General features: G+C 54.6%; 104 protein-coding genes, 1 tRNA gene, 1 pseudogene and 1 riboswitch (1 of these 107 running past the window's edge). Of the genes and pseudogenes, 54 read left to right on the plus strand and 52 right to left on the minus strand.

What is annotated here, in order from left to right:
• Window positions 1–81: 81 nt before the first annotated feature.
• From OGW17_RS19075 to yghX, 13 genes are all read right to left on the minus strand, one after another.
• Window positions 82–765 carry a molybdate ABC transporter substrate-binding protein gene (locus tag OGW17_RS19075; RefSeq protein WP_071257852.1) on the minus strand — a complete coding sequence of 228 codons (684 nt, stop codon included), beginning with the start codon at window positions 763–765 and terminating at the stop codon, window positions 82–84.
• On the minus strand, window positions 765–1,817 hold the full coding sequence (locus OGW17_RS19080) for an ABC transporter substrate-binding protein (protein ID WP_071257851.1): 1,053 nt from the start codon (window positions 1,815–1,817) through the stop codon (window positions 765–767). The genes OGW17_RS19075 and OGW17_RS19080 overlap by 1 nt, the downstream gene beginning before the upstream one ends.
• Before the next feature lie 79 nt (window positions 1,818–1,896).
• On the minus strand, window positions 1,897–2,145 hold the full coding sequence (gene hybG / locus OGW17_RS19085; RefSeq protein WP_012135123.1) for a hydrogenase maturation factor HybG: 249 nt from the start codon (window positions 2,143–2,145) through the stop codon (window positions 1,897–1,899).
• Between the two features lie 17 nt (window positions 2,146–2,162).
• Window positions 2,163–2,504: a hydrogenase maturation nickel metallochaperone HypA gene (gene hypA / locus OGW17_RS19090; protein WP_012135124.1), complete on the minus strand. Its 342-nt coding sequence runs from the start codon at window positions 2,502–2,504 to the stop codon at window positions 2,163–2,165.
• Window positions 2,497–2,988 (minus strand): hydrogenase-2 assembly chaperone, encoded by a 492-nt coding sequence (hybE, locus tag OGW17_RS19095; RefSeq protein WP_012135125.1) that lies wholly within the window; start codon window positions 2,986–2,988, stop codon window positions 2,497–2,499. The genes hypA and hybE overlap by 8 nt, the downstream gene beginning before the upstream one ends.
• Window positions 2,981–3,475 carry a HyaD/HybD family hydrogenase maturation endopeptidase gene (locus tag OGW17_RS19100; protein ID WP_058668111.1) on the minus strand — a complete coding sequence of 165 codons (495 nt, stop codon included), beginning with the start codon at window positions 3,473–3,475 and terminating at the stop codon, window positions 2,981–2,983. The genes hybE and OGW17_RS19100 overlap by 8 nt, the downstream gene beginning before the upstream one ends.
• A complete protein-coding gene (hybC, locus tag OGW17_RS19105) occupies window positions 3,475–5,178 on the minus strand; it encodes a hydrogenase 2 large subunit (RefSeq protein ID WP_071257850.1) in 1,704 nt (567 codons plus the stop codon). Before hybC ends, OGW17_RS19100 begins: the two co-directional genes overlap by 1 nt.
• Window positions 5,175–6,353, minus strand: a complete 1,179-nt coding sequence (gene hybB / locus OGW17_RS19110) for a Ni/Fe-hydrogenase cytochrome b subunit (RefSeq protein ID WP_012135128.1) — start codon at window positions 6,351–6,353, stop codon at window positions 5,175–5,177. Before hybB ends, hybC begins: the two co-directional genes overlap by 4 nt.
• Complete coding sequence (hybA, locus tag OGW17_RS19115; protein ID WP_024130950.1) at window positions 6,343–7,329, minus strand: hydrogenase 2 operon protein HybA; 987 nt, start codon at window positions 7,327–7,329, stop codon at window positions 6,343–6,345. The genes hybB and hybA overlap by 11 nt, the downstream gene beginning before the upstream one ends.
• 2 nt (window positions 7,330–7,331) lie before the next feature.
• Window positions 7,332–8,450 carry a hydrogenase 2 small subunit gene (gene hybO, locus OGW17_RS19120; protein WP_012135130.1) on the minus strand — a complete coding sequence of 373 codons (1,119 nt, stop codon included), beginning with the start codon at window positions 8,448–8,450 and terminating at the stop codon, window positions 7,332–7,334.
• Window positions 8,451–8,637: 187 nt separating this feature from the next.
• Window positions 8,638–8,925 (minus strand): DUF2623 family protein, encoded by a 288-nt coding sequence (locus OGW17_RS19125; RefSeq protein ID WP_012135131.1) that lies wholly within the window; start codon window positions 8,923–8,925, stop codon window positions 8,638–8,640.
• Between the two features lie 83 nt (window positions 8,926–9,008).
• Complete coding sequence (locus OGW17_RS19130; protein WP_071257849.1) at window positions 9,009–10,649, minus strand: methyl-accepting chemotaxis protein; 1,641 nt, start codon at window positions 10,647–10,649, stop codon at window positions 9,009–9,011.
• A gap of 216 nt (window positions 10,650–10,865) precedes the next feature.
• A complete protein-coding gene (yghX, locus tag OGW17_RS19135) occupies window positions 10,866–11,753 on the minus strand; it encodes a YghX family hydrolase (protein WP_048902413.1) in 888 nt (295 codons plus the stop codon).
• Between the two features lie 156 nt (window positions 11,754–11,909).
• Here yghX and OGW17_RS19140 point away from each other — a divergent pair, with 156 nt between their 5' ends.
• A complete protein-coding gene (locus OGW17_RS19140; protein WP_071257848.1) occupies window positions 11,910–12,950 on the plus strand; it encodes an aldo/keto reductase in 1,041 nt (346 codons plus the stop codon).
• Between the two features lie 63 nt (window positions 12,951–13,013).
• Here the strand turns inward: OGW17_RS19140 and OGW17_RS19145 are convergent, their stop codons facing one another.
• Window positions 13,014–13,517, minus strand: coding sequence for an ESA_00282 family adhesion-associated protein (locus OGW17_RS19145; RefSeq protein WP_012135136.1), 504 nt, complete (start codon window positions 13,515–13,517; stop codon window positions 13,014–13,016).
• Window positions 13,518–13,621: 104 nt separating this feature from the next.
• Here OGW17_RS19145 and OGW17_RS19150 point away from each other — a divergent pair, with 104 nt between their 5' ends.
• Entirely contained in the window at window positions 13,622–14,026 is a 405-nt protein-coding gene (locus OGW17_RS19150) for a hypothetical protein (RefSeq protein ID WP_012135137.1), read from the plus strand.
• Window position 14,027: 1 nt separating this feature from the next.
• Window positions 14,028–14,450, plus strand: a complete 423-nt coding sequence (locus OGW17_RS19155) for a hypothetical protein (RefSeq protein ID WP_012135138.1) — start codon at window positions 14,028–14,030, stop codon at window positions 14,448–14,450.
• A gap of 130 nt (window positions 14,451–14,580) precedes the next feature.
• On the opposite strand, the gene exbD is transcribed toward OGW17_RS19155, so the two are convergent.
• Together exbD and exbB are read right to left on the minus strand one after the other, a co-directional pair.
• On the minus strand, window positions 14,581–15,006 hold the full coding sequence (gene exbD / locus OGW17_RS19160) for a TonB system transport protein ExbD (RefSeq protein WP_012135139.1): 426 nt from the start codon (window positions 15,004–15,006) through the stop codon (window positions 14,581–14,583).
• Between the two features lie 6 nt (window positions 15,007–15,012).
• A complete protein-coding gene (gene exbB / locus OGW17_RS19165; protein ID WP_071257847.1) occupies window positions 15,013–15,747 on the minus strand; it encodes a tol-pal system-associated acyl-CoA thioesterase in 735 nt (244 codons plus the stop codon).
• Window positions 15,748–15,998: 251 nt separating this feature from the next.
• Between exbB and metC the strand changes: the two genes are divergently transcribed.
• Together metC and yghB are read left to right on the plus strand one after the other, a co-directional pair.
• Window positions 15,999–17,186: a cystathionine beta-lyase gene (gene metC, locus OGW17_RS19170; RefSeq protein ID WP_071257993.1), complete on the plus strand. Its 1,188-nt coding sequence runs from the start codon at window positions 15,999–16,001 to the stop codon at window positions 17,184–17,186.
• Window positions 17,187–17,317: 131 nt separating this feature from the next.
• Window positions 17,318–17,977, plus strand: coding sequence for a DedA family general envelope maintenance protein YghB (gene yghB, locus OGW17_RS19175; RefSeq protein ID WP_012135142.1), 660 nt, complete (start codon window positions 17,318–17,320; stop codon window positions 17,975–17,977).
• A 47-nt stretch (window positions 17,978–18,024) separates the two neighbouring features.
• On the opposite strand, the gene OGW17_RS19180 is transcribed toward yghB, so the two are convergent.
• Window positions 18,025–18,924 (minus strand): AraC family transcriptional regulator, encoded by a 900-nt coding sequence (locus OGW17_RS19180; protein WP_139267351.1) that lies wholly within the window; start codon window positions 18,922–18,924, stop codon window positions 18,025–18,027.
• Between the two features lie 193 nt (window positions 18,925–19,117).
• On the opposite strand from OGW17_RS19180, the gene yqhD reads away from it, so the two are divergent.
• The 3 genes from yqhD (at window position 19,118) to OGW17_RS19195 (ending at window position 21,786) form a co-directional block, all read left to right on the plus strand.
• On the plus strand, window positions 19,118–20,281 hold the full coding sequence (yqhD, locus tag OGW17_RS19185) for an alcohol dehydrogenase (RefSeq protein WP_012135145.1): 1,164 nt from the start codon (window positions 19,118–19,120) through the stop codon (window positions 20,279–20,281).
• A gap of 103 nt (window positions 20,282–20,384) precedes the next feature.
• Entirely contained in the window at window positions 20,385–21,212 is an 828-nt protein-coding gene (gene dkgA, locus OGW17_RS19190) for a 2,5-didehydrogluconate reductase DkgA (RefSeq protein WP_012135146.1), read from the plus strand.
• Window positions 21,213–21,324: 112 nt separating this feature from the next.
• A complete protein-coding gene (locus OGW17_RS19195) occupies window positions 21,325–21,786 on the plus strand; it encodes an HIT family protein (RefSeq protein WP_012135147.1) in 462 nt (153 codons plus the stop codon).
• Window positions 21,787–21,843: 57 nt separating this feature from the next.
• Here the strand turns inward: OGW17_RS19195 and OGW17_RS19200 are convergent, their stop codons facing one another.
• From OGW17_RS19200 to OGW17_RS19220, 5 genes are all read right to left on the minus strand, one after another.
• The gene (locus tag OGW17_RS19200) at window positions 21,844–24,015 is read right to left on the minus strand and encodes a YgiQ family radical SAM protein (RefSeq protein ID WP_058668114.1); all 2,172 of its coding nucleotides are present in this window, start codon (window positions 24,013–24,015) and stop codon (window positions 21,844–21,846) included.
• A gap of 104 nt (window positions 24,016–24,119) precedes the next feature.
• The gene (gene ftsP / locus OGW17_RS19205) at window positions 24,120–25,532 is read right to left on the minus strand and encodes a cell division protein FtsP (protein ID WP_012135149.1); all 1,413 of its coding nucleotides are present in this window, start codon (window positions 25,530–25,532) and stop codon (window positions 24,120–24,122) included.
• A 70-nt stretch (window positions 25,533–25,602) separates the two neighbouring features.
• Window positions 25,603–26,340, minus strand: coding sequence for a 1-acylglycerol-3-phosphate O-acyltransferase (gene plsC, locus OGW17_RS19210; RefSeq protein WP_047461176.1), 738 nt, complete (start codon window positions 26,338–26,340; stop codon window positions 25,603–25,605).
• Window positions 26,341–26,580: 240 nt separating this feature from the next.
• Complete coding sequence (parC, locus tag OGW17_RS19215) at window positions 26,581–28,839, minus strand: DNA topoisomerase IV subunit A (RefSeq protein ID WP_012135151.1); 2,259 nt, start codon at window positions 28,837–28,839, stop codon at window positions 26,581–26,583.
• Between the two features lie 131 nt (window positions 28,840–28,970).
• The gene (locus OGW17_RS19220; RefSeq protein WP_012135152.1) at window positions 28,971–29,363 is read right to left on the minus strand and encodes a YgiW/YdeI family stress tolerance OB fold protein; all 393 of its coding nucleotides are present in this window, start codon (window positions 29,361–29,363) and stop codon (window positions 28,971–28,973) included.
• A 153-nt stretch (window positions 29,364–29,516) separates the two neighbouring features.
• Between OGW17_RS19220 and qseB the strand changes: the two genes are divergently transcribed.
• The 4 genes from qseB (at window position 29,517) to OGW17_RS19240 (ending at window position 32,558) form a co-directional block, all read left to right on the plus strand.
• A complete protein-coding gene (gene qseB, locus OGW17_RS19225) occupies window positions 29,517–30,176 on the plus strand; it encodes a quorum sensing response regulator transcription factor QseB (protein ID WP_012135153.1) in 660 nt (219 codons plus the stop codon).
• Window positions 30,173–31,522, plus strand: coding sequence for a quorum sensing histidine kinase QseC (qseC, locus tag OGW17_RS19230; RefSeq protein ID WP_012135154.1), 1,350 nt, complete (start codon window positions 30,173–30,175; stop codon window positions 31,520–31,522). The genes qseB and qseC overlap by 4 nt, the downstream gene beginning before the upstream one ends.
• Window positions 31,523–31,631: 109 nt before the next feature.
• Window positions 31,632–32,213 carry an NAD(P)H-dependent oxidoreductase gene (locus tag OGW17_RS19235; protein WP_047461170.1) on the plus strand — a complete coding sequence of 194 codons (582 nt, stop codon included), beginning with the start codon at window positions 31,632–31,634 and terminating at the stop codon, window positions 32,211–32,213.
• Between the two features lie 30 nt (window positions 32,214–32,243).
• Window positions 32,244–32,558: a putative quinol monooxygenase gene (locus OGW17_RS19240; protein WP_012135156.1), complete on the plus strand. Its 315-nt coding sequence runs from the start codon at window positions 32,244–32,246 to the stop codon at window positions 32,556–32,558.
• 151 nt (window positions 32,559–32,709) lie between these two features.
• Here OGW17_RS19240 and OGW17_RS19245 read toward each other — a convergent pair whose 3' ends face one another.
• Genes OGW17_RS19245 through OGW17_RS19255 form a run of 3 tightly spaced genes read right to left on the minus strand, consistent with a single transcriptional unit; the run spans window position 32,710 to window position 37,056 of the window.
• The gene (locus tag OGW17_RS19245) at window positions 32,710–33,900 is read right to left on the minus strand and encodes a glycoside hydrolase family 88 protein (RefSeq protein ID WP_071257845.1); all 1,191 of its coding nucleotides are present in this window, start codon (window positions 33,898–33,900) and stop codon (window positions 32,710–32,712) included.
• A gap of 34 nt (window positions 33,901–33,934) precedes the next feature.
• Window positions 33,935–35,203, minus strand: coding sequence for an oligosaccharide MFS transporter (locus OGW17_RS19250; RefSeq protein ID WP_012135158.1), 1,269 nt, complete (start codon window positions 35,201–35,203; stop codon window positions 33,935–33,937).
• 32 nt (window positions 35,204–35,235) lie between these two features.
• Window positions 35,236–37,056: a DUF2264 domain-containing protein gene (locus tag OGW17_RS19255; RefSeq protein ID WP_071257844.1), complete on the minus strand. Its 1,821-nt coding sequence runs from the start codon at window positions 37,054–37,056 to the stop codon at window positions 35,236–35,238.
• A 165-nt stretch (window positions 37,057–37,221) separates the two neighbouring features.
• Here OGW17_RS19255 and OGW17_RS19260 point away from each other — a divergent pair, with 165 nt between their 5' ends.
• Window positions 37,222–38,073, plus strand: coding sequence for a helix-turn-helix transcriptional regulator (locus OGW17_RS19260; protein ID WP_286452258.1), 852 nt, complete (start codon window positions 37,222–37,224; stop codon window positions 38,071–38,073).
• Window positions 38,074–38,148: 75 nt separating this feature from the next.
• Here OGW17_RS19260 and parE read toward each other — a convergent pair whose 3' ends face one another.
• The 5 genes from parE to nudF are packed head-to-tail and all read right to left on the minus strand — an operon-like array spanning window position 38,149 to window position 42,554.
• Window positions 38,149–40,041, minus strand: coding sequence for a DNA topoisomerase IV subunit B (parE, locus tag OGW17_RS19265; protein WP_012135161.1), 1,893 nt, complete (start codon window positions 40,039–40,041; stop codon window positions 38,149–38,151).
• 28 nt (window positions 40,042–40,069) lie between these two features.
• Window positions 40,070–40,651 carry an esterase YqiA gene (gene yqiA / locus OGW17_RS19270; RefSeq protein ID WP_012135162.1) on the minus strand — a complete coding sequence of 194 codons (582 nt, stop codon included), beginning with the start codon at window positions 40,649–40,651 and terminating at the stop codon, window positions 40,070–40,072.
• Entirely contained in the window at window positions 40,651–41,478 is an 828-nt protein-coding gene (gene cpdA / locus OGW17_RS19275) for a 3',5'-cyclic-AMP phosphodiesterase (protein WP_049009943.1), read from the minus strand. Before cpdA ends, yqiA begins: the two co-directional genes overlap by 1 nt.
• Window positions 41,479–41,502: 24 nt before the next feature.
• Window positions 41,503–41,925, minus strand: a complete 423-nt coding sequence (locus OGW17_RS19280) for a DUF1249 family protein (protein ID WP_012135164.1) — start codon at window positions 41,923–41,925, stop codon at window positions 41,503–41,505.
• Window positions 41,922–42,554, minus strand: coding sequence for an ADP-ribose diphosphatase (gene nudF, locus OGW17_RS19285; RefSeq protein WP_024130957.1), 633 nt, complete (start codon window positions 42,552–42,554; stop codon window positions 41,922–41,924). The genes OGW17_RS19280 and nudF overlap by 4 nt, the downstream gene beginning before the upstream one ends.
• A gap of 199 nt (window positions 42,555–42,753) precedes the next feature.
• On the opposite strand from nudF, the gene tolC reads away from it, so the two are divergent.
• The 3 genes from tolC (at window position 42,754) to OGW17_RS19300 (ending at window position 46,273) form a co-directional block, all read left to right on the plus strand.
• Window positions 42,754–44,223 (plus strand): outer membrane channel protein TolC, encoded by a 1,470-nt coding sequence (tolC, locus tag OGW17_RS19290; protein ID WP_012135166.1) that lies wholly within the window; start codon window positions 42,754–42,756, stop codon window positions 44,221–44,223.
• A gap of 215 nt (window positions 44,224–44,438) precedes the next feature.
• Entirely contained in the window at window positions 44,439–45,107 is a 669-nt protein-coding gene (locus OGW17_RS19295) for a DUF1190 family protein (RefSeq protein WP_071257843.1), read from the plus strand.
• Between the two features lie 5 nt (window positions 45,108–45,112).
• Complete coding sequence (locus tag OGW17_RS19300) at window positions 45,113–46,273, plus strand: glutathionylspermidine synthase family protein (RefSeq protein WP_012135169.1); 1,161 nt, start codon at window positions 45,113–45,115, stop codon at window positions 46,271–46,273.
• 85 nt (window positions 46,274–46,358) lie between these two features.
• Here OGW17_RS19300 and ygiD read toward each other — a convergent pair whose 3' ends face one another.
• The gene (gene ygiD, locus OGW17_RS19305) at window positions 46,359–47,147 is read right to left on the minus strand and encodes a 4,5-DOPA-extradiol-dioxygenase (RefSeq protein WP_047461156.1); all 789 of its coding nucleotides are present in this window, start codon (window positions 47,145–47,147) and stop codon (window positions 46,359–46,361) included.
• 141 nt (window positions 47,148–47,288) lie between these two features.
• Here ygiD and zupT point away from each other — a divergent pair, with 141 nt between their 5' ends.
• Window positions 47,289–48,062 (plus strand): zinc transporter ZupT, encoded by a 774-nt coding sequence (gene zupT, locus OGW17_RS19310; protein WP_024130960.1) that lies wholly within the window; start codon window positions 47,289–47,291, stop codon window positions 48,060–48,062.
• 19 nt (window positions 48,063–48,081) lie between these two features.
• On the opposite strand, the gene OGW17_RS19315 is transcribed toward zupT, so the two are convergent.
• Together OGW17_RS19315 and ribB are read right to left on the minus strand one after the other, a co-directional pair.
• Window positions 48,082–48,258 carry a hypothetical protein gene (locus tag OGW17_RS19315; RefSeq protein ID WP_012135172.1) on the minus strand — a complete coding sequence of 59 codons (177 nt, stop codon included), beginning with the start codon at window positions 48,256–48,258 and terminating at the stop codon, window positions 48,082–48,084.
• A 293-nt stretch (window positions 48,259–48,551) separates the two neighbouring features.
• Window positions 48,552–49,205 (minus strand): 3,4-dihydroxy-2-butanone-4-phosphate synthase, encoded by a 654-nt coding sequence (gene ribB, locus OGW17_RS19320; RefSeq protein WP_012135173.1) that lies wholly within the window; start codon window positions 49,203–49,205, stop codon window positions 48,552–48,554.
• 106 nt (window positions 49,206–49,311) lie between these two features.
• Window positions 49,312–49,517, minus strand: a riboswitch (FMN riboswitch).
• Between the two features lie 132 nt (window positions 49,518–49,649).
• On the opposite strand from ribB, the gene ubiK reads away from it, so the two are divergent.
• Window positions 49,650–49,946: a ubiquinone biosynthesis accessory factor UbiK gene (gene ubiK / locus OGW17_RS19325; protein ID WP_071257842.1), complete on the plus strand. Its 297-nt coding sequence runs from the start codon at window positions 49,650–49,652 to the stop codon at window positions 49,944–49,946.
• Window positions 49,947–49,980: 34 nt separating this feature from the next.
• Here ubiK and glgS read toward each other — a convergent pair whose 3' ends face one another.
• The 4 genes from glgS to OGW17_RS19345 form a co-directional block, all read right to left on the minus strand.
• Window positions 49,981–50,190: a cell surface composition regulator GlgS gene (gene glgS / locus OGW17_RS19330; protein WP_012135175.1), complete on the minus strand. Its 210-nt coding sequence runs from the start codon at window positions 50,188–50,190 to the stop codon at window positions 49,981–49,983.
• A gap of 174 nt (window positions 50,191–50,364) precedes the next feature.
• On the minus strand, window positions 50,365–51,798 hold the full coding sequence (gene hldE / locus OGW17_RS19335) for a bifunctional D-glycero-beta-D-manno-heptose-7-phosphate kinase/D-glycero-beta-D-manno-heptose 1-phosphate adenylyltransferase HldE (RefSeq protein ID WP_012135177.1): 1,434 nt from the start codon (window positions 51,796–51,798) through the stop codon (window positions 50,365–50,367).
• Window positions 51,799–51,857: 59 nt separating this feature from the next.
• The gene (gene glnE, locus OGW17_RS19340) at window positions 51,858–54,698 is read right to left on the minus strand and encodes a bifunctional [glutamate--ammonia ligase]-adenylyl-L-tyrosine phosphorylase/[glutamate--ammonia-ligase] adenylyltransferase (protein WP_071257841.1); all 2,841 of its coding nucleotides are present in this window, start codon (window positions 54,696–54,698) and stop codon (window positions 51,858–51,860) included.
• Window positions 54,699–54,926: 228 nt separating this feature from the next.
• A complete protein-coding gene (locus OGW17_RS19345) occupies window positions 54,927–56,228 on the minus strand; it encodes a CYTH domain-containing protein (RefSeq protein WP_071257840.1) in 1,302 nt (433 codons plus the stop codon).
• A gap of 241 nt (window positions 56,229–56,469) precedes the next feature.
• On the opposite strand from OGW17_RS19345, the gene OGW17_RS19350 reads away from it, so the two are divergent.
• Both OGW17_RS19350 and OGW17_RS19355 read left to right on the plus strand, forming a co-directional pair.
• Entirely contained in the window at window positions 56,470–57,090 is a 621-nt protein-coding gene (locus OGW17_RS19350) for a TIGR04211 family SH3 domain-containing protein (protein ID WP_012135182.1), read from the plus strand.
• Between the two features lie 64 nt (window positions 57,091–57,154).
• Window positions 57,155–58,396, plus strand: a complete 1,242-nt coding sequence (locus OGW17_RS19355; RefSeq protein ID WP_071257839.1) for a multifunctional CCA addition/repair protein — start codon at window positions 57,155–57,157, stop codon at window positions 58,394–58,396.
• 199 nt (window positions 58,397–58,595) lie between these two features.
• On the opposite strand, the gene bacA is transcribed toward OGW17_RS19355, so the two are convergent.
• A complete protein-coding gene (bacA, locus tag OGW17_RS19360) occupies window positions 58,596–59,414 on the minus strand; it encodes an undecaprenyl-diphosphate phosphatase (RefSeq protein ID WP_071257838.1) in 819 nt (272 codons plus the stop codon).
• Window positions 59,415–59,504: 90 nt separating this feature from the next.
• Window positions 59,505–59,873 (minus strand): bifunctional dihydroneopterin aldolase/7,8-dihydroneopterin epimerase, encoded by a 369-nt coding sequence (gene folB, locus OGW17_RS19365; RefSeq protein WP_012135187.1) that lies wholly within the window; start codon window positions 59,871–59,873, stop codon window positions 59,505–59,507.
• Between the two features lie 106 nt (window positions 59,874–59,979).
• Here folB and plsY point away from each other — a divergent pair, with 106 nt between their 5' ends.
• Window positions 59,980–60,597, plus strand: coding sequence for a glycerol-3-phosphate 1-O-acyltransferase PlsY (gene plsY / locus OGW17_RS19370; protein WP_012135188.1), 618 nt, complete (start codon window positions 59,980–59,982; stop codon window positions 60,595–60,597).
• A gap of 103 nt (window positions 60,598–60,700) precedes the next feature.
• On the opposite strand, the gene ttdR is transcribed toward plsY, so the two are convergent.
• Entirely contained in the window at window positions 60,701–61,636 is a 936-nt protein-coding gene (gene ttdR / locus OGW17_RS19375) for an L-tartrate utilization transcriptional activator TtdR (protein ID WP_071257837.1), read from the minus strand.
• A 210-nt stretch (window positions 61,637–61,846) separates the two neighbouring features.
• Between ttdR and ttdA the strand changes: the two genes are divergently transcribed.
• The 10 genes from ttdA (at window position 61,847) to ureG (ending at window position 69,929) form a co-directional block, all read left to right on the plus strand.
• Window positions 61,847–62,758: a L(+)-tartrate dehydratase subunit alpha gene (gene ttdA, locus OGW17_RS19380; RefSeq protein ID WP_012135190.1), complete on the plus strand. Its 912-nt coding sequence runs from the start codon at window positions 61,847–61,849 to the stop codon at window positions 62,756–62,758.
• Entirely contained in the window at window positions 62,755–63,360 is a 606-nt protein-coding gene (ttdB, locus tag OGW17_RS19385) for a L(+)-tartrate dehydratase subunit beta (RefSeq protein ID WP_071257836.1), read from the plus strand. The genes ttdA and ttdB overlap by 4 nt, the downstream gene beginning before the upstream one ends.
• A gap of 48 nt (window positions 63,361–63,408) precedes the next feature.
• A complete protein-coding gene (locus OGW17_RS19390; protein WP_071257835.1) occupies window positions 63,409–64,872 on the plus strand; it encodes an anion permease in 1,464 nt (487 codons plus the stop codon).
• A gap of 123 nt (window positions 64,873–64,995) precedes the next feature.
• Window positions 64,996–65,820 carry an urease accessory protein UreD gene (locus OGW17_RS19395; RefSeq protein WP_200025832.1) on the plus strand — a complete coding sequence of 275 codons (825 nt, stop codon included), beginning with the start codon at window positions 64,996–64,998 and terminating at the stop codon, window positions 65,818–65,820.
• A 10-nt stretch (window positions 65,821–65,830) separates the two neighbouring features.
• Complete coding sequence (locus OGW17_RS19400; RefSeq protein WP_042289336.1) at window positions 65,831–66,133, plus strand: urease subunit gamma; 303 nt, start codon at window positions 65,831–65,833, stop codon at window positions 66,131–66,133.
• Between the two features lie 10 nt (window positions 66,134–66,143).
• A complete protein-coding gene (locus tag OGW17_RS19405) occupies window positions 66,144–66,464 on the plus strand; it encodes an urease subunit beta (protein WP_012135195.1) in 321 nt (106 codons plus the stop codon).
• On the plus strand, window positions 66,457–68,160 hold the full coding sequence (gene ureC / locus OGW17_RS19410; protein ID WP_047461135.1) for an urease subunit alpha: 1,704 nt from the start codon (window positions 66,457–66,459) through the stop codon (window positions 68,158–68,160). The genes OGW17_RS19405 and ureC overlap by 8 nt, the downstream gene beginning before the upstream one ends.
• Window positions 68,161–68,169: 9 nt before the next feature.
• On the plus strand, window positions 68,170–68,628 hold the full coding sequence (ureE, locus tag OGW17_RS19415; RefSeq protein ID WP_012135197.1) for an urease accessory protein UreE: 459 nt from the start codon (window positions 68,170–68,172) through the stop codon (window positions 68,626–68,628).
• On the plus strand, window positions 68,628–69,302 hold the full coding sequence (locus OGW17_RS19420; protein ID WP_047461132.1) for an urease accessory protein UreF: 675 nt from the start codon (window positions 68,628–68,630) through the stop codon (window positions 69,300–69,302). Before ureE ends, OGW17_RS19420 begins: the two co-directional genes overlap by 1 nt.
• A 9-nt stretch (window positions 69,303–69,311) precedes the next feature.
• On the plus strand, window positions 69,312–69,929 hold the full coding sequence (ureG, locus tag OGW17_RS19425) for an urease accessory protein UreG (protein WP_071257833.1): 618 nt from the start codon (window positions 69,312–69,314) through the stop codon (window positions 69,927–69,929).
• Between the two features lie 86 nt (window positions 69,930–70,015).
• On the opposite strand, the gene tsaD is transcribed toward ureG, so the two are convergent.
• The gene (gene tsaD, locus OGW17_RS19430; RefSeq protein WP_047461129.1) at window positions 70,016–71,029 is read right to left on the minus strand and encodes a tRNA (adenosine(37)-N6)-threonylcarbamoyltransferase complex transferase subunit TsaD; all 1,014 of its coding nucleotides are present in this window, start codon (window positions 71,027–71,029) and stop codon (window positions 70,016–70,018) included.
• 237 nt (window positions 71,030–71,266) lie between these two features.
• Here tsaD and rpsU point away from each other — a divergent pair, with 237 nt between their 5' ends.
• The 3 genes from rpsU to rpoD all read left to right on the plus strand — a co-directional run bounded on the left by rpsU (window position 71,267) and on the right by rpoD (window position 75,467).
• A complete protein-coding gene (gene rpsU / locus OGW17_RS19435) occupies window positions 71,267–71,482 on the plus strand; it encodes a 30S ribosomal protein S21 (protein ID WP_001144069.1) in 216 nt (71 codons plus the stop codon).
• Window positions 71,483–71,646: 164 nt separating this feature from the next.
• The gene (dnaG, locus tag OGW17_RS19440) at window positions 71,647–73,392 is read left to right on the plus strand and encodes a DNA primase (protein ID WP_012135203.1); all 1,746 of its coding nucleotides are present in this window, start codon (window positions 71,647–71,649) and stop codon (window positions 73,390–73,392) included.
• 200 nt (window positions 73,393–73,592) lie between these two features.
• On the plus strand, window positions 73,593–75,467 hold the full coding sequence (gene rpoD, locus OGW17_RS19445) for an RNA polymerase sigma factor RpoD (protein WP_256372597.1): 1,875 nt from the start codon (window positions 73,593–73,595) through the stop codon (window positions 75,465–75,467).
• 51 nt (window positions 75,468–75,518) lie between these two features.
• Here the strand turns inward: rpoD and mug are convergent, their stop codons facing one another.
• Entirely contained in the window at window positions 75,519–76,025 is a 507-nt protein-coding gene (gene mug, locus OGW17_RS19450) for a G/U mismatch-specific DNA glycosylase (RefSeq protein WP_012135205.1), read from the minus strand.
• A gap of 125 nt (window positions 76,026–76,150) precedes the next feature.
• Between mug and OGW17_RS19455 the strand changes: the two genes are divergently transcribed.
• Window positions 76,151–76,226 (plus strand) — tRNA-Ile (locus tag OGW17_RS19455).
• Between the two features lie 119 nt (window positions 76,227–76,345).
• Here OGW17_RS19455 and OGW17_RS19460 read toward each other — a convergent pair.
• The gene (locus tag OGW17_RS19460; protein ID WP_081353156.1) at window positions 76,346–76,669 is read right to left on the minus strand and encodes a DUF1889 family protein; all 324 of its coding nucleotides are present in this window, start codon (window positions 76,667–76,669) and stop codon (window positions 76,346–76,348) included.
• 564 nt (window positions 76,670–77,233) lie between these two features.
• Here OGW17_RS19460 and OGW17_RS19465 point away from each other — a divergent pair.
• Window positions 77,234–77,332 (plus strand): annotated as a pseudogene (locus tag OGW17_RS19465) (hypothetical protein); the annotation flags it as partial.
• A 54-nt stretch (window positions 77,333–77,386) separates the two neighbouring features.
• On the opposite strand, the gene dhaR reads toward OGW17_RS19465, so the two are convergent.
• Window positions 77,387–79,312, minus strand: coding sequence for a dihydroxyacetone kinase operon transcriptional regulator DhaR (gene dhaR / locus OGW17_RS19470; protein ID WP_012135209.1), 1,926 nt, complete (start codon window positions 79,310–79,312; stop codon window positions 77,387–77,389).
• Between the two features lie 105 nt (window positions 79,313–79,417).
• On the minus strand, window positions 79,418–80,515 hold the full coding sequence (locus OGW17_RS19475; protein ID WP_024130968.1) for a glycerol dehydrogenase: 1,098 nt from the start codon (window positions 80,513–80,515) through the stop codon (window positions 79,418–79,420).
• Between the two features lie 594 nt (window positions 80,516–81,109).
• On the opposite strand from OGW17_RS19475, the gene OGW17_RS19480 reads away from it, so the two are divergent.
• Complete coding sequence (locus tag OGW17_RS19480; protein WP_071257793.1) at window positions 81,110–82,768, plus strand: glycerone kinase; 1,659 nt, start codon at window positions 81,110–81,112, stop codon at window positions 82,766–82,768.
• Between the two features lie 59 nt (window positions 82,769–82,827).
• Here the strand turns inward: OGW17_RS19480 and OGW17_RS19485 are convergent, their stop codons facing one another.
• Complete coding sequence (locus tag OGW17_RS19485; RefSeq protein WP_071257987.1) at window positions 82,828–83,604, minus strand: siderophore-interacting protein; 777 nt, start codon at window positions 83,602–83,604, stop codon at window positions 82,828–82,830.
• A gap of 239 nt (window positions 83,605–83,843) precedes the next feature.
• Here OGW17_RS19485 and OGW17_RS19490 point away from each other — a divergent pair, with 239 nt between their 5' ends.
• On the plus strand, window positions 83,844–84,404 hold the full coding sequence (locus tag OGW17_RS19490; RefSeq protein WP_047461113.1) for a PadR family transcriptional regulator: 561 nt from the start codon (window positions 83,844–83,846) through the stop codon (window positions 84,402–84,404).
• Here OGW17_RS19490 and OGW17_RS19495 read toward each other — a convergent pair.
• Both OGW17_RS19495 and OGW17_RS19500 read right to left on the minus strand, forming a co-directional pair.
• Window positions 84,401–85,966, minus strand: coding sequence for a methyl-accepting chemotaxis protein (locus OGW17_RS19495; RefSeq protein ID WP_071257792.1), 1,566 nt, complete (start codon window positions 85,964–85,966; stop codon window positions 84,401–84,403). The genes OGW17_RS19490 and OGW17_RS19495 overlap by 4 nt on opposite strands.
• Window positions 85,967–86,293: 327 nt before the next feature.
• Window positions 86,294–87,814 (minus strand): methyl-accepting chemotaxis protein, encoded by a 1,521-nt coding sequence (locus tag OGW17_RS19500; protein WP_049010696.1) that lies wholly within the window; start codon window positions 87,812–87,814, stop codon window positions 86,294–86,296.
• Between the two features lie 431 nt (window positions 87,815–88,245).
• On the opposite strand from OGW17_RS19500, the gene ygjG reads away from it, so the two are divergent.
• Window positions 88,246–89,625 (plus strand): putrescine aminotransferase, encoded by a 1,380-nt coding sequence (gene ygjG, locus OGW17_RS19505; protein WP_114647215.1) that lies wholly within the window; start codon window positions 88,246–88,248, stop codon window positions 89,623–89,625.
• A 343-nt stretch (window positions 89,626–89,968) separates the two neighbouring features.
• Here ygjG and OGW17_RS19510 read toward each other — a convergent pair whose 3' ends face one another.
• Window positions 89,969–90,301 (minus strand): tRNA-binding protein, encoded by a 333-nt coding sequence (locus OGW17_RS19510; RefSeq protein ID WP_071257789.1) that lies wholly within the window; start codon window positions 90,299–90,301, stop codon window positions 89,969–89,971.
• A gap of 219 nt (window positions 90,302–90,520) precedes the next feature.
• On the opposite strand from OGW17_RS19510, the gene ebgR reads away from it, so the two are divergent.
• From ebgR to OGW17_RS19545, 7 genes are all read left to right on the plus strand, one after another.
• Window positions 90,521–91,504 (plus strand): transcriptional regulator EbgR, encoded by a 984-nt coding sequence (ebgR, locus tag OGW17_RS19515; protein WP_049009429.1) that lies wholly within the window; start codon window positions 90,521–90,523, stop codon window positions 91,502–91,504.
• 207 nt (window positions 91,505–91,711) lie between these two features.
• Complete coding sequence (ebgA, locus tag OGW17_RS19520) at window positions 91,712–94,804, plus strand: beta-galactosidase subunit alpha (protein WP_071257787.1); 3,093 nt, start codon at window positions 91,712–91,714, stop codon at window positions 94,802–94,804.
• Window positions 94,801–95,250, plus strand: a complete 450-nt coding sequence (locus OGW17_RS19525) for a beta-galactosidase subunit beta (RefSeq protein ID WP_071257786.1) — start codon at window positions 94,801–94,803, stop codon at window positions 95,248–95,250. The genes ebgA and OGW17_RS19525 overlap by 4 nt, the downstream gene beginning before the upstream one ends.
• A gap of 67 nt (window positions 95,251–95,317) precedes the next feature.
• Window positions 95,318–96,751: an amino acid permease gene (locus tag OGW17_RS19530; RefSeq protein ID WP_049009425.1), complete on the plus strand. Its 1,434-nt coding sequence runs from the start codon at window positions 95,318–95,320 to the stop codon at window positions 96,749–96,751.
• An 88-nt stretch (window positions 96,752–96,839) separates the two neighbouring features.
• The gene (gene ygjJ / locus OGW17_RS19535) at window positions 96,840–97,895 is read left to right on the plus strand and encodes a protein YgjJ (protein ID WP_371320454.1); all 1,056 of its coding nucleotides are present in this window, start codon (window positions 96,840–96,842) and stop codon (window positions 97,893–97,895) included.
• Window positions 97,896–97,911: 16 nt separating this feature from the next.
• The gene (ygjK, locus tag OGW17_RS19540; protein ID WP_071257986.1) at window positions 97,912–100,263 is read left to right on the plus strand and encodes an alpha-glucosidase; all 2,352 of its coding nucleotides are present in this window, start codon (window positions 97,912–97,914) and stop codon (window positions 100,261–100,263) included.
• A gap of 356 nt (window positions 100,264–100,619) precedes the next feature.
• Window positions 100,620–102,638: an NADPH-dependent 2,4-dienoyl-CoA reductase gene (locus tag OGW17_RS19545; protein WP_071257783.1), complete on the plus strand. Its 2,019-nt coding sequence runs from the start codon at window positions 100,620–100,622 to the stop codon at window positions 102,636–102,638.
• A 91-nt stretch (window positions 102,639–102,729) separates the two neighbouring features.
• On the opposite strand, the gene rlmG is transcribed toward OGW17_RS19545, so the two are convergent.
• The gene (rlmG, locus tag OGW17_RS19550; RefSeq protein ID WP_012135225.1) at window positions 102,730–103,866 is read right to left on the minus strand and encodes a 23S rRNA (guanine(1835)-N(2))-methyltransferase RlmG; all 1,137 of its coding nucleotides are present in this window, start codon (window positions 103,864–103,866) and stop codon (window positions 102,730–102,732) included.
• Between the two features lie 86 nt (window positions 103,867–103,952).
• Between rlmG and OGW17_RS19555 the strand changes: the two genes are divergently transcribed.
• From OGW17_RS19555 to sstT, 4 genes are all read left to right on the plus strand, one after another.
• The gene (locus OGW17_RS19555; protein WP_071257782.1) at window positions 103,953–104,456 is read left to right on the plus strand and encodes a M48 metallopeptidase family protein; all 504 of its coding nucleotides are present in this window, start codon (window positions 103,953–103,955) and stop codon (window positions 104,454–104,456) included.
• 69 nt (window positions 104,457–104,525) lie between these two features.
• Window positions 104,526–105,512, plus strand: coding sequence for a Gfo/Idh/MocA family protein (locus OGW17_RS19560; protein WP_012135227.1), 987 nt, complete (start codon window positions 104,526–104,528; stop codon window positions 105,510–105,512).
• A 325-nt stretch (window positions 105,513–105,837) separates the two neighbouring features.
• The gene (locus tag OGW17_RS19565) at window positions 105,838–106,806 is read left to right on the plus strand and encodes a TerC family protein (protein ID WP_012135228.1); all 969 of its coding nucleotides are present in this window, start codon (window positions 105,838–105,840) and stop codon (window positions 106,804–106,806) included.
• A gap of 254 nt (window positions 106,807–107,060) precedes the next feature.
• Window positions 107,061–108,305 carry a serine/threonine transporter SstT gene (sstT, locus tag OGW17_RS19570; protein ID WP_012135229.1) on the plus strand — a complete coding sequence of 415 codons (1,245 nt, stop codon included), beginning with the start codon at window positions 107,061–107,063 and terminating at the stop codon, window positions 108,303–108,305.
• 270 nt (window positions 108,306–108,575) lie between these two features.
• On the opposite strand, the gene OGW17_RS19575 is transcribed toward sstT, so the two are convergent.
• Window positions 108,576–110,063 carry a UxaA family hydrolase gene (locus OGW17_RS19575; protein ID WP_071257781.1) on the minus strand — a complete coding sequence of 496 codons (1,488 nt, stop codon included), beginning with the start codon at window positions 110,061–110,063 and terminating at the stop codon, window positions 108,576–108,578.
• 14 nt (window positions 110,064–110,077) lie between these two features.
• A complete protein-coding gene (gene uxaC, locus OGW17_RS19580) occupies window positions 110,078–111,490 on the minus strand; it encodes a glucuronate isomerase (RefSeq protein ID WP_071257778.1) in 1,413 nt (470 codons plus the stop codon).
• 472 nt (window positions 111,491–111,962) lie between these two features.
• On the opposite strand from uxaC, the gene OGW17_RS19585 reads away from it, so the two are divergent.
• The 4 genes from OGW17_RS19585 to mzrA all read left to right on the plus strand — a co-directional run.
• Window positions 111,963–113,264: an MFS transporter gene (locus tag OGW17_RS19585; RefSeq protein WP_047463898.1), complete on the plus strand. Its 1,302-nt coding sequence runs from the start codon at window positions 111,963–111,965 to the stop codon at window positions 113,262–113,264.
• Between the two features lie 142 nt (window positions 113,265–113,406).
• Window positions 113,407–114,183, plus strand: coding sequence for a transcriptional regulator ExuR (exuR, locus tag OGW17_RS19590; RefSeq protein WP_012135233.1), 777 nt, complete (start codon window positions 113,407–113,409; stop codon window positions 114,181–114,183).
• Window positions 114,184–114,532: 349 nt separating this feature from the next.
• Complete coding sequence (yqjA, locus tag OGW17_RS19595; RefSeq protein ID WP_012135234.1) at window positions 114,533–115,195, plus strand: DedA family general envelope maintenance protein YqjA; 663 nt, start codon at window positions 114,533–114,535, stop codon at window positions 115,193–115,195.
• Window positions 115,196–115,198: 3 nt separating this feature from the next.
• On the plus strand, window positions 115,199–115,343 hold the 5' portion of the coding sequence (gene mzrA / locus OGW17_RS19600) for an EnvZ/OmpR regulon moderator MzrA (protein ID WP_047461090.1). 239 nt of this gene lie beyond the right edge of the window; the window shows 145 of its 384 coding nt (coding positions 1–145); it begins with the start codon at window positions 115,199–115,201; its stop codon lies off the right edge, out of view.

A 115,343-nucleotide genomic window follows, 5' to 3' on the forward strand; every position in this document is an offset into this window, starting at 1 on the left:
AGATTTTAATGTCGCCATCAGGCGTTATATTGCCTGATGGCGCTTCGCTTATCAGGCCCACGGGTTTGTGATAGTCGGCGTTTAATTAAACCCATGTTGCATGAGAATCAGTCCTGCCGGAGTGGAAAGCAGAAATTCGGCAAGCGGTTTTCCGCGCGCCGTCAGACAGGCAAACGCATACTCAGCGATCGGATTATACGGTTCAGGAATATCAACCACGCGCAGGGTACTGATTTGCCGCAGTCTGGGGGCATAGCTGGCATAACCAATAAAAACATCCGTGTAATCGTGGTCGATTAACCATTGCGCCGCCAGCGCTCCGGTGGGAAGCGGCAAAGAATCCCGGCCGCCGACCAGCGCCACAGCACGCGAGCGGATCGCCTCGCCGACGGCTCCCATTCGCGAAAAAAGCTGTTGCGTGTAATCACCGGAAGGATCGCAGCCCGGCGTTGATGTGCCAATTCGCAGATCCTCGCGCATCAGCAGTGATCGCCAGTCGTCGCCCTCCCGCATAGCGTCAGCACGCACGGTCAGGCAGAGGCGATTCAGCGCAAAGGACGAAACCGACAGCGCCCGCCCGCTCGCCAGCAGCGCCTGCGGATGCGCCACATTAGCCGAGGCGAAAAAGTCGCACGGCTCACCGGCTTCAATCCGTTCACGCAGCAATCCCGCCGGGCCGAAATCACAGCGGATCGTCTCTGCCTGAAAACAGGCCATTAGCGGTTGCCAGACGGCACGCAGGCTGCCTGCGGCAAGGATTTTCATCAGTCAACGCCCTGATAGTCAGTGCGATAAAAACGCTGATACCAGTCATTGGCGACCTTGCGCATATCAATATCCTGGAATTTCTGCGGATAGAGTTTTTTCGCCATCCACAGCTCGCCAATGCCCATCGCTTCCGGCATCGGATAGCCCCAGGCCTTCGCGTAGTCCGGCATCAGATAGACGCGATGATTTTTCACCGCATCAATCACCTGCCACTGCGGGCTTTGCAGGATCTCATCCACCACTTTCGGATAGCGATCCTGAACAAAAATCACCTGCGGATTCCAGGCGATAACCTGTTCCATTGCGACCTGCTTAAAGCCTTTGATGGTCGATGCCGCCACGTTCAACGCCCCCGCGTGCGCCATCATCAGGCCAGTATATTTACCGGAGCCGTAGGTGGTCAGTTCCGGGTTCGCCATATAGGCGCGAACGCGTTGATCTTCCGGGATGTTTTTCAGGCGATCGCTCACCATCTTGCGCCCCTCATCCGTTGCGGCAATCAGCGCTTTTGCTTCGTCAGGTTTATTGACGATATCGCCGATCAGCGTGATCCCTTCACGCAACCCTTGATCGTAAGCCTGCTCTTCATCCGTCATTGTCGGGTTCATTTTAGCCTGTTCGCCCGCCGCATCATGGCGCAGAGAAATCGCCACCACCGAAATGCCCAGACTGCTGATTTTGTCGATCATTTCCTGCGGCGCATAGTTAGTGACAAACACCACCTGCGGATGCAGCGCGACCAGTTTTTCCGCATCAACGTGGGTTAAATCACCCAACGCGGTTTTCGTTGTCAGCTCCGGCGCCAGGCGGGCATAACCGTCGCCAAGCTGTTGTTTCCAGTTCGCCATCACGCCAACAATTTTGTCGGTGGCGTTCATCTGCACCAGCAAATTCAGCGTCTGATGCTGGAGTACCACCACGCGATCCACCGTATCCGGGACGGTAACCTGGCGACCAATCTGATCGGTAAACGTACGCTCGGCCTGAGCCATAAACGGCAGGGAAAAAAGCAACGCCAGCAGGGAGAGCTGGCGTAAGGATTTAAACATGGGAGATGTCCTCACAATCGATATATATATTAGTATACAACGATTGCAAGGCCGCTTGATAGATTGCCTTCAGGGATTATCAGGCGCTGGTAACGTCATACTCCATTCGGCGTAGCGCGTCTAATGTGGCTTTGGCTTCCTCTTCATCAATGATGCTCATGGCAAATCCCACATGCACCAGCACCCACTGCCCCACCAGCGTTGCAGGGCTGTCTTCGCAGATCAGGGCAATATTCACATCACGCTTGATGCCGCACACTTCAACCTGCGCAAGCTGGTGAATATCTTCACCAACGGACAGAACCTGCCCCGGGACTCCAATACACATAGTTAACCACCTGGACGTTATTCCACTTCAATACTTTTCACTTTCAGCGAGTCGCCAGTATCCACCCGCAGGCGATCGCCCTGACAGTGTGGGCACTGCGCGTCATGCTGCGTGATTTCAACCGCCTGGCTGCAATCCCAGCACCACGCCTGAGCGGGTTTATAGTCGATGTGCAACGCACACCCCTGCGCGAGCGTACCCTGGCAAACGATATCAAAGCTGAAGCGCACGGCGCTCTCTTCAACGCACGAGAGCGCGCCAATTTCCAGCCATACGCCAGTGACTCGCGTCACGCCATGCTGTTCCGCCTGCTGCTGGATAATCTCAACCGCGCTCTGGCACAGGGACAGCTCATGCATGCTCGCCGCTCCGGCGTCCAAACAGCAGCGCACGACGCCCTGCCAGCTGCGGCGCATCGGGATCGCTGACCGGCAGCGACAGCAGCATCCGCGCGCAGTCGTCCGCCAGACGCATCCCCTCCTGCGCCGACATACCGTGATTGAGCGGCGACATCAGCGAGCAGGAGAGGTATTGCGAAACCCCGTCCAGTTCACCAACGGTAAAGGTCATCGCGCCATACGGCAGACGCAATCCGAGTTTTTCACTGACTTTGCGTACCGGCCAGAGCTGATCGGGGCCGGGGAAAATCAGCGCGCTCAGCATCCACGGCGCGATCACGCTGCCCGTCCACTGCCCTTCAAACAGGGTGAAGTCAGAGACATACACCGGCATATTCGGGTGCAAAAACGAGAGATCGTGCATTGAGCGTCGGGCAATCTCTTCAAACGCCGCCTGAACCTGCATTCTCGGAGAGGACGGGAACCCTGAAATTTCCTCAGACATGCGCAGCCTCCCGTGGAATAGCCTCAACGCCTGACTCGCGCAGCGCGGCAAGAACCTGCGCCAGAGCAGGTTCAATCATCGCTTCAACCGTTGGCGTCAGGCCGATATGCGGCTCCAGCGATTCCGGGATCACGCCGATCAGCGTCAGCTTTTTCGGAAACTCACCAGTGAAGCGCAGGGCCGACAGAACGTCGGCCAGGCCAAGCTGATGCGGTGAGATTTTGTTGGTGAACAGCGCAGGCACCTCATCATCACGCAGGATCATAAGGGTTCCCGGCGTGTTCTTTCTCGACACGATGGCGTCCGCGATGATCAGGTGATCTCTGTCCGCCATATCGCCGAGAAGCTCCATTCCCGCCGTGCCGCCATCAAGGATCTCCACGAAATCCGGCAGGATGTACCGCTGTTCTAATGCTTCAACGATACGCACCCCGATGGCTTCATCGGTCAGCAAAATATTGCCGACCCCTAACACTAAAATCCGCATTACAGAACCTTAACTGAGACGACTTCGTTCCCGTCAGCGTCCACTACGTGCACCGCGCACGCCATGCAAGGGTCGAAGGAGTGAATGGTACGCACCACTTCCAGCGGTTTTTCTGGATCGGCGATCGGCGTCCCCACCAGCGACTGCTCGTACGGCCCCACTTCATCGTTAAAGTTACGCGGACCGGAGTTCCAGGTGGACGGAACCACCGCCTGGTAGTTGCTGATAATGCCGTCTTTAATGACCATCCAGTGAGAGAGCATACCGCGCGGCGCCTCAAGGAAGCCCACCCCTTTAAACTCACCTGTCGCCGGGATATCCGGTTTAACGAACGTGGTGTGGTCGCCTTTCCCGATATTGGCGATCAGCGCGCTGTACTGGTTTTGCAGAATACCCTGCAATTCGCAGCAGTGAACGGTGCGGCCAATGATACGCCCCAGCGTGGAGTGCAGTTGCGCCACTTCCAGCGTTTTACCGGTCAGTTTCTGGTAGATCGCGATGATTTCATTCAGTTTGGTCTTCGTGGACTCGCGTCCCGCCGCCAGTTTAACCAGCATATTGGCCAGCGGCCCCACTTCAACGGTTTTGCCGTAAAAGGTCGGGGACTTAACCCACGAGTATTTACCGTCATCAGACCAACCGGTGTATTCCGGGACGGTAGTCCCTTCCCACGGTTCCTGCGGCGCTTCGTCTTTGTACCAGGCGTGCTTCGCGCTCTCCTGAATCCCTTTAATCAGGTATTCATCGGAATGCGAGGCGATCGGGCGATACGTCGACAGATCCGCATTCTGGATATAGCCGCCAGGGAACAGGAAGCTGCCGTTTTTACCGTCGGTCGGAAATTCCGGCGCGCTCAGATAGTTAACCGCGCCTTTTCCGCGCTCCAGCCATTCTGGATAGAACGCCGCGATTACCGCCGTATCCACCTTGTAAACCTGCTCAACAAAGTCGCTCAGCTTGTCGATGAAGGACTTGATGTACATCAGGCGTTCAAGGTTCAGCACACCGAGACCGTCGAGGTTGATCGGGTTCGCCACCCCGCCCACCGCCAGGTTCTGGATGTGCGGCGTTTTACCGCCCAGCAGCGCCACCACGCGGTTGGCGTCACGCTGGCATTCCAGCGCTTGCAGATAGTGCGCGACCGCAATCAGGTTCACTTCCGGCGGCAGTTTCATCGCCGGGTGTCCCCAGTAGCCGTTAGCGAAAATCCCTAACTGGCCGCTGGCAACGAGGTCTTTGATCTTGTTCTGCACCTTCGTGAACTCTTCCGCGCTATTCAGGTGCCAGCTCGACACACCGTTCAACAGCGCCGACGCTTTCGCCGGATCGGCCTTCAGCGCAGAGGTGATATCCACCCAGTCCAGCGCAGAAAGCTGGTAGAAGTGCACAATATGGTCATGGGTAGTATGCGCCGCCAGAATGATGTTACGGATGTACTGCGCATTGACCGGAACGTCAATCTTCAGCGCGCTCTCCGCCGCACGAACGGAAGAGATCGCGTGGGTCGTGGTGCATACGCCACAGATACGCTGCACAATCATCCAGGCATCGCGCGGATCGCGATTCTTCACGATCTCTTCCATGCCGCGCCACATGGTGCCGGATGCCCATGCTTTTGACACCACACCGTTTTCGATTTCGCAGTCGATGCGTAAATGCCCCTCAATACGGGTTACCGGATCAATAGTAATTCTCTGGCTCATGCTTTGCTCGCCTCATGACGATTGTGATCGTTTTGTTTTAATGGAGGAAGTATCGGCAGTAGACGAATGAGTAAGATGTATGCACAAATCTCAATAGCCACAAAACCAATAGAAATCAGCAGTTCTTCCCAGGTGGGGAAGTAGTGGTAGCCGCCGCCGGGATTGAACGCCACCAGCGAGTAGGACATACGCCACGTTGCGCAGCCCAGCAGCATACTGAGGGCGGACAGATACAACATCCGCGAGTCGCCGCGCAGTTTCGGCAGACGGAGCACCACCAGCGGGAAGACCATCAGCAGGACTTCAACCCAGAACAGCAAGGAGTAGTAGTCACCGGCAAACGCATAAGAGAGCTTGTCGCGGTAAATCAGTTCACCGAAACGGCACACGAGGAACAGCGCGATGAAAACGCTGATAGTACCGGTCAGCTTGATAAACAAACTTTTCTCATCCGGGCCGTTGCCTTTTAAGCCGCTCTGCACCAGAGAGCCTTCAAAAATAACGATGGAGAAACCCATGATGAAAGCGGTGAACAATGAGAACAGCGGCAGCATTTCATAGCTCTGCCACAGCGGATGTACTTTAATACCGGCGGCAATCATCAACGATCCCATTGACGACTGGTGCATGGTCGGCAGCAACGCCCCGAGGGCAATAACAAAGAACATCACTTTGTTCAGACGCTTAAGCGAGACTTTCCAGCCCAGGCGTTCAAACAGCGCGGGGGCAAACTCCAGCGCCATCACGCCGATGTAGATGGTCATACAGACCGCCGTTTCAAACAGCACCGAGTTCACATTGAAGTGCCCTGGGATGTAGAAATACGGCAGGTTCCAGTAACGACCAACGTCAATGGTGATCGACAGCCCGCCCAAAGAGTAACCGAACAGGCTTGCCAGCAGCGCCGGGCGTACCAGCGGATGGTATTGCCCCCGGTTGAAGACATACACCGCCCACGCCAGCGCCCAACCGCCGCACGCGAAGCCGGTGCCGATCAGCAGGTCAAAAGCGATCCACACGCCCCAGGGGAAGCCGCCGTTCAGATCGGAGACCGATCCCAGCCCGAAGACCAGACGTTTCACAATAAGAAGCATGCACAGGACGACAAGCGGCCCGAAGATGATGATCGGTTTACTGATTATTTTCCCGCCCAGCGGTTTAGGATCATGACTCATGATCGTCTCCTCCGTCGTGATGCTCGTTTTTCGTATTACGACGAACCATCACGGTTAAGCCCGCCAGCACAGCCAGTGGCAGCATCATGCCTTTATACAGGGTGTGTTGAATGTGTTCAGAACGCGCGCCAGTTGACAGATCGGCCAGTTGAGGGAGATCCAGATTCTGGTAAGGAACGCCGGTCAGCACCAGCACCTGCGTGCCGCCGCCCTCTTTTTCACCGTACAGATGCGGGTAATACTTCGGTACGGTATGCAGATACGTATCGCCAGTCTGCAACGTCTGGCGCGGATAGTGGTATTCGCTGCCAGGCTTCAGCGCCAGGCGTTTTTGCGCCTCCGCCATTAGCTCTTCTCGCGTACCAAAAATCACCGCGCCCGCCGGACATACCTCAACGCACCCCGGCAGACCGCCTTTGTCCAGGCGTTCAACGCCCTTCTGGTTGCACAGTTCACACTTGTGCAGCGCGCCAAACGGGTTGTTGTAGTCGTATTTCGGCACGTTGTACGGGCAGGCGACCATGCAGTAGCGACAGCCGGTACAGACGTCTTTGTTGTAATGAACGATGCCGGTTTTCGGGTCTTTCTTCAGCGCGGATACCGGGCAAACGGAGACGCAGTTAGGGTCAACGCAGTGCATACACTGTTTCTTAATGTACGCGTAGCCGTTCTCTGTCTGATCTTTATTGACGCCACTTCCACTATGCCACACCTGAATGATGTTATTGGTGTAAGGCGACAGCTTGTCGTTATTCGACCAGGTTTGCGCCCCTTCCGGGTTACGCGCCGGGAAGTTGATATCCTGGCATTTGGTCACACACGCCTGACAGCCCACGCACAGCGTCGAGTCATACAGCATCCCCAGGGAACCCGGGATAGGCGGACGGTTTTCCGCAGCCGCATGGCTGATGGACGGCGACGCGCCCAGCAGCAATGCCCCGCCAGAGGCTGCTTTAATAAAGTTACGTCTGTTCACGGTTATTCTCCCCGTGAGTCAGCGTTATCTTTCTTCTGCTGACGCCCCAGTTCACGTACCGCCATCACACTGACACCGGCAACCAGCCCAACCACGCCGCCAAGCAGCCCGACGGCGCCTGCGGAAATGTGGCCGCCCTCTTTCAGGTTGACATCCGGCTTCTCGGAACGCGGGGTTTGATTTTCCACATGGGCGAGTTGGTGGATGCCTTTATGAAAGCCAACGCCTTCCTCGTTACAGCCGTAGCAGGGGTGCCCAATCGCCACTGGCCATACGCCGCCGACATCGCAGAATTGCAACGTCGAACAGTTGCCGTAGGTTTCAGGCCCTTTACAGCCCAGATGGTAGAGGCACCAGCCTTCACGGTGGCCTTCATCGCCGAACTCTTTGGCGAAGCGACCGGCGTCAAAATGCGGGCGGCGTTCGCAGTGTTCGTGAATCAGACGGCCATAAGCGAAGGTTGGACGGTTTTTGGCATCCAGCTTCGGCGGTTTACCGTAAGTGATGATGTGGGCAACCGTTGCCAGGAAGTTATGCGGGTTCGGCGGGCAGCCCGGGATATTGATAACGGTTTTGCCCGGCAGGACTTCCTGCAACCCGACGGCGCCGGTCGGGTTCACGCCAGCGGCAGCGACGCCGCCCCACGCGGAACAGGAACCGATCGCGATAATCGCCGCTGCGCCTTCCGCCGCCTTGCGGATGTGATCCACAATCGGCTCGCCGGCAACCATGCAGTAAATACCGTTATCTTTTAATGGGATGGAACCATCGACAACCAACACATACTGCCCTTTATACTTCTCCAGAGCGTTATGCTTGTTCTCTTCAACCTGATGGCCGAAGGCGGCGGAGAGGACCTCGTGGTACTCCAGAGAGATCGTTTCCAGAACGAGGTTTTCTACCGTTGGGTGGGTCGCGCGAAGGAGCGATTCGGTACATCCCGTACATTCCTGAGCGCCGATCCAGACGACGGGCGGGCGCTGCGGACGGGAAACCGATTCGGCCATTTCTGCGGCGGCTTTGCTACTGAGCCCCATAGTTGCGGCCAGTGCTGCACAAAGCTTCATGAAATCACGACGATTAACGCCGTGAGAAGTGATGAGAGTATTATCTCCAGTCATTTTATTGTTATTCCGTTGCAAAGACCTGGCTCTATTTTGCACCGTTCACAAATAACTTATTGCGATCGGCGCGCCATTTACCACACTTTCTTTATGGTTATTGAACCATGATACTTTGACGGAACAACAAAACGAAGGAGTAAGACAATAGTGTAATTAATTAAACCGGGGTAATACCCCCTTCGGATCAATTTTCGAGACGATAACCCGCCATAAAGAACCGGATAGTCGTATTCGATTGATTCTCCCGAAAGAAGTCCATCACCATATCTTTGTCCAGGCCATAACGGCGCGTCAGAATCCCCGCTTCCCAGGCGCTTAATTGTCGATCGCCGGTTTTTTCAAACATGCGATGCGAAAATCCTAATACGAATCCGCGCTTATAATCAGAACAAAAACCCGCCACGTTACGCGCGCTATCGGCACACGTTGCGTTTAATCCGGCCATCAGGCCCTTACCAAAATGATTGTCCATGATACCTCCAATCGCTATATAACAAATTATATAGCGATTTTTTAAGCGAACGCCAGAGGTATCACATACTTTTTTTTACCGGATCAGAAGGCGACCCATTCATCGCCTGACTTCGCGGCAGACGCCCCACGCGGACTGACTGGAGAGACCGTTTTCGCCGGGCTGATTTGCGCGTCATTATGAGAAAGGCGGAACTGTTGCACAGAGCGTTGCAGCTCTTCCGTTTGCCGTTCCAGCGCCGCCGCTGCCGCAGAAACTTGCTCCACCAGCGCGGCGTTTTGTTGGGTCACGCTGTCCATCTGGGTTATCGCCACACCAACCTGAGAGATCCCTTTGCTTTGTTCCTCGGAAGCGGCGGCGATCTGCTTCATGATGGTGGTGACTTCGGTTACTCCGCGCAGAATGGCCTCCATTGTCGCGCCCGTCTCCTGCACCAGCTGCGCACCCTGCTCGACGCGACGCACGGATTCAGCGATCAGCGTTTCAATCTCTTTGGCAGCCCCGGCGCTACGGCTGGCCAGATTACGCACTTCACCGGCGACGACCGCAAACCCACGCCCCTGTTCACCGGCTCTGGCGGCTTCAACGGCGGCGTTCAGCGCCAGAATATTGGTCTGGAAGGCAATACTGTTGATGACATTCGTAATTTCGGCGATCTGTCTGGAGCTGGCTGAAATACCGTCCATCGTCTCAACCACTTCAGAAACCAGCGTGCCGCCTTTTCCGGCCGTCGCGGAAGCGGCATCAGCAAGCTGACTGGCCTGGCGCGCATTATCCGCATTCAATTTCACCGTCGCGGTGAGCTGTTCCATGCTTGCAGCTGTCTCTTCCAGCGCCGCTGCCTGCTCTTCCGTACGGGAAGAGAGATCGTTGTTACCGCTGGAGATCTCTGTCGCGCCGCGCCAGATATTGTCACTGCCTGAACGAATCGAACTGACCGCTTCTCGCAGACTATCCTGCATCGCGCTCAGTAGCGGCACCAGACGACCGACACAGTTACGGCCAAACTCTTCAATCGGCTGGCTCAGATCGCCTTGCGCAATCTGGCGGAACTGTTGGCGAATGCGCGCCAGCGGTTTCACTAACATCGTGACCAGGTAACGGTCGGTAAAGAAGAGAATCACAATTCCCAGAATAACGGCGGTGATAATCAGGGTGCGGATAATTGACGTTTTGCCGTCCACCATCACGCGGGTGCTGTCCAGCATCGTGCCGGCCGCGCTGTTAAAACGTTCTGCGCTGGCGCCGAAGGCGCGGCTCAGGGCGGGGGTGACATTATTCGCCTGTTCTGCAAATTCGGTGAGCGTACCCTGCTGCGCCAGTTGCATCTGCGGCGCGACGCCCTTATCAAGCAACGCCTGCCAGTTTGCCAATACCGCAGCGGCGATCTCCGGGTCCATCGGCCCTGGAGAGAGCGTTTTCATCTCTTCCAGCTTTTTGCTCATATTGTCCAGCGCCTGCTGTACTGGTACAAAATCGGGCGTACCGCCGCCGATTTTAACGTCCATCGCACGGCTTAAACGCGTGACAAAACGAAAATACTGATCGTTCCCCTGACTTAGCACCGTCATCTGACGCACAATATGACGATCGATATCATTCCCTTCCGCCACTTTAGATAATGCATGGACGCTGAATAAACCAACGCCCGACCAAAGAAGACAGAAGAGCCCCAATATTGTCAGCATGACAATACGAATAGTGAAGTTTTGCAGCAAACGCATAAGAATTTCCTTGCCGTACTTGAGGGATTCGCCATCAGGCGACACTTATCCTCGTTATCGGCAGAGAATGCAGAATATATACTTTCTTTATTGTTTTTTTACTTAACTAAGTATACGAATCATCGTCAGCCCGCTATTCCTGTGAATGCTTATAAAGCATAACGGCATTATTATGCCGCAAAGCAATATGCCGCACCTGAAATAATCGTTTGTTTTTCATTGTAAATATTTCTCAAACCAGGCCAGAGTGCGCGCCCAGGCCAGATCCGCTGCGGCCTTATCATAGCGGGGAGTCGAATCATTATGAAAACCATGATTCACCCCAGGATAGATATACGCTTCATAGACTTTATTATTCGCCTTCAGCGCTGTTTCGTAGGCAGGCCAGCCTTCATTAATTGAGGTATCTAACTCGGCGTAATGTAATAATAAAGGCGCATTAATTTTAGGTACATCTGACGCCGGAGCCTGACGACCATAAAAAGGAACGGCGCACGCCAGTTCTGGATAGGCCACCGCCGCCGCATTTGATACGCCGCCGCCATAGCAGAATCCCGTAATAGCCACTTTTCCGCTGGCCGCCGGATGACGCTGCATAAACTCAATCGCGGCAAAGAAATCATTCATTAATTTTGTGGGATCAACCTGCTGCTGTAATTCCCGGCCCTTATCGTCATTACCGGGGTATCCGCCTACCGAGCTTAATCCATCAGGCGCCAGCGCAATATAACCCGCTTTCGCCACGCGTCGTGCGACATCCTCAATATAGGGATTCAGCCCCCTGTTCTCGTGTACGACCACGACCGCAGGCGTTTTACCCGTCGCCTTCGCCGGTTTTACCAGATAGCCTCGCACCTCGCCATGCCCGTTCGGTGACGGATACGTAATGTATTCCGGCAAAATGTCCGGGTCGGTAAATTCCACCTGCACCGCCAGCGCGTAATTCGGCTTCATGAGATTAAACAGCGCAAGCGCGGTCACGCCGCCGACGGCATACTTTGCCGCGAGGTTAAGAAACTCGCGTTTAGAGATTTTTCCATGTGCATAGTAGTCATAGTAATCGAGCAACTCCTGCGGAAAGTCTTTGGCAGTCAGACGCGGCATAGTTTCACTCCTGAATTGATGTTTTTTTAAGCAAAGCATAACGACGTGTTTTTGCCCAATTTTTCGCATCAATGTGACCTGACGAACGGGATAAACCCCGTTGAGCCGCTAGAATAGAAACGTTGTTTTGAAATTCACTTTCTCTAAGGAGATGACATGGCCTGGTTAGCCAACCCCGAACGTTATGAGCAGATGCTTTATCGCTACTGCGGTAAAAGCGGTTTGCGTTTACCCGCGCTATCGCTGGGTTTGTGGCACAGTTTCGGCCACGTTCAGACGCTGGATTCACAGCGTGCGCTGCTGCGTAAAGCCTTTGATTCAGGCATCACCCATTTTGATTTAGCCAATAACTACGGCCCGCCGCCGGGAAGCGCAGAAGAGAACTTTGGCCGTTTGCTGCGGGAAGATTTTGCGCCGTATCGCGATGAGCTGATCGTTTCCACCAAAGCGGGTTATGACATGTGGCCTGGGCCATACGGCTCCGGCGGGTCGCGTAAGTACCTGCTCGCCAGCCTCGATCAGAGCCTGAAGCGGATGGGGCTGGACTATGTCGATATCTTCTATTCCCACCGTGTCGATGAAAACACGCCGATGGAAGAGACCGCATCCGCGCTGGCGCAGGCGGTACAAAGCGGTAAGGCGCTTTACGTCGGCATCTCCTCCTATTCGCCTGAGCGAACTCAACGAATGGCGGAACTGCTGCGCGAATGGAAAATCCCGCTGCTGATTCATCAGCCTTCCTACAACCTGCTCAACCGCTGGGTGGATAAAAGCGGTCTGCTGGATACGCTGGCGGCCAACGGCATGGGTTGCATTGCGTTCACTCCGCTGGCTCAGGGATTGTTAACCGGAAAATACCTAAACGGTATCCCGGAAGGTTCACGTATGCAGCGTGAAGGGAAAAAAGTTCGCGGTCTGACGGAGAATATGCTGACGGAAGCGAATCTGAACAGCCTGCGTTTACTCAATGAGATGGCGCAACGTCGCGGCCAGTCAATGGCGCAGATGGCGCTTAGCTGGCTGTTGAAAGATAATCGCGTGACGTCGGTGCTGATCGGCGCCAGTCGACCAGAGCAGCTGGAAGAAAATGTGCAGGCGTTGTCGAACCTGACATTCAGCGCTGACGAGTTAGCGCAAATCGATAAACATGTCGCGGACGGCGAGCTGAACCTCTGGCAAGCCTCATCGGATAAATAACGCTTTCGGGCACGCGCGCCGGGTGGCGGTTCCGCCTTACCCGGCCAACGTCAGGCGCGTTTATTAAACCTCTTCCGGTTTGATTAGCGGCCGCTGATATTCAGGCCACACCAGAGCGACCAGGGAGGGATACGCCTCCAGGCTAAATTCCCGGAAACATTGCCGCAAGTTAAGCACATCCAGATCGGAATGCGGAACCTTTTCCCCGTTCAGACAACGCTTTTTAATGTTGTCATAATATTTATAGACCGCAGAGTTGAGATCGCTGCAACGGCGCTGCGCATCAAATAACCCCGGCGTGCCGTTTAGCTCCGCCATCGTCATCCGCTTTATCGTTGCGTGAAGAAAATCAATATATTCGTGATTGACTCGCCAGTACCATACCGGTGTAATAGTATTCATGAGCGACGAAAAATGATCTTCGCCCTCCTCTTTGGACAAGGGTTCCGCTTGATTTACTGGATTAGACGCCTCAGCAGAGCGCTGTTTATTAAATTCGTGCATCAAGAAAAGCACGCCGCCAGTGAGTAATAGCAGAGTGATAATAGAATAAAAAATGCTGTTCATATGCCGACTCCATTTTTTTTGATTTTAAAATTACACCATGCTATTGTCAACGAGACCTGCCTTATAAAAAACAATATACTATTGATAGTAAAGGACATTCCAACATGCTTCCCGAGCATCTTGTGCCGACTCGTTTTCATTTATCTGCCTCGCCAGGCGATGCTGAGACCGTAGAAAATAGTGAAAATTTGACTCAGGGAAAGAAAACGCTGAGCGATTACGAGCCAGATATTTTAATTAGCGCCACACCGACTGGTCAATCTAAAAACATGTTACTTGAAGAACGTGACCGTCATTTAAAAGACCGGCTTTATCGCGTAGCTAAAATTGAGACGTTTGCTCGTCTTATTAATAGCCTACAGGCGGAAGGCGATGTTGATGCTCAGGCATTAAGTAAAATTCTGGCAGATGCCACAACAAAAATAAACGATCACGGCAATGAAATTTGGCTTAATCTCATAACCAGAGAGAAAAACTCTCCTGTTTTTTATTCTCTGGAAGAGAAATAATATGAAAGACGTTGAAGATAATAATGTTTATTTAGCTTTAGATAATAATAAAAGCGATGAATTTATCTTAAAGCAAAATCTTAAAGCGCTTATCGCCAATAAAAACGCGACCCTCGAACAGGTGGCGCAGGAGATCGTGTCGATTCCCGCCGCGTTAGTACGGCTGAAATGGCAAAATCGCCGTGAAATCTATGCGCTCCAGGTCAAAGAAGAGATCTACGGTTCGGTTATCAATACGATTATTGAGCAACATCCCGAGATGCGGGACAAAATCATGGCGCGCCTGGAGAGCACATATCAGCACTTACTGGCGCGAGAAACGGCGACCCTGCGCCTGACCCGTAAGCTATCCGATGGCGATTACCGAACGACCAATATCACCACCGTCGCGCTGAATGAAAAACGGTTCTCCACGACGAAGTAATCTGGCGAGTCAGCAATCCAGCGATACCGCATCATGCAGGCCTGGTAAGCGCAGCGCCATCAGGCAATAAAAAAGCCGGGTACGGCTTGCGCCCTACCCGGCCTGTCTGTCTGCCCATCAGCAACAACGATTACTTCGCTTTCGCGACCTCTTCACCCACGAGACCAATTTTCAGGTAACCCGCCTGGTGCAGCGTATCCATCACTTTCATCATTGTTTCATAATCAACGGTTTTATCCGCACGGAAGAAGATCGTCGTGTCTTTCTTCCCTTCGGTTAACGCGTTCAGCTCGCCGATCATGGTTTCATCCGTTACCTGATCGTTGCCGATAAACATGCTGTTGTCGGCCTTCACGGACAGATAAACCGGTTTTTCCGGGCGCGGCTGCGGGGTGCTGGTGGACGCAGGAAGATTCACCTTCACGTCCACCGTTGCCAGCGGCGCGGCCACCATAAAGATAATCAGCAGAACCAGCATGACGTCGATAAACGGCGTCACGTTGATTTCATGCATTTCACCGTTATCGTCCAGATTTTCATTAAGACGCATTGCCATGGAACATTATCCTACACGTAATTTCTGCGCGGTACGTACCGGCTGAGCGGAAGCGCTCGCGTTCAGATCCAGATCGCGGCTTTGCAGCAACAGAATCTGTGCCGCCACGTCGCCCAGCGTCGCTTTGTAGCTGCCGATCTGACGTGCGAAAATGTTGTAAATCACAACCGCAGGAATTGCCGCGACCAGGCCGATCGCCGTAGCCAGCAACGCTTCCGCGATACCCGGCGCGACAACCGCGAGGTTGGTGGTCTGGGTTTGCGCGATGCCGATGAAGCTGTTCATGATGCCCCATACCGTACCAAACAGACCGACAAACGGAGAGATGGCGCCGATGGTCGCCAGGTAGCCATTGCCGCGTCCCATATGACGGCCAACCGCCGCTACGCGACGCTCCAGGCGGAACCCGGTACGCTCTTTAATACCTTCGTTGTCTTCACTGCCTTCCGACAGTTCCAGCTCGTTCTGCGCTTCATAGAGCAACTGTGAGCTTAAACTTTTTGCCGCGAATGAGGAGGCAATATTGCTGGCCTGGTCTAAAGAACGCGCTTCAGCCAGCTGCTGTTGTTCACGCTTGAGCCGACGCTTCTGCGTAAAGAACTCAAGACTCTTACTGAAGAAGATAGCCCAAGTGACTACTGACGCCAGAATCAGACCAATCATCACGCACTTAACCACGATGTCGGCGTGCTGATACATACCCCAGACGGAGAGATCCGTCTGCATCAAATTATTACCCACTCTGTATCTCCAGGACGCAAATCACAAATTCTGAGCGTAATAATATCAAAACGACGTCGAATTGATAGTCGTTCTCATTACTATTTACATAGTGCCGCACCTTTGGTTTCTTTTCCTTGCGCTTACGCAGTAAAAAAGTCACCAGATGTCATTTTGAGAAAATTTTCTGCTTTATGCCGATTCTTCAGGATGCGTCACTCATCATTCATGATAGTTTAGACATCCAGACGTATAAAAATGGGTACTCCAACATGGCAGAAAAACATCTTGAAACCAAACTGGTGAGCGCAGGACGCAGCAAAAAATACACGCTGGGATCGGTGAACAGCGTCATTCAGCGCGCCTCCTCGCTGGTATTTGACACCGTAGAAGCCAAAAAGCACGCCACCCGCAACCGCGCCAATGGCGAGCTTTTCTATGGCCGTCGCGGAACGCTAACCCATTTTTCGCTACAGGAAGCCATGTGCGAACTGGAAGGCGGCGCCGGATGCGCGCTCTTCCCCTGCGGCGCGGCGGCTGTCGCCAACACGATTCTGGCCTTTGTGGAACAGGGCGATCACGTCCTGATAACCAACACCGCTTACGAACCCAGTCAGGATTTTTGCACCAAAGTTCTCGCCAGACTCGGCGTGACGACCGGCTGGTTTGATCCGCTGGTCGGCGCGGATATCGTGAAGCATATTCAGCCCAATACGAAAGTGGTGTTTCTCGAATCTCCTGGCTCCATCACGATGGAAGTGCATGACATCCCGGCGATTGTCGGCGCGGTAAGACGCGTTGCGCCAGACGCCGTCATTATGATTGATAACACCTGGGCGGCGGGCGTGCTGTTTAAGGCGCTGGATTTCGGGATCGATATCTCCATCCAGGCAGGAACGAAATACCTGATTGGTCACTCGGATGCGATGGTCGGCACGGCCGTGTCTAATGCGCGTTGTTGGGAGCAATTACGCGAAAACGCCTATCTGATGGGGCAAATGCTGGACGCAGATACCGCTTATATGACCAGCCGTGGGCTACGTACGCTGGGCGTGCGCTTACGCCAGCATCATGAAAGCAGCCTGAAAGTCGCCGAGTGGCTGGCGAATCACCCTCAGGTCGCCCGCGTTAATCATCCCGCCCTTCCTGGCAGCAAAGGCCACGAATTCTGGAAGCGCGATTTCACGGGCAGCAGCGGGTTGTTCTCGTTTGTGCTGAATAAAAGGCTGAGCAATGAGGCGCTTTCCGCTTATCTGGATAATTTCAGCTTGTTCAGCATGGCTTACTCCTGGGGCGGCTTTGAATCCTTAATTCTGCCTAACCAGCCGGAACATATCGCCGCCATTCGTCCCGAAGGCGACGTTGATTTCACCGGCACGCTGATCCGTTTGCACATCGGTTTAGAGAATGTTGACGATCTGATTGCAGATTTAGCCGCAGGATTCACGCGTATTGTGTAAAGTTTCCGGTCATGGACAGAATTGCAGACACTCCGGGCAGAAAAGTCTGCATTTGTTGCGTCCGGGATCAAGGCATCCCGGGCAATTCAGGAGTACAATAGCCCCATAAACGCGGTTCCACAGGAAAGTCCATGGCTGTCATTCAAGATATTATCGCTGCGCTCTGGCAACACGATTTTGCCGCGCTGGCGGACCCACACGTTGTTAGCGTTGTCTACTTTGTGATGTTTGCCACGCTATTTTTAGAAAATGGCCTGCTCCCGGCCTCTTTTTTACCCGGAGACAGCCTGCTCTTACTGGCAGGCGCGCTGGTTGCACAAGGTGTCATGGACTTTGTCCCCACGATCCTTATTCTGACGACAGCCGCCAGTCTCGGCTGCTGGCTGAGTTATATTCAGGGGCGCTGGCTGGGAAATACGCAAACGGTGAAAGGCTGGCTGGCGCAGCTTCCCGTTAAATACCATCAGCGCGCGACCTGTATGTTCGACCGGCACGGCCTGCTGGCGCTGCTTGCCGGGCGCTTTCTGGCGTTTGTGCGCACCCTGCTGCCCACAATGGCGGGGATTTCAGGGTTGTCCAGCCGCCGGTTTCAGTTTTTTAACTGGCTGAGTGGGCTGCTGTGGGTCGGCGTGGTGACCAGTTTCGGCTACGCGCTCAGCATGATCCCGTTCGTGAAACGTCATGAGGATCAGGTGATGACGTTTTTGATGATCCTGCCGATTGCCCTGCTGGCCGCCGGTTTGATCGGCACATTATTCGTCGTGATCAAGAAGAAGTATTGCAGCGCCTGATTTGCTGATTGCCGGATGGCGCCCACGCTTATCCGGCTTACACATGATTAGCTTCCCTGCATCATTCTCATTCGTGCCGCATCCTCCCCCGGCGTTACGCCAAAATAGCGTTTGAACTCCCGACTGAACTGCGACGCGCTCTCGTAGCCGACGCGCATCGCAGCGGCGCTGGCTTTCATCCCGTCGTGAATGATCATCATCCGCGCTTTATGCAGACGATAGGTTTTCAGGTACTGCAACGGCGAGGTACTGGTAACGGATTTAAAATTATGATGGAACGCCGAGACGCTCATGTTGGCTTCCGCCGCCAGTTGCTCAACGTTCAGGTTCTCGGTGTATTTGGTTTCAATCCGCTTCAGCACCCGGCTAATCAGGCTGAAATGGGTCTGGCGGCTGACCAGCGCCAGCAGCGCGCCGCCACGCGGCCCCATCAGAACGTGATACAAAATTTCGCGAATAATCTGTTTCCCCAGAATGCGCGCATCCAGCGGCCTTTCCATCACATCTAACAGGCGTTCCGCCGCACAAAGAATGTCATCCGACAGCGTGGCGGAGTTAATCCCGCTTGCCGCCATCGACGGTTGAAACAGATCGTCCTCACCAATGTCCATCAGCAACTCCTGCAATTGCAGGATATCAACATTCAGACGAATCCCCGCGAGCGGTACTTCCGGCGTCGCATAAGTTTCACATTCAAAGGGTAAAGGTACTGTCAGCAGCAGATATTCATTGGCATCGTACTGAAATACGCGTTCATTGATATAACCGATCTTATGCCCCGAAAAGAGAAATATGATGCCAGGCTGATACATCACAGGCGTGCGCGACCCCGGCTCCGTGCCGTAGAGCAAACGCACGTCGGGCAGGCAGTCATTCAGGTTGTTTTGATTGTTTATCAGATACTTAATTTTATCTGTCAGCAACAGGCAGATGGCTTCACGGTTCATGGCGCGCTTTTTTCTCATCGGTTTACGACGCGTTGATTGTGCGCAAATTTATCTTTTTTCTCCAGCGCTCTGGAGAAATGGGCAAGACATTGGCAGAAATGAGCATTGAGAGGAAGGCGGCTGGCGACCACAATGTTCACCATCAGGCAGACATTCGCCTGCCCACTTTTTTACCCACATAAGGGAACGAGCAATGAACAACTTTAATCTGCATACCCCAACCCGCATTCTGTTTGGTAAAGGCGCGATTGCCGATCTGCGCGATCAAATCCCTCAGGGCGCCCGCGTATTGATCACCTACGGCGGCGGCAGCGTGAAAAAGACCGGCGTACTGGATCAGGTACATGACGCGCTGAAAGGTCTGGACGTGCTGGAATTTGGCGGCATCGAGCCAAACCCGTCTTATGAAACGCTGATGAACGCCGTCAACATTGTACGTGATGAGAAAGTGACGTTCCTGCTGGCGGTCGGCGGCGGTTCCGTGCTGGATGGCACTAAATTTATCGCGGCGGCGGCGCAATATGACGAAGGCGTGGACCCGTGGCGCATTCTGGAAACCCGTGGCAACGACGTGAAAAGCGCCGTACCGATGGGATCGGTGCTGACGTTGCCGGCAACGGGTTCAGAATCTAACTCCGGGGCGGTGATTTCCCGTAAAACCACCGGCGATAAGCTGGCCTTTATGACACCGTTCGTCCAACCCGTGTTTGCGGTGCTCGATCCGGTTTATACCTACACCCTGCCGCCGCGCCAGGTTGCTAACGGCGTTGTGGATGCATTCGTTCACACCGTTGAGCAGTATGTCACTTATCCGGTTGACGGAAAAATTCAGGATCGCTTTGCCGAAGGTATCCTGCTGACGCTTGTCGAAGAAGGCCCGAAAGCGCTGAAAGAGCCGGAAAACTACGATGTCCGCGCCAACGTGATGTGGGCGGCCACTCAGGCGCTGAACGGTTTGATCGGCGCGGGCGTCCCGCAGGACTGGGCAACGCATATGCTGGGTCATGAGCTGACGGCGATGCACGGCCTTGATCACGCGCAGACGCTGGCTATCGTCCTGCCTGCGCTGTGGAATGAAAAACGCGATACCAAACGCGCCAAACTGTTGCAGTACGCAGAGCGAGTCTGGAATATCACCGACGGTTCCGACGATGCGCGTATTGATGCCGCCATCGCCGCCACCCGCCGCTTCTTTGAGCAAATGGGCGTACCGACTCGCCTGTCTGATTACGGTCTGGACGGCAGTTCCATTCCGGCATTGCTGGCAAAACTGGAAGCGCACGGCGGTACAAATCTGGGTGAACATCAGGACATTACGCTGGATGTCAGCCGTCGGATTTACGAAGCGGCTCGCTAAGGTTTTTTCGCCTCTGGCTTTCGTTTTTGGACATTTCGTCCAGACTTAAGTCACACAACCTCACCGGAGTTTGCTCCGGTGAGATCGCATAAAGGAGGAACGCATGGCTAATCCAACCGTTATCAAGCTACAGGATGGCAACGTAATGCCACAACTGGGCCTGGGAGTCTGGAAGGCAAGCAACGAGGAAGCAATTTCCGCCATTCATAAGGCGTTGGAAGTGGGATATCGCTCCATTGATACCGCTGCGGCGTACAAAAATGAAGAAGGCGTCGGAAAAGCGTTAAAAGATGCCGGTATCGACCGGGAAGAGCTGTTTATTACCACCAAACTGTGGAATGACGATCAGAAACGCCCTCGAGAAGCCTTGCAGGAAAGCCTGGATAAGCTCCAGTTGGATCACCTCGATCTCTATCTGATGCACTGGCCCGTTCCGGCTATCGACCATTATGTTGACGCCTGGGAAGGGATGATTGAACTGCAAAGAGAGGGGCTGGTGAAAAGCATCGGCGTGTGTAACTTCCAGGTAAACCACCTCCAGCGTCTGATCGATGAAACCGGCGTTACACCGGTGATCAACCAGATCGAATTGCATCCGCTGATGCAACAGCGTCAGCTGCATGCCTGGAATGCGACGCACAAGATCCAGACCGAGTCCTGGAGCCCGCTGGCGCAAGGCGGCGCAGGCGTTTTCGATCAGAAAATCATTCGCGATCTGGCGGATAAGTACGGTAAATCTCCGGCGCAAATTGTGATCCGCTGGCATCTGGATAACGGGCTGGTGGTGATCCCTAAATCCGTCACCCCTTCACGTATTGCGGAAAACTTCGACGTCTGGGATTTCCGTCTCGACAAAGACGAATTAAGCGAAGTGGCCAAACTTGACCAGGGTAAACGCCTGGGGCCGGACCCGGATCAGTTCGGCGGCTAACCTTCCTTTCCGGCCCGACATTTCTGTCGGGCTTTTTGACTACCTGGCGGGTTTGGTAGAAAGTGTTGAGTCGGTACGACGCGAATTGTGAACTCAGCAACGGAGAAAAGGAATGAGCTGTATTTTTTGCCAAATCGTTGAGGGTAAAGCCCCCTGCCATAAGATCTGGGAAGACGAGCATCATCTGGCCTTCCTCTCCATCTTCCCGAACACCGACGGTTTTACGGTGGTGATCCCGAAGAAGCATTATCCCAGCTATGCGTTCGACTTGCCGCCGCAGGCGCTGGCCGATCTGATGCTTGCCACCCAAAAAGTGGCAAAAAAGCTGGATAACGCCTTCCCGGATGTGGGACGTACGGGAATGTTTTTTGAAGGATTTGGCGTGGATCATGTGCACAGCAAGCTCAGCCCGATGCACGGCACCGCTAACCTGAGCGAATGGAAGCCTATTGAATCGCGGCAGGCGAAATTCTTTGAACAGTACGAAGGCTATTTGTCATCGCATGACCACGAGCGGGCGGATGACGAAAAACTGGCGGCGCTGGCCGCCAGAATTCGTGAAGCGAACGCGTAATCCGTCCGTTTGCCGGATAGCGGTGCAGGCACCTTATCCGGCAAACAGCTAACGGGTTTAACGTCCGGCTACCTTGCTGCGTTTTTTATTGCTTGCAGGCGTCTGACGCTGATGCGCCACTGGCGTATGCTTAGTCAACGCCGGGCGCGTGTTGCGGTTCTGACGACGGGCTTCACGCATCTCGTCCAGCGTAGGCGCCGGAACCAGACACTCGCGACGACTGCCAATCAGATGCTTTTTCCCCATATCTTCCAGCGCCTGGCGAATCAGCGGCCAGTTCGCCGGATCGTGGTAACGCAGCAGCGCTTTATGCAGACGACGCTGTTTGTCGCCTCTCGGCACCACCACGTCTTCACTCTTATAGCCAATTTTACCCAGCGGGTTTTTCCCGGTGTAATACATGGTCGTTGAGTTCGCCAGCGGCGACGGATAGAAGTTCTGCACCTGATCCAGACGGAAGCGATGGCGTTTCAACCACAGCGCCAGATTCACCATATCTTCGTCCCGCGTACCAGGGTGCGCAGAGATAAAATACGGGATCAGGTACTGCTCTTTCCCGGCCTGTTTTGAGTAAAGATCAAACAATTCTTTGAAGCGATCATAGCTGCCCATGCCCGGCTTCATCATCTTCGACAGCGGCCCTTCTTCGGTATGCTCCGGCGCAATCTTCAGATAGCCGCCCACATGATGGCTCGCCAGCTCTTTGATATAACGCGGATCTTCAACGGCAATGTCGTAACGCACGCCGGAGGCGATCAGAATCTTCTTGATGCCTTTCAGATCGCGGGCGCGGCGATAGAGGTTAATCGTCGGCTCATGGTTGGTATCCATATGCGAGCAGATATCCGGGTACACGCACGACAGGCGGCGGCAGGTTTGTTCCGCGCGCGGCGACTTACAGCGCAGCATATACATGTTGGCCGTCGGCCCGCCGAGATCGGAAATCACACCGGTAAAGCCCGGGACGGTATCGCGGATCGCTTCGATCTCATTGATGATCGAATCTTCTGAACGGCTCTGAATAATGCGGCCTTCATGTTCGGTAATCGAGCAGAACGAGCAGCCGCCGAAACACCCGCGCATGATGTTAATCGAGAAGCGGATCATTTCGTAAGCCGGAATGCGGCTGTCACCGTATGCCGGATGCGGCACGCGCTTATACGGCAGCGCAAAAACGCTGTCCATCTCTTCGGTAGAGAGCGGAATGGCGGGCGGGTTGATCCAGATATAGCGATCGCCATGCTTTTGCATCAGCGCACGCGCGCAGCCAGGGTTGGTTTCGTGATGCAGAATACGCGACGCGTGCGCATACAATACCTTATCGCCCTTCACCTTCTCAAAGGACGGCAGCAGCACGTAGGTTTTCTCCCACGGCTTCGGACGCGGCGGCTGAACGGTCACGGCTTTGGCTTCCTGCTTTTTCGGCGCAACCGGTTTGTTATCCGCGCACGGCAGATCTTCGCCATACGGATGGGGGATCGGATCAATTTTCCCCGGCGTATCCAGACGCGTGGAATCAACCCCACTCCAGCCCGGCAGGGCTTCTTTAACAATAATCGCGGTGTTACGCACATCGCGGATCTGGCCGATCGGCTCCCCCATTGCCAGGCGGTGCGCAACTTCAACCAGCGGGCGCTCGCCGTTGCCGAACATCAGCATATCGGCTTTCGCATCCACCAGCACCGAGCGGCGTACGGTATCAGACCAGTAATCATAGTGCGCGGTACGACGCAGGCTGGCTTCAATACCGCCGAGGATCACCGGCACGTCTTTCCAGGCCTCTTTACAGCGCTGGGTATAGACCAGCGTCGCACGATCCGGGCGCTTGCCCGCCACGTTATCCGGCGTATAGGCGTCGTCATGGCGCAGTCGGCGATCGGCGGTATAACGGTTGATCATCGAGTCCATGTTGCCCGCTGTGACGCCGAAAAACAGATTCGGTTTCCCCAGACGCATAAAGTCATCTTTGCTGTTCCAGTCCGGCTGGGCAATGATGCCGACACGGAAACCCTGCGCTTCCAGCATACGACCGCAAATCGCCATCCCAAAGCTCGGATGATCGACATACGCATCACCGGTAACCAGAATAATGTCGCAGCTATCCCAGCCAAGTTGATCCATTTCGTCGCGTGACATCGGCAAAAAAGGCGCGGGGCCAAAACAGGCCGCCCAGTATTGAGGCCAGGAGAAAAGATCTCTGTCTGGCTGGATCAGGGATATTGCGCTCATAATGCTTCCAAAAAAATGGTAAAAAAATAATCAAAGGCCGGGGATTATATGCCGGAACGAAAGAGAAAGGTATTCACTTCTCGCCCTTGCGGGCGAGGGAAGATTTACGGCGCCGGGTTCACCAGCATTTGTCCGATAGACCCCCGGTCGGCCATTTCCAGCGTCTGGCTGTTGAAGTAGAACGGGAAGTGCGCCCAGGATGGCTGTCCGTAATAAACCAGCAATTCCACCTGTCCGTCCACCCATACCGTATCTTTCCAGCCCCGATCTTCCGGGAACGGCATGGCGCCATTGACGTTGCGGATCAGGAAAGAGACACCCTCAATATGGAAGGGCTGCGGCATATCGGCGCGAACGGTCCAGCGCTCCCAGGAACCTTGCTGGGCGGTGATATCAATGCGGTTGACGTCCCACAATTGCCCATTGATGCCGGGATCGTCCCCGAGGCTGATATCCCGACTGCGAATCGGCGCGCCGCTGACAATCTCCGTTGGCAATAAACGCATCGGCAGGCTGTCAGTCACCAGCGGCAGCAGCCCGGTTGGCCGTAAGGTCAGCACCAGCGTAGAGACCAGAATGCTGGAAGGTTCAAAGAAGCCACGGATGCGATCGACAATACTGGCCGCTTCCCCGCAGGTGATCGACACCTCATCGCCGTTGGTCATATCGACCAGAATTTCCCGGCGTTCACCGGGCGCCAGCGACAGTTGTTTAACGGACACCGGCGCGGGTAAAAGGCCCTGATCGCCAGAAATAACATGCAGCGCGCGACCGTCGCTCATTTGCAACTGGTAACGGCGAGAGTTCGACGCATTCAGCAAGCGCAGGCGTACCCAGCCGCGGGAAACCTCCACGTAAGGACTCTGTGCGCCGTTGACCAGCAGCGTATCGCCAACAAACCCGCCGCTGCCCGGTTCGCTGTACTCCGGCGTACCGAAATTATCCAGCCGCTTATCCTGGATAATGATCGGGAAATCATCCACGCCGTAATGATTGGGGATCGGCAGCGATTTGCTGACCTCATCCTCGATCAGCCACATCCCGGCAAGGCCGTTATAGACCTGCTGCGCGGTACGGTTTGGCGTATTGGCGTGATACCACAGCACGGCGGCGTTCTGACGAATCGGCAATACCGGCGCCCAGTCAGCGTTGGGCGACATCATCCGCGCAGGGCCGCCCATCAGCGGCCCCGGCACCTGCAATCCGCTGACGGTCATGGAGACATTTTCAGTCAGACGGTTGCTGTAGATGAGCTTAACGTCATCCCCTTTCCAGACGCGAATCGTCGGCCCCAGGTAACGCCCGTTAATCCCCCAGACGGGCGCGCGCGTACCCTGCGTAAAGGACCAGTGCGCGCGCTGCAACGTCATAAACAACGGCTGCCCGCGACGGGACTCCAGCAGCGGCGGAACGGGCAGAGGCTGCTGCTGACCGGCTGCATTAGCCTTCAGCGGAACGGCACCGGCACACAGTGCGATCCCCGAAGCCTGAATGAACTGACGCCGACTGAGTGACATATAAGCTCCATTTAAAACAGACAAAGAGTGCGCAGGAAGTCGTTTCCCACAAAAACGCGATCACACTGATTCAGACTTTGCCGGTCGCTTCGCGCTCTGCAATTTCCTGATCGAGTTCTGCAATTTTTTGTTCCATCAACGAGCGGCAATGCGCCGCCAGTTCACGAACCTGATCCTTACCAAACTGGCTGATGTCCACCGGCGGCAGCATCTCTACAATCACCAGACCGTTATTCAGTCGGTTAAGCTTAATTTTATTCGATGTATTGGAAACACACACTGGAATCACCGGAACACCGGCGGCGATAGCGGCATGAAAGGCGCCGGTTTTAAACGGCAGCAGGCCACGGCCACGGCTGCGCGTTCCTTCCGGGAACATCCAGATAGAGATACGGCGCTTTTTAAAATGGCTCACCACTTCTGCGATTGTGCCGTGCGCTTTGGCACGATTATTTCGGTCAATCAACAAGTTACCGGTTAACCAGTACAGCTGGCCAAAAAACGGGATCCAGACCAGGCTCTTTTTGCCGACCGTCACCGTAGGCGGTTGCACAATGTTTGCTGCCGTCACCATATCGTAGTTGTTCTGATGGTTAGCGATATAGATAGCGTTGCCATAGCTTTCGGCATCAGCAGGCTTACGGCACTCCACCTTCAGGCCATAAAGCGGCGCCAGACGGCCAAACATATGGCCAAACGTCGCGACGTGCTTCGGGTTACGCGGGCTGAAAAGGCAGTAGATCGAACCGAAAATGCAGACAAGAATGCAGTAAATAACGGTAATGATTAGACGAAAGATATATAGCATAACAACCTCTGAAGGCCTAAGAGCGTCGCATTCTACGTCACCTGATATCAGGTTAGGGCTTTGTTAAGAGCGGCTCTCTGGAAAAGCGTATTGTTAATCGCAATGCGCGAATAAACAACGGTTTTACGGGAAATTTTATTGTTAATCCGGCCTGACAGCATCGTTAAAACCGCAGGCCGGACAAGGCGTTTACGTCGCCATCCGGCACAATGAGATGGCCTGATGGCGCTTAAAATCGCCTTATTCTTCGCTGTCGCCGTCGCGGGCGCGTCGTGGCGAGTCAATCTCAATACGATCGATGCGCTGCAAACCGCGCATCAGCGTACCGCGACGACCGCGCTCACCGGTCACTTTTTGCAGCTCTTCAGGGCGCAGTTTGATTTTGCGCTTGCCGACATGAATCGTGAGCGTGCTTTGCGGCGGCAGAACGTAGAGCTGGGCCAGCGTATCGTCGCCTCTGGCCGCTTCCGCAGACGGAATGTTGATGATCTTGTTCCCTTTCCCCTTCGACAACTGCGGCAGATCGCTGACCGGGAACATCAACATACGCCCGGCGGCGGTGATCGCCAGCAGCATATCGGTTTCATCTTCAATCACCACCGGCGGCATAACGTGCGCGTTTTCCGGCAACGTGATCAGCGCTTTACCCGCGCGGTTGCGGGCGACCAGATCGTTAAAGGTACAGACGAAACCATAGCCTGCGTCCGAGGCCATCAGCAGTTTCTGCTCATCCCCTTCCATCAGCATATGCTCTACGGTCGCGCCCGGCGGCAGCGTCAGTTTACCGGTCAACGGCTCGCCCTGACCACGCGCCGACGGCAGCGTAATCGGGTCGATGGCGTAGCTGCGCCCGGTCGTGTCGATAAACACCACCGGCTGGTTGCTCTTGCCTTTCGCCGAGGCTTTCCAGCTGTCGCCCGATTTATAGTTCAGACCCTGCGCGTCAATATCATGGCCTTTGGCGCTACGCACCCAGCCCATCTGCGACAGCACGATCGTCACCGGTTCAGACGGCAGCATGTCATGCTCGCTCATCGCTTTAGCTTCTTCACGCTCGCGCAGTGGGGAGCGGCGATCGTCGCCATACGCGTCTGAATCCGCCTGCAACTCTTTCTTCAGCAGGGTGTTCATTTTGCGCTCGGAGGCCAGAATGCCCTGCAATTGATCGCGTTCTTTCGCCAGCTCATCCTGTTCGCCGCGAATCTTCATCTCTTCCAGTTTGGCGAGATGGCGCAGTTTCAGTTCGAGGATGGCTTCGGCCTGAGTTTCCGTGATGCCAAAACGCGACATCAGCGCCGGTTTCGGTTCATCCTCATGGCGGATTATCTCAATCACTTCGTCGATATTGAGAAACGCCACCAGCAAACCTTCCAGAATATGCAGGCGCTTGAGGACTTTCTCCAGACGATAGTTCAGGCGGCGGCGTACGGTATCGCGACGGAACGCCAGCCATTCGGTCAGGATCTCCAGCAGGTTTTTCACCGCCGGGCGACCGTCCAGACCGATCATGTTCAGGTTGATGCGGTAGCTCTTTTCCAGGTCCGTGGTCGCAAACAGGTGGTTCATCACCTGCTCCATATCCACGCGGTTGGAACGCGGCACGATCACCAGACGAGTCGGGTTTTCGTGATCGGACTCGTCGCGCAGATCGTCAACCATCGGCAGCTTTTTGTTCCGCATCTGGGCAGCGATCTGCTCCAGTACGCGAGCGCCGGACACCTGGTGCGGCAGCGCGGTAATCACCACCGCGCCATCTTCTTTTTTCCATACCGCGCGCATACGCACGGAGCCGCGACCATTTTCGTAAATCTTACGGATTTCCGCACGGGAGGTGATGATTTCCGCTTCGGTCGGGTAGTCCGGCCCCTGCACGATATCCAGCACCTGCTCAAGCGTTGTTTTCGGCTGCTCAATCAGGGTGATCGCGGCTTTCGCCACTTCGCGCAGGTTATGCGGCGGAATGTCTGTCGCCATCCCAACGGCGATGCCGGTGGTGCCGTTGAGCAGAATATTGGGCAGACGCGCAGGCAGCATCTTCGGCTCTTGCAAGGTGCCGTCAAAGTTCGGCACCCAGTCCGCCGTCCCCTGACCGAGTTCACTCAGCAGGACTTCCGCGTATTTCGACAGACGGGATTCGGTATAACGCATCGCCGCGAAGGATTTCGGATCGTCCGGCGCGCCCCAGTTCCCCTGCCCGTCAACCAGCGGGTAACGGTAAGAGAACGGCTGCGCCATCAGCACCATCGCTTCATAACAGGCGCTGTCGCCGTGCGGATGGTATTTACCCAGCACGTCGCCGACGGTACGGGCGGATTTTTTAAATTTGGCGCTGGCGTTCAGCCCCAGTTCAGACATCGCGTACACGATGCGACGCTGAACCGGCTTCAGTCCGTCACCAATAAACGGCAACGCCCTGTCCATGATGACGTACATGGAGTAGTTCAGATAGGCGTTTTCCGTGAATTCATGCAGCGCAAGGCGCTCTGCCATATCGCTCATTAATCGTGGTTCCTCAACTGTTAGCCTGAACAATAACCCAGTATCCGTCAGGCAATATTGCCGCAGATACTACCTTATCTGGCGCGTTGAGTCACAAAGAAAAAGGGCCGCGAGTGCGGCCCTGATGGGGTTTATTTGGCGACTTTGGTGATTTGCTTCACGTCGATTTCAACGGAATTCCAGTCTTTATCCACTTCGCCCTGGATTTCAACCAGGTCCTGCGGCGTTACGGTAACGCCGTTCCAGCGTTTGTGGTCGATATCGACATTCACCGTCCCGGTGGCATCCTTGAACAGATACAGATCGTCGGAGATACGCTCAACGATGTTACCGCGCAGGGTGACCCAGGCGTCATCACGCATTGATTTCGCGCTTTCTACGGTCGTATTACTCCCGTTCGGGCCAACAAACCCGCCGCCCTGACTTTGCGTCGCCGTCGGGCCAGAAAATCCACCTTGCTGAGCCGCCAGAACCGGAGCGGAACACAACGCCATTACGGCAACCATTGCAGCCAATTTTTTCATGACTCTCTCTCCCTTTTTACGCTGTTTCGTCTCAATTAAATAAGGTAATCCTTAACAACTTCTTAAGGCAAAAAAAGATACTTTTTTTTCTGTACAACGCGCGCCACGACAGGGTTTACTGGCGAGAGAAAGAGTCACCGCAGGGATGAACATATGCGTATTTTACTGGTAGAAGATGACGCGCTGATTGGCGACGGCATCAAGGCGGGTTTAAGCAAAATGGGATTCAGCGTCGACTGGTTCACCGAAGGTCGTCAGGGTAAAGAAGCGCTCTACAGCGCGCCTTATGATGCGGTGATCCTCGACCTTACGCTACCGGGGATGGACGGGCGGGATATCCTGCGCGAATGGCGTGAACAGGGAAAACGCGAACCCGTACTGATTCTGACGGCGCGCGATGCGCTGGCGGAGCGCGTGGAGGGGCTGCGTCTGGGGGCGGACGACTATCTGTGCAAACCTTTCGCGCTGATTGAAGTCGCCGCCCGCCTGGAGGCGCTGTTACGCCGCGCTAACGGCCAGGTGAGCAACGAACTGCGCCACGGCCAGGTTACGCTCAATCCCGGTAATCTGGTCGCGACGCTGGCAGGCGATCCGCTGCCCCTGAAGCCGAAAGAGTTTGCCCTGCTGGAGCTGCTGATGCGCAACGTCGGGCGCGTGTTGCCGCGTAAGCTCATCGAAGAGAAGCTGTATACCTGGGACGAAGATGTCTCCAGCAATACCATTGAGGTACATGTTCATCATTTACGCCGTAAGCTGGGCAGTGATTTTATCCGCACCGTACACGGGATCGGCTACACCCTGGGCAACCCATGAAACTCACACAACGTCTCAGCCTGCGCGTCAGGCTCACGCTTATTTTTCTGATACTGGCCGCCATCACCTGGGTGGCCTCCAGCTTCGTGGCCTGGAAACAGACGACCGACAACGTCGACGAGCTGTTTGATACCCAGCTCATGCTGTTTGCGAAGCGCCTTATTACTCTGGATGTCAACGAAATCTCGGCGCCTGAACGGATGGCGCAGACGCCGAAAAAATTGAAGCATGGTCATGTCGATGACGATGTGCTGGCCTTTGCGGTGTATACCGCCGACGGCAGAATGGTGCTGAACGATGGCGATAATGGCCGGGATATTCCCTACAGCTACCGTCGGGAAGGTTTTGATGACGGATACCTGAATGGCGATGATGATAAATGGCGTTTTGTCTGGCTGACCTCTGCGGATGGCAAGTACCGTATCGTCGTCGCTCAGGAGCTGGAGTACCGCGAGGATATGGCGCTGGCGATTGTCACCGCGCAGCTAACGCCGTGGCTGATCGCGCTTCCGCTGATGCTGCTCATCCTGATTGTACTGCTTAGCCGGGAACTCAGGCCGCTGAAAAAGCTCGCCCAGGCGCTGCGTTTGCGCTCCCCGGAATCGGAAGAGCCGCTTGACGATAAGGGTGTGCCAAGTGAGGTTCGTCCGTTAGTCAGCGCGCTCAACCAGTTATTTGCCCGTACGCATTCGATGATGGTGCGCGAGCGGCAATTCACGTCGGACGCAGCGCATGAGTTACGCAGCCCGCTCACTGCGCTGAAAGTACAAACCGAGGTGGCGCAGCTCTCGGACGACGACCCGCAGGCGCGTCAAAAAGCGCTCATGCAACTGCATACGGGAATTGAGCGCGCCACGCGCCTGGTGGACCAGCTCTTAACCCTTTCACGGCTCGACTCGCTCGATAACCTGCAAGATGTCGCGGAAGTCTCGCTGGAGGCGCTATTGCAATCCGCCGTGATGGATATCTGGCAACCGGCCCAGCAGGCGCATATTGACGTGCGTCTGCACGTTAACGCCCACAACGTCACGCGCACGGGCCAACCGCTGCTGCTCAGCCTGCTGGTGCGCAATTTGCTGGATAACGCCATTCGTTACAGCCCACAGGGCAGCGTGGTGAACGTGACGCTGAATGCCCGGTATTTTACCGTCCGGGATAATGGCCCCGGCGTTTCGCCGGCGGTGCTGGCGCGTATCGGCGAACGATTCTATCGCCCGCCAGGGCAGAGCGTCACCGGCAGTGGTCTGGGTTTGTCGATTGTCCGCCGCATCGCCTCGCTGCATGGGATGAGCGTCTCGTTTGGCAATGCGCCGGAAGGAGGCTTTGAAGCCGTAGTAACCTGGTGATCGCAAGATTATTGCGCAATGAGCAAAAGACTTTGCACATTTTGCTCATTTCACCGGGCCGCTCATCTGCGTAAAATCTGTTTCAAACGCATTCCTGAGAGGACAAATAATGAGCAACATTCTGATTATCAACGGGGCGAAAAAATTTGCGCACTCCAATGGTCAGTTGAACGACACCCTGACCGAAGTGGCGGATGGCCTTCTGCGCGACCTCGGGCATGATGTCAAAATCGTCCGCGCTGAAAGTGATTACGATGTCAAAGCCGAAGTCCAGCACTTCGTCTGGGCTGACGTGGTTATCTGGCAGATGCCTGGCTGGTGGATGGGCGCGCCGTGGACCGTGAAAAAATACATGGATGACGTCTTTACCGAAGGCCACGGTACGCTGTACGCCAGCGATGGCCGCACCCGTTCGGACGCGTCAAAAAAATACGGCTCCGGCGGTCTGATTCAGGGGAAAAAATACATGCTCTCTCTGACCTGGAACGCACCGATGGAGGCCTTCACCGACAACGATCAGTTCTTCCACGGCGTTGGCGTGGATGGCGTATACCTGCCGTTCCACAAGGCCAATCAGTTCCTCGGAATGGAAGCGCTGCCAACCTTTATCACCAATGACGTCATCAAAATGCCGGATGTCCCGCGTTATATCGCAGAATATCGCAAGCATCTGAGCGAGATTTTTGGTTAACTAGTAGCCTGGAATTAGAAGGAGTTAACCATGCTTACTGTCATTGCTGAAATCCGTACTCGTCCAGGTCAACATCACCGTCAGGCGGTACTGGATCAGTTTGCCAAAATCATTCCGACCGTGCTGAAAGAAGAGGGTTGCCACGGCTACGCGCCGATGGTCGATCACGCTGCGGGCGTGGCCTTTCAGACGACCGCACCTGACTCAATCGTGATGGTTGAACAGTGGGAAAGCGTTGCGCATCTCGAAGCGCATTTGCAAACCCCGCATATGAAAGCCTACGCCGAAGCCGTTAAAGGCGACGTGCTGGAAACAAGTATCCGTATTCTGGAGTCAGGCGTTTAAGTTTTGCGCTAAATGCCGGATGGCGCTTCGCTTATCCGGCCTACAGCACGACACTAACGCCGGATGGCGCTCCGCTTATCCGGCCTACAGCGCATTCCCCGAATGTAGGCCCGGTAAACGCAGTGCCACCGGGCAATTCCGGGTAATATGGTTACCAGTACAGCTTCCAGCACTGGGTAAAACGCGTTAACGCTTCCACGTAGAAATAATCCCCCCAGCTAGCACACTCATCGACCCCTTTGTTGCTCGAAAGGTGGTACACCGAATGTTTCAACAGCCCGTTCCCCTTCTCATTTTTCGCCATCAGATAGCGCTTCGTTAGCGATGACATGATTCCCATCGCCCACTGCTGGTAACGCTCACGATCCGGATCGGTCACGGGCAGGTGTTTGATCAACTCCAGCAGGCCGCACACGGCAATCGCCGCCGACGAGGCGTCACGCAGCGCGTCTGTCCCCACCAGCGCCAGATCCCAATGGCAGACCGCGTCTTCCGGCAGGCGATTAAGGAAATAGTTCGCCAGCTTTTTCGACAGCGCCACCATCTCTTTGTCGCCCGTATAGATATAGCTCAGCAGGAAGCCATAAATCCCCCACGCCTGACCGCGCGACCAGCATGAATCATCCGCATAACCCTGCTGGGTGTTGCCGTAGCGCGGCGCGCCGGTTTTCACATCCATGTAGTAAGTATGGAAGGTGGACGCATCTTCACGAATCAGGTATTTCGCGGCCTGCACCACATGGGCTTTTGCCGCCTCAGCAAAACGCGGATCGCCCGTCTGCTCGCTCGCCCAGTACAGCAGCGGCAGGTTCATGTTGCAGTCGATGATCATCCGCCCGGCCTGTTCGGGATCGTTAAGATCGCCCCACGCCTGGATAATCTGCGCCTTTTCATGGAAACGCTCCAGTAGCGCTTCCGCCGCCATCAGCGAAAAACCACGCGCATCACGGTTGCCCGTCAGTCGCCAGGCTGCGACGCAGGACAGGGTATAAAGGAACCCCAGATCGTGGGTGTTGGTGTCGTGGCGTCCGGCAATACGCAGGCCAAAAGAACGCACATGTTTTTCCGCCAGTTCACGATATTTCGCCTCGCCGCTCATCTCCCACGCCAGCCACAGTTGCCCGGTCCAGAAGCTGGTGGTCCACTCAACGTTGTCAGTTAACGGGTAATAACCGTTAACGCAGGTTTCGGCAGGAAATTTTTCACCGAATTCCGTTAAATGACGGCTAATCAGTTCGAGGACGTGTTCACGCGCGCCGATCATTTCATCCTGAAAAGTTCCGGCGTCAACCGGGCTGCCAGGAAATGCGCGCAACGTTTCCTCAACGATATGATTTAACATATTTCGGTTCCTTCTAAATTAAACCCAATGAAATTTAATGCGCCGTATTATTTTCGGCGATCTCAATAGCAGTACGATGGCGGGATTTACTCTGACATGCCGATAAGGTAAATGCCGAAATAAGCGTAAAGGTCAGCGCAATAATCCCCATGATGATGTACGTTTTCTCAAAACCAATTCGGTCATACATTAATCCGGCAGGTGAAGAGATCACCACATTGCCGACATACAGCATCGCCTGATAGCCCAATAAATACATGGTCGCATTGACGCGTTTATCAAAGTGTTCAGCAATGTATTTAAAGACCGAAACCAACAGCAGACAGATTTCCAGACCATACAGCGGCTTCAGTACGGAGATGAGCAGGTGTGAATCACACAGCCCGGAAATAATCAGACGCGCGCCAACCAGCGCCCCCACAATCAACAAACCGCGTTTAGCGCCGATCGCGTTAACAAATAATGGAACCACCATATACATGACAAATTCCATTCCCGACTGCACGGTTCCCAGATAGCCAAACACCGCGTTGCCTTCATGTACGTCAGAGAAAAAGGTGACAAAGTAGCGGGAGAACTGCTGCTCCGCGATAAACATCATCCACGCCACGCCGGCGACATACAGACAGAACGCCCAGAACTTACGGCTGCGCAACAGCGCGTAGACATCCGCCGGGACGATTTTCTCTTTTGTCAGCACGTCCGCTGCGTTTGCCGCATTCACATTCACTTTCAGACTCAGCAGTACCACCAGCATCACCACCGACGCCACGCTGCCCATAATGAAGTTATACGCCGGAGAGAGGTTAAACAGCAGGCCGGAAAACGACGACGCCACCGCCCACCCCAGCGAGCCCCACATACGGATTTGGCCAAACTCCATGCCGTTAAGACGGCTGAAGCGGTCAGAGTAGGATTCACAAGCCGCCACGCCAGCATACCAGGCAAAGCTCAGGTAAATCGCGCCGATAACAATGCCCAGCATGGTGTTTGAAAGCAATAATGGCTGATAAACATAAATAAAGAATGGCGCCATTAGTGCCGACATCATCACAACAAAATAGAGCAGGTATTTGCTCATGCCGATTTTATCGAGAATGTAGCCATAAATGGGCTTCAGAATGACCGCAAAAATACCGTTTACTGCAAACACCGTACCAATAACCGTGCCGCTTAGCTGTGCTTTCTGCCCCAGCCAGATGGCCAGTAAACCAATACTGGCAGACCAGGTAAAGAAATAGAGGAATATAAAGCTACTGATTTTATAATATTCAGTTCTGTTATTTGTTGAACAATTTTTCATACCATCCTCGCCAACGTGTAGGGGCCAGAGTTTTATAAAAAGAACGATAACTGGCGTGCGCTTTCTGGTTCGCGAATAACCACCTGGTTATCGTTTATTTTCAGTTGCGGAATTGCCGTATATTTTTTCTGTTGCCCGGAAGCAGAAACCGCGCAACACAGCCAGCTTTCACCCTGTGCAATTTCTGCGGTAAGCAGTGGAATCGCGGCGCATTGTGCAAACATAATGCTGCTGTTCGGCGGCGTAATAATGCTGTCCGGCTGGCGGGCCAGCGCGGGCGACAGATCGACGATCGTGCTGCATCCGTTTTCCGCCGCCAGGTAGCATCCGCGCTCACTGAACTGATGCGCCGTTTTCATCACCGCAAAGCCGCCTTCCACGGTTTGCAACGTTCGCGCGCTGTGGATGCGGTGCAGGCGAAGATGCCACTCGCCGAAGGGCGCCAGCCAGGTCTCGACAGTGACGTCATGCCACGGAGACCAGCGGGAAAAAATAAAATTCTCATCGACCCGCACTTCGTCGCAGCGACGGCGGCCACGGAAATAGTTGTCGCCATCCGCCAGCAGCAGCATGGAGTCGCACGCCGCATGTTTAAGGCCATAGCGTCCGCGTTCAATGGTGAAACCAAAACGGCTGGAGTAGGCAAACTTCGTGTATTTCGCTTCGGTGTTAACGTAGTTATTCAGTTCAAGCTGGCCCGAAGTCAGCATCGTGACATGGTCTGAATTTTCGCTGTGCTGCAAAATTTGTGCGGCATGGGGAATAACGTGTTTTTCTGCGCATTGCGGCAACGGGAGTTCTTCGGCCTGCCAGAAAGCGTGATCGTCCGGCAAGGCGAGGATCAAAAAAACCTTCAGCGCCCAGTAAGGGGAGCCCGGCGAGTTGTAATCTTCACACATCGCCAGATTCGGATAAGCAAACCCCAGCGTCAGAATGCCGTCACGATCGACAATCGGCTGCTGCTGCCACCAGCGCAGATGCCGCAGGATCACCCCTTTAATCACGCCCGGCGAGAAGACATCCAGCTCAGCAAACGCCGCCGCGCTCCAGAACGCGACCATCGCAAAGCGATAGGTCAGACTGCGGCCAAACGGTACGGATGCGCCATCTGCTGCCGACATGTAGATAAAATCAGCGGCAAACAGGCGAGCGCGTTCGCGTAGGATGGCGGCACGGGCAGCATCTTCCGGGTTCAGCGTGGCGTACAACAGCCCGTAAAAATGGAAAGCCATCGAGATGTAGTAATCTTTTGGGCGACCGGGGCCATCGGCATACCAGCCGTCACCCAGGTAGTACGCTTCCATCATCGTAAAACGGCGGTCGATCGCCGCCTGATCGAACGGCAGCCCGGCACGTTTGAAACCCAACTGGACGATAATCGCAAAGTAGTTCCAGTTGCTGTCCGGCATTTGCGCGTCGGTGATCTGGTTTAGCCAGCGATGAAGATTCGCCAGTTCCGTTTCGCTGAACTTGTCGGTTAAACGCGTTTGCAACAACGCCAGGCCGAGGCCATAGGCGGCCATCTCAACCAGGCGCTGATCGTAAGGGTCGGTATCGCCCCAGTAGTGCGGACTGAGTGGATCGGTGCCGAGTTTAATCGCCTGAATATACTTATCAGCAAACGGCACCTCAGCGCCGCCAGCCATCAGAGGAAACAGACCCCATAACGCTCTGGAGAGCCCTTCCATGCAGGCGATATCCACACTGTAGTGCGCGCAGGTGTCACCCAGTGAAAACTGCGCCGCCCCTGCGGGAAACTGTTTATCCAGCGCGCTCAGCATCGTTGTGACGGCGCTGATTACGTCTTCACGGAATGACAATGGATTTGATTTTTCTTCAGTTGCCGACCACATACTCTGCCCCTCTGAATTAAGTGGCTAAAGGATAGTGAATCGCCGACAAGCGGAAATGTTATCTCAATCACACCAATAGAATTAAAATAAAACAGTGATTGAAAAAATTTAAAAACAAGGTTTATAAACCAGAATTCAGCGGCAAAAATTTAAATCTGTTGCACTATGAATGCACCCTCATCTCAGGAACATCTGGAACTGATCGCGCTCAATGACGCCATTGCGTCATTTAGTCGATTATTTGCTAACTCGGTTCGCTATCACCACTGGCATCAGTGTCTGGAGGTGCTGTATGTGGAGGAAGGATTTGGCGTGGTGATCGTCGATCACCAGCAATACACCATGCGGCCAGGTCGATTGTTCTTTTTCCCGCCCTTTACCCTGCATAAAATCATGGTGGATGAGCAGGCGCAAGACCACTACCGCCGAACCATTATTCACCTCGATCAGCATGCGGTACTGAAAGTGCTGCGCGATTTTCCGCTTAATCAACAGCGTCTGCAAAGTCTGACCGTACGTGGCGGCGAGGCCAGAGTATTCGATGTGGCGGATATTCACCCGCACGTTGATTTTCTCTTCAGCCGTTACGAGAAAATGGCAGCGCTCAAGCCGCTTAATGCCGAACAGATTTCCTGCCTGTTATTGAGTTTATTTAGCCTGTTGCCCGAAGATAACGTCAATATGACGGAGATTGGCACCGGAATAGCAAGCCAGGTGATGTTCTGGCTGGATGAGAATTACACCCGTAAATTCAGCCTCAGCGACCTGGCAGAAGAGTCAGGAAAATCAAAAAGCTACATTTCCCGGCGCTTTCATTTTGAAACCGGTGAAAGCATCCTCAATTACCTCAATACCCTTCGGTTACGCAAAGCCTGTGAAGCGTTGTTACACAGCGAGGAGAGTGTGCGGGAGATTGCCCGACAGGTGGGGTTTTCAGACGTGACGTACTTTATTAGCGCCTTTGGCAAAGGGATTGGCGAAACGCCGTTACAGTATCGCAAGCGGCATAGACAGTAACGCCGGATGACGCTTCGCTTATCCGGCCTACGGGCACAATGCGAGCGTAGGCCGGATAAGGCATTCAATGGTCGATTACGCGTCGAGATCCGCCATATCGCCTTTTTCCTGCAACCAGTTGCGACGGTCTTCGGAGCGTTTCTTCGCCAGCAGCATATCCATCATGGCGTTGGTACGCTGATCGTCTTCGTCGCTAATAGTGAGCTGCACCAGGCGACGGGTGTTCGGATCGAGCGTGGTTTCACGCAGCTGCATCGGGTTCATTTCACCCAGACCTTTAAAGCGCTGCACGTTCGGCTTGCCTTTCTTACGCTTCAACTGTTCCAGCACGCCCGCTTTCTCTTCTTCCGTCAGCGCATAGTAGACCTCTTTGCCGAGATCGATACGGTACAACGGCGGCAGCGCAACATAGACGTGCCCGTGCTTCACCAGCGTGCGGAAGTGCTTCACAAACAGGGCGCAGAGCAGCGTGGCGATGTGCAGACCATCGGAGTCCGCATCCGCCAGGATACAGATCTTGCCGTAACGCAGCTGGCTCAGATCGTCGCTGTCTGGATCGATGCCGATCGCCACAGAAATATCGTGTACTTCCTGCGATGCCAGCACTTCATCGGAAGAGACTTCCCAGGTGTTGAGGATCTTACCTTTCAGCGGCATGATCGCCTGATATTCACGATCGCGCGCCTGCTTGGCGGAACCGCCCGCCGAGTCCCCTTCCACGAGGAACAGTTCGGTACGATTGAGATCCTGCGCGGTACAGTCCGCCAGTTTACCCGGCAGCGCCGGGCCGCTGGTCAGCTTTTTGCGCACCACTTTCTTCGCCGCGCGCAGTCGACGCTGGGCGCTGGAAATGGCCATCTCCGCCAGCAGCTCCGCAGACTGAACGTTCTGATTCAGCCACAGGCTGAAGGCGTCTTTCACCACGCCCGACACAAACGCCGCACACTGGCGCGAAGAGAGACGCTCTTTGGTCTGCCCGGCGAACTGCGGGTCCTGCATCTTCACCGAGAGCACGTAAGCGCAGCGATCCCAGATATCTTCCGCAGACAGCTTCACGCCGCGCGGCAGAATATTGCGGTATTCGCAGAATTCACGCATCGCGTCCAGCAGACCCTGGCGCAGCCCGTTCACATGGGTACCGCCCTGCATCGTCGGAATCAGGTTAACGTAGCTTTCGGTCAGCAGCTCGCCGCCTTCCGGCAGCCACAGCAGCGCCCAGTCTACGGCTTCCGTATCACCGGCAAAATTACCGATAAACGGTTTTTCAGGAAGGGTCGGCAAGCCGTTAACCGCTTCGCCCAGATAGTCGTTCAGGCCATCCTGATAGCACCAGCGCTGCTCGCTATTGTTGACCTCATCTTTAAAGGTGATTTCAACGCCAGGGCACAGCACCGCTTTCGCTTTCAGGATATGGGTTAAGCGAGAGACGGAAAAACGCGGGCTGTCGAAAAAAGTTTCATCCGGCCAGAAGTGAACGCTGGTGCCGGTATTACGTTTACCGCATGTCCCGACAACCTGAAGATCCTGCACTTTCTCGCCGTTTTCAAAGGCGATGCTATAGACCTGGGCATCACGACGCACGGTGACTTCCACGCGTTTTGACAAGGCGTTGACGACGGAAATCCCCACCCCGTGCAGACCGCCGGAGAACTGGTAGTTCTTGTTGGAGAACTTACCGCCCGCATGCAGTCGGCAGAGGATCAGTTCAACCGCCGGAACGCCCTCTTCCGGGTGGATATCCACCGGCATCCCACGGCCGTCATCAATCACTTCCAGTGACTGATCGGCATGTAAAATCACATCCACGCGTTTTGCGTGACCCGCCAGTGCTTCATCCACACTGTTATCAATCACTTCCTGCCCAAGATGGTTCGGGCGGGTTGTATCGGTGTACATCCCCGGGCGGCGGCGTACCGGCTCAAGCCCAGTGAGTACCTCAATGGCATCAGCGTTATAAGTTTGCGTCATGATTTAAATTAGCAATTCGAATTGATTGTCAGAAACTGTGCAGTCCAAGGAAATCGACAATCTGGTTGAAATAATCTTCGAAGCCCGTGAATGCATGGTTTCCGCCCTCGATAACGGTCTGGCGGCAAGAGGCGTAATACGCCACCGCCTGGCGGTAGTCCAACACTTCATCCCCCGTCTGTTGCAGCAACCAGATCAAATCCGGCGCTTCCAGCGGGTCAATCTGCATGACTTTAAGATCGTAAATATGGCGAGACTCTAGCACATATTGCTGCCCGGTGTAGGGGTTCTCGTTCTGACCGAGGTAGTCGGTCAGCAGTTCAAACGGCCGCACCGCCGGGTTCACCACCACCGCAGGCAACATAAAACACTGCGACAGCCAGGTGGCGTAATAGCCGCCCAGCGACGATCCGACGACGCCGAGCGGCGCTCCACCGTGTTCAAGCACGATAGATTCCAGCAACTCTGCCGCATCGGCAGGATACGGCGGCAGTTGCGGCACGATCATCTCAACATGAGGGTGGCGCTCCGCCAGCCAGCTTTTAAGCTGACATGCCTTTGCCGAACGCGGAGAGCTATTAAACCCATGCAGATAAAGAAGCGTAGACATCAGTATCCTTCCGAAGCGGTATCGGGTCGGAATTGAGTCCCCGGCAGACGATGCACTTGCGTTTCCAGAGACCCCCCGGCGTACAGTTCCAGCGTCCGCCAGCCTGGCCCTATCGTGTCCAGCGTGAAGTTCGCGCAGTGCGGCTTGAACTGGACGCAGGTGGACGGCGTCGCCAGCAGGCGGCGGCCATTCCAGTCAAGATCCAGCTCCTGATGAATATGACCGCACAGCAGGTATTTGACGCGAGGATAGTTCGCCAGCACGCTGTCCAGTTCGGCCGCGTTACGCAGACTGTGCTGATCCAGCCAGCTGCATCCCGAAGGCAATGGATGGTGATGCAGAAGCAGCAAGGTGTGGCGCTCCGGCGCATCGGCAAGTTTGCGCTCCAGCCATTCAAGCTGAAAGTCGCTCAATTCACCATGCGGTACGCCAAAAACCTGGCTATCCAGCAGCAAGATTTGCCATTGATCGCCGATAAACACGCGTTTGGCCGAGGAGATCCCCGCTTCCTGCAATGCGCTGTACATCGCGGGCTGAAAGTCATGGTTACCCGGCAACCAAACGCAAGGCGCGCGAAAGCTTGCGATACCTTCAGCAAAGTGCTGATAGGCCGCAGCCGTTTGATCCTGCGCTAAATCACCTGTCGCCACGATCAGATCGTATTCGTGCTGCCCGGCATGAATCGCATCCAGCACCGCCTGGTAACTTTCCCAGGTATTCACGCCCAGCAGCGTTTCATGTTTTTCGGCAAACAGGTGAGTATCGGTAATTTGTAAGATCCTGACTCTGGCCTCACCAGCCAGAGGAAGGGTTAACAGGCTTTCCAAATGGTGTCCTTAGGTTTCACGACGCTAATAAACCGGAATCGCCATCGCTCCATGTGCTAAACAGTAACGCAGCCAGTCGGCCAGAAACTGATTAATTTGATGCTTTTCGTCGCGTTGATGCAACTTTTTATTTGGATAATCATACCGCGCTTTGAAGCGAAAGATCTGCTGACTTGAACACACTTCGGCCACCATCGCGTCATGGTACAGGCGCACCGTAAGTGACGGCAGGCTCCAGTACGTAATGGCTGGCGCCGTCTGCTCGATCGCAACAAGCGTAGTGTATCGGGTCGATTCAACGATCGTTAACCGATATTGCGCGTTGGCCACCTGATAGCTTACTGTTTCGCCGGGTGCGTCATTGCGCGGCAACAGGCGGCGCAATTGCGAAAAATTAGTTTCGCACAGGCGCATCATTTCAGGGAAGTCAGGTGTGTAACGCTTCATTTTTTCCACTCGTGTTTTAACTCTTGATAGTGCAGTTGCAGCCATTGCAAAGCGATGACAGAAGCCGCGTTGTCGATTTTCCCCTCTTCTACCCACTGGTAAGCCTGCTCCCGACTTACCACATGAACACGAATATCTTCGTTTTCATCGGCCAGACCATGAATCCCGTTTGCGGTCGTGGCATCCACTTCGCCCACTAAAATAGAAAGACGCTCGCTGGTGCCGCCGGGGCTTGCCAGGTAACTCATGACCGGTTTCGTCCGTTTGACCTCAAGTCCGGCCTCTTCCATTGCTTCGCGACGAGCGACCTCCTCAACGGTTTCGCCCTCTTCGATCATCCCGGCGACCATTTCCAGCAACCACGGCGTCTCGCTGGTGTCATACGCCGCGATACGAATCTGTTCGACCAGTACAATTTCGTCGCGCTCAGGGTCAAAGGGTAGCAACACTGCGGCGTGGCCGCGCTCAAAAATTTCGCGTTTCACTTCACCGCTCATTTCACCGTTGAACAGGCGGTGGCGGAAACGATAGAGATCCAGTGAAAAAAAACCGCGATATAGCGTTTCTCGTGCAATAATTTCTACATCGTTTTTGGAGAAAGTCATTGGCGAGTTGTCTGGTTTATGCATTGTGCTGTCCTGGTACCAATAGTGATTAAAATGTGAATTTCAAGGGCGTTTGACTGCCGTTTCAGCGACCTTGTGATAAATTGGTGCAAATTAACGCCGGATGGCACGTAACGCCAACTTTTTGCAGTGGCGGATTCTGCTAGAATCAGCAATTATTTTTACAATTTGATCAGCGCTAAATACTGCTTCACAACAAGGAATGCAAATGAAGAAATTGCTCCCCATCCTTATCGGCCTGAGCCTGACGGGGTTCAGCACACTGAGCCAGGCAGAGAACCTGATGCAAGTTTATCAGCAAGCACGCCTGAGCAACCCGGAATTGCGTAAATCCGCCGCCGATCGCGATGCTGCATTCGAAAAAATTAACGAAGCGCGTAGTCCTTTACTGCCGCAACTGGGTTTAGGTGCCGATTACACCTACAGCAACGGCTATCGTGATGCGAATGGCATCAACTCCAACGCCACCAGCGCCTCTCTGCAATTAACCCAGACCCTTTTTGATATGTCAAAATGGCGCGCGCTGACGTTGCAGGAAAAATCCGCAGGTATCCAGGACGTCACGTTCCAGACCGATCAGCAAACGCTGATCCTCAATACGGCGAGCGCCTACTTTAAAGTCCTGAACGCCATTGACGTTCTCTCTTATACGCAGGCGCAGAAAGAAGCCGTTTATCGTCAGTTAGATCAAACCACCCAGCGTTTTAACGTCGGCCTGGTCGCTATCACTGACGTGCAAAACGCCCGTGCACAATACGATACCGTGCTGGCGAACGAAGTCACCGCCCGCAACAATCTGGATAACGCCGTAGAAGAACTGCGCCAGGTCACCGGTAACTACTACCCGGAACTGGCTTCGCTGAATGTCACGAACTTTAAAACCGATAAGCCGCAGGCCGTTAACGCGCTGCTGAAAGAGGCCGAAAACCGTAACCTGACGCTGTTGCAGGCGCGTCTGAGCCAGGATCTGGCGCGCGAGCAAATCCGCCAGGCGCAGGACGGCCATCTGCCAACGCTGGATTTAACCGCTTCTACCGGCGTGTCTGACACCTCTTATAGCGGCTCTAAAACCCATAACAGCACGCAGTATGACGACAGCAATATGGGCCAGAACAAAATCGGCCTGAGCTTCTCGCTGCCGCTGTATCAGGGTGGGATGGTCAACTCTCAGGTGAAACAGGCGCAGTACAACTTTGTTGGCGCGAGCGAACAGCTGGAAAGCGCGCACCGCAGCGTCGTGCAGACCGTGCGCTCCTCCTTCAACAACATTAATGCTTCTATCAGCAGCATTAACGCTTACAAACAGGCCGTTGTTTCCGCGCAAAGCTCTTTGGATGCAAACGAAGCCGGTTATTCCGTGGGTACGCGTACCATTGTTGACGTGCTGGATGCCACCACCGCGCTGTATGAAGCGAAGCAACAACTGGCGAATGCGCGTTATAACTATCTGATTAACCAGCTGAACATCAAGAATGCTCTCGGTACGTTGAACGAGCAGGATCTGGTGGCGCTGAACAATGCGCTGGGTAAACCGATCTCGACATCCCCGGACAACGTCGCGCCGGAAACCCCGCAGCAGGATGCAGCGGCGGATGGCTATAATGCCAGTACGGTTCAGCCAGCTTCAGCACGTTCCACCAGCAGCAACGGTAACAACCCGTTCCGTAACTGATGAATTGCCCGATGGCGCTTCGCTTATTGAGCCTACCTGATTGCAGGCAGGGTAAGCGTCGCGCCACCGGGCGCTAAACCTTGTCTGAACGTAAGGCAACGTAAAGATCCCGCCATTCTGCCGCATTCTCGCCTCTTCTCGCTTCAATTTCGACCAGCCATCCACTATCCTGAGCATTATTTATTGTGTTTACCACTGGGTCCTGGAAGACAAAAATGAAACGGACAAAATCTATACATCACGCCTCGTTCCGCAAAAGCTGGAGCGCACGTCATCTTACTCCGGTTGCTCTGGCGGTTACCGCTGTCTTTATGCTGGCCGGCTGTGAAAAAAGCGACGAAACGGTTTCGCTGTATCAAAACGCCGACGACTGCTCGGCGGCGAATCCGGGCAAAAACGCTGAATGTACGACCGCATTCAACAATGCTCTGAAAGAAGCGGAACGTACCGCGCCGAAATACGCGACGCGTGAAGACTGCGTGGCTGAATTCGGCGAAGGCCAGTGCCAGCAGGCGCCGGCTCAGGCAGGCATGGCGCCGGAAAATCAGGCGCAGGCGCAATCCAGCGGCAGCTTCTGGATGCCGCTGATGGCGGGCTATATGATGGGCCGAATGATGGGCGGTGGCGCGGGCTTTACTCAGCAACCACTGTTCAGTTCAAAAAACCCGGCCAGCCCGGCCTACGGTAAATACACCGACGCCAGCGGCAAGAACTACGGCGCCGCACAGCCTGGCCGTACCATGACCGTACCGAAAACCGCGATGGCGCCGAAGCCCGCCACAACCACAACCGTTACCCGTGGTGGTTTTGGCGAATCAGTGGCAAAACAAAGCACAATGCAGCGTAGCGCCACCGGCACCTCGAATCGTTCGATGGGCGGCTAAGACGCATGGAAAGAATCAGTATTACTGAGCGCCCGGACTGGCGCGAGAAAGCCACCGAATACGGTTTTAATTTTCACACGATGTACGGGGAACCGTACTGGTGTGAAGACGCGTACTACAAGCTGACGCTCGACCAGGTTGAGAAGCTGGAAGACGTCACCGCTGAACTGCACCAGATGTGCCTTAAGGTCGTGGAGAAAGTGATCGCCAGCGATGAGCTGATGACGAAGTTTCGCATTCCTAAGCATACCTGGGGCTTTGTACGTCAGTCCTGGCAAACGCAGCAGCCGTCACTCTATTCCCGCCTCGATCTGGCGTGGGATGGCACGGGTGAGCCTAAACTTTTAGAAAATAATGCCGATACGCCGACCTCACTGTATGAGGCCGCGTTTTTCCAGTGGATCTGGCTGGAAGACCAGCTCAATGCGGGCAACCTGCCGGAAGGCAGCGATCAGTTTAACAGTCTGCAAGAAAAGCTGATCGAACGCTTCGCCGAGCTGCGTGAGCAGTATGGCTTCCAACTGCTGCACCTCACCTGCTGTCGCGACACCGTGGAAGATCGCGGGACAATCCAGTATCTACAGGACTGCGCCGCCGAAGCTGAAATCGCCACCGAGTTCCTCTACATTGAAGATATCGGCCTGGGTGAAAAAGGTCAGTTTTCGGACTTGCAGGATCAGGTGATTGCCAACCTGTTTAAGCTCTATCCGTGGGAATTTATGCTGCGTGAAATGTTCTCCACCAAGCTGGAAGATGCTGGCGTTCGCTGGCTGGAACCGGCCTGGAAGAGCATTATCTCCAATAAAGCGCTGCTCCCAATGTTATGGGAAATGTTCCCTGATCACCCTAACCTGCTGCCGGCTTATTTTGCGGAAGATGACTATCCGCAAATGGAAAAATTCGTCGTCAAACCGATCTTCTCGCGTGAAGGCGCTAACGTCTCCATCATTGAGAACGGGAAAACGATCGAAGCGGTGGAAGGCCCTTACGGCGAAGAAGGCATGATTGTGCAGCAGTTCTGCCCGCTGCCGAAGTTTGGCGACAGCTATATGCTGATTGGCAGCTGGTTGATCAATGATCAACCCGCCGGGATCGGTATTCGCGAAGACAGAGCGTTGATCACCCAGGATCTGTCCCGCTTCTACCCGCATATCTTTGTCGAATAGTCTCTTGTGCCGGGTGGCGGCTCCGCTTTACCCGGCCTACGGCACGAACGGTAGGCCCGATAAGCGTAGCACCATCGGGCATTAATCATCCCACCTGTACCGACAACATACTCAGGCTGCCCATCTCGATGCCGTCAACCGGGATCGTCACCGGCTCTTTGCCATCCCATGCGCCTAACACATACAGCAGCGGCAGATAGTGATCCGGCGTTGGGTTCGACAGCGATCCTCCTTCATGATCGAGGTAATTAACCAGCGGATGCTGTTCTACCGGCCCCTGCCATGTCAGATTCGCTTTCACATACTCATTGAATGACGTTGCCCACGGGTAGGGCGTATTCTCGCCATGCCAGCGCGCCGTGCGCAGGTTATGCACCACGTTGCCACTGGCGACCAGCATAATGCCTTCGTCCCGCAACGCCGCCAGTTTGCGCCCTGTTTCAAAATGCCAGGCCGCCGGTTTGGTGCTGTCGATGCTCAACTGCACCATCGGGATATCCGCATTCGGGTACATCTTGATCAACACGCCCCAGGAGCCGTGATCAAAGCCCCACGCCTCTTTATCCAGCGCGACCGGCGTCGGCGACAGCAACTCAACCAGATGTTGCGCCAGTTCCGGCGAACCGGGCGCAGGATAGTGCGTGTCATACAATGCCTGAGGAAAGCCGCCAAAATCATGGATCGTCTTTGGCGCTTCCATCGCCGTCACGCCCGTCCCTCGCGTGAACCAGTGCGCCGAGACAACGACAATCGCTTTTGGACGCGGCAATGTATCCCCCAGATGCCGCCAGGCGCGGGTATACACATTATCTTCCAGAACGTTCATCGGGCTACCGTGACCTAAAAACAATGCTGGCATACGTGTTGAAGACATGATGATATCCTTACTGAGGGAGTCATTTTGATATCATCACAATACGCTTTTTCGATGGATGAAGAACTCAGATAACCATGATGAAGATCATCAGTTATTTTGAAGGTCAGGTTCGGACAGTTGAATCATAAGGAGTTGTCGATGTCAGTACCTTTAATTCTGACCTTACTGGCGGGCGCCGCCACCTTTATTGGCGCGTTTCTTGGCGTGCTGGGGCAAAAACCGTCCAACCGCGTGCTGGCGTTTTCACTGGGATTCGCCGCAGGCATTATGCTGTTGATCTCGCTGATGGAGATGCTGCCAGCCGCGCTGGCGGCGGATGGCATGTCTCCGGTGCTGGGTTACGGCATGTTTATTATCGGCTTGTTGGGTTATTTCGGTCTCGACAGGCTGCTTCCCCACGCCCACCCACAAGATTTAGTGCAAAAAACCGCGCGTCCTCTCCCCGGCTCGATAAAACGCACCGCCATCCTGCTGACGCTGGGCATCAGTCTGCACAACTTCCCGGAAGGTATCGCCACCTTCGTCACCGCCAGCAGCAACCTCGAATTGGGTTTTGGCATTGCCCTGGCGGTCGCCTTGCACAATATTCCTGAAGGATTAGCGGTCGCCGGGCCAGTCTACGCCGCAACCGGTTCAAAACGGACAGCGATTTTCTGGGCCGGTATCTCCGGGATGGCGGAAATTCTTGGCGGTGTAATGGCGTGGCTTATTCTGGGCAGCCTGATCTCACCGGTCGTTATGGCGTCCATCATGGCCGCCGTCGCGGGAATTATGGTGGCACTATCCGTTGATGAGCTGATGCCGCTGGCAAAAGAGATCGACCCTAATAATAATCCCAGCTACGGCGTACTGTGTGGAATGTCGGTGATGGGGTTGAGTCTTGTCGTGCTTCAGGCGATGGGAATCGGATAACAGAGGCAGCAGGAAGCGCTTATTCCTGCTCTTTGGTCATAACGCGTTCTTCATCATCGCGACGAAGTAATTTATTGCGGATTTCCAGCAGCGCATCTCTGTCCTGCCGAAACGCCTTACAATAGCGTTTCATATGGCAAAAATACCCTACGATCACCAGAAAAATTAAGACGAGCCAATACCAGGCGATAAACATCCTCTTACCCTTAAAATCTAATATTACCAAACAATTAGCGTTATAACCTTTTCTACCTATATTGAGGTAGCCCTATATACTGGCACAGTATGAAATCGAGAATATGATTTTGATCATAGAGAAAAAGGTTGGGCTTTTATTAACAGATGGGATGTTTAAAAAAGCAAAATATAAGGGATAAACGGCGGGATTAATGACCTCTGTAAACACAAAAAACCGAAGCCTGCGAACCGGCTTCGGTTTTTATTATTATCTCATCGCCTGATGGCGCTTCGCTTATCAGGCCTACAGAATTAGCTGGCTTTACGCTCGTGCGCCTGGCGGTAAGCCACCAGATCTTCGATCGTCACTACTGCCATGTTGTGTTTACCGGCAAACGCGATGCATTCCGGCGCGCGCGCCATTGTGCCATCGTCATTCGTCAGCTCGCACAGTACGCCAGCAGGTTTGAACCCGGCCAGCGTCACCAGATCGATGGTGGCTTCAGTATGGCCGCCGCGGGTCAGAACGCCGCCCGGCTGCGCGCGCAGCGGGAAAACGTGGCCTGGACGGTGCAGATCGGCAGGTTTCGCGCCATCGGCAATGGCTGCGCGAACGGTCGTTACGCGGTCTGCGGCAGAAACGCCGGTAGTCACGCCTTTTGCGGCTTCAATGGTCACGGTAAAACCGGTGCCGTAGGCGCTGGTATTGTTCTCCACCATCATCGGCAGATCGAGCTGCTTGCGACGATCTTCAGTGATGCACAGACAAACAATGCCGCTGCCGTGGCGAATGGTCAGCGCCATCTGCTCAACGGTCATGGTCTCGGCCGGGAAAATCATATCGCCTTCGTTTTCGCGATCTTCATCGTCAAGCACCATCACACCGCGTCCTTCACGCAGCGCGGATAGCGCATGTTCCACACGTTCAAAAGGCGTACCAAAAGAGGAAAGTAGCGTCTGATTCATGGTAAAAAAAACCTCATTAAAATTATGGTTACCAGAATCAGGGCAGTCTTAGGAGTACCGACAAGCGGCAAAAAAATAACGTGAGTGGGCCCATGCCCGACTGGATCGTTACTCTCTCCCATCCGGACTTTAACCGTCGGCCCCGGAATTACACCGGATCTGCTGACCTTCAGATTTGCACCTGAAGCGCTCGCGGGCTTTCAACCTGTCCTTCATCTTTCACGCCGCTGCTGCATTGCCGCAACGCGAAATCTTTTGGCCATACGTTGATTTACCGCCGGTGGGGAATTTCGCCCCGCCCTGAGAATAAGCGAGTTAACTATAACGCTATTGATTACCTTCATCAACGCCTTTACTCCGCTAAACGACACACAATTCTGGTTTATGACGCCTGCATATCGCACTACAATGTGTTCTGACACTTACCAGTTCAGGGAAACCACAATGATTGACCCGAAAAAAATTGAGCAACTCGCTCGTCAGGTTCACGAGTCGATGCCGAAAGGGGTTCGGGAGTTCGGGGAAGATATCGAGAAGAAAATCCGTCAGACGCTGCAATCGCAGCTGACGCGTCTCGATCTGGTGAGCCGTGAAGAGTTTGACGTGCAGACTCAGGTCTTACTGCGCACCCGCGAAAAGCTGGCGCTGCTGGAGCAACGCCTCAGCAAGCTGGAAGCGCGTGAGAAACCTGTAGATGTTAAACCTGCGCCCGCCATCCCGCCTGTCGATCCGCAAGAGTAAAAACCACAACGGGCCGTAAGGCCCGTTGATATTTTCAGTGTTCGAGTTCTAGCTTCTTAGCCTGTGTCGCCTGTTGGCAGTAAAGCGCATAGCGTTTGCAAAACCAGCTGCGGTGCGCCTCATCCATATTTCCGGTAACGGCCTGGATATCAACAGGATGGCCCTCAGCCTGCATCCTGGCGAAACTGCGCGCCAGAAAATCAAAATTGTTTAACGAATATACGTTCTTGTCGTTCATCAGCATACCCTCCAGTTATCAAATATCTGTTAAGGCCATATGCTTTTTCTAATTTCAGTATTCTCTTATATGTGTTGAACGGTTGTGCAAAAAGTGCGCATATCAGTTGCCTGACATCACACTTTGGAAACAAGCCAGATGCCCGATGGCGCTGTGCGTATCGGGCCGTCTGTTCAGCGGTTATTTATCGCTGTCTTTCTGGATTTTCTTGATGATATTGGTGGTCGAACAACCGTCTTCGAAGTTAAGCACCAGCACTTCGCCGCCGTTGGCCCAGACTTCTTCGCTACCGGCAATCTCTTCTGGCTTATAGTCACCGCCTTTCACCAGCAGATCCGGCAGCACGCCTGCAATCAGCCGCTGCGGGGTGTCCTCGTCGAAAGAAACCACCCAGTCAACGGACTCCAGCGCACCCAGCACGATCATTCGCTGTTCCAGCGGATTCACAGGGCGAGTTTCGCCTTTCAGACGTTTGGTGGAGGCGTCGCTGTTCACCGCGACGATCAGGCGATCGCCCAGCTTGCGGGCGTTCGCCAGGTAAGACACATGTCCGGCATGCAGAATGTCAAAAACACCGTTGGTCATGACCACTTTCTCGCCGCGTTTACGCGCGCTGGCCACGGCCTGTTTCAGTTCGGCTTCCGTCATCACGCCGAAGCCGGTATCCGCACGACCGCGCACCGCATTTTCCAGTTCGATTGGCGAAACGGTTGATGTTCCCAGTTTACCGACGACAACGCCTGCTGCCGCGTTCGCGAAATAGCAGGCCTCTTCCAGGGAGTTCCCCGCCGCTAATGTGGCCGCCAGTACGCCGATCACCGTATCCCCGGCACCGGTAACGTCATACACTTCCTGCGCCTGGGTCGGCATATGCAGCGGCGCTTTACCCGGTTGCAGCAGCGTCATTCCCTGCTCGGAACGGGTCACCAGCAGCGCAGAAAATTCGAAATCGGCAATCAGCTTCATGCCGCGTTCGACAATCTCTTCTTCACTTTTACATTTACCCGCCACCGCTTCGAACTCAGACAGGTTCGGCGTCAACAGCGTGGCGCCGCGATAACGTTCGAAATCGGTGCCTTTCGGGTCGATCAGCACCGGGACGCCCGCTTTACGCGCAAGCTGAATCATCTGCTGAACGCTGGCCAACGCGCCTTTGGCGTAATCAGACAACACCAGCGCGCCAATTGAGCCCAGCGCCTGGTTAATACGCTCGTGCAATGGCAGCGGATCGACGCCTTCAAAGCCTTCTTCAAAATCCAGGCGAATCAGCTGCTGGTTACGGGAAAGTACACGCAGTTTGGTAATCGTCGGATGCGTAGGCACAGAAACGAAGTCGCATTTTACGTTCACATCCGCCAGCGTTTTGCTCAGCGCGCGCGCCGCATCGTCAATACCGGTCAGACCCACCAGACGCGAATTTGCGCCCAGAGAAGCGATGTTCATCGCCACGTTCGCCGCGCCGCCCGGACGTTCTTCAATGGTGTCCACTTTGACAACGGGCACCGGCGCTTCGGGGGAAATACGGCTGGTCGGCCCGTACCAGTAGCGATCCAGCATCACATCACCAACAACCATGACTCCTGCACGTTCAAACTCTGGCAGCGTTACTTTCATTCCTGTCTCCTGAGAGATTCTCTGAGGGTCTTAAAATTTGCGCGCGATAATAGCACACTTCACCCGGCAACCAGCCACTTCTGCCAGCTTGCCCGTACCAGTGCGCGTTCCTTGCTGAAGCACTCTTGCGCCACATGCCCCGGAAGCTCCTGTAGCGCAAGGTGATGAAGCTCATCGCGCAGCGTGGTATAAGCCTGCGTCAGCGCCTGCGCTTCCTGTTCATCCATAATGTCGTTTTGCGCCAGCAGTTCCAGAATGCGCACGTTATCGGACCAGCGCGTCAGCTTCGGCTTTTCATGCGCATAGCGCAGCACCAGATATTGGGTAATAAATTCAATATCGGTGATCCCGCCTTCGTCGGCTTTGATATCAAAACGATCGCGATGCTTGTTGCCCAGATGCGCGCGCATTTTCTCGCGCATTTCGCGCACCTCGGTCTGCAACGTTTTGCCTTCGCGAGCGAGGGTCATGATATCGCGACGCACGGCGTCAAACTGCGAGGTCAGTTGCGGGTCGCCATAAACCACACGGGCGCGCACCAGCGCCTGATGCTCCCATGTCCAGGCTTCGTTTTTCTGATAATCGGCAAAGGCTTCCGCCGACGTGACCAGCATTCCCGCCGCGCCGGACGGGCGCAGCCGCGCGTCCACTTCATACAAGATACCGGAAGAGGTGCGGGTGCTGAACAAGTGCATAATGCGCTGCGCCAGGCGTAAGTAGAACTGGCGGCCGTCGATTTCACGCTCGCCGTCGGTCATCACGTCCATTGGGCAATCGTGCAGGAAGATCAGATCAAGATCGGAGCTGTAGCCCAGCTCCCAGCCGCCCAGCTTGCCATAACCCACCACCGCAAACCCGCGTCCGGTGCGCTCAGCAAGGTGCGTCGGCTGCCCATAGCGCGCCACCATTTGCCCCCACGCCTGCTGGACAACGGCGTCGATAATGGCCTCCGCCAGCCAGGTCAGGTGATCGCTGACCTTCATCACCGGCAGCGTACCGGCGATATCCGCCGCCGCAATGCGCAACAGTTGCGTTTGTTTAAACTGGCGCAGCGCTTCCAGCTGCTGCTCTTCGTCATCTTCCGGCACACGCAGCAAATACTGGCGTAACTCATCGCGATAAGCGTCGGTCGCCGTTGGCTGATACAGCGTATTCGGGTCCAGTAGTTCATCGAGCAACAGCGGATAACGCGCCAGCTGGCTCGCCACCATCGGCGAAGCGGCGCACAGCGAAATCAGGTGCTTCAGCGCGCCGGGAAATTCGCTCAGTAATTCAAGGTAGGTGGTACGCGTAACGATCCCCACCAGCAGAGGCGTAATACGCGACAGCGGCACAGAGGCATCTTCGCGCGAGCACACGTCGCTAAGCAGATGCGGCATCAGATGGTCGAGCACCTGCCGCCCACGCGGGCCAATGGTGCGCTTATCCAGCTCTTTACGGAAGTCGGCGATTAACGCCAGCACGCGTCCGCGATCGTCGTCGGACAGATGCGCCAGCACCGGCGTGGTATCATCTTCCTGTAGCGCATCCTGCCACAGCTCGCGCCAGTGTTCCGACAGCGTATCTTCCTGAGTATCGGTTTCGTCATCGCCAATCAGTTCGTTAAATACCCGACGCACGTTAGCCATGTGCGCCGCCAGAATGTCGGTGAGCTGCGACCAGTCATCCGTGCGCATTCCCCAGGCCAGACGCGCCCGGTTCAGTTCATCGCCCGGCAGCGTCTGGGTCTGCTCATCATTGATGCTTTGCAGCAGGTTTTCCAGACGGCGCAGGAAGAGATAGGCCGCGCGTAACTGTCCGGCGTCATTTTCTGGCAACAGGTGCAGCGCATCAATCGCGCTCAGCGTCGGCAGCAACGAGCGCGATTGCAGCGAGGGTTCCCGTCCGCCGCGAATCAACTGGAACACCTGCACGATAAACTCAATTTCACGAATACCACCGGCGCCAAGCTTAATATTGTCTTTCAGACCGCGACGACGCACTTCACGGGCAATCATCCCTTTCATATTACGCAGGGACTGGATCACGCTGAAATCGATATAGCGGCGGAACACGAAAGGTCGCAACATGGCGCGTAGTTCATCGACATACGCACTGTCGGCAGCGCCCATAATGCGAGCTTTGACCATCGCATAACGCTCCCAGTCGCGCCCTTGTTCCTGGTAATAATCTTCCAGCGCGGCAAAACTCAGCACCAGCGGGCCACTGTCGCCAAACGGGCGCAAGCGCATATCCACTCGGTACACAAAGCCGTCCATCGTCGGCTGGTCCAGCACTTTGATCAAACGCTGCCCCATGCGGGTAAAGAACTGCGCGTTATCCAGCTCGCGCCGACCTCCCCGGGTGGAACCGTGCTCCGGCCAGGCGAAGATCAGATCGATATCCGAGGAGAAATTCAGCTCGCCGCCGCCCAGTTTTCCCATCCCCAGAATCAGCAACGGTTGAGGTACGCCATCATGGTTGCAGGGCGTACCCCATTCGCGACAGCAGGCGTCATACAACCAGTCGCGCGCGGCGACGATCAACGTTTCCGCCAGATGGCTTAGCTGTTGCAGAATGTTTTCTTCTTCCACCAGCGACAGCGCCTGCGCCCAGGCGATACGTACCATGATGCGGCGACGGAATACGCGAAGCTCGCGCATCAGCGCCGCTTCATCAGTCACCTGCGCCAACGCGTCCTGTAACCACGCGGCATAATGCCGCCACTCATCGGCCTGCGGCGGCGCGCTTTCCAGCTCAGTCAGCCATTCGGGATGCGCAATCACGCTGTCCTGCACAAAATCACTAAATGTAAGTACTGACTTCGCCTGAACGCTAAGCGTGGCTTCAGCCAGGATTTCTGGTAACCGCTCAACCACGGTCTGCCAGTGCTGCTGTAACGGTGAAGAAAGCGGCTTCATTTAAGGTGTGTCCTCAGATGGCTAACTAATCCCGATGAGTGTTGCCGGATGGCGGCGTAACGCCTTATCCGGCCTACAAAACCTGCGCCCGTAGGCCTGATAAGATGCGCAGCATCGCCATCAAGCGTCTGACATTGCCGGATGGCGGCGTAACGCCTTATCCGGCCTACAAAACCTGTGCGCCGTAGGCCTGATAAGATGCGCAGCATCACCATCAGGCGTTACTGGTTATCGTTTTCCGCTATGCAGCCAGAACGGCTCCTGGAAGATCGCCTCATTGCGGAAGTGTTCAACTTCAATGCGCTGCCCTGTCACAATCGCGTGGCGCAGGCCCTGCCAGTTCTCCAGCCAGGCCTGTACCGCATTCGCGTCGTAATAACCTGCCAGCAGCAAAATGCTGTCAATATCGCGGGTCAGGCGCGGAAGCTGATCGCGATACCGATCGCCCAACGGCTGCCCGAAAGTCGCTTTCAGCTCCGCCGCGTGGCGCGACAGGTGAATATCGGCAAAGCGTTTGAAAGAATCGGCCATTTTCGCCTGCGCTTTGGCGTCGAGGAACGGTTGCCAGGCTTTGGTGACCAGCCATTCGGTCAGCGCCAGTTTAGCCATCGCCGTTTGCGTGCTATAGATAGCCGTGATGGCTGAAACCTCAGAGACAAGGGTCGCTTCCGACTGCGTCAGCAAATCGCGTAAGTGAGCGCTTGCTTTACGCGGTACAATGCCGCCAAACAGCATCAGCGCATGGCGAACCAGCCCCATCGCCGCCAGTACATCCGCTTTGGCGGCGTCATTTCCACGCACCCACAGCTCTTCATGGTACTGCCATTGCGACAATGCCAGCTCCAGCGCCGCTTCCAGCCCCTGCTCAATGCTGGCTTTGGCTGGCGCTTTCAGCACCGCAGTAGGTCTGATCTCACGCGGAGCATTCCCCTGCGCCAGATGATATCCCCGTGCGGCCTTGCTCAGGCTGCCCTGACGCAGACCCGCTTGCGACACCAGTTGGTTTGCCAGTTTCAACACCGCACGGGTCTCGCCGCTTAACAGTTCCAGCTCCAGCTCGCAAATTGGCTCGGCACATTCTCCGGCCTTCACTTCGCCAAGATCGAGCGCGATTTCAATACGGCTGCCGTCAACGTCCACCAGCCATTTCTCACGGTAAAAATCGGTGCTGAACAGCGGCTGCACGCGTGAAGCGAGATCCGCGGGCAGCTCGCCGTTCGGCCAGACCTCCTGCGGGAGCCGTGCGAGATCCAACGTCGGCTCGCTCAGCGCAACATTGTATTCCGGCCGTTGATGTAGGCCCCCCGTGACCCGACCGGCGATTTTCATGGTCATTTCATAACGACCATTCTCGCCACGAATGCGCAGACCCATATCATGTCCACGCAACCACTTGTCCGGCGTTTCATAGTAAATGTTCTGTAACTGGCTGGGCGCATGGTGCTCGCCGCCGAGTGTTTGCAGATGGTCACGCAACGCGTCTACAGCGTCGTGATTAACGATAAACTTTAATTCGATTTCCTGAGCCATTGCCTTGTACTTATGGGTTATGTCACATATGGGAAGAATGACGGCGAACTTAACGCGTTCTTTTTTGTCAGTAGATAGTATTTTGCGCCAAATTGCCATGCAACGAGCAATTTGACGGGCGTAAAAGTTTAAAACAGTGGCAAAGATGACACAGATGATTCCGATTGATGTCGAATGCTTTGCGTAGAGACACTGATGCCACTACTATCGTTCCACTTTTTATGACAAAAACGACAGCCTGATGCCAAAATTACGCCTGATTGGATTAACTTTACTTGCACTTAGCGCCACTGCCGTCTCCCACGCAGAAGAGAAGCGCTATGTCTCTGACGAACTGAATACCTGGGTCCGCAGCGGTCCGGGAGATAATTATCGCCTCGTGGGTACGGTGAATGCCGGCGAGGAAGTGACATTATTACAGACTGACGCCAACACGAATTACGCTCAGGTGAAAGACAGTACAGGTCGTACTGCCTGGATCCCGATGAAAGAGCTGAACAGCTCGCCCAGCCTGCGTATCCGCGTACCGGATCTGGAAAATCAGGTTAAGACGCTGACCGATAAGCTGAACAATATTGATACCACCTGGAATCAGCGCACGGCCGACATGCAGCAAAAAGTGTCGCAGAGCGACAGCGTGATTAACGGGTTGAAAGAAGAAAACCAGAAGCTGAAAAACGAGCTGATCGTGGCGCAGAAGAAAGTCAGCGCCGCCAATCTGCAACTTGATGACAAGCAGCGCACCATCATTATGCAGTGGTTCATGTATGGCGGCGGCGTGCTGGGGCTCGGCCTGCTGCTCGGTCTGGTTCTCCCGCACATGATCCCAAGCCGTAAACGCAAAGACCGCTGGATGAACTAAATCGCCTTCTCTGCCGCACTGACATATGATTAAGGGATGATTTTTTTCAGGAAGGGAAAGTGGCGTGAAGATTTATCTGGTCGGTGGTGCTGTTCGGGATGCGTTGTTAGGGCTACCGGTCAAAGATAAAGATTGGGTGGTGGTTGGCGCCACGCCGCAGGAGATGCTTGACGCGGGCTACCAGCAGGTAGGCCGCGACTTTCCCGTGTTTCTTCATCCGCAAACGCGTGAAGAGTATGCGCTGGCGCGCACCGAGCGTAAATCCGGTTCAGGCTATACCGGCTTTACCTGCTATGCCGCGCCGGACGTGACGCTGGAAGAAGACCTGCAACGTCGCGACCTCACCATTAATGCCCTCGCGCAGGATGACGACGGCCATATCGTCGACCCCTATCAGGGGCGTCGCGATCTGGACAATCGCCTGCTGCGCCATGTTTCCCCCGCCTTTAGCGAAGATCCGCTGCGCGTGTTGCGCGTGGCGCGTTTTGCCGCCCGCTACGCGCACCTCAGTTTCCGCATCGCTGATGAAACCCTGGCCTTGATGCGCGACATGACCGCCGCAGGCGAACTGGAACACCTCACGCCGGAGCGCGTATGGAAGGAGACCGAGAACGCCTTAACCACGCGCAATCCGCAGGTTTTCTTTCAGGTGCTGCGCGACTGCGGCGCGCTGCGCGTTCTGTTCCCGGAAGTGGACGCGCTGTTTGGCGTTCCGGCTCCGGCAAAGTGGCACCCGGAAATCGATACCGGCATCCACACATTGATGACGTTATCAATGGCCGCCATGCTCAGCCCGAACGTTGATGTGCGTTTCGCCACGCTCTGTCACGACCTTGGCAAAGGCTTGACGCCCAAAGCGCTCTGGCCGCGCCATCATGGTCACGGCCCGGCAGGCGTAAAGCTGGTCGAGCAGTTATGCCAGCGTCTGCGTGTGCCGAATGAGATTCGGGATTTAGCCAAACTGGTGGCGGAATTCCACGATCTCATCCATACCTTCCCGATTTTGCAGCCGAAAACGATCGTGAAGCTGTTCGATTCGATTGACGCCTGGCGTAAGCCGCAGCGCGTAGAGCAAATCGCCCTGACCAGCGAGGCCGACGTGCGCGGTCGTACCGGTTTTGAGGCGTCTGACTATCCGCAAGGTCGCTGGCTGCGCGAAGCGTGGCTGGTCGCGCAGGCGGTGCCGACAAAAGAGGTGCTGGAGGCAGGCTTTAAAGGCGCGGAGATCCGCGAAGAACTCACCAGACGGCGAATTGCAGCGGTGGCTAACTGGAAGGAACGGCGTTGCCCGAAACCCGAGGCGTAAGCTCACCGTTTTGTTGCCGGATGGCGCTCCGCTTATCCGGCAACAAAATCGAACCGTAGGCCGGATAAGGCATTTGCGCCGCCATCCTGCAACAAAATCGAACCGTAGGCCGGATAAGGCATTTGCGCCGCCATCCGGCATTAAAATCCAACCGTAGGCCGGATAAGGCATTTACGCCGCCATCCGGCATCAAGCGTTATCAGAAGAAAACAACGTAGACCGCAGCAGCCACGACAAAGCGGTAAATCGCAAACGGAATGAACGAGATACGCTTAATCAATTGCAGGAAGGTTTTGATGGCGATCAGCGCCACAATGAACGCAGTCACAAATCCCACGGCGAACATGGGGATATCTTCCACCGTCAGGAACGACCAGCTCTTGTAGAGATCCAACGCCGTCGCGCCCATCATCATCGGAACGGCCAGCAGGAATGAGAATTCCGATGCGGCATAGCGACTCACCCCCATCAACATCCCACCGGAAATGGTCGCGCCGGAACGGGAAAAGCCCGGCCACAGCGCCAGACACTGGAAGCAGCCAATCATAAACGCCTGACGATACGTCATATCGTCCAGGCCCGGCGCGCGCGGCTCTTTCGGCTTCAGGCATTCCGCGGCAATCAGCAGCAGACCGCCCACGACCAGCGCATACATCACGTTAACGGGATTAAACAAAGACTTAATGGTGTCATGGAACACCAGGCCCAGCACCACGGCCGGGATCATCCCCAGCACAATATGCCCTAACGTCAGCCGCCCTTTTCCGGTGCCTTCATGCGGTTGTTTGCCAAAGTGAATGCCGATCAGGCCGAACAAACGCCGCCAGAACATCACCACCACCGCCAGGATCGATCCCAACTGAATTACCACCTCAAACGTCTCTGCCGTATCGCCTTCAAAACCCAACAGGTGACCAACAATGATCATATGGCCCGTGCTGGAGACGGGCAAAAACTCCGTCAATCCTTCGACCACACCCAAAATTGCCGCCACCAGCAGCGAGTGTATATCGCTCATCAATAAACCCCTAAATCAAAAAAAACGAACAGCAGTTATGACTCCAGCTTTAAGACCCATATATCGCCGTTTGGTTTAAAAACTATGAAGTTAATTATTTTCTTTCAGATTATTGCCACGCTCAATGATAACGCCAACATTCGCCGCACGCGCTACGGCGCCGGGCTTACTGAGCTTGATGCGCACCCACGGAGAGTTAAAGCGGCTGAGCAGCAGATCTGCCACCTCTTCCGCTACGCGTTCGACTAACGCAAAACGGCCGCCCTCCACATGGCTGACTACCGTATCGGCAATGTCGGCATAGCTCAGACAATCCGCAACGTCGTCGCTTCTGGCTGACTTACGGTTGTCCCACGCCATTTCGATATCGAACACCAGTTTCTGTTCGATAGTTTGCTCCCAGTCGTAAACACCGATAGTGGTGATTACCGAAAGTTGCTCTATAAATACAATATCCATCACGACCTGCCTGCTTTTTGGCTAACCCGGATACCACTTCCGGCGAAATATGCGTATTATCCACAGAAGTAGCGTTTAACACGACATTTTCAAAACGGAACAGCTTATGAGTGCAATCGCGCCTGGAATGATCCTCTTCGCGTACCTCTGCGGCTCAATTTCCAGTGCCATTCTGGTCTGCCGCATTGCAGGTTTACCCGACCCGCGTCAGAGTGGCTCCGGTAACCCTGGCGCGACCAATGTGTTACGCATAGGGGGCAAGGGAGCAGCCGTAGCGGTACTGATTTTCGACGTCCTCAAAGGCATGCTGCCGGTCTGGGGCGCTTATGCATTAGGCGTAACCCCTTTCTGGCTGGGCCTGATTGCCATCGCCGCCTGTCTGGGGCACATCTGGCCGGTCTTTTTTGGCTTCAAAGGCGGGAAAGGCGTCGCGACCGCATTCGGCGCGATCGCGCCCATCGGCTGGGACTTAACTGGCGTGATGGCGGGCACCTGGCTACTGACCGTCTTACTGAGCGGTTACTCGTCATTGGGCGCGATCGTCAGCGCGCTGATTGCGCCATTCTACGTGTGGTGGTTTAAACCCCAGTTCACCTTCCCGGTCTCTATGCTGTCTTGCCTGATTTTGCTGCGCCACCATGACAACATCCAGCGCCTGTGGCGTCGTCAGGAGACGAAGATCTGGACGAAACTCAAGAAGAAGCGCGAGAAAGATCCGCAGTAGTTTTTTGCACCACGCCGTAGGCCAGGTAAGGCGAAGCCGCCATCAGGCACATACGCATCGCCGGATGGCGACGCAAAGCGTCTTATCCGGCCTACAGATTGGTTCACCACGCCACCTGATATCCCTCGTCTGGCTTGCCGAGTCGCTTCTGGCACCATGCCGCCAGAAACTCCACACATACCCGTAACTTTACGCTGCGGTACAGCGGTTCCTGATAGACCGCCCAGATATTGGCGCTCTGCGCATACTCCGGCAATACCCTCACCAGTTTACCGCTCGCCAGAAACGGCTGCACATCCCACTCTGAACGCAGCATGATCCCTTTGCCCTCCAGCGCCCACTGCAAAACAATTTCACCGCTATTGGAAGAGAGGTGTCCGGTTACTTTCACTGATTTTTTCTCTTGCCCGTTCCCCAGTTCCCATATGCCGTGGGTCATATCACGTTCTTTTGTCACCAGACAATCATGACCGCTTAATTCTTGTAAGGTTTTCGGCTCAGGATATTTCTGGAGATATGCGGGAGACGCGCATAATATTCTTTTATTCTTTGTTAACAAATGCGCAATATAATAATCAGGAATTTCATCGTTAATCCGAATATCCAGATCGATATTATCCTGTACCAAATCAATTTGCCGATCGAAGAGTTCAAAGTGAACCTGTAATTCAGGATAATTGCGCATCAGGTCGGTAATGGCAGGTGCAATATAACTGCGGCCAAAACCAAAACTACAGCCAATGCGAATCATTCCCTCCGGGCGCGTTTTTATTTGCGTCACCTCATCCACCAGCCGCTGATAGTGCGTGAGGAGCTTCAGCGCATGTTCATAGCAGCGTTGCCCGCTTTCCGTCAGCGCAACACCTCTTGCCGAGCGGTTCAGCAGCGTGGTGGCAAGGGTTGTCTCAAGAATCTGAACCCGTTTCGTCACGAACGCAGGCGTTTGCCCCAGCGCCGCCGCTGCCGCGCTAAAGCTTCCCGTATGGACAATTTCAACCAAAACCTGTAGGTCTTTGGCTAAGGGATAGTTGTTCAGCATCTGTCGGTTATCCGTGATGTTAATACGCGCAGTGTAAATCTCTTAACGTCGTTAAACCCTGCCTTTGCTCAATTTTCATCACCTTTCTGTGGTGTGATTCACGAACTGTTAATTGCATATACACAGTGACAAAAAATATAAAACCACACCTTTAGTGGTAGTTTACTCCAGAGAATTTATTTCCAGATTAATAAAAGAACTGGAGTTGATATGATGAGCAATCAAAATAACCAAAATGCGGTTACTACGTTGACGGATATTGTCGCTAATTTTACCGCCATGATCTCCACCCGAATGCCCGACGACGTCGTCGATAAATTAAAACAGCTGCGTGATGCCGAAACCTCATCGATGGGAAACATTATCTACCACACGATGTTCGATAACATGCAGAAAGCAATCGACCTGAACCGCCCGGCCTGCCAGGACACGGGCGAAATTATGTTCTTCGTGAAGGTCGGTTCCCGCTTCCCGCTGCTGGGCGAGCTGCAAAGTATTCTTAAGCAGGCCGTGGAAGACGCCACCGTAAAAGCGCCGCTACGCCATAACGCGGTCGAAATTTTCGACGAAGTGAATACCGGCAAAAACACCGGCAGCGGCGTGCCGTGGGTCACCTGGGAGATTATTCCCGATGGCGACGATGCGGAAATTGAAGTTTATATGGCGGGCGGCGGTTGCACGCTGCCGGGGCGTTCCAAAGTGCTGATGCCTTCCGAAGGCTACGAAGGCGTGGTGAAATTCGTCTTTGAAAACATCTCCACGCTGGCGGTCAATGCCTGTCCGCCGGTACTGGTCGGCGTGGGCATCGCAACCTCCGTCGAAACCGCCGCCGTGCTTTCCCGCAAAGCGATTCTGCGCCCGATAGGCACCCGTCATCCAAATCCAAAGGCGGCAGAGCTTGAGCTGCGGCTGGAAGAAGGGCTAAACCGCCTGGGAATCGGCCCACAAGGGCTGACCGGCAACAGCTCGGTGATGGGCGTACACATCGAATCCGCCGCCCGTCATCCGTCAACCATTGGCGTGGCCGTCTCCACCGGCTGCTGGGCGCACCGTCGCGGTACGCTGCTGGTTCATTCTGACCTCTCCTTCGAAAACCTGTCCCACACCCGGAGCGCGTTATGAAAAAGATCCTCACTACCCCGATCAAAGCCGAAGACCTGGAAGATATCCGCATTGGCGATGTGATCTACCTGACCGGAACGCTGGTGACCTGTCGCGACGTTTGTCACCGCCGCCTGATCGAACTCAAGCGCCCCATTCCTTACGATCTCAACGGCAAAGCGATTTTCCACGCCGGGCCGATTGTGCGTAAAAACGGTGATAAATGGGAGATGGTCTCCGTCGGCCCGACCACCAGCATGCGTATGGAAGCCTTTGAAAAAGAGTTCATTGAGCAGACCGGCGTAAAGCTGGTGGTCGGAAAAGGCGGTATGGGGCCGCTGACCGAAGAAGGCTGCCAGAAATTCAAAGCGCTGCACGTCATCTTCCCGGCTGGCTGCGCGGTGCTGGCGGCGACCCAGGTCGAAGAGATAGAAGAGGTGCACTGGACGGAACTCGGCATGCCGGAATCGCTGTGGGTTTGCCGGGTGAAAGAGTTCGGGCCGCTGATTGTTTCTATTGATACCCACGGCAACAACCTGATCGCCGACAACAAAAAACAGTTCGCCGAGCGTCGCGGTCCCATCGTTGACGAGATCTGCGAGCACGTGCACTACATCAAATAACCCTTCAGGAGAGGCGCTGCGCCTCTCCCTTTTCTCAGGGATACGACAATGGCACCTTTATCTGGTTGGTGGCGATACCTGGCTCCACTGGTGGTCATCGCCATTATTGCTGTTTTGCCCGTCCCCACCGGTCTTGAGAGCCACACCTGGCTCTATTTTGCGGTCTTTACCGGCGTCATTGTGGGACTCATTCTGGAACCTGTACCGGGCGCGGTCGTGGCGATGATCGGGATTTCGATCATTGCCGTTCTGTCGCCGTGGCTGCTGTTCAGCCCCGATCAGCTCGCGCAGGAAGGTTTTAAATTTACCGCCAAAGCCCTCTCGTGGGCGGTGTCTGGTTTTTCTAACTCGGTTATCTGGCTGATTTTCGCCGCCTTTATGTTTGGCACCGGCTATGAAAAAACCGGTCTCGGTCGGCGAATTGCGCTGATGCTGGTGAAGAAGATGGGCCATCGCACGCTGTTTCTTGGCTATGCGGTGATGTTTTCCGAGCTGATCCTCGCCCCGGTCACGCCGTCTAACTCCGCGCGCGGCGCCGGGATCATCTACCCGATTATCCGCAACCTGCCGCCGCTCTATAACTCGCAGCCTAACGACGCCAGTTCCCGCTCCATTGGCTCGTATATTATGTGGATGGGCATCACCGCCGACTGCGTTACCAGCGCCATTTTCCTGACGGCGATGGCGCCTAACCTGTTGCTGATTGGCCTGATGAAAAGCGCATCCCATACGGCGCTAAGCTGGGGCGACTGGTTCTCAGGAATGCTGCCGCTAAGCATTCTGCTGGTCTTGCTGGTTCCGTGGCTGGCCTACGTGCTGTATCCGCCGGTACTGAAGTCGGGCGACCAGGTGCCGCGCTGGGCGGAAGCTGAGCTAAAGGAGATGGGCCCGCTCTGCTCGCGCGAGAAAAAGATGCTGGTGCTGATGGTCGGCGCGCTGGTGCTGTGGATCTTCGGCGGCGATTACATTGATGCCGCGATGGTCGGTTACAGCGTGGTGGCATTGATGCTGGTATTACGCATCATCTCCTGGGATGACATCGTCAGCAATAAAGCGGCATGGAACGTTTTCTTCTGGCTGGCTTCGCTGATTACGCTCGCCACCGGACTGAACAATACTGGCTTTATCACCTGGTTTGGCAAACTGCTGGCAAACGGGCTAAGCGGCTATTCGCCGATGATTGTGATGGTCGCGCTCATCGTGGTGTTTTATCTGTTACGCTACTTTTTTGCCAGCGCCACCGCTTATACCTCCGCGCTGGCGCCGATGATGATTGCCGCCGCGCTGGCGATGCCGGACATCCCCTTACCGGTGTTTTGCCTGATGGTCGGCGCCGCCATTGGTCTGGGCAGCATTCTCACCCCCTATGCGACCGGCCCAAGCCCCATCTACTACGGTAGCGGTTATCTGCCGACGGTGGATTACTGGCGGCTGGGCGCTATTTTTGGCCTGATCTTCCTGGTTCTGCTGGTAATAACCGGCCTTGTCTGGATGCCTCTCGTTTTGCTGTAAACCTCGTTGGGGCGGCATGACGTCGCCTCTTTTTTCCATAAGCTTCTCGTATGACCATTTTCCCGATGCGCTGAGGCATACTTTTTTGTATGCACCTCCCCTCACGCTGATAAGGGAAACGCTCTGGACACCGTTGCGCACAAGACTCTCACACGGGGCTGGCAGGCCGAACTGGATCTGCGGTTTACCCGCGCCGCGCATAAAACAGTGCTCACTTCGGCGCGACACGTCGGCCCGCTGACGGTACAGCGTCCGTTTTACCCGGAAGACGACGTTTGCCACCTCTATTTGCTTCATCCGCCGGGCGGCATTGTCGGTGGCGATGAACTCACGATTTCCGCCACGCTTGCAACAGACAGCCATGCGTTAATCACCCAGCCTGGCGCAGGGAAGTTTTACCGCAGTCGCGGCCCTCAGGCGCAGCTGCGGCAGGATTTTTATCTCGCCCCGCAGGCCACGCTGGAGTGGCTGCCGCAGGATACGATCCTTTTTCCCGGCGCGAACGCTAACATCCAGTCGGTCTTTCATCTGGCGCAAGAGAGCCGACTGCTGGCCTGGGATCTGCTCTGTTTGGGGCGACCGGTGATGCAGGAGACCTTCAGCCACGGCACGCTGCGCAACCGCCTGGAAGTATGGCGGGACGGTACGCCGCTATTAATAGAAAGGCTGCACCTTGAGGGAGGAAACCTGCACACCGTCGCCAGACATCCCTGGAGCGGTACGCTGCTCTGTTATCCCGCCACGGAAAAGATGCTGGACGGCGTACGCGAGCAAATTGCCCCCCTCGGCGACTACGCTGGCGCGACGCTGATTGATTCACTGCTGGCCCTGCGCTTCCTCGGGCACGACAACCTGCTTATCCAGCGCGTTATGCGCGCCGTCTGGCAATCCTTACGACCACAACTGACCCAAAAACCGCCATTCCTGCCCCGTATCTGGCAGACATAAGAGAATCACTATGGAACTGACTCCCAGAGAAAAAGACAAGCTGTTGCTCTTTACCGCCGCGCTGGTGGCGGAGCGTCGTCTGGCGCGTGGACTGAAGCTGAACTACCCGGAATCGGTGGCGCTGATCAGCGCTTTCATTATGGAAGGCGCCCGCGACGGCAAAAGCGTGGCGTCACTGATGGAAGACGGTCGCCATGTGTTGACCCGCGATCAGGTGATGGAGGGTGTGCCGGAAATGATCCCGGATATTCAGGTTGAAGCCACCTTTCCAGACGGCTCGAAACTGGTCACCGTTCATAACCCGATCGTATAAAGGAGGAACCATGATTCCAGGCGAATACAGGATCTCCACGGGAAACATCGCGATCAATACAGGCAGAGAAACCTGCACGATCGTGGTTGAGAATCATGGCGATCGCCCGGTTCAGGTCGGATCACACTATCACTTTTACGAGGTCAACCCCGCATTACGCTTTGACAGGCAAGCCGCACGCGGTTTTCGCCTGAACATCCCCGCAGGCACGGCAGTGCGTTTTGAGCCGGGGCAAAAACGCGAGGTCGAACTGGTGCGCGTCGCCGGGGCACAGCGTATTTTTGGTTTTCGCGGCGAAGTAATGGGCTCTCTGGAGGCAGACAATGACTGAGATTTCCCGGCAGGCTTACGCCGACATGTTTGGCCCGACGACCGGCGACCGGGTGCGTCTGGCGGATACCGAACTGTGGATCGAAGTCGAAAACGATCTCACGACCTACGGCGAAGAGGTGAAATTCGGCGGCGGTAAAGTGATCCGCGACGGTATGGGCCAGGGGCAAATGCGTGCTCGCGCGTGTGTGGATCTGGTGATCACCAACGCGCTGATCGTCGATCACTGGGGGATCGTCAAAGCGGACATCGGCATCAAAGACGGCAGGATCTTCGCCATCGGCAAAGCCGGTAACCCGGATATTCAGCCCAACGTGACGATCCCGATTGGCGTCGGCACGGAGGCGATCGCCGGCGAAGGAAAGATCGTTACCGCAGGCGGCGTGGACACGCATATTCACTGGATCTGCCCGCAGCAGGCGGAAGAGGCGCTGGTCTCTGGCGTGACGACCATGATTGGCGGCGGCACCGGCCCGGCGGCGGGCACCAATGCCACCACCTGCACGCCTGGCCCGTGGTACATCGCCCGCATGTTGCAAGCGGCGGACAGCCTGCCGGTGAATATCGGTTTTCTCGGCAAAGGGAATGGCTCGAACCCGGACGCGCTGCGTGAGCAGATTGCCGCCGGCGCGATCGGCCTGAAGATCCACGAGGACTGGGGCGCGACGCCTGCGGCGATCGACTGTGCGCTGACCGTGGCTGAAGAGATGGATATTCAGGTCGCGCTGCACAGCGACACGTTAAACGAGTCCGGTTTCGTCGAGGACACGCTGGCGGCAATTGGCGATCGCACGATCCATACTTTTCATACCGAAGGGGCGGGCGGCGGTCACGCCCCGGATATTATCACCGCCTGCGCGCATCCCCATATTCTCCCCTCCTCCACCAACCCGACGCTGCCTTATACCGTCAACACCATTGACGAGCATCTCGATATGCTGATGGTCTGCCACCATCTCGACCCGGATATCGCCGAAGATGTGGCGTTTGCCGAGTCGCGTATTCGTCGGGAAACCATCGCCGCCGAAGATGTGCTGCACGATCTCGGCGCCTTTTCCCTGACCTCGTCGGATTCCCAGGCGATGGGACGGGTGGGCGAAGTCATTCTGCGCACCTGGCAGGTGGCGCACCGGATGAAAGTACAACGCGGCCCGTTAGCGGAGGAGACGGGCGATAACGACAACCAGCGCGTAAAACGCTACATCGCCAAGTACACGATAAACCCGGCGCTAACCCACGGCATCGCCCATGAGGTCGGTTCTGTTGAGGCGGGAAAGCTGGCGGATCTGGTGCTCTGGTCTCCGGCCTTTTTTGGCGTAAAACCCGCAACACTCATTAAAGGCGGGATGATCGTCTGCGCGCCGATGGGTGATATCAACGCCTCGATTCCTACCCCGCAACCGGTGCATTACCGGCCGATGTTTGGCGCGCTTGGCGCGGCGCGTCATCACTGTCGCCTGACCTTTCTTTCTCAGGCTGCGGTTGAAAACGGCATTGCGCAGCAGCTCAACTTACGCAGCGCCACCGCCGTCGTGAAAGGCTGCCGGACGGTAAAAAAAGCCGACATGATCCACAACAGCCTGCAACCCAACATCACCGTTGACGCCCAGACTTACGAGGTGCGCATTGACGGTGAGCCGATCACCAGCGAACCGGCAGACGTGTTGCCGATGGCCCAGCGTTATTTTTTATTCTGAGGAGACGACATGCTGTATCTGACGCAACGTATTGAAACGCCCGCCGCCGTCACGGCAACGCTGACGCTCCCTATTGATGTCCGCGTCAAAAGCCGGGCGAAGGTAGTGCTGGGCGACGGACGCGAAGCCGGTTTACTGCTGCCGCGCGGTTTGCTGTTACGCGGCGGCGATCGCCTGAGTACGGAAGATGGCGCAGAGGTGGTGGAGATCATCGCCGCAAACGAAGCCGTTTCGGTCGTGCGCTGCGCCGATCCGTTCCTGCTCGCCAAAGCCTGCTACCACCTGGGCAACCGCCACGTTCCGCTGCAAATTCTGCCTGACGAGCTGCGCTATCACCACGATCACGTACTCGACGACATGCTGCGCCAGTTCAGCTTAGAGGTGACTTTCGCGCATCTGCCCTTTGAACCGGAGGCGGGGGCATATGCCAGCGAATCTCACGGCCATCACCACGGCCACGCCCACTGATGACTGACGCCAGACAACGGCTGCGCCTGATGCAGCTCGCCAGCAGCAGTTTACCGGTGGGATCGTTTACCTGGTCTCAGGGACTGGAGTGGGCGGTGGAGATCGGCTGGGTGAAAAACGCGGAAGACTTTGCGCACTGGCAAACGCAACAGCTGGAGCAGAACTTTTTTACCGTCGACCTGCCGATTTTCGCCCGGTTGTACCACGCCTGTGAACGGAATGACGTTACCGCCGCTCGCCGCTGGAGCGCATATCTGCTGGCCTGTCGGGAAACCAGGGAACTGCGCGAAGAAGAGCGCAGCCGGGGGGCGGCGTTTACACGCCTGGTGGTGGACTGGGTGCCGGACTGCCCGCAGACGTGGCGTCCACTTTTTGCCGACAGCCAGCTCTGCGGTATGGCGTGGCTGGGCGTGCGCTGGCGCATCCCGCTGACGGATCTGGCGTTAAGCCTCGGCTACAGCTGGTTAGAAAGCGCGGTGATGGCGGGGGTGAAACTGGTGCCCTTCGGACAACAGGCGGCGCAGCAGCTCATTCTTTCGCTTTGCGACCATTACGCGCAGGGTATGGCGCAGGCGCTGGCTCGCCCGGATGCGGATCTGGGCTCATCCACGCCGCTGGCCGCCATCGCTTCTGCCCGTCACGAAACACAATATTGCCGATTATTTCGCTCCTGAGGAGACACGATGAACGACTATAAACATCCCCTGCGCGTCGGCGTGGGCGGTCCGGTGGGTTCCGGTAAAACCGCCCTGCTGGAAGCGTTATGCAAAGCGATGCGCGATACGTATCAACTGGCGGTGGTGACTAACGATATTTATACCAAAGAGGATCAGCGCATTCTTACCGAAGCGGGCGCGCTGGCGCCGGAAAGGATTGTCGGCGTGGAAACCGGCGGTTGTCCGCATACCGCCATTCGCGAAGACGCCTCAATGAACCTGGCGGCGGTGGAAGCATTAAGCGAGACATTCGGCAACCTGGATCTGATCTTTGTCGAGAGCGGCGGCGATAACCTGAGCGCCACCTTCAGCCCGGAACTGGCCGATCTGACGATCTATGTGATCGACGTGGCCGAAGGCGAGAAGATCCCGCGTAAAGGCGGACCGGGGATCACCAAATCCGATTTTCTGGTGATCAACAAAACGGATCTGGCGCCGTATGTGGGCGCGTCGCTGGAGGTGATGGCGCGCGATACAATGCGTATGCGCGGGGATCGGCCGTGGGCGTTTACCAACCTGAAAGCCGGTGACGGCCTGGCGACGATTATTGCGTTTCTGGAAGATAAAGGGATGTTGCGGGTATAGCGTTTTTTATCGCCGGGTGGAGGCTTCGCCTGACCCGGCCTACGGTATTGTAAACCCGGTAAGCGAAGCCGCCACCGGGCAAAAAATCACGCCGCAGGCAACTCCGCCAGCGGCCAGCGAGGACGCACGCTCACGCCTAAATCCGCCGTTGCGCCGGCTTTGAAGCGCACCATACCGGCGTAGGCGATCATCGCGCCGTTATCGGTGCAAAACTCTGGCCGTGCGTAGAACACTTCGCCACGCCGTTTTTGCATCATTTCCGCCAGCTTCGCACGCAGCGTGCGGTTGGCGCTCACCCCGCCCGCCATCACCAGACGCTTAAAGCCGGTCTGATCCAGCGCTCGCTTACACTTGATCATCAGCGTATCCACCACCGCATCTTCAAACGCACGGGCAATATCGGCGCGGGTCTGTTCATCATCACCGTTGCTGCGGATCGTGTTTGCGGCGAACGTTTTCAGCCCGGAGAAGCTGAAATCCAGCCCAGGACGGTCGGTCATCGGACGCGGAAAGACAAAACGCCCTGCGGTGCCCTGCGCCGCCATTTTCGACAGCATCGGGCCGCCAGGGTAATCCAGTCCCAGCAGTTTGGCGGTTTTATCAAACGCTTCACCGGCCGCATCGTCAATGGATTCGCCTAACAGCGCATACTGACCAATCCCGGTCACGCTGATAAGTTGGGTATGACCGCCGGAGACCAGCAGCGCCACGAACGGAAATTCCGGCGGATTGTCTTCCAGCATCGGCGCCAGCAGGTGCCCTTCCATATGGTGTACCGGAATCGCCGGAACATTCCAGGCAAACGCCAGCGAACGGCCAACGGTCGCGCCGACCAGCAGCGCCCCCACCAGACCCGGCCCTGCGGTATAGGCCACGGCATCAATCTCTTTCGCCGTCAGACCTGACTCTTTCAACGCCGCCTGGATCAGCGGCACGGTCTTGCGTACGTGGTCGCGCGAGGCCAGTTCAGGCACTACGCCGCCGTAGTCAGCGTGCAATTTCACCTGACTATACAATTGGTTGGCTAACAGACCTTTTTCGTCGTCGTAAATAGCGATGCCGGTTTCATCGCAGGATGTCTCAATACCCAGTACACGCATGACTTGTTTTACCTCACTCTGATACCGCGCAGTGTAGGGCCAATGCGGGTTGATGTAAAACTTTGTTCGCCCCTGGCGACAGCCTCGTGTATACTCCTCACCCTTATAAAAGTCCCTTTCAAAAAAGGCGTCGGTGCTTTACAAAGCAGCAGCAATTGCAGTAAAATTCCGCACCATTTTGAAATAAGCTGGCGCTGATGCCAGCGGCAAACCGATTTAATCAAAGGTGAGAGGCACATGCCGGTAATTAAAGTACGTGAAAACGAGCCGTTCGACGTAGCTCTGCGTCGCTTCAAGCGTTCCTGTGAAAAAGCAGGTGTTCTGGCGGAAGTTCGTCGTCGTGAGTTCTATGAAAAACCGACTACCGAACGTAAGCGCGCTAAAGCTTCAGCAGTGAAACGTCACGCGAAGAAACTGGCTCGCGAAAACGCACGCCGCACTCGTCTGTACTAATGCGTTGAGGGCGTAAGCTCTCGATTCAGACCGAGTTGTAGTTGTAAGGCCGTGCTTCCGAAAGGAATGCGCGGCTTATTTTCGTTTATGCATTGGCATATATACAAAATCATTCAGGATGCGGCAAAGCGGCGCCTGAAGGATGAAGTGTATAAAAGGGGCATATGGCTGGACGAATCCCACGCGTATTTATCAATGACCTGCTGGCACGCACCGACATCATCGATCTGATCGATGCACGGGTGAAGCTGAAAAAGCAGGGCAAGAATTTTCACGCGTGCTGTCCGTTCCATAACGAAAAAACCCCCTCTTTCACCGTGAACGGTGAAAAGCAGTTTTACCACTGCTTTGGCTGCGGCGCACACGGCAACGCGATCGATTTCCTCATGAACTACGACAAGCTCGATTTCGTGGAAACCGTCGAAGAACTGGCTGCAATGCACAACCTGGAAATTCCCTACGAAGCAGGGACAGGTCTTAGCCAGATAGAGCGCCATCAACGGCAAAACCTCTATCAGTTAATGGACGGGCTGAATGCGTTTTATCAGCAGTCGCTCGCCCACCCCACAGCAGAGCCTGCGCGCCAATATCTGCAAAAACGCGGCCTTAGCGCTGAAATCGTTCAACGCTTCGCGATTGGTTTCGCTCCGCCAGGCTGGGATAACGCATTAAAACGTTTCGGTAATAATAGCGACAACAGAGCGCTGTTACTGGATGCCGGAATGCTGGTCAACAATGACCAGGGCAGAACCTACGATCGTTTCCGTAATCGGGTGATGTTCCCGATTCGCGATAAACGAGGACGGGTGATTGGTTTTGGTGGTCGCGTACTCGGTAACGATACGCCGAAATACCTGAACTCCCCGGAAACCGATATTTTCCATAAAGGTCGACAGCTGTATGGCCTTTATGAAGCTCAGCAACATAACGCTGAACCGCAGCGACTGCTTGTTGTTGAAGGCTATATGGACGTTGTCGCGCTGGCGCAGTACGACATTAACTACGCCGTGGCATCGTTGGGGACATCGACAACAGCTGACCATATCCACATGTTATTCCGGGCGACTAACAATGTGATTTGCTGTTATGACGGCGATCGGGCCGGACGCGATGCGGCATGGCGAGCGCTTGAAACGGCAATGCCCTATATCACCGACGGACGGCAGTTGCGCTTTATGTTCCTGCCTGATGGCGAAGACCCGGATACGCTGGTGCGTAAAGAGGGCAAAGAAGCATTCGAAGCACGGATGGAGCAGGCTCTGCCGCTCTCTTTGTTTCTCTTCAATAGCCTCTTGCCGCAGGTTGATTTGAGTACGCCGGATGGAAGTACGCAGCTTGCCGCGCTGGCGCTGCCGCTGATTAACCAGGTTCCCGGAGATACGCACAGGATCCAGCTACGACAGATGCTGGGGCTGAAATTAGGCATCTTTGACGATAGCCAGCTTGACCGCTTAATGCCAAAACAGGCAGAAAGTGGCACGGTACGCCCAGCTCCGCAGCTAAAACGCACGACCATGCGTATACTTATAGGGTTACTGGTACAAAACCCGGATTTAGCGCCGTTAGTACCACCGCTAGGCGGTCTGGATCAAAAAAAGCTGCCCGGGCTTGGCTTATTTGAAGAACTGGTCAACACTTGTTTGTCTCAACCAGGTCTGACCACCGGCCAACTTTTAGAACATTATCGCGGCACAAATAGTGCTGCGACCCTTGAAAAATTGTCGATGTGGGACGATATAGCTGATAAGGACATTGCTGAAAAAACCTTCACCGACTCACTCAACCATATGTTTGATTCGATGCTTAAGCTGCGCCAGGAAGAGTTGATTGCTCGCGATCGCACACACGGTTTAAGCAACGAAGAACGCCGGGAACTCTGGACGCTGAACCAGGAACTGGCCAAAAAATGAATTGATAGACAAAATCGTTCAAGTTGTATTAAGGCAGCAAGAGAACGCAGCTAACGCAGAGACAACTTGAAGAATGACGTATTTAACGGCTTAAGTGCCGAATAGCGATCGGGAAGCCCCCGACAGCCGCACTGAGAGGCAGCGGCAAAAATATAAGTACGCCCTCGCTTTAAAGGTTGGCAGATACACCGCCGACACCAATCAAACGAAATAAGTGTGGATACCGTCTTATGGAGCAAAACCCGCAGTCACAGCTGAAGCTTCTTGTCACCCGTGGTAAGGAGCAAGGCTATCTGACCTATGCCGAGGTCAATGACCATCTGCCGGAAGATATCGTCGATTCAGATCAAATCGAAGACATCATCCAAATGATCAACGACATGGGTATTCAGGTGATGGAAGAAGCACCGGATGCCGATGATCTGCTGCTTGCTGAAAACACCAACAACACCGACGAAGACGCGGAAGAAGCTGCTGCTCAAGTTTTATCCAGTGTTGAGTCTGAAATCGGTCGTACCACTGACCCGGTACGCATGTACATGCGTGAGATGGGTACGGTTGAACTGTTAACCCGTGAAGGCGAAATCGACATCGCTAAACGTATCGAAGACGGGATCAACCAGGTTCAATGCTCCGTTGCCGAATACCCGGAAGCGATTACTTATCTGCTTGAACAGTACGATCGCGTTGAAGCCGAAGAAGCTCGCCTGTCAGATCTGATCACCGGCTTTGTTGACCCGAACGCTGAAGAAGATATGGCGCCTACCGCCACGCACGTCGGTTCTGAACTCTCTCAGGAAGAGATGGACGACGACGATGATGAAGACGAAGAAGAAGACGACGACAGCAGCGATGACGACAACAGCATCGACCCGGAACTGGCGCGCGAAAAATTCGCAGAGCTGCGTACGCAGTACGAAGTCACCCGTGACACCATCAAAGCGAAAGGTCGCAGCCACGCCGATGCGCAGACCGAAATTCTGAAGCTGTCTGAAGTGTTTAAGCAGTTCCGCCTGGTGCCGAAGCAGTTCGACTACCTGGTGAACAGCATGCGCGTCATGATGGATCGCGTTCGCACGCAAGAACGCCTGATCATGAAGCTCTGCGTTGAGCAGTGCAAAATGCCGAAGAAAAACTTCATCACCCTGTTCACCGGCAACGAAACCAGCGAAACCTGGTTCAATGCCGCCATTGCGATGAACAAGCCGTGGTCCGAAAAGCTGCACGATGTCACTGAAGACGTTCAGCGCAGCCTGCAAAAACTGCAACAGATTGAAGAAGAAACCGGCCTGACCATCGAGCAGGTAAAAGACATCAACCGTCGCATGTCCATCGGCGAAGCGAAAGCCCGCCGTGCGAAGAAAGAGATGGTTGAAGCGAACTTGCGTCTGGTTATCTCTATCGCCAAAAAATACACCAACCGTGGTCTGCAATTCCTGGATCTGATTCAGGAAGGCAACATCGGTCTGATGAAAGCGGTAGACAAGTTCGAATACCGTCGTGGTTACAAATTCTCCACCTATGCCACCTGGTGGATTCGTCAGGCGATCACCCGCTCTATCGCGGATCAGGCGCGCACCATCCGTATTCCGGTGCATATGATTGAGACCATCAACAAACTCAACCGAATCTCCCGCCAGATGCTGCAAGAAATGGGTCGCGAGCCGACGCCAGAAGAGCTGGCCGAGCGCATGCTGATGCCGGAAGACAAGATCCGTAAAGTGCTGAAGATCGCCAAAGAGCCTATCTCCATGGAAACGCCGATCGGCGACGATGAAGATTCGCATCTGGGAGATTTCATCGAGGATACCACCCTCGAGCTGCCGCTGGACTCTGCCACCACCGAGAGCCTGCGTGCCGCAACGCACGACGTGCTGGCTGGCCTGACGGCGCGTGAAGCAAAAGTGCTGCGTATGCGTTTCGGTATCGATATGAACACCGACCATACGCTGGAAGAAGTGGGTAAACAGTTTGACGTTACCCGCGAACGTATCCGTCAGATCGAAGCGAAGGCGCTGCGTAAACTGCGTCACCCGAGCCGTTCTGAAGTGCTGCGTAGCTTCCTGGACGATTAATCTCGCCGCATAAGCATCAACGCCACCGCAAGGTGGCGTTTTTTTTACCGCTTACAGTCCATCAACCACCAGCGATTCATCAAGTTCCCGATACGCCTCCACCAGTTTTTCCGTCCTGATGCGATTTAAGCCGCTGGGATTCGGCAACACCCAGATCTGCGTATCGCCAATGGTCATCGTCTGTTTTCCCCACTGCGCGCCGCGCTGGCTAAATCCCTGCTCAAACGCCTGCTTGCCCAGAATCGCCAACGCCGCAGGTTGATAGTGCTCAATCTTCTCAATGAGCTTATGACCGCCGCTACGCATCTCCTGAAGCTTAACTTCGTTCGCCTGCACGGTAGGTCTGTCGACAAATTTGGTAACGCCACAGCGGAAATCCAGCAGATGCTGCGCCTCTTCCGGTTTCAGTTGACGCCCGGTAAATCCGGCAAGGTGGATTACCTTCCAGAAACGGTTGGCAGGATGCGCGAACGGGAACCCTGTCCCCGCAGAAGAGAGGCCGGGATTGATGCCGCAAAATACCACTCTCAGCTCCCGCGCCAGTATGTCCTTAACCATATTAACTCCTGAACGATACATCAGGCTGAAAGTATAACGGATTGAAAATACGTTGTTTATAAAAACAGCATCCGTACGGTTATGGCTGGATTGCAACACGGAGTTACTTTATAATCCACCGCCACGGCCCCTTAGCTCAGTGGTTAGAGCAGGCGACTCATAATCGCTTGGTCGCTGGTTCAAGTCCAGCAGGGGCCACCAGATATCAAGGACTTGCGAGAAATCGCAGGTCCTTTTGTTTTTCTGGGCGGCCAGAATAGATGCTCCCGAATTGAAGGCGAGAGCATCGGGACAGATTGATCTTTTTGCGCGCGCTTAGCTTATACCAGTGCCCGAAGCTGCTCACGCATATATAAAGAAAAATATTCAGGGTTTTTAATAAGCACCCGCTCTCCTGACGCAATTTTTTCAGCCCACCCGACCAATTTTTCCGTAAACCCGGCATTCCACCCTTCCCGATCGCCTCGGGCTGCCACATCTGCTGCTCTCGCCGGAACCCCCAACTCGTTCAAATATTTAAAAATCCCCTTGGCTGTACTTTCATCCATTGGGTGTGGGACTGAAGCGGATGTATTCATACCGTTAATGAAATCTAAGGCTTTATCAATGACTGCTGGCATACTTTTATCCTTAAAATTAACCATCTGAAAAACACCTCTCTAATATGCCCCTGGATTGAACTTAATATCAAAGAAATCATTAAATTTATCCTTTTCTTTCAACCAGGTTTCGAGGTGAGTCACAACACCATCCGCCTTCCGCTCCACAGATCAACCAGATAGCCCGCAAGGCTGGAGACAACAAGCGCAGCAAGTGTGGGGGATTAGACGCCTGGTGAGGAGGCGGTCAGTGCCGGGTTCACCGAGAGAAAAAACAAAATTAATTACGCTCCAGTTTGATACGCCTCTAAAAATATGAGTTTCAGTATGAAACACAAATAATGGCCTGTAGAGAAAAGTGTGATCATGTCGAATGACATTAATCAAAAAATACGTTCGGAAGATAATTACGTTATCAATTGAGCAATTTTTATCCTGTTGACTTAATACCTGAGAGCGACAAAATAAAGAACACGAAATAAAACATTTACCGCCGCGCGATAATTCATCGCGGCCTCAGCCCTGTACGTCGTAGCAGGATATGTTATTGGCAGAAACTGCGTTGCGCTGTTTCTCTGAATGCTCATTCGAACCCGGGAAGGTCTTATTATGAGCTATCGTATGTTTGATTATCTGGTGCCAAATGTGAACTTTTTCGGCCCCAATGCCATTTCGGTTGTGGGCGAACGCTGCAAACTATTGGGCGGGCTGTAACCCGGAAAAATTTGCGGATATCGCCGGGAGCCCCCGGCAAAAGCCGGTCTAGTCGTGATGCTTGCGCTTGAACTGGCTGGCGTCGATGTCGTACTGCTTCATCTTACGCCACAGCGTAGTGCGGCCAATGTTCAGCAAATGAGACATTTCCTGCACCCGTCCGCTGGTGACGCGGGCGGCATGGATAATCGCCTCTTTCTCGATAGCCGTAAACGTCAGGCTGGCGGGTAGCAGCGATGATGTCGTATCCACGCCGGGGCGTTCAGAAAACAGATATTCCGGCAGATTACTCAGGCGGATGTGGCCGTTATCGCTGCTGATAGCGATGTTTTCGATGACGCTGTTCAGCTCGAAGTCATTGCCCGGCCAGGAATAGGCCACCAGTTGCGCCAGCGCATCATCATCCACCTTCAGGCTGGTTGAAAAGCGTTTTTTCAGGCCGTTCAGCCGGTTATAGACCAGCGAAGGGATGCTGTTACGCCGCGCGCGCAGCGGAGGAATAATAATTTCAAACGAATGCAGGGCATAGTAAAGCTGACGGCTAAAGCGGTTCTGCTCAACCAGATTCGCCAGATCAACCGTGGTCGTCGCGATCACTTTCACATCCACCGGGATCAGACGTCGCGCGTCAAGGCGGGTTAACACGCCCTGCTTGATCACTTGCAGCAGCGCAGACTGTAACTCCGGCGCCAGATATTCAATTTTTTCCAGAAACAGCGTGCCACCGCTCGCCAGTTCAAGGCGACTCAGACGACCATTTTCATCATCGGTCGGCGCACTGCCCATAAAATCCTGCCCCAGCACGCTATTGGCATAGAGCTGGCAGTTTACGGCGATATAAGGCCCGCTCGCGCGCTCGCTTTCGTTGTGGATAGCCTGGCTGAGAAGCTCTTTGCCCACCCCTTCTTCACCACACAGCAGAACCGGGAAACTCCCCCTCGCCGCCTGGCGGCCAAAGTGGATCAACCGACGTGTTTCTGGATCGTCCGTCGACATCTGTTCAAAGGTATGGCTCACTTTCCCCAGTTGACTGGTCATCAACTGGCGCATTTGCTCCACCGGGTGCAGCAGCAGAATAAAGCTGTTGCCCTGCTCCTCAACTATCGGTTTCAGGGTAATGACGGCATCAACAAACTGATGCTGACTTTCAAAAGTCACTTCGACATGGCTCAACCCGCGGGCGTGTTTAATGGCGCGACGCAGCAAGGCAGGCAAATTGACCAGATCATGGATGTTTTTCCCCTGGCTGGCCTGCGTATCCAGATGCAGCATCGTGGCCGCCCGCGCGTTGAGAAACTGCAACACGCCCTGCTCGTTCCACGCCATAACGCCATCGTCCATGCTTTCCAGCAGCCCGTACATCTGATTCAGATGACGGTTAGACTCGGCCAACAGGCTATCAGTTAACAGTGAATTTCCCACTTCACGGGCGATCGCCAGCGTCAGCGATAAATCAGAGACTGACTGGTGCTCCACCAGACAGCAGAGCGAAATGGAGCCAAACAGGCGGCCGTGATTATCAAATACCGGGGTTGAGCAGAATGACCACGGGTGCAGCGCCTGTTTAAAATGCTGCTCTCCGGCCGTTTTGGTTGGCTGCCCCGGCATGGTCGCCAGCGACAGCGCACAGCTGCCGATGATGCTTTCCGCACAGTAGCTGCCGTCGAGAAAGCCCAGTTCCGCCAGTTTCTCCAGCGTCCCGGGATCGCCGCAGCGGTTTAAGATACAGGCGGATTCATCCAGGATAAACAGCGCGCAAGGTCGTCCATCCATGAACTCCCAGGCATCTTCCAGCGCAGCCTGGCCTATCGTCAGCAACGCCGTTTTGCGTCGGCAAATCGATTCAAAGGTCAGCCCTTGCGCCTGGTGCGGCGTCTGCCAGGTTTCTCGCTGCATAAACTTGCTGCAACGATGCCATGACTGAGCGATGACGGAAGATACTTCCTTCCCGATGTCCTGCGTCTGAGCCGTCATATCCTTTTCCGCTGTTTTACCATAGACAACCCCTCCGGCCGGAACGGTCAGAGGGGAGGAGAAACTGCCTGTTCATCTCGGGAAGAGAACGTAACTAAAGGCGGATTAACGCGCCAGCCACTGCTGGCCTAACAGATCCGCCGTCAGAATCGCGGCATAAACGCTGTCCGGCGTCACCTCAAACGGCATATTGTGGATGGTTTCGCCTTCCGCGCAGGTCGCTTTCGCCACCGCCTGAATTTTCCCTTCAATGCCGTCTTTCACGCCCATCTGCGCGAGGGTAATCGGCAGTCCCACTTTCTCGCAGAACCCCAGAACGGTTTCGATCTCTTCCATCGGGCTGTTCTGTAATACCAGTTGCGCCAGCGTGCCAAACGCGACTTTTTCGCCGTGATACAAATGGTGGCACTCTTCCAGAATAGTGAAACCGTTGTGAATCGCATGCGCCCCGGCCAGACCGCTGCTCTCAAAGCCAATGCCGCTGAGATAGGTGTTGGCTTCAACGATACGTTCCAGCGCATCGGTCACAACGCCAGCCTGAGCCGCCAGACGCGCTTTTTCACCTTCTGCGAGCAATGTATCATAACACAGGCGCGCCAGGCTCAAGGCCGCCGCCGTAGACTGCCCGCCCGCCATGCTGGTCGCTCTGGCGTCATAGCAGGCTTTCGCTTCAAACCAGGTGGAAAGCGCATCCCCCATCCCGGACACCAGTAAACGCACCGGCGCTTTGGCGATGATTGCCGTGTCCATCACCACCATATCCGGGTTTTTCGGGTAGATCAGATACTCTTCAAACTCGCCCGCTTCGGTATAGATAACCGACAATGCGCTGGTCGGGGCATCGGTGGACGCAATAGTCGGAATAATAACGACCGGCAGTTTTTGGTAGTAACCAATGGCTTTTGCCGTATCAAGCGTTTTCCCGCCGCCGATCCCCACCACGCCACGGCAGCCTTTTTGTTTCAAAATGGCCATCAGACGGTTGATTTCAACATGGCTGCATTCGCCATTGAAACGTTCTGCGTGGCAACGGATTTCGTGGCTATTCAGGCCATTCAGCACCTTCTCTCCCGCCAGCTTCATGACGAAGTCATCTGCAATCACGAAAAAGCTGTCCGCCAGGTCTTTGGCATATTGACCGAATAAGACAGAAGCATCAGGTCCCTGGAGATATTTGGCTGGAGATTGAATAACTTTTAGCATTCCTGTCATCCTCAAATAAGTGCATGTATTTACATGGTGAGCCCTGGCGTTATCCTGTTTGGCCCTGTGTTAATGGCGAAAACGGAGCGATACCGGAGCGATGCAATCACTGTAGGACGAGGCATCGCCAAAAAAATCTTTCCTCTTTTTGTTCTGAAATGGAACACAGAAAAATTCATCACGTTTCATAGTGGAACAACAAACCCTAAAAAACGGCAGGATTGCGATCCCGATCCGTTCAGCCTTCTCATAATGCATCTGAAAAAAGGGGAATCATGCGTGGTTTTCGCCGTCGATTGTCGACAAGACAGGAAAATATTTTTCTGTCCGGCCAACTTTTCTGCGTGAATGAGCGGGAAAAAGGCGCGCTCCGGCTCGCATTTTGGCTTTTTTCCATCAAAAAACGTTTCATTAAGGAACATAAAAGAATAATTTCGTTTCGTAATGAAACTCCTTTTCTTCAAATTTTTTTCTTCATGAACTCAGCCAGAATCTCCTCATCGCCGACCTGCCCCGCAGCGTCCCGATGATGAGCGCCTCCGCAACCATAATGTGCAGCCGGGGGTCTGTTTTTCCCACTCTCCAGGAACCGTTATGACTCAATTCTTTTTTAACCAGCGATCCCATCTCGTCAACGACGTCATTGAAGGAACGATTATCTCCAGCCCGTGGAACAATCTGGTGCGCCTGGAGAGCGATCCGGCGATTCGTGTCGTGGTTCGCCGCGATCTGAACCGTAACAACGTCGCGGTGATTTCCGGCGGCGGCTCCGGGCACGAACCTGCCCACGTTGGCTTCATCGGGAAAGGCATGTTAACCGCTGCCGTCTGCGGCGATCTGTTTGCCTCCCCCAGCGTCGATGCAGTGCTGACCGCTATCCAGGCAGTCACTGGCGACGCCGGCTGCCTGTTAATCGTAAAAAACTATACCGGCGATCGTCTGAACTTCGGCCTTGCGGCAGAGAAAGCGCGCCGTCTGGGCTACAACGTTGAAATGCTGATTGTCGGGGATGACATTTCGCTGCCAGACAATAAGCACCCGCGTGGTATCGCGGGCACCATTCTGGTTCATAAAGTCGCCGGCTATTTTGCCGAACGCGGCTACAACCTGGCGACCGTCTTGCGTGAAGCGCAGTACGCCGCCAACAATACCGTGAGTCTTGGCGTTGCGATTTCCAGTTGCCATCTGCCGCAGGAGACGGAGAACGCACCACGCCATCATCCTAATCAGTCTGAGCTGGGCATGGGGATCCACGGTGAACCCGGCGCATCAGTCATTGATACCCAAAACAGCGCGCAGATTGTGAGCCTGATGGCCGACAAACTCCTCTCCGCTCTGCCTGAGACCGGTCGTCTGGCGGTGATGGTCAATAACCTTGGCGGCGTCTCCGTCGCGGAAATGGCCATCATCACGCGTGAACTGGCGCGCAGCCCGCTGCATAAACGTATCGACTGGCTTATCGGCCCGGCTTCACTGGTGACTGCGCTGGATATGAAAGGTTTTTCACTGACGGCAATGGTGCTGGAGGAAAGTATCGAAAAAGCGTTGCTCTCCGGGGTGGAAACCAGCAGTTGGCAAACGCCGGTGCCGCCGCGTGAGATAACCATTATGTCATCCTCACTGCAAAGCGCGTGGGTAGAGTTTCAGCCTTCAGAGAACGCGTTAGTTGCCGGGATTGTTGAGCAAGTCACCCGCACGCTGTCCGATCTGGAAATGGATCTTAACGCGCTGGATGCCAAAGTCGGCGACGGCGATACCGGCTCAACTTTTGCGGCAGGCGCGCGTGAAATCGCGGGCCTGCTACACCGCCAGCAGTTGCCGCTCGACCATCTCGCCACGCTGTTCGCACTCATTGGCGAACGCCTGACCGTCGTCATGGGCGGCTCCAGCGGTGTGCTGATGTCCATTTTCTTTACCGCTGCGGGGCAGAAACTGGAGCAAGGCGCCAGTGTGGCGGAAGCGCTGAATACCGGTCTGGCGCAGATGAAGTATTACGGTGGCGCGGATGAAGGCGATCGTACCATGATCGATGCTTTACAGCCGGCCCTGACATCGCTGCTTGCGCAGCCACAGGATCTGCACGCGGCCTTTTCCGCCGCGCAAAATGGCGCAGAACGTACCTGTCAGTCCAGCAAAGCCAACGCCGGACGCGCATCCTACCTCAGCAGCGAAAGCCTGCTTGGCAATATGGACCCTGGCGCACACGCCGTGGCAATGGTGTTTAAAGCGCTGGCGGAAAGTCACAACGCCTGATAGTCAGCAGAAAACCGGGCCCGCAGTGGCCCGGTTAAGCTTCCACCTATAAGGAATGATTAAGCCGGCTTACGATGCCAGTATGCTGCGGCGCGCACCCGTTGCGGATCAAACTGTTCCGTCTCAAAGCGACGGCTCAGATGCTTAACCACTTTCCCTTCACCCGTGATCCAGATGAAATAATCCGCCTCCGGCACCGTTAATTGCGCCAGCCGCTCATCAATCGCCTGCTCATCGTGTCCGACCACCCATTCAATGGAAAAGCCATCAAGATGCGCCAGATAATCCTGATATGCGGCATCCTGTACGCTGACCAGCGCCGTAACATTCGGGCGAACGGACAAGCGATCGAGCGCTTCCAGGCGGCGGCGCAGCGCTGGCATCCCTGACTCATCGCAAACATAAACCTGATATGCATAGTCTTCCGGCACCACCAGCGATCCACGAGGCCCACCGATGGTGAGCGTGTCGCCTTCGCGAGCGTTTACTGCCCATGTGCTCGCCACGCCGCCGTCGTGAATAAAGAAATCCAGCGCCAGCTCGTGTCGCTCTTCATCATATAAGGGCGTGTAATCGCGGGAAGCAGGACGTACGCCCTCTCCCCAGACAATCCCTTCGTCCGTTACCGTCGGAGGGACGAACAGGCTGCCCGGTTCAGGGAAAAACACTTTGGTGTGATCGTCAAAGCCGCGCGAGCTAAAGCCTTCCAGCGCTTCACCGCCAAGAACAATGCGCTGAAAACCGGCGCTAATACGCTCGACGCGCAGAACGGTAAGTTCACGAAAACGCAGTTCGTTACGAACGCGCTGTGGGTAGCGTGAGGATGTATTTATCATTTTTTCGCCTTCATGCAGATAATACGATATATCTAAATTAAATTTTAAATGATAATGATTGTTAGTTATGAAGATTGCAAGCACTTTTTTGATACAGTAACTTTCGATATATATCACGATATAAAACAACTTTAATCACTTTAAAATCAATTAATTAAATAAAATAAAAATCTATCAACTTGCAAGATTACAAGTTTTAGATATAAATTAGATATATCTAAATAAAACAGGAGTACATCATGCGACATCATCATGAAGGTTGCGAGAGAGAACATCACCACGGCCATGAACATGGCTGCGAGCACCGTCATGGCCGGGGCGGCGGCGGCGGACGTCGCCAGCGCTTTTTTGGCCACGGCGAACTACGCCTGGTGATTCTGGAAATTTTGACCCGCGAGGCCAGCCACGGTTACGAATTGATTAAAGCCATCGAGAACCTGACGCTGGGCAACTACACCCCAAGCCCAGGCGTGATTTACCCAACGCTGGATTTTCTTCAGGATCAGGAATTTATCACTATCAAAGAAGAGGACGGCGGGCGTAAGCAGATCACCATTACAGAGCAGGGGCAACGGTGGCTGGAAGAGAACCGTGAACACCTGGAGCACATCCACGAACGCGTGAAAGCGCGCTGCGTCGGCTTTGAACTGCGTAAGAACCCGCAGATGAAACGGGCGCTGGACAACTTCAAAGCCGTGTTGGATCTGCGGGTAAATCAGGGCGGGATCAGCGACGCGCAGCTTAAGCAGATCATCGGCGTTATCGATCGCGCGGCGCTGGAAATCAGCCAACTGGATTAAGCAGGCGGTACGTCCTCCGCACGGATGCGGAATACTTTCACGATCTCTTTTAAGTGCCGGGCCTGCTCATTCAGCGACGCCGCTGCCGCAACGGACTCCTCAACCAGACACGAGTTCTGTTGCGTGGTGGCGTCAATCAGCCCAATCGCGCTGTTGATTTGCGAAATCCCATCGGTTTGTTCGCGACTGGCCTGGCCGATTTCACGCAGAATCACATCCATCTCTTCAACGTTATCCACCATACCATTAATCAACGCACTGGCTTTTTCCACCAGTTGCATCCCCTCCTGCGTCTGGCTGGTAGAGTCTTCGATCAGGTGGCGGATCTCACTGGCCGACGACGCGCTTTTTTGCGCCAGTTGACGAACTTCCCCCGCCACGACTGCGAAGCCACGCCCGTGTTCCCCGGCGCGAGCGGCTTCCACGGCGGCGTTAAGCGCCAGAATGTTGGTCTGGAAGGCAATAGAATCAATCAGGTTGATAATGTCGGACATGCGGTTAGAGGTCTCATTTATCACGCGCATTTTTTGCGTGACCTGACGCATCATCTCACCGTTATTTTTCACCACGCTGGCCGCATCGGCAGAAAGATGGGTCGCTTCGCTGGTGTGGTCCGCCGTATTTTTGACAGTGGCGGTAATCTGCTCCATAGAGGCCGCCGTTTGCTCAACAGAACTGGCCTGTTCTTCAGTACGCGCCGCCAGATCCTGGTTGCCCGCGACAATTTGCGCCGCCGCGCTGGAGATATTTTCAGAGCCGTTCTGAACTTCCTGCACGATCACCAGCAGACGGTTTTTCATCTCCATCAGCGCCTGCAACAGCACGCCGGTTTCATCTTTTTGCGCGATATGAATCGTGCGGGTCAAATCCCCCTCCGCAATCGCCCCGGCAAACTGCACGGCGTCATTAAGCGGTCGGGTAATGGAACGTACGATGTACCATCCCATTATCACTCCGGCGGCAATGCTGATGAGCGCCAGGAGAATCAGCTGTGCCCGGTTGGTGCGAAAATCCTGGTCAACCGACGCGCCCGCGTTGCGCATCAGCGTATCTTCAATAGCGATCAGCTCCTGTACTTTGGCTTTATACGCCTGCTGTATGTTGACGGTGGTCGTCATCATTTCCTGTATCGCCGCCGGACGATTATGGTTCTGAATTTCCTGCAAAATACGGAACCGGGAAGCCAGATACTGCTGACGCACATCGCGAATTCCGGCGATAATAGCCTTTGAGGCCTCGTCCTGACGGCTGGCGGACAGTTCATCGAGCAATACCGTAATGCGCTGGCTAATCGCATCCAGCTGCTTTTGCGACTCCTGGCTCCAGCGCCCTTCTTCATCCAGCAGCATCAGCTGCTGCGTGCTAACGAAATCCTGAAAATTATCGATCAGCAGGTTGGCTTTCACCGTTGTGGGATAATCGTGAGTAATGATGTTCTGCATACTGGTATTCGTTCGATCCAGGCTGAACAACGAAAGGCCAGAACTCACGATCATCAGTACAATAAACAAACCAAACGCAATAAATAATTTCGAGCGGATCTTCATGTTATGCAAAAGCATATTTCCCCCTGGAGATTGTTTTTCCTCTATACAGGGTTCGTTATCGGTTACGGTTTCGCTAACTTTATGATATTGATCGTTTTTTATTTCAAGTTATTACAGTAAATAGTTTTCAACGATGAATATCGGCAGACCGATCGTTATACAATTCATTTTTCAGGTTCGGGAAAATGAAGAATCACACAAAATAACGCAGCGGGTTTAAATAAGGAAATAGCTCGAAATGGTAAATATTTAATATGTGCTTAACATTGTTAGCCCAATATTATGACAAAACGCTTATCGGCTTCGATAAGCGTTTGTCGGCAGAAATAAAGGGAATTTGATTTAATGCAGAACCGTTACCGCGTCTTCCAGACGGCTGGCGCGATGTTTAACCATCGCTGAAACCTGAGCGCTCTCCTCCACCAGCTCGGCATTTTTCTGCGTGATATGGTTTAACTCATCCACGGCACGGGTCAGGCTGGAGAGTCCGTCCGCCTGTTCCAGCGTCGAGTGGCTGATTTGCGCAATAAGCTGAGTGACGTTTTGCACCTGAGCCACAATATCATCCATCGTGCGTCCTGCCGCATGCACCTGTTCGGAACCGGACTGTACCCGGCTCGCGCTGGCGTCAATGAGCTTACGAATATCATTCGCCGCGCTGGCGCTTCGGCTGGCAAGATGGCGAACCTCCCCGGCGACAACGGCAAATCCTTTACCCTGCTCGCCCGCTCGCGCCGCTTCAACCGCCGCGTTCAGCGCCAGGATATTCGTCTGGAAAGCAATATCGTTAATCAGCGTAGTGATTGTACCAATCTGCTGCGTGCTGTCAGCGATGTCATCCATCGTTTTAATGACGGTTTCCATCGCCTCTCCGCCCTGCGTCGCCGCACTGCTGGCCGCGCTGGATAATTTATCGGCGGCGGACGCGGTGGTGGAATTTTTCTTCACGGACTCCGCCATCTGGTTCATAGTCGTCACCGTCTGCTGCACATTCTCCACCGTCTGGCGGGTGTGTTTATTCAGATCGTCATTGCCTTTCGCTAACGTCTCGCTGCCGTTTCTGACGCTGGAAACCTGGCTTGAGACGTCATTAATCAGCCAGCGGCACATAAGCCCAAGCTGGCCTACCGCGCGCAACATCAGCCCCAGTTCGTCACTACGGTTAAGATGCGATACGCTATTACGCTCGCCCGTTGCGACTTTCAACGCCTGCCGGGCGACATTTTCGATCGGACGCACAATCTGCCATTCAAACACCGCCGTTCCCGCCAGCATCAGCAGGGCGTTCACGAATAGCGCTGGCCACGCAACGCCCATTTGCGCCATCGCCGCCATCAGCACCACGCCCGTTAGCGCCATAACGCTGCGTACACGCCAGCGAATGGGGATTGCCGGCAGTTTCCCCAGCCAGCCTTTACGCACCACCAGTCCTTTATGGATACGTTTGTTGCTGCGGCCTTCATTCAGCGCCTTATACAAAGGCTCAACGGCAGCAATCTCTTCATCTGTCGCGCGGGTACGAATCGACATATAGCCGGTCACGCGCCCTTCCCGCACCATCGGCACCGCATTCGCCCGCACCCAGTAGTGATCGCCATTCTTCCGTCGGTTTTTCACGATGCCGCTCCACGGCTCACCCTGCCTGAGGGTGTACCACATATCCGCAAACGCGGCTTTCGGCATGTCCGGGTGGCGTACCAGATTATGCGGTTGCGTAAGCAGTTCATTCAGCGTAAAGCCGCTTACCTGAACGAAGGTATCATTTGCATGGGTGATATAGCTTTGCAGGTCAGTTGTGGACATCAGGGTTGTATCATCATCCAGCGGATAATTATGCTGGCTGACGTAGGGATGAGAAGACATGGTTGCGTCCTGTGCAGGTTACTTGAATGTTAACTTTTCTGTCAGATGTTATTTCGGCGATAATTGGTTTATCTTTAGTTGTTAAATTTGATTTAGATCGCAATTTGCGTTTAAACCGTAATATTTGTATGTTTTCTAATTCATTGATTTAAAATACTTTCGTTAAGTAACTATTCAGTTCCGCTATAACTTCCGCCCCATATACGCACACCGCCCGCACCGTTCTGGTGCGACTGCCCGCTGGTCAGCCCCGCTTCCCCCGCACACGCATTGCGCAAAACATCACCAATTGTTAATGAATGAGATTAAATATTGCACACTTGATATTTTCCCTGGTGTTTATCCCGATTTTCATGATCCACGCCGATATGGCGCAATCCCTGCAATACTTAACTCAGTATCATGTGATACGCGAGTTCCGGGAGCATATTTTGAACAGGTTACCTTCCAGCGCATCGGCTTTGGCCTGTAGCGCACACGCACTGAATCTCATTGAAAAGCGAACGCTTGATCATGAGGAAATGAAAGCACTGAACCGAGAGGTGATTGATTACTTCAAAGAGCATGTTAATCCGGGGTTTTTAGAGTATCGAAAATCTGTGACCGCTGGCGGGGATTACGGAGCCGTAGAGTGGCAAGCGGGAAGTCTGAATACGCTTGTCGACACCCAGGGACAGGAATTTATTGATTGCCTGGGTGGTTTTGGCATTTTCAACGTGGGGCACCGTAATCCAGTTGTCGTATCCGCCGTACAGAATCAACTCGCAAAACAACCTCTGCACAGCCAGGAGTTACTAGACCCGCTCCGGGCCATGCTGGCTAAAACGCTCGCAGCGCTCACGCCTGGAAAACTAAAGTACAGTTTTTTCAGCAACAGCGGCACCGAATCGGTGGAAGCGGCGCTGAAACTGGCGAAGGCGTATCAGTCGCCGCGCGGTAAGTTTACCTTTATCGCTACCAGCGGCGCGTTTCACGGTAAATCGCTGGGGTCGCTTTCCGCCACGGCGAAATCCACGTTCCGCAAGCCGTTTATGCCGCTGCTGCCAGGCTTCCGCCATGTACCGTTTGGCAACATTGAGGCCATGCGTACTGCGCTTAGCGAGTGTAAAAAAACCGGCGACGATGTGGCAGCCGTCATTCTGGAACCAATTCAGGGCGAGGGCGGCGTGATCCTGCCGCCGCAGGGCTATCTGACCGCCGTGCGTAAACTCTGCGATGAGTTTGGCGCCCTGATGATTCTGGATGAAGTCCAGACCGGCATGGGGCGCACCGGTAAGATGTTTGCCTGTGAACATGAAAACGTGCAGCCTGACATTTTATGTCTGGCAAAAGCGTTAGGCGGCGGCGTGATGCCGGTTGGGGCAACCATCGCCACCGAAGAGGTGTTCTCCGTTCTGTTCGATAATCCGTTCCTGCACACCACAACCTTTGGCGGCAACCCGCTGTCCTGTGCGGCAGCATTAGCGACCATTAACGTGTTGCTGGAGCAGAATCTACCGGCACAGGCGGAGCAGAAAGGCGATATGTTGCTGGACGGCTTCCTCCAGCTTGCCAGGGAATACCCTGACCTGGTGCAGGACGCTCGCGGAAAAGGGATGTTGATGGCGATTGAGTTTGTTGACAACGAAATCGGCTACAACTTCGCCAGCGAGATGTTCCGCCAGCGGGTACTGGTTGCCGGGACGCTCAACAACTCGAAAACGATTCGCATCGAACCACCGCTGACATTAACAATTGAGCAGTGTGAACAGGTATTAAAGGCGACCCGCAAGGCTCTGGCGGCGTTACGGGTGAGCGTGGAGGAAACATAACACATCGCCGGATGGCGCTACGCTTATCCGGCCTACAGGAATCCGATCCGTAGGCCGGATAAGATGCGCCAGCGTCGCCATCCGGCAAATTCACACAACCCGCATACCCGCCTGTAGGCCGGATAAGATGCGCCAGCATCGCCATCCGGCAATGTTCACACACCCCGCACGCCCGCCTGTAGGCCGGATAAGATGCGCCAGCATCGCCATCCAGCAAGTTCACACAACCACCCGCCTGTAGGCCGGATAAGATGCGCCAGCATCGCCATCCGGCAATGTTCACACACCCCGCACGCCCGCCTGTAGGCCGGATAAGATGCGCCAGCATCGCCATCCGGCAAGTTCACACAACCCGCACACCCGCAGGCATTACGCGTTCCGGCGTCAGCAATACGCTTTCACTGCCGTCATCGGTTTCGGCGCACAGCAACATGCACTCTGACGTTTCACCACGCATTTTGGTTTTTTGCAGATTGCACAGTACCACCACCGTTTTCCCCATCAGCGCATCCTCTCGGTAATAAGGTACGAGGCTGGTTACCGTTTGCAGCGTACGCTCGCCCACATCCACCTGCACAATGTAAAGCTTATCGGCATTATCATGACGCTTTACCTGTACAATCTTTCCAACACGCAGCTCCAGTCGGGCAAAATCCGCAAAGGCCACCGTCTCCATCTTTTTCTCCTTTTGGTAAAAGTTTACTAAATCATAGCAATAATTTTTCCAGGCACTGTTCTTAAAAAAGGGGAAATGCTGCGTTTATCACACTCTTTAAGCTGAAATTTACCCCTGGCACGTCAAATAAACGCGCTTTATTTACTGAAAACAGATGCATAGATAAGCACTTCCTTTACAATGAAAAGGCTACTCAGGGGAAAGTCGGAAAAGGTAATCATGGCAACACTTAAAGATATCGCAATTGAAGCTGGCGTATCCCTGGCGACAGTGTCGCGGGTCTTAAACGACGACCCCACGCTGAATGTCAAAGAAGAGACCAAACACCGCATTCTGGAAATCGCGGAAAAGCTGGAGTACAAAACCAGCAGCGCCCGTAAGAGCCAGAATAGTACGGTCAGCCTGCAACACATCCTTGCCATCTACAGTTATCAGCAAGAGCTGGAAATTAACGATCCCTACTATCTGGCAATCCGCCACGGGATTGAGACACAGTGTGAAAAACTGGGGATTGAACTGACCAACTGCTACGAACACAGCGGGTTGCCGGATCTTAAAAATATCACCGGCATTCTCATTGTCGGCAAGCCCTCAGCCGCCTTACGCGACGCCGCCGCCGCGCTGACTGACAATATCTGCTTTATCGACTTTCACGAATCAGGCAGTGAATACGATGCCGTCGATATCGATTTGTCCCGCATCAGCAAAGAGATCATCGACTTTTTCATTGCTCAGGGCGCAACCCGTATCGGTTTTATTGGCGGGGAGGATGAGCCCGGCAAAGCCGATATCCGCGAAGCCGCGTTTGTCGAATATGGCCGCCTGAAGCAGGTCGTGCGTGAAGACGATATCTGGCGCGGTGGTTTTTCCAGTTCATCAGGTTACGAACTGGCGAAACAAATGCTGGCTAAAGCGGATTATCCGCGCGCGCTGTTTGTCGCCTCCGACTCGATAGCCATTGGCGTGTTACGCGCAATCCATGAGCATGGCCTTGAGATCCCACGCGACATCTCCCTGATAAGCGTGAATGACATTCCGACGGCGCGATTCACCTTCCCACCGCTTTCCACGGTGCGCATTCATTCCGAAATGATGGGCAGCCAGGGCGTAAATCTGGTGTACGAAAAAGCCCGTGACGGGCGTGCACTGCCGCTGCTGGTCTTCGTTCCCAGTAAACTTAAACTGCGCGGCACCAGCCGCTAACCCCCCTTTTCCACCGCCCGGTTTTCCTGATAGCCGGGCGCATTCCGCTTTTCGCCGTTTTTCTTCTCACTGCTTATTTTCGTGATCCAGTTAAAGTAAATCATTTTACCCACTACATTTTAGTAAATATTTTACTAAAATCATTTCCCATAACGCACACTTACCATCGCCTTGAAGGGTTCCGACTTCGCTCCACAGGGAGGCATTATGAATCGCTGGGAAAACATTCAGCTGACCCACGAAAACAGACTGGCGCCACGCGCCTACTTTTTTTCTTATGACTCAATAGCCCAGGCTCGCACATTCGCCCGCGAAACCAGCAGCTATTTTTTGCCGCTAAGCGGTCAGTGGAACTTTCAGTTCTTCGACCACCCGCTTCAGGTGCCGGAAGCCTTTACCTCAGAGTATATGCGAGACTGGGGAACAATTACCGTTCCGGGGATGTGGCAAATGGAAGGCCACGGCAAGCTGCAATATACCGACGAAGGCTTCCCGTTCCCAATCGATGTGCCGTACGTCCCCAGCGATAACCCCACCGGCGCTTATCAACGCATTTTCACGCTGAGCGAAGGCTGGCAAGGAAAGCAAACGCTGATTAAATTCGACGGCGTCGAAACGTATTTCGAAGTTTATGTGAACGGCCATTATGTGGGATTCAGCAAAGGCAGCCGCCTGACGGCAGAGTTCGACATCAGCGCGGTCGCGAAGACGGGCGACAACCTGTTATGCGTCCGCGTGATGCAGTGGGCAGATTCCACCTATGTTGAAGACCAGGATATGTGGTGGTCGGCGGGCATCTTCCGCGACGTTTATCTGGTTGGTAAACACACCGTCCACATTCAGGACTTCACCGTTCGCACCGATTTTGACGACGATTATCGCAATGCCACCCTCTCCTGCCAGCTGGTTCTGGAAAACCTGACCGCCGACCCGGCAATCGCTTCTCTGGAGTATGCGCTGTTTGACGGTGAGGATGTTGTACACGCAGGCACCATCAACGCACTGACCATTGACCAGCGCATCAGCACCGACTTTGCTGTTGGCGTTCGCACTCCGCACCAGTGGTCCTCTGAGTCGCCGTATCTCTACCATCTGGTGATGACCCTGAAAGACGCCAACGGCAATACTCTTGAAGTAGTGCCGCAACGCGTGGGCTTTCGCGATATTCAGGTTCGCGACGGGCTGTTTTACATCAACAACCGCTACGTGATGCTGCACGGCGTCAACCGCCACGATAACGATCATCTTAAAGGTCGGGCTGTCGGCATGGATCGCGTTGAAAAAGATCTGCGGTTAATGAAACAGCACAACATCAACTCGGTACGAACCGCGCACTACCCTAACGATCCACGTTTCTACGAGCTTTGCGATATCTACGGCCTGTTTGTGATGGCGGAAACCGACGTCGAGTCACACGGATTCGCTAACATCGGCGATATCAGCCGCATCACCGACGACCCGGCGTGGGAAACGGTCTACGTCGAGCGCATCGTGCGCCATATCCATGCGCAGAAAAACCACCCTTCTATCATCATCTGGTCGCTGGGCAACGAATCCGGGTACGGCTGTAATATTCGCGCGATGTACCACGCCGCCAAAGCGCTGGATGACACGCGCCTGATTCACTACGAAGAAGACCGCGACGCAGAAGTGGTGGATATCATCTCCACCATGTATACCCGCGTGCCGCTAATGAACGAGTTTGGTGAGTACCCGCATCCGAAGCCGCGCATCATCTGCGAATACGCCCACGCGATGGGCAATGGCCCCGGTGGGCTAACCGAATATCAAAATGTCTTTTACCAGCACGACTGCATTCAGGGGCACTATGTCTGGGAATGGTGCGATCACGGTATTCAGGCGAAAGACGACGATGGCAACGTGTGGTACAAATTTGGCGGCGATTACGGCGACTACCCGAATAACTACAACTTCTGCCTTGATGGTCTGATTTACCCTGACCAGACGCCGGGCCCGGGTCTGAAGGAGTACAAGCAGGTCATTGCACCTGTAAAAATCCACGCACAGGATCTGGAACGTGGCGAACTGAAAGTAGAAAACAAGCTGTGGTTCACCTCCCTTGACGACTATACCCTGCATATTGACGTTCGTGCCGAAGGGGAGACGCTCTCCACGCAACAGATCAAACTGCGCGACGTCGCGCCGAATAGCGAGGCGTTACTGCACTGCACGTTGCCAGCGCTGGATGGGCGAGAAACGTTTCTTAACGTCACCGTGACCAAAGACTCCCCCACACTTTACAGCGACGCAGGGCATCATATCGCCACCTGTCAGTTCCCGCTGAAGGCCAGAACGGCGCCTCCTGTACCGTTTAGCCAGCCAAACGCGCGCGCGTTGACGCTGGAAGACGATCGTCTGAGCTGCACCGTGCGCGGCTACAACTTCCATCTGACGTTCTCAAAACTGAACGGGAAGCCAACCGCCTGGAACGTTAATGGTGAAGCGCTGCTGACCCGCGCGCCAAAAATCAATTTCTTTAAGCCGACAATTGATAACCACAAGCAGGAGTTCGACGGGCTCTGGCAACCAAACCATCTGCACATCATGCAGGAGCATCTGCGGGCGTTTACCGTCGAGCAAACGGAAGATGCGGTGCTGATTACCAGCCACACCCTTGTTGCTCCGCCGGTATTTGATTTCGGCATGCTCTGTACGTATCGCTGGCGCATTGCGATGGATGGTCAGGTAAACGTCGCGCTTTCCGGCGAACCCTACGGCGAATATCCGCACATTATTCCGTGCATTGGCTTCACGATGGGAATCAATGGCGCCTTCGATCAGGTTGCCTGGTATGGTCGCGGTCCGGGAGAAAACTATGCCGACAGTCAGCAGGCCAACATTATCGACATCTGGCGCTCCACCGTGGATGACATGTTTGAGAATTACCCGTTCCCGCAGAACAACGGTAACCGCCAGCATGTACGCTGGGCGACGCTAACCAACCGCCACGGCAACGGTCTGCTGGTGGTGCCGCAACGCCCCATCAACTTCAGCGCCTGGCATTACACGCCAGAAAACCTCTTTGCCGCACAGCACTGCAATGAGTTGCAGCGCTGCGACGACATCACTCTGAATCTGGATCATCAGTTGCTTGGGCTGGGTTCCAACTCCTGGGGAAGCGAAGTGCTCGATTCCTGGCGCGTCTGGTTCCGGTCATTCCGTTATGGCTTTACGTTGCTGCCGGTGTCCGGCGGCGAAGCGACCGCCCAGGCTATCGCCGGCCATGCCTTCGGCACGGACTTCTTTTCCACAAATTTGCATAGCGAGAATGAAAAATGAGGCTCCTCGATAACTTAGAACAGTTCCGGCAGGTCTACGCCTCTGGTCGAAAATGGCAGCGCTGCATTGAAGCGATTGAAAATATCGACAACATTCAGCCCGGCGTCGCTCACTCCATCAGGGATTCTCTGACGTATCGCGTGGAAACCGACTCTGCCGCTGATGCGCTGTTTACCGGGCATCGCCGTTACGTTGAAGTGCATTACTACCTGCAAGGGCGACAAAAAATTGAATATGCCGCCAAAGATACGTTGCAGGTCGTTGAATATTATCGCGATGAAACCGATCGCGAATATCTGAAAGGTTGCGGAAACACCGTGGAGGTTCACGAAGGACAGATGGTGATTTGCGACAACCATGAAGCCTACCGTTTTATCTGTAATCACGCTGTAAAAAAAGTCGTACTCAAAGTGACCATTGAAGATGGTTATTTTCATAACAAATAAAAATAACGGGCGGCACCTGTGATGTGCCGCTAACTACCCTACAAAAATCAGGAATCGGAGATGTGTTATGTCTGATACCAAACGTAATACAATCGGCAAATTCGGCTTACTCTCGCTTACCTTTGCCGCCGTTTACAGTTTTAATAACGTTATCAATAATAATATTGAGCTGGGACTGGCATCGGCACCGATGTTTTTCCTGGCAACAATTTTCTACTTTATCCCCTTCTGTTTAATTATTGCAGAATTCGTTTCATTAAATAAAAACTCTGAAGCGGGCGTTTATGCTTGGGTAAAAAGCTCCCTCGGCGGACGCTGGGCATTTATTACCGCCTACACCTATTGGTTCGTTAACTTGTTCTTTTTCACCTCGCTGCTCCCGCGCGTAATTGCCTATGCCTCTTATGCGTTCCTGGGCTACGAATATATTCTGACGCCGGTCGCAACAACCGTATTGAGTATGGTGCTGTTCGCCTTCTCAACCTGGGTTTCCACCAACGGGGCGAAAATGCTGGGGCCAATCACCTCCGTCACCTCCACACTGATGCTCCTGTTGACGCTTTCCTATATTTTACTGGCCGGTACGGCGCTGGTGGGCGGCGTTCAGCCTGCCGATCCGATCACCGTGGAGGCGATGATCCCGAACGTTAACTGGGCATTCCTCGGTATTACGACCTGGATCTTTATGGCCGCAGGCGGCGCGGAATCCGTTGCGGTGTATGTTAACGACGTAAAAGGCGGATCAAAATCATTTGTAAAAGTGATCATCCTGGCCGGGATTTTCATCGGCGTGCTTTATTCCATTTCGTCGGTACTGATCAACGTATTCGTAAGCAGTAAAGAGCTGAAATTTACCGGCGGTTCAGTACAGGTCTTCCACGGTCTGGCAGCCTGGTTTGGTCTGCCCGAACTGTTGATAAACCGCTTTGTCGGTCTGGTTTCTTTTACTGCGATGTTCGGCTCCCTGCTGATGTGGACTGCAACGCCGGTTAAAATTTTCTTCTCCGAAATTCCCGCAGGGATTTTTGGCAAAAAAACCGTCGAACTGAATGAAAACGGCGTCCCCGCTCGCGCCGCCTGGATTCAGTTCCTGATTGTCATTCCGTTGATGATTATCCCAATGCTCGGCTCGAATACCGTTCAGGAATTAATGAACACCATCATTAATATGACCGCAGCGGCCTCCATGCTGCCTCCGCTGTTTATTATGCTGGCCTACCTGAATCTGCGGGCAAAACTGGAGCACTTACCGCGAGACTTCCGTATGGGATCGCAAAGAACCGGTATTATCGTCGTGTCGATGTTAATTGTTATATTTACCATCGGATTTATTGCCTCCACTTTCCCAACCGGCGGCAATATTATGACCATTGTTTTCTATAACGTGGGCGGTATTGTTATTTTCCTCGGATTCGCCTGGTGGAAATACAGCCGATACATTAAAGGACTCACAAAAGAAGAACAGGATATTGAAGCCGCACCCGCATCAAACATTAATTAACAGATTGATTTTATAACTATAAGAACCATTTTCACATTGGCTATAACAATAAAAAATATTTATTTTGGCTTAGGACAGAAGCATGAAAATGATGAAAAATATTCGCAGGGCAATGATTGCCCTGCCCTTCCTCTGTGTTTTTCCCCTGGCTGCGGAAGACGTTCATCCGGCAGAACACGACGACACAAAAATGCCAGCCGTCACCTCTCCCTCCTTTCGCTTTTACGGCGAGATGGGGCTGGGGGGATATATGGATTTAGAAGGACAGGATAAACATAAATACAGTGACGGCACCTATATTGAAGGCGGCCTGGAGATGAAATACGGCTCATGGTTTGGCCTGATTTACGGCGAAGGCTGGACGGTGCAGGCCGACCATCAGGGTAACGCCTGGGTTCCCGATCATAGCTGGGGCGGGTTCGAAGGCGGAATCAACCGTTTTTATGGCGGTTATCGTACTGATGACGGCACGGAACTGATGCTGAGCCTGCGTCAGGATTCCTCGCTGGATGACCTGCAATGGTGGGGCGATTTTACGCCGGATCTGGGCTACGTCATCCCCAATACCCGTGACATCATGACCGCGATTAAGGTGCAGAATCTGAGCGGCGCCTTCCGTTATAGCGTCACCGCCACGCCAGCCGGGCATCACGATGAGGGGAAAGCCTGGCTCCATTTCGGCAAATACGATCGCTATGACGATAAATACACCTATCCGGCGATGATCAACGGTTATATCCAGTACGATCTTGTCGAAGGCGTCACCTGGATGAACGGTCTGGAAGTTACCGACGGCACCGGGCAACTGTTTCTGACCGGCGTTCTCTCTCCCAACCTAGCCGTCCGCGCCTGGCACCACACTGGTCGCGCCGACGGTCTGGACGTGCCGGGCAGCGAAACCGGCTTTATGGTCAGCGCCATGTACGAAGCGCTAAAAGGCGTTTATCTCTCTACGGCCTACAGCTATGCCAGACACCGGCCAGACCATGCCGCAGACGAAACCACCTCTTTTATGCAGTTTGGCGTCTGGTACGAATACGGCGGCGGACGTTTCGCCACCGCCTTCGACAGCCGGTTCTATATGCAAAACGCATCTGGCGATCCCAGCGACCAGATTTTCCTGATGCAATATTTCTACTGGTAATAAGGACATGAACACCATGAAAATCACGACGGCCCTGACGCCGCTGACCTGCGCTTTGCTGATAAGCCTCTCCGCACATGCCGCCACTGCGGACGATTATAAAAATGTCATTAACCGCACCGGCGCGCCGGGCTATATGCATGATTACGATTACGATGATCACCAGCGTTTTAATCCGTTTTTCGATCTTGGCGCGTGGCATGGATACCTGCTGCCAGACAGCAAGGCCACGATGGGCGGCTTTCCCGGCGTCGCACTGCTGACGGAAGAGTACATCAACTTTATGGCCACCCATTTTGACCGTCTGTCGGTGTATCAAAACGGCCAACAGGTTGACTTTGCGCTTGAGGCTTACAGCATTCCCGGCGCGCTGATCCAAAAATTATCCTCAAAGGACGTGCAGGTTGAGATGACGCTGCGCTTCGCCAGTTCGCGCACGGCCCTGCTGGAAACGAAAATCACCAGCAAGACGCCGCTGGATCTGGTGTGGGATGGCGAGTTACTGGAAAAACTGGAAGCGAAAGAGGGAAAAGCGCTCTCCGATAAAACCATTGATGGAGAATACCCGGACTATCAGCGAAAAATCATCGCCACCCGTGATGGTCTGAAAGTCACCTTCGGCAAAGTGCGTTCCACCTGGGATCTGCTCACTTCCGGCGAATCTGAATATCAGATACATAAATCCCTGCCAACAGACACGAAGGTCAACGGCCACCGCTTTACCAGCAAGGCGCACATCAACGGTTCCACCACGTTTTATACCACCTGGTCGCATCTGCTCACCGCGCAGGAAGTGGATAACGAGCAGGCGCAGATCCGCGACATTCTGGCTCGCCCGACTGACTATCTCAACGCATCACAAAAACGCTGGGAGGGCTATCTGCAAAAAGGCTTAACCAACCCGGACGCCACGCCAGAACAGACGCGGGTTGCGGTTAAAGCCATTGAAACGCTGAACGGCAACTGGCGCTCACCAGGCGGCGCGATCAAACACCATACCGTGACGCCATCGGTCACTGGCCGCTGGTTTTCCGGTAATCAGACCTGGCCGTGGGACACCTGGAAGCAGGCCTTTGCGATGGCGCATTTCAACCCGGAAATCGCCAAAGAGAATATTCGCGCCGTCTTCTCCTGGCAGATTCAACCCGACGATCCGCTTCGCCCACAGGATGCAGGTTTCGTTCCCGATCTGATCGCCTGGAACCTCAGCCCGGAACGCGGCGGCGATGGCGGCAACTGGAACGAGCGCAACACCAAGCCAAGCCTCGCGGCGTGGTCAGTGATGGAGGTCTACAACGTCACCAAAGACAAAGCCTGGCTTGAAGAGATGTACCCGAAACTGGTGGCATACCATGACTGGTGGCTGCGTAACCGCGATCACAACGGCAATGGCGTCCCGGAATATGGCGCAACCCGCGACAAAGCCCACAATACCGACACCGGCGAAATGCTGTTTACGGTAAAACAGGGCGACAAGGAAGAGACGTTATCCGGGCTGAGAAACTATGCCCGCATCATCAGCGAAGGCCAGTACGACAGCCTGGAAATTCCGGCGCAGGTCGCCGCCTCCTGGGAATCCGGGCGTGATGACGCCGCAGTGTTCGGATTTATTGATAAAGCGCAGCTGGATAAATATGTCGCAAACGGCGGCAAACGCAGCGACTGGACGGTGAAATTTGCGGAAAACCGTCGCCAGGACGGCACGCTGCTGGGCTATTCGCTGCGACAGGAGTCGGTCGATCAGGCGAGCTACATGTACAGCGACAACCACTATCTGGCGGAAATGGCGACCCTCCTCAATAAGCCGAACGAGGCGCAGCACTATCGCCAGTTGGCGCAAAAGCTCGCGGATTACATCAACACCTGCATGTTCGATCCGGCAACACACTTCTTCTATGATCTGCGGATTGAAGAAAAGCCGCTGGCAAACGGCTGTGCGGGGAAACCGATCGTTGAGCGTGGCAAGGGGCCGGAAGGCTGGTCGCCGTTGTTTAACGGCGCTGCGACGCAGGCTCACGCCGATGCGGTTGTGAAGGTGATGCTTGACCCGAAAGAGTTCAACACTTTCGTACCGCTCGGCACCGCCGCGCTGACCAATCCGGCGTTCGGCGCGGATATTTACTGGCGCGGACGCGTGTGGGTGGATCAGTTCTGGTTCGGATTAAAAGGCATGGCGCGTTACGGCTATCGTGATGATGCGCTGAAGCTGGCGGATACTTTCTTCAGGCATGCGAAAGGGCTGACCGCCGACGGGCCGATTCAGGAAAACTACAACCCGTTGACCGGCGCACAGCAGGGCGCGCCGAACTTCTCCTGGAGCGCCGCGCACCTGTATATGCTGTATAACGACTTCTTCAGGAAACTGTAATCCGAAATGCGATGCCGGATGGCGCTACGCTTATCCGGCCTACAGGAATCCGATCCGTAGGCCGGATAAGATGCGCCAGCATCGCCATCCGGCAATGTTCACACAACCCGTACACCTGTAGGCCGGATAAGATGCGCCAGCATCGCCATCCGGCAATGTTCACACAACCCGCACGCCCGCCTGTAGGCCGGATAAGACGCGCCAGCGTCGCCATCCGGCAAATTCGTTCTCTGCCCCCGCTCCTTTTTTGAATCCCATCACAATCATCGCATTCCCCTTTTCCCTTTTACGCCGCGACGGCTAAATTATTAACTCATCCGACCACATAACAATAATTTTACATACTGGACACACTTATGAGCTATCCGTCGCTTTTCGCCCCGCTCGATCTGGGCTTTACCCGGCTTAAAAACCGTGTGCTAATGGGTTCGATGCATACCGGGCTGGAGGAATACCCCGATGGCGCCGAACGGCTGGCGGCTTTCTACGCCGAACGTGCGCGGCATGGCGTCGCGCTGATCGTCACCGGGGGGATTGCCCCTGCACTGTCCGGGGTGGGAATGGAAGGCGGCGCCACGTTAAATGACGCCAGCCAGCTGCCGCACCACCGCGTGATCACGGACGCCGTTCATGAGGAAGGCGGGAAAATTGCGTTGCAGATCCTGCATACCGGACGCTATAGCTATCAGCCGCATCTGGTCGCCCCTTCGGCGATCCAGGCACCCATCAACCGTTTTACGCCGCACGAACTCACGCACGATGAAATCCTGCAACTGATTGACGATTTCGCCCACTGCGCCCAGCTGGCGCGGGAAGCGGGTTACGACGGCGTCGAGGTGATGGGTTCGGAAGGCTATCTGATCAACGAATTTCTTACCGTGCGCACGAACCAGCGCGACGATGAATGGGGCGGCGATTACGCCAGGCGTATGCGTTTCGCGGTGGAAGTGGTACGGGCGGTACGCCAGCGCGTGGGCAGCGATTTTATCATTATCTACCGCCTGTCGATGCTCGACCTGGTGGAAAACGGCGGGACGTTCGACGAAACCGTACAGCTGGCGCAGGCCATTGAAGCGGCTGGCGCGACGATCATCAACACCGGTATTGGCTGGCACGAAGCGCGTATCCCGACGATCGCCACGCCGGTTCCGCGCGGCGCCTTTAGCTGGGTGACGCGCAAACTGAAAGGCCACGTCACCGTTCCGCTGGTCACGACCAACCGGATCAACGATCCGCAAGTAGCGGACGATATTCTGGCGCGCGGCGATGCGGATATGGTATCGATGGCGCGCCCGTTCCTGGCGGATGCCGAGCTGCTGTCGAAAGCGCAATCAGGGCGGGCGGATGAGATCAACACCTGTATCGGCTGCAACCAGGCCTGTCTGGATCAGATCTTCGTGGGTAAAGTCACCTCTTGCCTGGTGAATCCACGAGCCTGTCACGAAACCAAAATGCCGATAGTTCCGGCTGAACATAAGAAAAGCCTGGCCGTCGTCGGCGCAGGCCCGGCGGGTCTCGCATTTGCCATTAACGCGGCGGCGCGCGGGCACGACGTTACGCTGTTTGATGCCCTGGCCGAGATCGGCGGGCAGTTCAACATCGCTAAACAGATCCCCGGCAAAGAAGAATTTTATGAAACGCTGCGCTATTACCGTCGGATGATCGAAGTGACCGGCGTGACGCTGAAGCTCAACCGGTTTGTCACCGCAGACGATCTGCAACCGTTTGATGAAGCGATCCTCGCTTGCGGGATCGAGCCGCGTAAACCGTCGATCGAGGGCATCGATCACCCGAAAGTGCTGACCTATCTTGAGGTGCTGCGCGATAAAACTCCCGTCGGGAAACGTGTCGCGATTATCGGCTGCGGCGGGATTGGTTTTGATACCGCGATGTACCTCAGCCAGCCAGGCGATCCCAGCAGCCAGAGCATTGCCGAGTTCTGCGTGGAATGGGGGATCGACACCAGTCTGCAACAGCCCGGCGGGTTACGCCCGGAAGGGCCGCATCTGTCTCGCAGCCCACGTCAGATTGTGATGCTACAGCGTAAAGCCAGTAAACCCGGTCAGGGGCTGGGAAAAACCACCGGCTGGGTCCATCGCGCAACGCTGTTGTCCCGCGGCGTAAAAATGATCCCGGCGGTCAGTTATCAGAAGATCGACGATGACGGATTGCACGTATTGATCAACGGCGAACCGCAGCTTCTGAACGTCGATCATGTCGTGATCTGCGCGGGGCAGGAGCCACGGCGCGAACTGGCGGCGCCGCTGCGCGCGTCAGGGAAAACGGTACACCTGATTGGCGGATGCGACGTGGCAATGGAGCTGGATGCGCGGCGGGCAATTGCGCAGGGAACAAAATTAGCGCTGGCGATTTAAGGGCGTTGCCTGATGGCGCTACGCTTATCCGGCCTACGGGGTAGCACGTTGTAGGCCGGATAAGGCGTTAGCCGTCATCCGGCACACGCTATTAGCGGCGGCGACCGGTTTTGACCGCTTTCAACACCACGAATTTGTTATTGGTGGCGATGGTGGTGCAGTTACCGAAAATCTTCTTCAGCTTGTGGAAATAATCCAGGTGACGGTTCGCCACAATGTACAGCTCGCCGTTGATCTTCAGGCAACGGCGCGCATGGTGGAACATTTCCCAGGCAACGTTATCCGTCAGCGCATGTTTCTGATGGAACGGCGGGTTGCACAGCACGGCGTTAAAGCGGAAAGGCTCCACGCCGGACAAAGCGTTGTTAATCATAAACTCGCAGCGATCCAACGCTTCCGGCATGTTGGTTTCCACATTCAAACGGCTGGACGCGACCGCCATCGGCGATTCATCGACAAACACGACGCTCGCCTGAGGGTTCTTCGCCAGCAGCGTCAGGCCAATCACGCCATTACCGCAGCCGAGATCGACGATCTCCCCTTCCAGATTTTCCGGTAAATGCTGCATAAAGAAGCGCGCGCCGATATCCAGGCCGGTACGCGAGAAAACGTTCGCATGATTGTGGATAGTCCAGTCGGTGCCGTCCAGTTTCCAGCTCAGCGTCTGCGGCGCATCCGCCAGTTCAGGCTTACTGAAGGTACAGTTGATCAGGCGCGCCTTTTTCCAGGCCAGCGTCGTGGTCGTGGGGCCGAGCACTTTTTCGAACAGTTCCAGCGTGGAGGTATGAATGTCACGCGCCTTTGCTCCCGCAATAATACGGGTCTGCGGAGTCACGACCTGGCGCAACGCGCGCAATTGTTGCTCCAGCAGCGCCAGCGTTTTCGGCACCTTAATCAACACGACGCCCGGCGCCGGCGGGTACGCGGCGGTGCTGTCGAGAAACTTCACGCTGGATTCGGCGATATCGTTGTGGCGTAAATTTTCGCGCGTCGCCAGCTCGCTTAAATACGAGTCGCCGATGCTGTATGGTGTATGCTCAGCCAGCGCGCAGCTTAATGCGCCAAAGGCATCATTCAGGATCAGCAGCGGGCCGCTGATTTCCGTGTCGTCTAACTGTTGCAGCAGATATTCATCCGCCGCTTCCCACGCCTGAAGCGGGTTAACGTCATCCGTTTCCGGGAAACGTTTCAGTGTCAGTGAACGGAAACCGTTGTCTACGTGGCTCATCGGCCCTCCTGAATGGTAAAATTTCGCTGTTATCCCTGAAAGGGTGCGTGAGTATACTCTTTTTTTAGATTTAATTTGGGGCTTTGATGGGTCAACTTACTTATCTCCACGGCTACCCGGAGAATTTACTGTCTCAGGTACGCACGCTCATTGCTGAACAGCGTCTGGGCGCCGTGCTGGAAAAACGCTATCCGGGAACACATGATTTTGCGACCGATAAAGCGCTCTGGCAGTATACCCAGGATCTGAAAAGCCAGTTTCTGCGTAACGCCCCGCCGATCAACAAAGTGATGTATGACAACAAGATCCATGTGCTGAAAAATGCGCTGGGGCTGCATACCGCCGTTTCGCGCGTACAGGGCGGCAAGCTGAAGGTGAAAGCCGAGATCCGCGTCGCTACCGTGTTTCGCAATGCACCTGAACCTTTTCTGCGAATGATCGTGGTTCACGAACTGGCGCATCTGAAAGAGAAAGAACACAACAAAGCGTTTTATCAACTGTGCTGTCATATGGAGCCGCAGTACCACCAGCTTGAGTTTGATACCCGCCTGTGGTTAACGCATCTTTCGTTAAAGCAATCTGAGCAGTAGCGCACTGGCTTTGTCATAAAGGCATGCTAAATTGACGAAAGAATCCCTTTATGGAGCCTGAAGGCGTTTATGATACGTTTCGCTGTTATTGGCACAAACTGGATCACCCGCCAGTTTGTCGATGCCGCCCATGAAACCGGCAAATATAAGTTAACCGCAGTCTATTCCCGTCGCCTCGAACAGGCGCAAACCTTCGCCAATGATTATCCCGTCGAGCATTTATTCACTTCGCTTGAAGCAATGGCGCAAAGCGACGCCATTGATGCGGTGTATATCGCCAGCCCGAACTCGCTGCATTTCCCCCAGACTCAGCTCTTTTTAAGCCACAAAAAGCATGTGATCTGCGAGAAGCCGCTGGCCTCGAATCTGGCTGAAGTCGACGCCGCCATCGCGTGCGCGCGTGAAAATCAGGTCGTCCTGTTCGAAGCCTTTAAAACCGCCAGCCTGCCTAATTTCCAGTTGCTACAGCAGTCGCTGCCGAAAGCAGGAAGAATGCGCAAAGCCCTTATCAACTACTGCCAGTATTCCTCGCGCTACCAGCGCTATCTGGACGGCGAAAACCCCAATACCTTTAATCCGGCCTTCTCGAATGGCTCCATTATGGATATCGGTTTTTACTGTCTGGCGTCAGCGGTTGCGCTCTGGGGAGAACCGCAAAACGTTCAGGCGTCCGCCAGTCTGCTGGAAAGCGGTGTCGATGCGCATGGCGTGGCGGTGCTGGATTACGGCGACTTCAGCGTCACCCTACAGCATTCCAAAGTGAGTGATTCCGTACTGCCCAGCGAAATCCAGGGCGAAGCCGGTTCTCTGGTCATTGAGAAAATTTCGGAATGTCAGAAAGTGTGCTTCATTCCACGCGGCGGAAAAACGCAGGATTTATCCGTTCCTCAGCATATCAATACGATGCTGTATGAGGCGGAACGCTTTGCACACCTGGTCGAGACCAACGAGGTGAACCATCCCGAGCTGACCGTCAGCCGTATCACGGCCAAACTGCTCACGGAGATTCGTCGGCAGACGGGCGTCGTCTTCCCCGCTGATGACGCCACAGCGTAAAACAATGTAAAACAGATGTAACAGGCCATTGACTGATCGTATGGCCTGTCATATTTTGTTACGTGCAAAGGGGAGTAACTTCATTGTCGGTCGATCGTCATTACGATGTGTGAAAAACCACATCCGGTCGCCGGGCAATAAGAAAGTGATGTGCCTTCATGTCTTTGATTGATGACGAAGCCGATTCGCCATCACCCGTGGAGTGAGTACATATCACTTTCTTGTTGTAAGTGAGACCTTGCCGGAAGGCGAGGTCTATGCATATAAAAAGCAGCGGCTGACGTCTTTCGACGTTGGCCGTTTTTTTTATGTGTAAGGAAATTCTATGAATACTGTCGGCACACCGTTGTTATGGGGCGGATTCGCTGTCGTTGTGGTGATTATGCTGGCTATCGACCTTCTGTTGCAGGGGCGTCGTGGCGTACATACGATGTCCATGAAGCAGGCGGCGGCCTGGTCTCTGGTCTGGGTGACACTTTCATTGCTGTTCAACGCCGCCTTCTGGTGGTATCTGGCGGAGACCCAGGGCCGGGCGGTGGCCGATCCGCAGGCGCTGGCGTTTCTCACCGGTTATCTGATCGAAAAATCGCTGGCCGTTGATAACGTCTTTGTCTGGCTGATGCTGTTCAGCTACTTCTCTGTTCCGCCTGCCCTGCAACGCCGGGTTCTGGTGTATGGCGTACTTGGCGCCATTGTTCTGCGTACGATTATGATTTTCGCCGGTAGCTGGCTGATCGCCCAGTTCGACTGGATACTGTACCTGTTCGGCGCTTTCCTGCTGTTTACGGGCGTGAAGATGGCGCTGGTGAAAGAGGACGAATCCGGCATCGGCGACAAACCGCTGGTTCGCTGGCTGCGTAGCCACCTTCGCATGACCGATACCATCGAAAACGAGCATTTCTTTGTGCGTAAGAATGGCTTGCTGTTCGTGACGCCGCTGATGCTGGTTCTGATTCTGGTGGAACTGAGCGATGTGATTTTCGCCGTCGATAGCATTCCGGCCATCTTTGCCGTGACTACCGACCCGTTCATCGTCCTGACCTCCAACCTGTTTGCGATCCTGGGTCTGCGCGCCATGTACTTCCTGCTGGCAGGGGTAGCGGAGCGTTTCTCGATGCTCAAATATGGTCTGGCCGTCATTCTGGTCTTTATCGGTATTAAGATGCTGATCGTCGATTTCTACCACATTCCGATCGCCATCTCGCTGGGCGTGGTGTTCAGTATTCTGGTGATCACGCTGATTGTTAACGCGTGGGTAAATCGCCAGAACGATAAAAAGCAGCAGCTACAGTAAGATCCTGCCCGGCAGCGCTATGTCTGCCGGGCTTACAAAAACCACGATCGTGGGTTGAGTACACGCAGCACTACCCGATAACATGTAAATTTTTAGTTAAAAAATATGACGCAGTACGTAAATTCCAGCATTTTACGCTTTCCCAATCCCCATCTTTCCTTATACTCACTCAGGCAAACACTTTGTTACATCCTGAAAGATGCGCCAACAGAGCGTGCAAAGGATGAACAACATCACACTGAAAGGATCATGAAATGACTACGCAACGTTCATCGGGGCTACTCCAGCGTTTGGTTCAAGGGAGCCTGGTTAAACAAATTTTAATTGGGCTTATACTGGGAATTTTACTGGCTTTAGTTTCAAAACCTGCCGCAGAGGCAACGGGTCTGCTGGGCACCCTGTTCGTTGGTGCGCTGAAAGCTGTCGCGCCGGTTCTGGTACTGACGCTGGTGATGGCGTCTATCGCCAATCATCAACACGGTCAGAAAACCAATATTCGCCCGATTTTGTGGATGTATCTGCTCGGCACATTTTCAGCCGCGCTGACGGCGGTTGTGGTGAGCTTCCTCTTTCCGTCCACGCTGCAACTGACGACTGGCGCCACGGATATCACGCCGCCGAGCGGCATTGTCCAGGTGATACACGGGCTGCTGATGAGCATCGTTGCGAACCCGATCCATGCGCTGATCAACGCCAACTACATCGGTATTCTGGTGTGGGCTATCGGCCTGGGCTTTGCGCTGCGCCACAGTAATCAAACCACCAAAAATCTGGTGAACGATCTGTCCGACGCCGTCACCTTTATTGTGAAACTGGTGATTCGTTTCGCGCCGATCGGTATCTTTGGCCTGGTCGCCTCAACGCTCGCCACTACGGGCTTCTCAGCGCTGTGGGGCTATGCGCAACTGTTACTGGTGCTGATTGGCTGTATGGCGATTGTGGCGCTGGTCATCAACCCGCTGCTGGTCTTTTTACAGATCCGCCGCAACCCATATCCGCTGGTTCTCACCTGCCTGCGTGAAAGCGGCGTGACCGCCTTCTTTACCCGTAGCTCCGCTGCAAATATTCCGGTGAATATGTCGCTGTGCGAAAAACTGAATCTGGACAGAGATACCTATTCTGTTTCAATCCCGCTGGGAGCAACCGTCAATATGGCCGGTGCGGCAATCACGATTACCGTGCTGACGCTGGCGGCGGTGTATACGCTGGGTATTCCGGTTGATCTGCCGACGGCGCTGCTGCTAAGCGTGGTGGCATCGCTGTGCGCATGCGGCGCTTCTGGCGTGGCGGGCGGTTCACTGTTGCTGATTCCGCTGGCGTGCAACATGTTCGGTATTCCGAACGAAATCGCCATGCAGGTGGTTGCGGTTGGCTTCATTATCGGCGTGTTGCAGGACTCCTGCGAGACCGCAATCAACTCCTCTACCGACGTTATGTTTACCGCCGCGGTATGTCAGGCGGAAGACGCGCGTTTAGCGAAAAGCGCGCTGCGTAGCTAAATAACCACAAGCCTGATGGCGCTGCGCTTATCCGGCCTACAACGACTCCATACGTAGGCCGGATAAGACGTTTACGTCGCCATCCGGCATTTTTCATTGCCTGATGGCGCTGCGCTTATCAGGCCTACAACAGCCCCACACATAGGCCGGATAAGACGTTCACGTCGCCATCCGGCATTTTTCATTGCCTGATGGCGCTGCGCTTATCAGGCCTACAACAGCCCCACACGTAGGCCGGATAAGACGTTTACGTCGCCATCCGGCATTGTTCTACAGCGTTACGCCGCTTTTGAAAATCGCCAGCTCGCGGAAATCATTGCGTTCATTGCAGGTCTGCTTGCCGTTGGCAAACGCCACAATCGTATCCACAAATTCATTCAACAACTGCGGCATCGCCTTACCGTGAATCAACTGCCCGGCGTCAAAATCGATCCAGTGCTTCTTCTTCGCCGCCAGTTCGCTGTTGGTGGCGATCTTCACCGTCGGGACAAACCCGCCATATGGCGTACCGCGGCCGGTACTGAACAGCACCATGTGGCAACCCGCGCCCGCCAGCGCGCTGGTGGCGACCGCATCGTTGCCCGGCGCGCTTAACAGATTCAGACCGCGCGTTTTCAGGCGTTCACCGTAGCGCAGCACATCCACAACCTGGCTGGAACCCGCCTTCTGCGTGCACCCCAGAGACTTGTCTTCCAGCGTCGTAATCCCGCCCGCCTTGTTACCCGGCGACGGATTCTCATAAATCGGCTGGTCATGAGCGATAAAGTATTGCTTGAAGTCATTGACCATTGTCACCAGTTTTTCAAACGTCTCTTCATCGCGGCAATGGCTCATCAACAGCTGTTCTGCACCGAACATTTCCGGCACTTCCGTCAGCACCGTCGTCCCGCCGTTGGCGATAACATAGTCGGAGAAGCGCCCCAGCATCGGGTTCGCGGTAATACCGGACAACCCATCTGAACCGCCGCATTCCAGACCAAACTTAAGTTCGCTCAGTTTGCCCGGCACGCGTTTGTCATGGCGCATCACGTTATACAGCTGATGCAGATGCTCAACGCCCGCCTCCACTTCATCGTCCTGCTGTTGGCAGGTCATGAAATGAACGCGTTCAGGGTCGAACTCGCCCAGCGTCTCGCGAAAGGCATCCACCTGATTGTTTTCGCAACCCAGTCCAATCACCAGCACCGCCCCCGCATTCGGGTGACGCGCCATATTTTGCAGCATGGTGCGGGTGTTGATGTGATCGTCGCCAAGCTGAGAACAGCCGTAAGTGTGGCTGAAGAGGAAAACGCCGTCAGTTCCTTCGGCATCAAAAGTCTCTTTCAGGAAACGGTTCTGGATCTGCCGCGCAATGCCGTTGACACAGCCGACGGTCGGCAGAATCCACAGCTCATTGCGCACACCGACGTCTCCGTTGGCACGGCGGTAAATCTGTACATCGCGATCCGCCGGTTGTACTTCAGGGGCCTGAAAATCGGGTTGATAGCTGTACTCATCCAAATCGCTGAGGTTAGTCCGGGTATTGTGGGCATGAATATGCTCACCCGCCGCGACGTCCACCAACGTATGGCCGATAGGCAGGCCATATTTGATGACGTTCTCCCCCTGCGCAATATCGCGTAAGGCAAACTTATGACCGCGTACGACATCCTGGCGTAGCGTCACGGTATGGTTATCGACGCTGACCTCTGCGCCCTGCGTTAAATCGGCCAACGCTACCGCAACGTTATCCAGCGTATGGATCCTGATGTATTGCATATCAACCCCAGACCTTAGTTCAGTTCAATGGCGAAATAGTCGCGCGCATTGTTGAAGCAGATGTTTCGTACCATTTCACCCAGCAACTGGATATCCGCCGGTGCTTCGCCCGCGTTAACCCAGCGGCCTATCATCTGGCACAGGATGCGACGGAAATATTCATGGCGGGTATAAGACAGGAAGCTGCGGCTGTCGGTCAGCATACCGACGAAGCGGCTCAGCAGGCCAAGCTGCGCCAGTTGCGTCATTTGACGCTCCATCCCGTCTTTCTGATCGTTGAACCACCAGCCGGAACCAAACTGCATCTTGCCCGGCATCCCTTCGCCCTGGAAGTTGCCGATCATGGTGCCCAGCACTTCGTTATCACGCGGGTTCAGACAGTACAGGATAGTTTTCGGCAGCAGATTTTCTTCATTCTGCTTGCTCAGCAATTTTGACAGCTCTTCCGCCAGCGGACGATCGTTGATGGAATCGAAGCCGACATCCGGCCCCAGCAGTTTGAACTGGCGCTGGTTGTTATTACGCAGCGCGCCGATGTGGTACTGCTGCACCCAACCGCGACGCGCATATTCCGCGCCCAGCCACACCAGTACGGCCGTTTTGAACTGCGCGACCTCATGCTCGCTCAGGGTCTCGCCCGCCAGACGGCGCGCCAGAATGCTGTCCAGTTCAGCGTCGCTGGCTTCAGCAAACATAACGACGTCAAGCGCGTGGTCAGAAACCTTACAGCCGTGGGCGGCAAAATGATCCAGACGCTGAGTCAGCGCGGCTTGCAGATCGGTGAAGCGGCGAATATCGATATCCGATACTTCGCCCAGCTTCGTCATGTAATCGCCAAAGGTTGCCTGCTCAATGTTGAACGCTTTATCAGGGCGCCAGCTCGGCAGCACTTTAACGGTGAACGTGCTGTCTTTCGCGACCGTGGCGTGGTGCTCCAGCGAATCAACAGGATCGTCGGTGGTGCCGACCATTTTTACATTCATCTGCTGCATGATTCCCCGCGCGGAGAATGCATCCTGCGCCAGCAATTCATTGCAGTGATCCCAGATCTCGTCTGCCGTCGCAGGCGACAGCAGCTTACCTGTAATACCAAATGGGCGACGCAGTTCAAGGTGCGTCCAGTGATATAACGGGTTGCCGATCGTGTGCGGCACCGTGGCGGCCCAGGCGTCGAACTTCTCACGATCGGACGCATCGCCCGTACACAGACGCTCAGCAACGCCATTGGTGCGCATCGCCCGCCATTTATAGTGGTCGCCTTTCAGCCAGATATCATACAGGTTGTTAAAACGGTAGTTTTCCGCGATCTGCTGCGGCGGCAGGTGGCAATGATAGTCGAAGATGGGCTGATCTTTTGCGTAATCATGGTACAGACGGCGGGCAAACTCGGTATCCAGCAGAAAATCTTCAGTCATAAACGGGGTCATTATCGTCTTCCTCTCAACGAGTGCGTCAGATTGCTTATGTTTTGATGCTGTCAAAGTTATCACACCAATTTCCAGACCCTGAAGATATTTTCGTGAGTTGGATCAATAAAAACCAACAAATAAATTACCCCTAAAAGAGTAAACAGCGCTCCAGGCCGCGCCATTGCTGGTATTTCTAAATCGAAATAATGACCACACTAAGAATCCTGCATTTGTGATGTCACTCACCTTTTGAAGTTGTATGACAAGTTATCTTTCTGGCCGTCGCGATACATAAGCCGACGGAATGCAAAGTTATCGATGGTTAAGACATCGAATTGACCGGTACGGAAACCGAATTAGCACGATGACTCATGGCAACGTTCGGGGCGTACCGGCTTTTTTTCGGTTATCCCGTCGTCAATAACTTCCCCGCTCAGCGCAGGAAGATAACCGCGATTGTTGCGGAAATAACAAAACGATGAGGTTTTACATGCGTAAAATTAAAGGGTTACGTTGGTATATGATTGCACTGGTGACATTAGGCACCGTGCTGGGCTATCTGACGCGTAACACTGTGGCGGCGGCTGCGCCAACGCTGATGGAAGAGTTACACATCTCCACACAACAGTATTCCTATATCATCGCAGCCTATTCTGCTGCTTACACTGTCATGCAACCCGTAGCCGGTTACGTACTGGATGTTCTCGGTACGAAGGTGGGTTACGCCATGTTCGCCGTTCTGTGGGCCGTATTCTGCGGCGCAACCGCACTGGCTGGAAGCTGGGGCGGCCTGGCGCTGGCGCGCGGCGCGGTCGGCGCTGCTGAAGCCGCGATGATCCCGGCGGGCCTGAAAGCCAGCTCTGAATGGTTCCCGGCAAAAGAACGCTCTATTGCGGTCGGCTACTTTAACGTCGGCTCTTCCATCGGCGCGATGATTGCGCCTCCGCTGGTCGTCTGGGCTATCGTGATGCACAGCTGGCAGATGGCGTTTATTATTTCCGGCGTGCTGAGCTTCATCTGGGCAATGGCCTGGCTGGTGTTCTATAAACACCCGCGCGACCAGAAAAAGCTGACGGATGCAGAACGCGACTACATCATTGGCGGTCAGGAAGCGCAGCACAAAGACAATACTGCGAAGAAAATGTCTCTCGCGCAGATCCTGCGTAACCGCCAGTTCTGGGGTATCGCCCTGCCACGTTTCCTCGCGGAACCGGCATGGGGAACCTTCAACGCCTGGATCCCGTTGTTCATGTTTAAAGTGTACGGCTTTAACCTGAAAGAGATCGCCATGTTCGCCTGGATGCCCATGCTGTTTGCCGACTTAGGCTGCATCATCGGCGGTTATCTGCCGCCGCTGTTCCAGCGCTGGTTCGGCGTAAACCTGATCGTCTCCCGTAAAATGGTCGTTACCCTGGGCGCGCTGCTGATGATTGGCCCAGGCATGATCGGCCTGTTCACCAGCCCGTATATCGCCATCATGCTGCTTTGCATCGGCGGTTTCGCTCACCAGGCGCTGTCCGGCGCGCTGATTACGCTCTCTTCTGACGTCTTTGGCCGTAATGAAGTGGCAACCGCGAATGGCCTGACCGGGATGTCCGCCTGGCTGGCGAGCACATTGTTTGCTCTGGTGGTCGGCGCGCTGGCTGACACCATCGGCTTCAGCCCGCTGTTCGCGGTACTGGCGGTGTTCGACCTGCTCGGCGCGCTGGTTATCTGGACGGTGCTGCAAAACAAACCGGCCAGCGAGGCGGGGCCAGGGTCGCAGGTCAATCACCCCGCAACGCAAAGTTGACCTGACCTGCGCCATCATCCAACAAGGTTTACTCATCCAAAGCCGCCTGTTAAACAGGCGGCTTTTTCAACGGTACAAGTGGAGCCAGCCTCGCAAAAGTGGTATAACAAATATAGTCTGCCGTCTTATGCCTGGAGCGCATATGGAAATCACCGAACCACGACGTTTGTATCAACAACTTGCTGCTGACCTGAAAGAGCGCATCGAACAGGGCGTCTACCTTGTGGGCGATAAACTCCCTGCCGAACGCTTTATTGCCGATGAGAAAAACGTCAGCCGTACAGTGGTTCGTGAAGCGATTATCATGCTGGAGGTCGAAGGCTACGTAGAAGTCCGCAAAGGTTCCGGCATCCACGTTATTTCAAATCAACCGAAATATTATGTCGCCCCGGATGAAAACCTTGAGTTCGCCAATTATGGCCCGTTCGAACTTCTCCAGGCGCGCCAGTTGATAGAAAGCAATATTGCCGAGTTTGCCGCCACGCAGGTGACGAAACAGGACATCATGAAGTTGATGGAAATCCAGGAGAAAGCGCGTAACGAAAAATGTTTCCGCGACTCCGAATGGGATCTCCAGTTCCATGTGCAGGTCGCGCTGGCGACGCAAAATACCGCGCTGGCCGCCATTGTCGAAAAAATGTGGACTCAGCGCGTACATAACCCGTACTGGAAAAAACTGCACGATCATATTGATTCACGCACCGTCGATAACTGGTGCGACGATCATGACCATATTCTCAAGGCGCTGATTCGCAAAGATCCTCATGCCGCGAAACTGGCAATGTGGCAGCATCTGGAGAACACCAAACAGATGCTGTTTAACGAAACCAGCGACGATTTCGAATTTAACGCCGACCGCTATCTTTTTGCTGAAAATCCCGTTGTTCATCTGGACACTGCCGCTAACGGGGCAAAATAGACAATCTTACGCAGACAGGCGCATCAGGGCGCCTGTCTGCGACGCCGCTCAGTAAGCGTAAGATATAAAGTGTCAGCCTGTGTAAATCCTCTCGCCACCCACCTTTGTGATAAGCAAAATCATATTTTAACGACGTGCGATTTCTATAACGGACTACGTCGACCTTTGTTACAATTAGATGCATTTTGAATTTTTGTGTGTTAGTGCTTGCTTACTTCACAACTTAACAAGGAATGGTTCAGGCCGCGATTTTGCGCCCGTCCGCAACCCAAGTAGAAAATGAATAATGTTGCGGTATTGCAAACTCAAAAAACCGGCGTGACGTTAACCGATTCTCCAGGAATACTGAATGGAACTACTGACTCAATTACTGAATGCCCTGTGGGCTCAGGATTTTGAAACACTCGCCAACCCTTCCATGATTGGCATGCTTTATTTCGTACTATTTATGATTTTGTTCCTGGAAAATGGGTTGCTTCCTGCCGCCTTTTTACCTGGTGACAGTTTGCTGGTGCTGGTCGGCGTACTTATCGCCAAAGGCGCAATGGGGTTTCCGCAAACGCTCCTGCTGTTAACCGTGGCCGCCAGCCTGGGCTGCTGGGTCAGTTATATTCAGGGGCGATGGCTGGGCAACACGCGTATTGTACAAAACTGGCTGTCGCATCTGCCCGCGCATTATCATCAGCGCGCTCACCATTTGTTCCATAAACATGGTCTGTCCGCGCTGTTAATTGGCCGTTTTATCGCTTTCGTTCGTACCTTGTTACCCACTATCGCGGGTCTGTCCGGCCTTAATAACGCGCGCTTTCAATTCTTTAACTGGATGAGCGGGTTGTTGTGGGTCCTGATCCTGACCTCGCTGGGTTACTTGCTGGGCAAAACGCCTGTATTCCTGAAGTACGAAGACCAACTGATGTCATGTCTGATGCTGCTGCCAGTGGTGCTGCTGGTCTTTGGGCTGGCGGGTTCGCTGGTGGTGCTCTGGAAAAAGAAATACGGAAATCGGGGATAGAGTATGGTGAAACCACGCATAACGCTTCGACAACTGGCCTGGACAACCTCTTTTCTCGTGCTGATGAGCGTGCTTTTTCTCGTCTGGTCGACCATTCGCCAGCAGGAATCCACGCTGGCCATTCGCGCCATCCATCAGGGCGTCAGTA

It is taken from the genome of Citrobacter sp. CK181 (assembly GCF_030333595.1).
Lineage (GTDB): Bacteria > Pseudomonadota > Gammaproteobacteria > Enterobacterales > Enterobacteriaceae > Citrobacter_B > Citrobacter_B koseri.

Coding starts and splice junctions, on each gene's coding strand:
- OGW17_RS19075 (WP_071257852.1), bottom strand. CDS start 765: ATGAAAATCCTTGCCGCAGGCAGCCTGCGTGCCGTCTGGCAACCGCTA.
- OGW17_RS19080 (WP_071257851.1), bottom strand. CDS start 1,817: ATGTTTAAATCCTTACGCCAGCTCTCCCTGCTGGCGTTGCTTTTTTCC.
- hybG (WP_012135123.1), bottom strand. CDS start 2,145: ATGTGTATTGGAGTCCCGGGGCAGGTTCTGTCCGTTGGTGAAGATATT.
- hypA (WP_012135124.1), bottom strand. CDS start 2,504: ATGCATGAGCTGTCCCTGTGCCAGAGCGCGGTTGAGATTATCCAGCAG.
- hybE (WP_012135125.1), bottom strand. CDS start 2,988: ATGTCTGAGGAAATTTCAGGGTTCCCGTCCTCTCCGAGAATGCAGGTT.
- OGW17_RS19100 (WP_058668111.1), bottom strand. CDS start 3,475: ATGCGGATTTTAGTGTTAGGGGTCGGCAATATTTTGCTGACCGATGAA.
- hybC (WP_071257850.1), bottom strand. CDS start 5,178: ATGAGCCAGAGAATTACTATTGATCCGGTAACCCGTATTGAGGGGCAT.
- hybB (WP_012135128.1), bottom strand. CDS start 6,353: ATGAGTCATGATCCTAAACCGCTGGGCGGGAAAATAATCAGTAAACCG.
- hybO (WP_012135130.1), bottom strand. CDS start 8,450: ATGACTGGAGATAATACTCTCATCACTTCTCACGGCGTTAATCGTCGT.
- OGW17_RS19125 (WP_012135131.1), bottom strand. CDS start 8,925: ATGGACAATCATTTTGGTAAGGGCCTGATGGCCGGATTAAACGCAACG.
- OGW17_RS19130 (WP_071257849.1), bottom strand. CDS start 10,649: ATGCGTTTGCTGCAAAACTTCACTATTCGTATTGTCATGCTGACAATA.
- yghX (WP_048902413.1), bottom strand. CDS start 11,753: ATGCCGCGTCTGACTGCCAAAGACTTTCCGCAGGAGTTGCTCGATTAC.
- OGW17_RS19140 (WP_071257848.1), top strand. CDS start 11,910: ATGGCCTGGTTAGCCAACCCCGAACGTTATGAGCAGATGCTTTATCGC.
- OGW17_RS19145 (WP_012135136.1), bottom strand. CDS start 13,517: ATGAACAGCATTTTTTATTCTATTATCACTCTGCTATTACTCACTGGC.
- OGW17_RS19150 (WP_012135137.1), top strand. CDS start 13,622: ATGCTTCCCGAGCATCTTGTGCCGACTCGTTTTCATTTATCTGCCTCG.
- OGW17_RS19155 (WP_012135138.1), top strand. CDS start 14,028: ATGAAAGACGTTGAAGATAATAATGTTTATTTAGCTTTAGATAATAAT.
- exbD (WP_012135139.1), bottom strand. CDS start 15,006: ATGGCAATGCGTCTTAATGAAAATCTGGACGATAACGGTGAAATGCAT.
- metC (WP_071257993.1), top strand. CDS start 15,999: ATGGCAGAAAAACATCTTGAAACCAAACTGGTGAGCGCAGGACGCAGC.
- yghB (WP_012135142.1), top strand. CDS start 17,318: ATGGCTGTCATTCAAGATATTATCGCTGCGCTCTGGCAACACGATTTT.
- OGW17_RS19180 (WP_139267351.1), bottom strand. CDS start 18,924: ATGAACCGTGAAGCCATCTGCCTGTTGCTGACAGATAAAATTAAGTAT.
- yqhD (WP_012135145.1), top strand. CDS start 19,118: ATGAACAACTTTAATCTGCATACCCCAACCCGCATTCTGTTTGGTAAA.
- dkgA (WP_012135146.1), top strand. CDS start 20,385: ATGGCTAATCCAACCGTTATCAAGCTACAGGATGGCAACGTAATGCCA.
- OGW17_RS19195 (WP_012135147.1), top strand. CDS start 21,325: ATGAGCTGTATTTTTTGCCAAATCGTTGAGGGTAAAGCCCCCTGCCAT.
- OGW17_RS19200 (WP_058668114.1), bottom strand. CDS start 24,015: ATGAGCGCAATATCCCTGATCCAGCCAGACAGAGATCTTTTCTCCTGG.
- ftsP (WP_012135149.1), bottom strand. CDS start 25,532: ATGTCACTCAGTCGGCGTCAGTTCATTCAGGCTTCGGGGATCGCACTG.
- plsC (WP_047461176.1), bottom strand. CDS start 26,340: ATGCTATATATCTTTCGTCTAATCATTACCGTTATTTACTGCATTCTT.
- parC (WP_012135151.1), bottom strand. CDS start 28,839: ATGAGCGATATGGCAGAGCGCCTTGCGCTGCATGAATTCACGGAAAAC.
- OGW17_RS19220 (WP_012135152.1), bottom strand. CDS start 29,363: ATGAAAAAATTGGCTGCAATGGTTGCCGTAATGGCGTTGTGTTCCGCT.
- qseB (WP_012135153.1), top strand. CDS start 29,517: ATGCGTATTTTACTGGTAGAAGATGACGCGCTGATTGGCGACGGCATC.
- qseC (WP_012135154.1), top strand. CDS start 30,173: ATGAAACTCACACAACGTCTCAGCCTGCGCGTCAGGCTCACGCTTATT.
- OGW17_RS19235 (WP_047461170.1), top strand. CDS start 31,632: ATGAGCAACATTCTGATTATCAACGGGGCGAAAAAATTTGCGCACTCC.
- OGW17_RS19240 (WP_012135156.1), top strand. CDS start 32,244: ATGCTTACTGTCATTGCTGAAATCCGTACTCGTCCAGGTCAACATCAC.
- OGW17_RS19245 (WP_071257845.1), bottom strand. CDS start 33,900: ATGTTAAATCATATCGTTGAGGAAACGTTGCGCGCATTTCCTGGCAGC.
- OGW17_RS19250 (WP_012135158.1), bottom strand. CDS start 35,203: ATGAAAAATTGTTCAACAAATAACAGAACTGAATATTATAAAATCAGT.
- OGW17_RS19255 (WP_071257844.1), bottom strand. CDS start 37,056: ATGTGGTCGGCAACTGAAGAAAAATCAAATCCATTGTCATTCCGTGAA.
- OGW17_RS19260 (WP_286452258.1), top strand. CDS start 37,222: ATGAATGCACCCTCATCTCAGGAACATCTGGAACTGATCGCGCTCAAT.
- parE (WP_012135161.1), bottom strand. CDS start 40,041: ATGACGCAAACTTATAACGCTGATGCCATTGAGGTACTCACTGGGCTT.
- yqiA (WP_012135162.1), bottom strand. CDS start 40,651: ATGTCTACGCTTCTTTATCTGCATGGGTTTAATAGCTCTCCGCGTTCG.
- OGW17_RS19280 (WP_012135164.1), bottom strand. CDS start 41,925: ATGAAGCGTTACACACCTGACTTCCCTGAAATGATGCGCCTGTGCGAA.
- nudF (WP_024130957.1), bottom strand. CDS start 42,554: ATGCATAAACCAGACAACTCGCCAATGACTTTCTCCAAAAACGATGTA.
- tolC (WP_012135166.1), top strand. CDS start 42,754: ATGCAAATGAAGAAATTGCTCCCCATCCTTATCGGCCTGAGCCTGACG.
- OGW17_RS19295 (WP_071257843.1), top strand. CDS start 44,439: ATGAAACGGACAAAATCTATACATCACGCCTCGTTCCGCAAAAGCTGG.
- OGW17_RS19300 (WP_012135169.1), top strand. CDS start 45,113: ATGGAAAGAATCAGTATTACTGAGCGCCCGGACTGGCGCGAGAAAGCC.
- ygiD (WP_047461156.1), bottom strand. CDS start 47,147: ATGTCTTCAACACGTATGCCAGCATTGTTTTTAGGTCACGGTAGCCCG.
- zupT (WP_024130960.1), top strand. CDS start 47,289: ATGTCAGTACCTTTAATTCTGACCTTACTGGCGGGCGCCGCCACCTTT.
- OGW17_RS19315 (WP_012135172.1), bottom strand. CDS start 48,258: ATGTTTATCGCCTGGTATTGGCTCGTCTTAATTTTTCTGGTGATCGTA.
- ribB (WP_012135173.1), bottom strand. CDS start 49,205: ATGAATCAGACGCTACTTTCCTCTTTTGGTACGCCTTTTGAACGTGTG.
- ubiK (WP_071257842.1), top strand. CDS start 49,650: ATGATTGACCCGAAAAAAATTGAGCAACTCGCTCGTCAGGTTCACGAG.
- glgS (WP_012135175.1), bottom strand. CDS start 50,190: ATGCTGATGAACGACAAGAACGTATATTCGTTAAACAATTTTGATTTT.
- hldE (WP_012135177.1), bottom strand. CDS start 51,798: ATGAAAGTAACGCTGCCAGAGTTTGAACGTGCAGGAGTCATGGTTGTT.
- glnE (WP_071257841.1), bottom strand. CDS start 54,698: ATGAAGCCGCTTTCTTCACCGTTACAGCAGCACTGGCAGACCGTGGTT.
- OGW17_RS19345 (WP_071257840.1), bottom strand. CDS start 56,228: ATGGCTCAGGAAATCGAATTAAAGTTTATCGTTAATCACGACGCTGTA.
- OGW17_RS19350 (WP_012135182.1), top strand. CDS start 56,470: ATGCCAAAATTACGCCTGATTGGATTAACTTTACTTGCACTTAGCGCC.
- bacA (WP_071257838.1), bottom strand. CDS start 59,414: ATGAGCGATATACACTCGCTGCTGGTGGCGGCAATTTTGGGTGTGGTC.
- folB (WP_012135187.1), bottom strand. CDS start 59,873: ATGGATATTGTATTTATAGAGCAACTTTCGGTAATCACCACTATCGGT.
- plsY (WP_012135188.1), top strand. CDS start 59,980: ATGAGTGCAATCGCGCCTGGAATGATCCTCTTCGCGTACCTCTGCGGC.
- ttdR (WP_071257837.1), bottom strand. CDS start 61,636: ATGCTGAACAACTATCCCTTAGCCAAAGACCTACAGGTTTTGGTTGAA.
- ttdA (WP_012135190.1), top strand. CDS start 61,847: ATGATGAGCAATCAAAATAACCAAAATGCGGTTACTACGTTGACGGAT.
- ttdB (WP_071257836.1), top strand. CDS start 62,755: ATGAAAAAGATCCTCACTACCCCGATCAAAGCCGAAGACCTGGAAGAT.
- OGW17_RS19390 (WP_071257835.1), top strand. CDS start 63,409: ATGGCACCTTTATCTGGTTGGTGGCGATACCTGGCTCCACTGGTGGTC.
- OGW17_RS19400 (WP_042289336.1), top strand. CDS start 65,831: ATGGAACTGACTCCCAGAGAAAAAGACAAGCTGTTGCTCTTTACCGCC.
- OGW17_RS19405 (WP_012135195.1), top strand. CDS start 66,144: ATGATTCCAGGCGAATACAGGATCTCCACGGGAAACATCGCGATCAAT.
- ureC (WP_047461135.1), top strand. CDS start 66,457: ATGACTGAGATTTCCCGGCAGGCTTACGCCGACATGTTTGGCCCGACG.
- ureE (WP_012135197.1), top strand. CDS start 68,170: ATGCTGTATCTGACGCAACGTATTGAAACGCCCGCCGCCGTCACGGCA.
- OGW17_RS19420 (WP_047461132.1), top strand. CDS start 68,628: ATGACTGACGCCAGACAACGGCTGCGCCTGATGCAGCTCGCCAGCAGC.
- ureG (WP_071257833.1), top strand. CDS start 69,312: ATGAACGACTATAAACATCCCCTGCGCGTCGGCGTGGGCGGTCCGGTG.
- tsaD (WP_047461129.1), bottom strand. CDS start 71,029: ATGCGTGTACTGGGTATTGAGACATCCTGCGATGAAACCGGCATCGCT.
- rpsU (WP_001144069.1), top strand. CDS start 71,267: ATGCCGGTAATTAAAGTACGTGAAAACGAGCCGTTCGACGTAGCTCTG.
- dnaG (WP_012135203.1), top strand. CDS start 71,647: ATGGCTGGACGAATCCCACGCGTATTTATCAATGACCTGCTGGCACGC.
- mug (WP_012135205.1), bottom strand. CDS start 76,025: ATGGTTAAGGACATACTGGCGCGGGAGCTGAGAGTGGTATTTTGCGGC.
- OGW17_RS19460 (WP_081353156.1), bottom strand. CDS start 76,669: ATGGTTAATTTTAAGGATAAAAGTATGCCAGCAGTCATTGATAAAGCC.
- dhaR (WP_012135209.1), bottom strand. CDS start 79,312: ATGACGGCTCAGACGCAGGACATCGGGAAGGAAGTATCTTCCGTCATC.
- OGW17_RS19475 (WP_024130968.1), bottom strand. CDS start 80,515: ATGCTAAAAGTTATTCAATCTCCAGCCAAATATCTCCAGGGACCTGAT.
- OGW17_RS19480 (WP_071257793.1), top strand. CDS start 81,110: ATGACTCAATTCTTTTTTAACCAGCGATCCCATCTCGTCAACGACGTC.
- OGW17_RS19485 (WP_071257987.1), bottom strand. CDS start 83,604: ATGATAAATACATCCTCACGCTACCCACAGCGCGTTCGTAACGAACTG.
- OGW17_RS19490 (WP_047461113.1), top strand. CDS start 83,844: ATGCGACATCATCATGAAGGTTGCGAGAGAGAACATCACCACGGCCAT.
- OGW17_RS19495 (WP_071257792.1), bottom strand. CDS start 85,966: ATGCTTTTGCATAACATGAAGATCCGCTCGAAATTATTTATTGCGTTT.
- OGW17_RS19500 (WP_049010696.1), bottom strand. CDS start 87,814: ATGTCTTCTCATCCCTACGTCAGCCAGCATAATTATCCGCTGGATGAT.
- OGW17_RS19510 (WP_071257789.1), bottom strand. CDS start 90,301: ATGGAGACGGTGGCCTTTGCGGATTTTGCCCGACTGGAGCTGCGTGTT.
- ebgR (WP_049009429.1), top strand. CDS start 90,521: ATGGCAACACTTAAAGATATCGCAATTGAAGCTGGCGTATCCCTGGCG.
- ebgA (WP_071257787.1), top strand. CDS start 91,712: ATGAATCGCTGGGAAAACATTCAGCTGACCCACGAAAACAGACTGGCG.
- OGW17_RS19525 (WP_071257786.1), top strand. CDS start 94,801: ATGAGGCTCCTCGATAACTTAGAACAGTTCCGGCAGGTCTACGCCTCT.
- OGW17_RS19530 (WP_049009425.1), top strand. CDS start 95,318: ATGTCTGATACCAAACGTAATACAATCGGCAAATTCGGCTTACTCTCG.
- ygjJ (WP_371320454.1), top strand. CDS start 96,840: ATGATGAAAAATATTCGCAGGGCAATGATTGCCCTGCCCTTCCTCTGT.
- ygjK (WP_071257986.1), top strand. CDS start 97,912: ATGAAAATCACGACGGCCCTGACGCCGCTGACCTGCGCTTTGCTGATA.
- OGW17_RS19545 (WP_071257783.1), top strand. CDS start 100,620: ATGAGCTATCCGTCGCTTTTCGCCCCGCTCGATCTGGGCTTTACCCGG.
- rlmG (WP_012135225.1), bottom strand. CDS start 103,866: ATGAGCCACGTAGACAACGGTTTCCGTTCACTGACACTGAAACGTTTC.
- OGW17_RS19555 (WP_071257782.1), top strand. CDS start 103,953: ATGGGTCAACTTACTTATCTCCACGGCTACCCGGAGAATTTACTGTCT.
- OGW17_RS19560 (WP_012135227.1), top strand. CDS start 104,526: ATGATACGTTTCGCTGTTATTGGCACAAACTGGATCACCCGCCAGTTT.
- OGW17_RS19565 (WP_012135228.1), top strand. CDS start 105,838: ATGAATACTGTCGGCACACCGTTGTTATGGGGCGGATTCGCTGTCGTT.
- sstT (WP_012135229.1), top strand. CDS start 107,061: ATGACTACGCAACGTTCATCGGGGCTACTCCAGCGTTTGGTTCAAGGG.
- OGW17_RS19575 (WP_071257781.1), bottom strand. CDS start 110,063: ATGCAATACATCAGGATCCATACGCTGGATAACGTTGCGGTAGCGTTG.
- uxaC (WP_071257778.1), bottom strand. CDS start 111,490: ATGACCCCGTTTATGACTGAAGATTTTCTGCTGGATACCGAGTTTGCC.
- OGW17_RS19585 (WP_047463898.1), top strand. CDS start 111,963: ATGCGTAAAATTAAAGGGTTACGTTGGTATATGATTGCACTGGTGACA.
- exuR (WP_012135233.1), top strand. CDS start 113,407: ATGGAAATCACCGAACCACGACGTTTGTATCAACAACTTGCTGCTGAC.
- yqjA (WP_012135234.1), top strand. CDS start 114,533: ATGGAACTACTGACTCAATTACTGAATGCCCTGTGGGCTCAGGATTTT.